The organism is Lacticaseibacillus sp. 30, from assembly GCF_053819265.1.
This window is the reverse complement of record NZ_JBSOQX010000002.1, coordinates 1-115,343: the sequence shown is the minus strand read 5'-3', so window position 1 is coordinate 115,343 and position 115,343 is coordinate 1. Positions and strand designations below refer to the sequence as shown.

At 46.9% G+C, this 115,343-nt stretch carries 104 protein-coding genes, 1 tRNA gene and 1 pseudogene (1 of these 106 running past the window's edge); 18 read left to right on the top strand and 88 right to left on the bottom strand.

Annotation, left to right across the window (positions count from 1 at the left end):
• The 5 genes from ACWPAB_RS02020 to ACWPAB_RS02000 form a co-directional block, all read right to left on the bottom strand.
• Positions 1-311, bottom strand: the beginning of a protein-coding gene (locus ACWPAB_RS02020; protein WP_003587534.1) for an ABC transporter permease. It extends 949 nt beyond the left edge of the window; the window shows 311 of its 1,260 coding nt (coding positions 1-311); its start codon is at positions 309-311; its stop codon lies beyond the left edge, outside the window.
• Positions 304-1,200: an ABC transporter ATP-binding protein gene (locus ACWPAB_RS02015; protein WP_003569679.1), complete on the bottom strand. Its 897-nt coding sequence runs from the start codon at positions 1,198-1,200 to the stop codon at positions 304-306. The genes ACWPAB_RS02020 and ACWPAB_RS02015 overlap by 8 nt, the downstream gene beginning before the upstream one ends.
• 449 nt (positions 1,201-1,649) lie before the next feature.
• A complete protein-coding gene (gene tsaE, locus ACWPAB_RS02010; RefSeq protein WP_003569677.1) occupies positions 1,650-2,111 on the bottom strand; it encodes a tRNA (adenosine(37)-N6)-threonylcarbamoyltransferase complex ATPase subunit type 1 TsaE in 462 nt (153 codons plus the stop codon).
• The gene (pta, locus tag ACWPAB_RS02005; RefSeq protein ID WP_003587532.1) at positions 2,108-3,085 is read right to left on the bottom strand and encodes a phosphate acetyltransferase; all 978 of its coding nucleotides are present in this window, start codon (positions 3,083-3,085) and stop codon (positions 2,108-2,110) included. The genes tsaE and pta overlap by 4 nt, the downstream gene beginning before the upstream one ends.
• A 121-nt stretch (positions 3,086-3,206) precedes the next feature.
• A complete protein-coding gene (locus ACWPAB_RS02000) occupies positions 3,207-3,893 on the bottom strand; it encodes a uracil-DNA glycosylase (RefSeq protein WP_003590301.1) in 687 nt (228 codons plus the stop codon).
• Between the two features lie 119 nt (positions 3,894-4,012).
• On the opposite strand from ACWPAB_RS02000, the gene ACWPAB_RS01995 reads away from it, so the two are divergent.
• Entirely contained in the window at positions 4,013-4,906 is an 894-nt protein-coding gene (locus ACWPAB_RS01995) for a Cof-type HAD-IIB family hydrolase (protein WP_003569675.1), read from the top strand.
• A gap of 212 nt (positions 4,907-5,118) precedes the next feature.
• A complete protein-coding gene (locus ACWPAB_RS01990; protein WP_003569673.1) occupies positions 5,119-5,625 on the top strand; it encodes an LURP-one-related/scramblase family protein in 507 nt (168 codons plus the stop codon).
• 310 nt (positions 5,626-5,935) lie between these two features.
• Here ACWPAB_RS01990 and ACWPAB_RS01985 read toward each other — a convergent pair whose 3' ends face one another.
• Positions 5,936-6,517 carry a GNAT family N-acetyltransferase gene (locus ACWPAB_RS01985; protein ID WP_003569672.1) on the bottom strand — a complete coding sequence of 194 codons (582 nt, stop codon included), beginning with the start codon at positions 6,515-6,517 and terminating at the stop codon, positions 5,936-5,938.
• A 369-nt stretch (positions 6,518-6,886) separates the two neighbouring features.
• Here ACWPAB_RS01985 and ACWPAB_RS01980 point away from each other — a divergent pair, with 369 nt between their 5' ends.
• From ACWPAB_RS01980 to ACWPAB_RS01960, 5 genes are all read left to right on the top strand, one after another.
• Entirely contained in the window at positions 6,887-7,948 is a 1,062-nt protein-coding gene (locus ACWPAB_RS01980) for an ABC transporter ATP-binding protein (RefSeq protein WP_003593952.1), read from the top strand.
• Complete coding sequence (locus ACWPAB_RS01975) at positions 7,938-8,831, top strand: carbohydrate ABC transporter permease (RefSeq protein WP_003564323.1); 894 nt, start codon at positions 7,938-7,940, stop codon at positions 8,829-8,831. Before ACWPAB_RS01980 ends, ACWPAB_RS01975 begins: the two co-directional genes overlap by 11 nt.
• A gap of 15 nt (positions 8,832-8,846) precedes the next feature.
• The gene (locus ACWPAB_RS01970; protein WP_003569669.1) at positions 8,847-9,668 is read left to right on the top strand and encodes a carbohydrate ABC transporter permease; all 822 of its coding nucleotides are present in this window, start codon (positions 8,847-8,849) and stop codon (positions 9,666-9,668) included.
• A 9-nt stretch (positions 9,669-9,677) separates the two neighbouring features.
• Entirely contained in the window at positions 9,678-10,991 is a 1,314-nt protein-coding gene (locus ACWPAB_RS01965) for an ABC transporter substrate-binding protein (RefSeq protein ID WP_003564318.1), read from the top strand.
• A gap of 128 nt (positions 10,992-11,119) precedes the next feature.
• The gene (locus ACWPAB_RS01960) at positions 11,120-12,361 is read left to right on the top strand and encodes an MBL fold metallo-hydrolase (RefSeq protein WP_003569666.1); all 1,242 of its coding nucleotides are present in this window, start codon (positions 11,120-11,122) and stop codon (positions 12,359-12,361) included.
• Between the two features lie 393 nt (positions 12,362-12,754).
• Here ACWPAB_RS01960 and ACWPAB_RS01955 read toward each other — a convergent pair whose 3' ends face one another.
• From ACWPAB_RS01955 to ACWPAB_RS01665, 59 genes and pseudogenes are all read right to left on the bottom strand, one after another.
• Complete coding sequence (locus ACWPAB_RS01955) at positions 12,755-12,943, bottom strand: helix-turn-helix transcriptional regulator (RefSeq protein WP_003569664.1); 189 nt, start codon at positions 12,941-12,943, stop codon at positions 12,755-12,757.
• A complete protein-coding gene (locus ACWPAB_RS01950) occupies positions 12,933-13,235 on the bottom strand; it encodes a hypothetical protein (protein ID WP_003569662.1) in 303 nt (100 codons plus the stop codon). The genes ACWPAB_RS01955 and ACWPAB_RS01950 overlap by 11 nt, the downstream gene beginning before the upstream one ends.
• Positions 13,236-13,485: 250 nt before the next feature.
• A pseudogene (locus ACWPAB_RS01945) lies at positions 13,486-13,738 on the bottom strand (hypothetical protein); the annotation flags it as partial.
• A 4-nt stretch (positions 13,739-13,742) separates the two neighbouring features.
• Positions 13,743-14,435 carry a beta-phosphoglucomutase gene (gene pgmB, locus ACWPAB_RS01940; RefSeq protein ID WP_003569588.1) on the bottom strand — a complete coding sequence of 231 codons (693 nt, stop codon included), beginning with the start codon at positions 14,433-14,435 and terminating at the stop codon, positions 13,743-13,745.
• Positions 14,428-16,689 (bottom strand): glycoside hydrolase family 65 protein, encoded by a 2,262-nt coding sequence (locus ACWPAB_RS01935; protein WP_016381729.1) that lies wholly within the window; start codon positions 16,687-16,689, stop codon positions 14,428-14,430. Before ACWPAB_RS01935 ends, pgmB begins: the two co-directional genes overlap by 8 nt.
• A gap of 129 nt (positions 16,690-16,818) precedes the next feature.
• Positions 16,819-18,564, bottom strand: a complete 1,746-nt coding sequence (locus ACWPAB_RS01930; protein ID WP_003569585.1) for a glycoside hydrolase family 13 protein — start codon at positions 18,562-18,564, stop codon at positions 16,819-16,821.
• Positions 18,561-20,237 (bottom strand): alpha-glucosidase, encoded by a 1,677-nt coding sequence (locus ACWPAB_RS01925; RefSeq protein WP_003590296.1) that lies wholly within the window; start codon positions 20,235-20,237, stop codon positions 18,561-18,563. Before ACWPAB_RS01925 ends, ACWPAB_RS01930 begins: the two co-directional genes overlap by 4 nt.
• Before the next feature lie 204 nt (positions 20,238-20,441).
• On the bottom strand, positions 20,442-21,395 hold the full coding sequence (locus ACWPAB_RS01920) for a LacI family DNA-binding transcriptional regulator (protein WP_003569579.1): 954 nt from the start codon (positions 21,393-21,395) through the stop codon (positions 20,442-20,444).
• Positions 21,396-21,792: 397 nt separating this feature from the next.
• Positions 21,793-22,266 carry an SsrA-binding protein SmpB gene (gene smpB / locus ACWPAB_RS01915; RefSeq protein WP_003564285.1) on the bottom strand — a complete coding sequence of 158 codons (474 nt, stop codon included), beginning with the start codon at positions 22,264-22,266 and terminating at the stop codon, positions 21,793-21,795.
• 31 nt (positions 22,267-22,297) lie between these two features.
• A complete protein-coding gene (gene rnr, locus ACWPAB_RS01910) occupies positions 22,298-24,667 on the bottom strand; it encodes a ribonuclease R (protein WP_003564282.1) in 2,370 nt (789 codons plus the stop codon).
• Between the two features lies 1 nt (position 24,668).
• On the bottom strand, positions 24,669-25,403 hold the full coding sequence (locus ACWPAB_RS01905) for an alpha/beta hydrolase (RefSeq protein WP_003569577.1): 735 nt from the start codon (positions 25,401-25,403) through the stop codon (positions 24,669-24,671).
• Positions 25,404-25,645: 242 nt separating this feature from the next.
• Positions 25,646-25,882 carry a preprotein translocase subunit SecG gene (secG, locus tag ACWPAB_RS01900; protein WP_003564279.1) on the bottom strand — a complete coding sequence of 79 codons (237 nt, stop codon included), beginning with the start codon at positions 25,880-25,882 and terminating at the stop codon, positions 25,646-25,648.
• 185 nt (positions 25,883-26,067) lie between these two features.
• Complete coding sequence (locus ACWPAB_RS01895; protein ID WP_003564276.1) at positions 26,068-27,639, bottom strand: ClC family H(+)/Cl(-) exchange transporter; 1,572 nt, start codon at positions 27,637-27,639, stop codon at positions 26,068-26,070.
• A gap of 88 nt (positions 27,640-27,727) precedes the next feature.
• Positions 27,728-28,084 carry a hypothetical protein gene (locus ACWPAB_RS01890; RefSeq protein WP_003569575.1) on the bottom strand — a complete coding sequence of 119 codons (357 nt, stop codon included), beginning with the start codon at positions 28,082-28,084 and terminating at the stop codon, positions 27,728-27,730.
• A gap of 5 nt (positions 28,085-28,089) precedes the next feature.
• Complete coding sequence (locus ACWPAB_RS01885) at positions 28,090-29,352, bottom strand: MFS transporter (protein ID WP_016363161.1); 1,263 nt, start codon at positions 29,350-29,352, stop codon at positions 28,090-28,092.
• Positions 29,353-29,681: 329 nt separating this feature from the next.
• Positions 29,682-30,986, bottom strand: coding sequence for a phosphopyruvate hydratase (gene eno, locus ACWPAB_RS01880; RefSeq protein WP_003564271.1), 1,305 nt, complete (start codon positions 30,984-30,986; stop codon positions 29,682-29,684).
• A gap of 48 nt (positions 30,987-31,034) precedes the next feature.
• Positions 31,035-31,790 carry a triose-phosphate isomerase gene (gene tpiA / locus ACWPAB_RS01875; protein ID WP_003564269.1) on the bottom strand — a complete coding sequence of 252 codons (756 nt, stop codon included), beginning with the start codon at positions 31,788-31,790 and terminating at the stop codon, positions 31,035-31,037.
• Between the two features lie 74 nt (positions 31,791-31,864).
• Positions 31,865-33,055: a phosphoglycerate kinase gene (locus ACWPAB_RS01870; protein WP_003564267.1), complete on the bottom strand. Its 1,191-nt coding sequence runs from the start codon at positions 33,053-33,055 to the stop codon at positions 31,865-31,867.
• A 190-nt stretch (positions 33,056-33,245) separates the two neighbouring features.
• Positions 33,246-34,268, bottom strand: coding sequence for a type I glyceraldehyde-3-phosphate dehydrogenase (gene gap, locus ACWPAB_RS01865; RefSeq protein WP_003564265.1), 1,023 nt, complete (start codon positions 34,266-34,268; stop codon positions 33,246-33,248).
• Between the two features lie 36 nt (positions 34,269-34,304).
• Entirely contained in the window at positions 34,305-35,342 is a 1,038-nt protein-coding gene (locus tag ACWPAB_RS01860; protein ID WP_003564263.1) for a sugar-binding transcriptional regulator, read from the bottom strand.
• A gap of 625 nt (positions 35,343-35,967) precedes the next feature.
• Positions 35,968-36,039 (bottom strand) — tRNA-Arg (locus ACWPAB_RS01855).
• Between the two features lie 103 nt (positions 36,040-36,142).
• Positions 36,143-36,733 carry an ATP-dependent Clp endopeptidase proteolytic subunit ClpP gene (gene clpP / locus ACWPAB_RS01850; protein ID WP_003564255.1) on the bottom strand — a complete coding sequence of 197 codons (591 nt, stop codon included), beginning with the start codon at positions 36,731-36,733 and terminating at the stop codon, positions 36,143-36,145.
• 116 nt (positions 36,734-36,849) lie between these two features.
• On the bottom strand, positions 36,850-37,305 hold the full coding sequence (locus ACWPAB_RS01845; RefSeq protein ID WP_003569571.1) for a MarR family winged helix-turn-helix transcriptional regulator: 456 nt from the start codon (positions 37,303-37,305) through the stop codon (positions 36,850-36,852).
• 385 nt (positions 37,306-37,690) lie between these two features.
• Complete coding sequence (gene whiA, locus ACWPAB_RS01840; protein ID WP_003564251.1) at positions 37,691-38,638, bottom strand: DNA-binding protein WhiA; 948 nt, start codon at positions 38,636-38,638, stop codon at positions 37,691-37,693.
• A gap of 4 nt (positions 38,639-38,642) precedes the next feature.
• The gene (locus ACWPAB_RS01835) at positions 38,643-39,671 is read right to left on the bottom strand and encodes a gluconeogenesis factor YvcK family protein (RefSeq protein WP_003564250.1); all 1,029 of its coding nucleotides are present in this window, start codon (positions 39,669-39,671) and stop codon (positions 38,643-38,645) included.
• Positions 39,668-40,555 (bottom strand): RNase adapter RapZ, encoded by an 888-nt coding sequence (gene rapZ, locus ACWPAB_RS01830; RefSeq protein WP_003564248.1) that lies wholly within the window; start codon positions 40,553-40,555, stop codon positions 39,668-39,670. Before rapZ ends, ACWPAB_RS01835 begins: the two co-directional genes overlap by 4 nt.
• A 162-nt stretch (positions 40,556-40,717) precedes the next feature.
• The gene (locus tag ACWPAB_RS01825; RefSeq protein WP_003569568.1) at positions 40,718-41,257 is read right to left on the bottom strand and encodes an HdeD family acid-resistance protein; all 540 of its coding nucleotides are present in this window, start codon (positions 41,255-41,257) and stop codon (positions 40,718-40,720) included.
• A 350-nt stretch (positions 41,258-41,607) separates the two neighbouring features.
• The gene (uvrA, locus tag ACWPAB_RS01820) at positions 41,608-44,499 is read right to left on the bottom strand and encodes an excinuclease ABC subunit UvrA (protein WP_003564244.1); all 2,892 of its coding nucleotides are present in this window, start codon (positions 44,497-44,499) and stop codon (positions 41,608-41,610) included.
• A 267-nt stretch (positions 44,500-44,766) separates the two neighbouring features.
• Positions 44,767-46,782 carry an excinuclease ABC subunit UvrB gene (uvrB, locus tag ACWPAB_RS01815; RefSeq protein WP_003569565.1) on the bottom strand — a complete coding sequence of 672 codons (2,016 nt, stop codon included), beginning with the start codon at positions 46,780-46,782 and terminating at the stop codon, positions 44,767-44,769.
• A gap of 205 nt (positions 46,783-46,987) precedes the next feature.
• Complete coding sequence (locus ACWPAB_RS01810) at positions 46,988-47,635, bottom strand: YfbR-like 5'-deoxynucleotidase (protein ID WP_003564240.1); 648 nt, start codon at positions 47,633-47,635, stop codon at positions 46,988-46,990.
• A 283-nt stretch (positions 47,636-47,918) separates the two neighbouring features.
• Complete coding sequence (locus ACWPAB_RS01805; protein WP_003569563.1) at positions 47,919-50,285, bottom strand: ABC transporter permease; 2,367 nt, start codon at positions 50,283-50,285, stop codon at positions 47,919-47,921.
• Between the two features lie 5 nt (positions 50,286-50,290).
• Positions 50,291-50,956: an ABC transporter ATP-binding protein gene (locus ACWPAB_RS01800; RefSeq protein ID WP_003569560.1), complete on the bottom strand. Its 666-nt coding sequence runs from the start codon at positions 50,954-50,956 to the stop codon at positions 50,291-50,293.
• Positions 50,957-51,055: 99 nt separating this feature from the next.
• Positions 51,056-52,066 (bottom strand): sensor histidine kinase, encoded by a 1,011-nt coding sequence (locus tag ACWPAB_RS01795; protein WP_003587516.1) that lies wholly within the window; start codon positions 52,064-52,066, stop codon positions 51,056-51,058.
• Complete coding sequence (locus ACWPAB_RS01790) at positions 52,059-52,706, bottom strand: response regulator transcription factor (protein ID WP_003569557.1); 648 nt, start codon at positions 52,704-52,706, stop codon at positions 52,059-52,061. The genes ACWPAB_RS01795 and ACWPAB_RS01790 overlap by 8 nt, the downstream gene beginning before the upstream one ends.
• Positions 52,707-52,940: 234 nt before the next feature.
• Positions 52,941-54,668 (bottom strand): phospho-sugar mutase, encoded by a 1,728-nt coding sequence (locus tag ACWPAB_RS01785; RefSeq protein WP_003564230.1) that lies wholly within the window; start codon positions 54,666-54,668, stop codon positions 52,941-52,943.
• A gap of 119 nt (positions 54,669-54,787) precedes the next feature.
• Complete coding sequence (locus ACWPAB_RS01780) at positions 54,788-54,970, bottom strand: hypothetical protein (RefSeq protein ID WP_370374945.1); 183 nt, start codon at positions 54,968-54,970, stop codon at positions 54,788-54,790.
• A gap of 204 nt (positions 54,971-55,174) precedes the next feature.
• Complete coding sequence (gene trxB / locus ACWPAB_RS01775; protein ID WP_003564228.1) at positions 55,175-56,122, bottom strand: thioredoxin-disulfide reductase; 948 nt, start codon at positions 56,120-56,122, stop codon at positions 55,175-55,177.
• 65 nt (positions 56,123-56,187) lie between these two features.
• A complete protein-coding gene (locus ACWPAB_RS01770; protein ID WP_003564226.1) occupies positions 56,188-57,243 on the bottom strand; it encodes an NAD(P)H-dependent glycerol-3-phosphate dehydrogenase in 1,056 nt (351 codons plus the stop codon).
• A 10-nt stretch (positions 57,244-57,253) separates the two neighbouring features.
• Positions 57,254-58,081 (bottom strand): prolipoprotein diacylglyceryl transferase, encoded by an 828-nt coding sequence (lgt, locus tag ACWPAB_RS01765; protein WP_003578277.1) that lies wholly within the window; start codon positions 58,079-58,081, stop codon positions 57,254-57,256.
• A 1-nt stretch (position 58,082) separates the two neighbouring features.
• The gene (gene hprK, locus ACWPAB_RS01760) at positions 58,083-59,042 is read right to left on the bottom strand and encodes an HPr(Ser) kinase/phosphatase (protein ID WP_003564222.1); all 960 of its coding nucleotides are present in this window, start codon (positions 59,040-59,042) and stop codon (positions 58,083-58,085) included.
• A 191-nt stretch (positions 59,043-59,233) separates the two neighbouring features.
• Complete coding sequence (locus ACWPAB_RS01755) at positions 59,234-59,569, bottom strand: phage holin family protein (protein WP_003564220.1); 336 nt, start codon at positions 59,567-59,569, stop codon at positions 59,234-59,236.
• A complete protein-coding gene (locus ACWPAB_RS01750; RefSeq protein WP_003564219.1) occupies positions 59,569-59,838 on the bottom strand; it encodes a hypothetical protein in 270 nt (89 codons plus the stop codon). The genes ACWPAB_RS01755 and ACWPAB_RS01750 overlap by 1 nt, the downstream gene beginning before the upstream one ends.
• An 11-nt stretch (positions 59,839-59,849) precedes the next feature.
• Complete coding sequence (liaX, locus tag ACWPAB_RS01745) at positions 59,850-61,331, bottom strand: daptomycin-sensing surface protein LiaX (RefSeq protein WP_003564216.1); 1,482 nt, start codon at positions 61,329-61,331, stop codon at positions 59,850-59,852.
• A gap of 418 nt (positions 61,332-61,749) precedes the next feature.
• Positions 61,750-62,427: a phosphate signaling complex protein PhoU gene (gene phoU, locus ACWPAB_RS01740; RefSeq protein ID WP_003569545.1), complete on the bottom strand. Its 678-nt coding sequence runs from the start codon at positions 62,425-62,427 to the stop codon at positions 61,750-61,752.
• Positions 62,428-62,437: 10 nt separating this feature from the next.
• Positions 62,438-63,202, bottom strand: a complete 765-nt coding sequence (gene pstB / locus ACWPAB_RS01735) for a phosphate ABC transporter ATP-binding protein PstB (RefSeq protein ID WP_003564212.1) — start codon at positions 63,200-63,202, stop codon at positions 62,438-62,440.
• Positions 63,203-63,211: 9 nt separating this feature from the next.
• Entirely contained in the window at positions 63,212-64,030 is an 819-nt protein-coding gene (gene pstB / locus ACWPAB_RS01730) for a phosphate ABC transporter ATP-binding protein PstB (protein ID WP_003569543.1), read from the bottom strand.
• A gap of 79 nt (positions 64,031-64,109) precedes the next feature.
• On the bottom strand, positions 64,110-64,994 hold the full coding sequence (pstA, locus tag ACWPAB_RS01725; RefSeq protein ID WP_003564208.1) for a phosphate ABC transporter permease PstA: 885 nt from the start codon (positions 64,992-64,994) through the stop codon (positions 64,110-64,112).
• Positions 64,991-65,914 (bottom strand): phosphate ABC transporter permease subunit PstC, encoded by a 924-nt coding sequence (pstC, locus tag ACWPAB_RS01720; protein WP_003564205.1) that lies wholly within the window; start codon positions 65,912-65,914, stop codon positions 64,991-64,993. The genes pstA and pstC overlap by 4 nt, the downstream gene beginning before the upstream one ends.
• A gap of 140 nt (positions 65,915-66,054) precedes the next feature.
• Positions 66,055-66,915, bottom strand: coding sequence for a phosphate ABC transporter substrate-binding protein PstS family protein (locus ACWPAB_RS01715; RefSeq protein ID WP_003569539.1), 861 nt, complete (start codon positions 66,913-66,915; stop codon positions 66,055-66,057).
• A gap of 102 nt (positions 66,916-67,017) precedes the next feature.
• On the bottom strand, positions 67,018-68,685 hold the full coding sequence (gene pnpS, locus ACWPAB_RS01710; protein WP_003564201.1) for a two-component system histidine kinase PnpS: 1,668 nt from the start codon (positions 68,683-68,685) through the stop codon (positions 67,018-67,020).
• Entirely contained in the window at positions 68,678-69,385 is a 708-nt protein-coding gene (locus ACWPAB_RS01705) for a response regulator transcription factor (RefSeq protein ID WP_003564199.1), read from the bottom strand. Before ACWPAB_RS01705 ends, pnpS begins: the two co-directional genes overlap by 8 nt.
• Positions 69,382-70,485 carry a PDZ domain-containing protein gene (locus ACWPAB_RS01700; RefSeq protein ID WP_003569536.1) on the bottom strand — a complete coding sequence of 368 codons (1,104 nt, stop codon included), beginning with the start codon at positions 70,483-70,485 and terminating at the stop codon, positions 69,382-69,384. The genes ACWPAB_RS01705 and ACWPAB_RS01700 overlap by 4 nt, the downstream gene beginning before the upstream one ends.
• Positions 70,486-70,644: 159 nt before the next feature.
• Entirely contained in the window at positions 70,645-71,532 is an 888-nt protein-coding gene (gene ftsX, locus ACWPAB_RS01695) for a permease-like cell division protein FtsX (protein ID WP_003564193.1), read from the bottom strand.
• Entirely contained in the window at positions 71,522-72,208 is a 687-nt protein-coding gene (ftsE, locus tag ACWPAB_RS01690) for a cell division ATP-binding protein FtsE (RefSeq protein WP_003564191.1), read from the bottom strand. The genes ftsX and ftsE overlap by 11 nt, the downstream gene beginning before the upstream one ends.
• 76 nt (positions 72,209-72,284) lie before the next feature.
• Positions 72,285-73,401, bottom strand: a protein-coding gene (gene prfB / locus ACWPAB_RS01685) for a peptide chain release factor 2 (protein WP_096772597.1) whose coding sequence is annotated in 2 segments (ribosomal slippage) — positions 72,285-73,328 and positions 73,330-73,401 — 1,116 coding nt in all. Because the reading frame shifts where the segments join, the coding sequence is not laid out codon by codon here.
• Positions 73,402-73,525: 124 nt separating this feature from the next.
• On the bottom strand, positions 73,526-75,889 hold the full coding sequence (gene secA / locus ACWPAB_RS01680; protein WP_003578257.1) for a preprotein translocase subunit SecA: 2,364 nt from the start codon (positions 75,887-75,889) through the stop codon (positions 73,526-73,528).
• A gap of 333 nt (positions 75,890-76,222) precedes the next feature.
• Entirely contained in the window at positions 76,223-76,780 is a 558-nt protein-coding gene (gene hpf, locus ACWPAB_RS01675; RefSeq protein ID WP_003569531.1) for a ribosome hibernation-promoting factor, HPF/YfiA family, read from the bottom strand.
• 119 nt (positions 76,781-76,899) lie between these two features.
• Positions 76,900-77,361: a ComF family protein gene (locus tag ACWPAB_RS01670; protein ID WP_003564183.1), complete on the bottom strand. Its 462-nt coding sequence runs from the start codon at positions 77,359-77,361 to the stop codon at positions 76,900-76,902.
• Positions 77,362-77,573: 212 nt separating this feature from the next.
• Complete coding sequence (locus tag ACWPAB_RS01665; RefSeq protein ID WP_003569529.1) at positions 77,574-78,836, bottom strand: helicase-related protein; 1,263 nt, start codon at positions 78,834-78,836, stop codon at positions 77,574-77,576.
• 27 nt (positions 78,837-78,863) lie between these two features.
• Between ACWPAB_RS01665 and ACWPAB_RS01660 the strand changes: the two genes are divergently transcribed.
• Entirely contained in the window at positions 78,864-79,514 is a 651-nt protein-coding gene (locus tag ACWPAB_RS01660) for a YigZ family protein (protein ID WP_003569527.1), read from the top strand.
• A gap of 93 nt (positions 79,515-79,607) precedes the next feature.
• On the opposite strand, the gene rny is transcribed toward ACWPAB_RS01660, so the two are convergent.
• The 12 genes from rny to ACWPAB_RS01600 all read right to left on the bottom strand — a co-directional run bounded on the left by rny (position 79,608) and on the right by ACWPAB_RS01600 (position 93,781).
• Positions 79,608-81,179 carry a ribonuclease Y gene (gene rny, locus ACWPAB_RS01655; protein WP_003657913.1) on the bottom strand — a complete coding sequence of 524 codons (1,572 nt, stop codon included), beginning with the start codon at positions 81,177-81,179 and terminating at the stop codon, positions 79,608-79,610.
• Positions 81,180-81,473: 294 nt separating this feature from the next.
• Positions 81,474-82,535 (bottom strand): recombinase RecA, encoded by a 1,062-nt coding sequence (recA, locus tag ACWPAB_RS01650; protein WP_003587498.1) that lies wholly within the window; start codon positions 82,533-82,535, stop codon positions 81,474-81,476.
• Positions 82,536-82,591: 56 nt separating this feature from the next.
• On the bottom strand, positions 82,592-83,833 hold the full coding sequence (locus tag ACWPAB_RS01645) for a competence/damage-inducible protein A (protein ID WP_003569520.1): 1,242 nt from the start codon (positions 83,831-83,833) through the stop codon (positions 82,592-82,594).
• Positions 83,834-84,249: 416 nt separating this feature from the next.
• The gene (gene pgsA, locus ACWPAB_RS01640; protein WP_003569518.1) at positions 84,250-84,843 is read right to left on the bottom strand and encodes a CDP-diacylglycerol--glycerol-3-phosphate 3-phosphatidyltransferase; all 594 of its coding nucleotides are present in this window, start codon (positions 84,841-84,843) and stop codon (positions 84,250-84,252) included.
• Positions 84,840-85,769, bottom strand: coding sequence for a helix-turn-helix domain-containing protein (locus ACWPAB_RS01635; protein ID WP_003569516.1), 930 nt, complete (start codon positions 85,767-85,769; stop codon positions 84,840-84,842). The genes pgsA and ACWPAB_RS01635 overlap by 4 nt, the downstream gene beginning before the upstream one ends.
• Positions 85,770-85,855: 86 nt before the next feature.
• On the bottom strand, positions 85,856-86,584 hold the full coding sequence (gene ymfI / locus ACWPAB_RS01630) for an elongation factor P 5-aminopentanone reductase (protein WP_003569514.1): 729 nt from the start codon (positions 86,582-86,584) through the stop codon (positions 85,856-85,858).
• Entirely contained in the window at positions 86,584-87,876 is a 1,293-nt protein-coding gene (gene yfmH / locus ACWPAB_RS01625) for an EF-P 5-aminopentanol modification-associated protein YfmH (protein ID WP_003569512.1), read from the bottom strand. Before yfmH ends, ymfI begins: the two co-directional genes overlap by 1 nt.
• Positions 87,873-89,135 (bottom strand): EF-P 5-aminopentanol modification-associated protein YfmF, encoded by a 1,263-nt coding sequence (yfmF, locus tag ACWPAB_RS01620; RefSeq protein ID WP_003569510.1) that lies wholly within the window; start codon positions 89,133-89,135, stop codon positions 87,873-87,875. The genes yfmH and yfmF overlap by 4 nt, the downstream gene beginning before the upstream one ends.
• 8 nt (positions 89,136-89,143) lie before the next feature.
• The gene (locus ACWPAB_RS01615; RefSeq protein ID WP_003569507.1) at positions 89,144-91,465 is read right to left on the bottom strand and encodes an FtsK/SpoIIIE family DNA translocase; all 2,322 of its coding nucleotides are present in this window, start codon (positions 91,463-91,465) and stop codon (positions 89,144-89,146) included.
• A 172-nt stretch (positions 91,466-91,637) separates the two neighbouring features.
• Complete coding sequence (locus ACWPAB_RS01610) at positions 91,638-92,048, bottom strand: DUF1149 family protein (RefSeq protein ID WP_003564159.1); 411 nt, start codon at positions 92,046-92,048, stop codon at positions 91,638-91,640.
• A 126-nt stretch (positions 92,049-92,174) separates the two neighbouring features.
• On the bottom strand, positions 92,175-92,684 hold the full coding sequence (gene trmL, locus ACWPAB_RS01605) for a tRNA (uridine(34)/cytosine(34)/5-carboxymethylaminomethyluridine(34)-2'-O)-methyltransferase TrmL (protein ID WP_003569505.1): 510 nt from the start codon (positions 92,682-92,684) through the stop codon (positions 92,175-92,177).
• A gap of 254 nt (positions 92,685-92,938) precedes the next feature.
• Entirely contained in the window at positions 92,939-93,781 is an 843-nt protein-coding gene (locus ACWPAB_RS01600; protein ID WP_003569501.1) for a methyltransferase domain-containing protein, read from the bottom strand.
• Positions 93,782-93,846: 65 nt separating this feature from the next.
• Between ACWPAB_RS01600 and ACWPAB_RS01595 the strand changes: the two genes are divergently transcribed.
• The 3 genes from ACWPAB_RS01595 to rpsN all read left to right on the top strand — a co-directional run bounded on the left by ACWPAB_RS01595 (position 93,847) and on the right by rpsN (position 96,408).
• A complete protein-coding gene (locus ACWPAB_RS01595) occupies positions 93,847-94,794 on the top strand; it encodes a magnesium transporter CorA family protein (protein WP_003564155.1) in 948 nt (315 codons plus the stop codon).
• 239 nt (positions 94,795-95,033) lie between these two features.
• Positions 95,034-96,011 carry a GMP reductase gene (locus ACWPAB_RS01590; RefSeq protein ID WP_032674946.1) on the top strand — a complete coding sequence of 326 codons (978 nt, stop codon included), beginning with the start codon at positions 95,034-95,036 and terminating at the stop codon, positions 96,009-96,011.
• A 127-nt stretch (positions 96,012-96,138) separates the two neighbouring features.
• Entirely contained in the window at positions 96,139-96,408 is a 270-nt protein-coding gene (gene rpsN / locus ACWPAB_RS01585; RefSeq protein WP_003564153.1) for a 30S ribosomal protein S14, read from the top strand.
• Between the two features lie 110 nt (positions 96,409-96,518).
• On the opposite strand, the gene ACWPAB_RS01580 is transcribed toward rpsN, so the two are convergent.
• Positions 96,519-96,896: a PTS glucitol/sorbitol transporter subunit IIA gene (locus tag ACWPAB_RS01580; RefSeq protein ID WP_003569498.1), complete on the bottom strand. Its 378-nt coding sequence runs from the start codon at positions 96,894-96,896 to the stop codon at positions 96,519-96,521.
• A gap of 271 nt (positions 96,897-97,167) precedes the next feature.
• On the opposite strand from ACWPAB_RS01580, the gene ACWPAB_RS01575 reads away from it, so the two are divergent.
• From ACWPAB_RS01575 to ACWPAB_RS01560, 4 genes are all read left to right on the top strand, one after another.
• Positions 97,168-98,208, top strand: coding sequence for a lactonase family protein (locus ACWPAB_RS01575; RefSeq protein ID WP_003587492.1), 1,041 nt, complete (start codon positions 97,168-97,170; stop codon positions 98,206-98,208).
• A gap of 202 nt (positions 98,209-98,410) precedes the next feature.
• Positions 98,411-99,229, top strand: a complete 819-nt coding sequence (locus ACWPAB_RS01570; RefSeq protein WP_003564150.1) for an undecaprenyl-diphosphate phosphatase — start codon at positions 98,411-98,413, stop codon at positions 99,227-99,229.
• 21 nt (positions 99,230-99,250) lie between these two features.
• Positions 99,251-99,886, top strand: a complete 636-nt coding sequence (locus ACWPAB_RS01565; RefSeq protein ID WP_003569480.1) for a copper homeostasis protein CutC — start codon at positions 99,251-99,253, stop codon at positions 99,884-99,886.
• 156 nt (positions 99,887-100,042) lie between these two features.
• Positions 100,043-101,101 carry an FAD:protein FMN transferase gene (locus tag ACWPAB_RS01560; protein WP_003569478.1) on the top strand — a complete coding sequence of 353 codons (1,059 nt, stop codon included), beginning with the start codon at positions 100,043-100,045 and terminating at the stop codon, positions 101,099-101,101.
• Between the two features lie 108 nt (positions 101,102-101,209).
• Here ACWPAB_RS01560 and ACWPAB_RS01555 read toward each other — a convergent pair whose 3' ends face one another.
• From ACWPAB_RS01555 to ACWPAB_RS01545, 3 genes are read right to left on the bottom strand one after another with little or no spacing between them, the layout of a single operon-like run.
• Complete coding sequence (locus ACWPAB_RS01555; RefSeq protein ID WP_003569476.1) at positions 101,210-102,112, bottom strand: RluA family pseudouridine synthase; 903 nt, start codon at positions 102,110-102,112, stop codon at positions 101,210-101,212.
• The gene (locus ACWPAB_RS01550) at positions 102,112-102,909 is read right to left on the bottom strand and encodes an NAD kinase (protein WP_003564146.1); all 798 of its coding nucleotides are present in this window, start codon (positions 102,907-102,909) and stop codon (positions 102,112-102,114) included. The genes ACWPAB_RS01555 and ACWPAB_RS01550 overlap by 1 nt, the downstream gene beginning before the upstream one ends.
• A 1-nt stretch (position 102,910) precedes the next feature.
• Positions 102,911-103,582 carry a GTP pyrophosphokinase gene (locus ACWPAB_RS01545; protein WP_003564145.1) on the bottom strand — a complete coding sequence of 224 codons (672 nt, stop codon included), beginning with the start codon at positions 103,580-103,582 and terminating at the stop codon, positions 102,911-102,913.
• 193 nt (positions 103,583-103,775) lie between these two features.
• Here ACWPAB_RS01545 and ACWPAB_RS01540 point away from each other — a divergent pair, with 193 nt between their 5' ends.
• Positions 103,776-104,369 carry a CYTH domain-containing protein gene (locus tag ACWPAB_RS01540; protein WP_003564144.1) on the top strand — a complete coding sequence of 198 codons (594 nt, stop codon included), beginning with the start codon at positions 103,776-103,778 and terminating at the stop codon, positions 104,367-104,369.
• Between the two features lie 69 nt (positions 104,370-104,438).
• Positions 104,439-105,074 (top strand): DsbA family protein, encoded by a 636-nt coding sequence (locus ACWPAB_RS01535; RefSeq protein ID WP_003564143.1) that lies wholly within the window; start codon positions 104,439-104,441, stop codon positions 105,072-105,074.
• A 189-nt stretch (positions 105,075-105,263) separates the two neighbouring features.
• Here ACWPAB_RS01535 and ACWPAB_RS01530 read toward each other — a convergent pair whose 3' ends face one another.
• The 3 genes from ACWPAB_RS01530 to ACWPAB_RS01520 all read right to left on the bottom strand — a co-directional run bounded on the left by ACWPAB_RS01530 (position 105,264) and on the right by ACWPAB_RS01520 (position 108,087).
• Positions 105,264-106,319: a competence protein CoiA gene (locus ACWPAB_RS01530; RefSeq protein WP_003569473.1), complete on the bottom strand. Its 1,056-nt coding sequence runs from the start codon at positions 106,317-106,319 to the stop codon at positions 105,264-105,266.
• Between the two features lie 109 nt (positions 106,320-106,428).
• Positions 106,429-107,772, bottom strand: a complete 1,344-nt coding sequence (locus ACWPAB_RS01525; protein ID WP_003569470.1) for a PFL family protein — start codon at positions 107,770-107,772, stop codon at positions 106,429-106,431.
• Positions 107,773-107,820: 48 nt separating this feature from the next.
• Entirely contained in the window at positions 107,821-108,087 is a 267-nt protein-coding gene (locus ACWPAB_RS01520) for an ACT domain-containing protein (RefSeq protein WP_003564140.1), read from the bottom strand.
• Positions 108,088-108,277: 190 nt separating this feature from the next.
• Between ACWPAB_RS01520 and ACWPAB_RS01515 the strand changes: the two genes are divergently transcribed.
• Positions 108,278-109,606, top strand: coding sequence for a metallophosphoesterase (locus ACWPAB_RS01515; protein WP_003587485.1), 1,329 nt, complete (start codon positions 108,278-108,280; stop codon positions 109,604-109,606).
• Positions 109,607-109,739: 133 nt separating this feature from the next.
• Here ACWPAB_RS01515 and ACWPAB_RS01510 read toward each other — a convergent pair whose 3' ends face one another.
• From ACWPAB_RS01510 to ACWPAB_RS01495, 4 genes are all read right to left on the bottom strand, one after another.
• Positions 109,740-110,945, bottom strand: a complete 1,206-nt coding sequence (locus ACWPAB_RS01510) for a MalY/PatB family protein (protein ID WP_016380780.1) — start codon at positions 110,943-110,945, stop codon at positions 109,740-109,742.
• A gap of 467 nt (positions 110,946-111,412) precedes the next feature.
• Positions 111,413-111,886: a glutathione peroxidase gene (locus ACWPAB_RS01505; protein WP_003564137.1), complete on the bottom strand. Its 474-nt coding sequence runs from the start codon at positions 111,884-111,886 to the stop codon at positions 111,413-111,415.
• A 96-nt stretch (positions 111,887-111,982) separates the two neighbouring features.
• Positions 111,983-113,542, bottom strand: coding sequence for a glycosyltransferase (locus ACWPAB_RS01500; RefSeq protein ID WP_003590262.1), 1,560 nt, complete (start codon positions 113,540-113,542; stop codon positions 111,983-111,985).
• A 27-nt stretch (positions 113,543-113,569) separates the two neighbouring features.
• Positions 113,570-115,081 carry a glycosyltransferase family 4 protein gene (locus tag ACWPAB_RS01495; RefSeq protein WP_003569462.1) on the bottom strand — a complete coding sequence of 504 codons (1,512 nt, stop codon included), beginning with the start codon at positions 115,079-115,081 and terminating at the stop codon, positions 113,570-113,572.
• Positions 115,082-115,343: the final 262 nt, after the last annotated feature.

The following is a 115,343-nucleotide window of genomic DNA, read 5'->3' as shown; positions in this document are numbered from 1 at the left end:
AAGTCATCTTTGGCATTCACCGTTAAAATGCCATCAAGATCTTCTTTGTTCAGTGCATCATTGGCTTTTTTAGCAGAAGTATACGGCTTAAAGCGTAAATCACTGGTACTTTGTTTACTCAATGCTTGGCGCACAACGCTAACGTCACTGACAACTGCGACTTGAGCAGGTGCTTGCGTTTTGGAAATATAAAAAACGATCCCAAAAGCAATCGCAAGGAAAAATAGCGGTGACAATACTAGAAAAATCCATGAACCACTTCTGGCATTTTTCTTATAGACCTGACTCATAACCACCCAAAACTTATGCATCAGCTTCACCTGCTTTCAAACGGAAGATTTCATCAAGTGTCGGTGGTTGTTGACGGAACTCTGGTATGTAGCCATTTTCCGTTGCTTTAGCAAAAATCTGGTGACCAACTGCCGGATCGGCTAAGGTCAACTCAAATTCTTGACCATGCTGCTTGATTTTCGTTACCCCGTCAAATTCACGCAAGTCATCGGCAGTCAACCCTGACTCAATGAATAGTTTGGTCCGACCAAAACTTTCGCGAATCTCACCAACCGCTCCGTTTAAGACCATCCGTCCCTGTTTCAGCATCACCAGATGATCGGAAACAGCCTCAACGTTAGCCATATCATGGCTGGAATAGATAATCGCAGCGCCATTATCTTTCAGCATCTGAATGCCAGCCATCAACAGGCTTGAGTTAACCGGATCAAGTCCCGAAAAAGGCTCATCTAGAATAACCAGCTTTGGCATATGAATCATTGTGGCAATGACCTGAACTTTTTGCTGATTCCCCTTACTTAAGTCTTTGATTTTATCGGTAGGCTTGCCTTTAACCTGAAATCGGTCCATCCATTCTGGAATCTTGGCTTTAATTTCTGACGTGCGCATACCACGCAAGCGCGCAAAATAAATAATTTGATCTTGAACCCGCATCTTTGGATATAAACCGCGCTCTTCTGGTAAATATCCAATGGTGTCATAATCTTTAGCTGTTAACGGATGACCATTCCAAGTGATGGCACCAGAGTCTGGTGTCAAAAAATTCAAAATCATCCGAAATGTTGTCGTCTTCCCCGCCCCGTTTTGGCCGATCAACCCCATGATTTCACCTGGTTTAACGGTGAAGCTCTCCTGATCAACCGCCGTCATCGTGCCGAAGGTCTTCACAAGATCCTTGACTTCTAGCATGGCCACTACTCCTTTACTTAAAACGCGCTCACAGATGCTCAAGCCTCGATGGTAAGAGCCTCAGAAGCAATGACAAACAACTGGTCATCACGCCTAAGACCAATATCTCAGCTTGCCAACGTGCCTGTTCACGTTATGAATTAGCTCACTTTCTCACGTTGTCAATAGTCTACCATGCATACTTTGGTTATCAAAGTATAACGTGTTATCAAAAGTAGATTTATTGTCCTAGTGAAAGCAGCCAGACCAAATTCTGTGACCCTCATGCACGCCATTGTCTTCGAAAAGTGTGGATAACTGCCCAGATTGTGACTTCGCCAACGAAAAGCCCAACAAACAAAGCGGCCAACTGTTCGCCAAATTTCATAACGCACCGCCTTTTCTTTGTTCTGCTCCACTTTACCAAACCAAATCAAAAAAGCACGCAAATGTTCTTTGCGTGCTTGCTATCATAGGCTTTCGAGTAAATTCTCATAGTGTTGGCCAAACGGCACAAATTCGAGATGCCGCGTTGTATCTTCATTGTCATCTTTTTGAAAATGAATCATCAGATAGGTCTCTGGTTCACTTAATCCCAAAAAATCCGGCCACTCCACGACAGACACCCCATCACCTTCGAAGTACTCTTCAAGACCGAGATCCTCAGCCCCACCGTCTTCTAAGCGATACAGATCCATATGATACAGCGGTAATCGGCCATGACGATACTCGCGAACAATTGTAAATGTTGGACTTTTGACGTAATCGGTGATGCCTAAGCCTTTTGCCAAGCCCTTGGTGAAACTAGTTTTACCAGCACCCAAGTCACCATCCAGCAGCAAAACGTCTCCCGCTTGCAACTGCGGTCCCAGTGAAGCCGCAAAGGATTGCAGTGCTGCCTCACTAGTGAAGTCTTTTTTCAAACTTGTCATAGCAAGGTCTGGGCCGCTGTAATAATGGCCAACTTATAGACATCCTCTTCATTTGCCCCACGACTCAAATCAGAAACTGGCTGATTCAAACCTTGCAAAATTGGGCCAATGGCTTCAAACCCGCCGAATCGTTGCGCAATCTTATAACCAATATTACCGGATTGTAATTCAGGGAAAATGAAAACATTCGCTTCCCCAGCCACTTTGGAATCAGGGGCTTTTTGCTTGGCAACGCTTGGGACAAAAGCAGCATCAAATTGTAACTCACCATCTAAGGCCAAATCAGGTGCCAGCTCATGAGCTTTCTTAGTGGCTTCAACTACCTTATCTACTTGCGGTCCCTTGGCACTGCCTTTGGTTGAGAATGACAGCAAGGCGACGCGCGGTGGTTCGATATCAAACAAGGCAGCGGTTTTAGCTGACTCAACCGCAATTTCAGCCAGCTGATCAGCATCTGGATCAATGTTGATGGCGTTATCCGCGAATAAGTAGCGTTCGTCACGGCCACGCTGCATAATGAACGCACCACTGACCAAATGCACGCCAGGACGCGTCTTGATAATTTGCAAAGCAGGCCGGACTGTGTCAGCCGTTGAATGAACTGCGCCTGAAACCATACCGTCTGCTTCCTTCATGTAAACCAGCATCGTACCAAAATAATTGGCATCCTGAACAATTTTTTCGGCCTGTTCTGGGGTTGCCTTGCCTTTGCGACGCTCAACAAAGGACGCAACCATTTTCGCGTGAATGTCATCGTTGGCTGGATCGCGAACTGTCAACTTGCTGAGATCCCAGCTTTTAGCAGCTGCCAATGTCTGAATCTTATCAGGGTTACCTAGCACGATGGCCTGTATCAACCCGTCAGCTGCGAGCCGAACTGCTGCGCCCAAAACGCGCGGATCTTCGCCCTCCGGAAATACAATCCGTAAATTTTTGCCATTAATCTTGTCTTTTAAACTTTCAAATAGGTCCAAATCTTATCCCTCCATAAAAGCGCTTTATTCTTGTTCATCATACCGTTTTTATCGGGTCGTGACTAGTCGAAGACAATGGAAAAACAGTGTGTCTGAGCCACTTAAGGCTAGTCAATTCAGGTTAATCCGCCTTCACCGTTTCTGGTAACTGCCAATTAATCGGGGTCTCGCCCATTTTTTCTAGTGCCGCATTGGTGCGCGAAAACGGGCGACTGCCAAAGAAGCCACGAGATGCAGATAACGGGCTTGGGTGCGCTGATGCAATAATCGCGTTTTTGCTCGTATCAATCACGGCCGCCTTTTTTTTGGCCGCGTTCCCCCACAGGATGAACACAACGCCGCCGCGTGCAGACAAGGCAGCAATGGCAGCATCTGTCAACTCTTCCCAGCCATGATTCTGATGGGAATAGGCTTCGCCGGCTTGTACCGTCAAAACGGCATTCAACAATAGAACGCCTTGGTCCGCCCATGCCTTCAAATAACCATGATGGACCGGTGGATAGCCTAAATCGCTTTGCAACTCTTTATAAATGTTTTGCAAAGACGGCGGCAAAGCGACACCGGGTGCCACCGCAAAGCTCGCACCAACCGCCTGCCGCGGATTGTGGTAAGGGTCCTGGCCTAGAATGACCACCTTCACATCATGGAAAGGTGTCCATTCGAATGCCTGAAAAATATGGTGCATTTCAGGGTAAATCGTTTTTGTCGCGTATTCTTCTTTTAAGAACGCATGCAGTTGAGCATACTCAGGACTTTCAAATACCGGTTCCAGCACCGTCTGCCAGTCATTATGTATTAATGTTTTCAAGACGTGCACCTCCGCAAATAGTGTACAAGAATCACCGCGGGTTTGCTACCGGGAAACGCTTTTTCATGCTAGAATTGGAGGCGTAACCGCACCATGACAAACCGGAGGGAACAGTAAATATGATCAAACTTATCGCATCAGACATGGATGGCACACTTTTAAACGACAAAATGGAAGTTTCGGACGAAAACGCCCAAGCCATTCGTGACGCGCAAGCCGCTGGTATCGAATTTATGGTCGCAACTGGCCGCGGCGTCACCGAAGCTACACCGTTACTTGCCGCCCAAGATCTCAAACCAGCATTCATTACACTCAACGGCGCCATGGTTTTTGATGAAGCTGGCGAATTGGTGGTCACGATTCCAATTGCTAGTGACCTAAGCGATTTCATTGTCGAGACCTTGCAAAAGGACGACATCTATTTTGAAATCATCACCAACAAAGGCGTCTTCTCGGACAGCCGTGTCAAACGTATTCAAAATGTTGCCGATCTATTGGTTGATCTCAACCCAGATACAACCTACAAACTGGCGGTTGCGCTCGCAGCTGCACGGCTGGAAATCATGAACATCAATTACGTTAGTGACTATAAAGAACTGCTAGCCGACCCTACTATCCAGGTGATGAAAATCATTGCGTTTACTGGCGAGCAACGCGATATTTTGAAAGCACCAGCGAAGGTTTTTGAAGCCACCGGTAAATTAAGTGTCACCTCAAGCTCTGCGAATAACATTGAGGTCAACAACATCAAAGCGCAAAAAGGTTATGCTGTTGAAGCTTTCGCTAAGCAACGCGGTATTACCATGGATGAGGTCATGACAATCGGCGATAACTTGAATGACGCCAGCATGATCAAAATGGCCAAATATGGCATGGCGATGGGGAACGCCATCCCCGAAATCACCAAGCTCGCATGGGGCAGTACTGCCACTAATAGCGAAAACGGCGTTGCTCAGGCAATTCGCAAAGCCATTCGCATTAATAAGGCGGAAAAATCAAACGCTCAATTCTAATAATCATTGGCGCAGCGATAGTTTGCTGATTTTAATTTTTTAAACACAGGCGCCGCGCCGGTTCACGCTCACCATAACGCGCTCACTGACGCAGAAACCTGCTCATAAGGACCTCAAGCACAATGGGCAAAACCCGCCCATCGCACTTGAGCCCGCTTATGCTCCGGTTTCTAACCGCGCCAGTTCACGCTCACCATAAGGGAGGTTGGCCGATGGCGTTATATCTTGATATCAATGCTTTAAGCACGAGTAGTTTAAGTGTGGTCAAAACCGATAACGGCAAGCCGGCCTACATTCTAACGGGTCGGCACGGACTGATTAATGGTGGCTTCGATTTAAATACATTAAGCGGCGAACCGCTTGGATCCATTCGGCAAAAAACGGTCAGCGTTTTCCCGCGCTATGATCTTTATATCGCCAATCGCAAGGTTGCCAGCGTCAAAAAAATGTTTGGGGTCTGGCATCAGTTCATCTTTATCTCAGATCTCAACTGGGTCGCCATGGGTAATCTTTTGAATAACCATTATCAAGTGTTTCATGGGGTCAAAACGATCTTCAGTGCTGAAGAAATTGCACCAGCAATCGTTAAGTTGACCATTCCCAATAACCGCGACATTCCAGCGGCCATTTTGTTAGCTGCAATCCTCGACCGCTTTCGCCATGTGGGTGTGGCCGATCCATTGAAGCGTTATGAATATGGGCTGGATTTCCCAGATTAAACGAAAAGAAAAGCTAAGACCATCATTCCTAGCTATGAAATAAAGACGACTGATTTTCCTCCATGGAATACCAGTCGTCTTTATTTCTCATTGCTATTTAGAGATCCTAGTGCCAAGGCGGAGCAATCGTAGACCAGATGGCGTTCAGCCGTACAACCTGACCTTGGAGCCGATGTGATTAGGCAACTTCGAGACCGGTTTTTGGACTCGAAGTGCCGTCTCCACTCTGGCTGTGCGTCGCAAACCCCATCTGGTCGGAGATTGCGGCGTTCGGCGGGCTAAGGGCTTTAGGCTAACCTATTGACTAACATTAAACTTCCTCGCCCACAACCGGCCGCAGCATATGATCGTATCGATGACTGCCAATCATCAACTCGCCGTGTTTAAGAAAACCATTGCGCTCATATAACTTTTTAGCCCGCGGATTCTGCTGATCCACGTTCAGACTAACCACTTTAGCGTGCCGAGCCCGAGCAACCGTATCGACTGCGTTTAATAATTTGGTTCCGATCCCATGTCCCTGCGCTGTCTCGGCGACTGCTAGCGTATCTAAATACCACTCGCCGGCATAAGTTTCGGTGTCTGAAAAAAGCGATGAATTTGGAGTCAATCCCAGCTTAGGCAACAACGGTTTTAAAGCATCGTCGATATGGGCTTCCTGCTCATGCAAATAGCCAACAGCAATCCCTTCAATCTGACCGTCCTGATCAGCCACCAACATTTGCGGGTAACCGTACCGGTAAGTTGGCAGTAAAAAGGCTTGTTCCAAAACCGAATACAGGGTCTTCTTAGGAACCTTCATTAACTGAGGAATTTCCATCTCCGTAAACACAATATCGATCAACGGTGCTACTTGCGGCGCATCGTCCGGTTTGCTTGGACGTATTATCAAAAAAATCGCTCCTCTTTTATTGGCGCTGAATGAACCGCCAATTTGCTGACACTCATCAGCAGCGAAAGCAGTTGGTTCAAGTTGCGCCTTTTGCATGCTTTCTATTATAGCAAAAAAGGCGAACATTCGCGTTGTGATGGCAATTAAACATAATCAAAATGTTTTTGGGCGAATGAGTCCATTTTTCAGTGAATCTGGGTTAAAATGTGAGAAGAGTTGTGTTTGCCTTCTCTAGATGTAGCTAATCATGGTGAAGCAACCACAATATCTTGTTCCAAATTTTCTCTTTGCGCGTTCTTACAGCCTTTGTTGCTGGAGACCGACGAACGGAGGTGAGGAGCAGAAAACTATTTGAAGGAGCGTACTGGGTTGAAAGTTACTTTCAAGGACGTCACGATGTCCTACGATGGCAAGACAGATACCCTGAAGGATCTGAACTTTACCATTCCCGATGGCACGCTGGTTTCCCTGCTGGGTCCTTCCGGCGGCGGTAAAACCACGACCCTGAATCTCATTTCCGGGTTGTTGTCCCCAACCGCTGGGCAAATCTTTTTTGGTGATACAGATGTGACTAAAAAAGATGCCTTAGCGCGTAAAGTTGGGATGGTATTTCAGAACTACAGTCTGTATCCGCATTTGTCAGTGTTGGACAATATCGCCTTTCCACTGAAAATGGCCAAGGTCAGCAAGGCTGAACGGCACGCCAAAGCCAAGGATCTTGCCAAACTGGTTCATGTTGAGGATCAGCTTGATAAGAAACCAGGGGCACTTTCTGGCGGCCAGCAACAGCGTGTCGCTATCGCACGTGCCTTAGCCAAGTCCCCTAGCCTATTGTTGCTAGATGAACCGTTGTCAAACCTTGACGCCCGGCTTCGAATTGAGATGCGCGAAGAAATTCGCCGAATTCAACGCGAAACCGGTGTTACCACGATTTTCGTGACCCATGACCAAGATGAAGCATTGCACATTTCTGATAACATCATGGTTTTGGCAAATGGTTCGATACAACAGTTCAGTTCCCCCCAAAAACTATACGAGCGACCGAACAATTTGTTCGTTGCTAAGTTTATCGGTGAGCCTGTGATCAACACCTTGCCAGCACAAGCGTTGACAACTGATCTAGCTAGCGCCGTGTCGGAAGATATTTTGAAGCAGGCAGTCACTGCGGGGATCCGTAGTGAAGCCATCATCCCTTATGATGCCGGCGACAATGTCCTAGCCAAGCTTCACGGCAAGATCACGCAAAGTTCTAAATATGGGCGGGAAGCTACAGCCGATATTACTTATAACGGCGAGCACCTGTTGTCAACAGAAATGGCTGGTGTCGCAGCTAATCAACCAGATCTGGATTTCTATCTCACCAAGTCGGGTTTCTTTCTTTTTGACCAATCCGGCGCCTTGATTTTTGGTGGTGAAAGTCATGCTGAATGAAAAAGCAAGCCTAAAATCGACCGCCAAAGCAGCGCTGTATTTGCTGCCAATGCTGGTGATTACCATCACCTTCAATATCTGGCCGATTATTAACTCATTTCTGATGAGTTTGTACACGAAGTATGATTTTTATACTGATAAGGTCAGTGCTTGGGGCTTTGATAACTTTGTTTATCTTTGGAATGATCCTGATTTTCACTTGGCTGTGCGGAATACGCTGGTTTTTGTTGTCGGCGTGGTTCCGATCACTGTCATTTTATCCTTGATCATTGCCTTATTGCTAAACCAGGTGAAGATCATCTCCGGTTTCTTCAGAACCGTCTATTTCCTGCCGTTTGTCACCAGTACTGTGGCGATTGCGATGGTTTGGAATTGGATGTTCCACAGTAACTATGGGCTGATCAACTACTTTATGGGCTGGTTTGGTATCCATCCCATTAACTGGCTGACTGATCCGCATTATGCACTGCTGGCGCTGATCATTATGAGTATTTGGAAAAGTCTGGGCTTCAACATCATTCTTTTCTTGGTCGGTCTCAACAACATTGACCACGGGTATTACGAAGCCGCTGAAATCGATGGCGCCAACGCGCGTCAGCGATTTTGGAACATCACGATCCCGATGCTATCACCAATCACTTTCTTGGTTTCAGTTAACGGGATCATCGGCAGCTTCAAGGTGTTCGATGAAATCTTCGCCTTGTTTCAAGGCACGCCCGGACCAGGTAAAGCTGATTTGACAATTGTTTACTATCTGTACCAGAAATTTTATACCGAGTACAAGTATCCAATTGCTGCTGCGTCTGGGGTCGTGCTTTTCTTCCTCATCCTGCTAGTGACACTCGTGCAGTTGTGGTATTCCCGCAAGCACGTTCATTACTAAGGAGGAGGCAAAAACATGGCTAAAAAAATCAGTAAAATTCTGCTTTACCTGATTGTCATTTTAGGCGCGATCACCATGCTGATCCCCTTCTTATGGATGATCTCCACATCACTTAAAACGGCACCGGAAACGATTGCCGTTCCACCGATCTGGATCCCTAAGGTTCTACAATGGGGTAACTACGTCAAGGCGTGGAACGAAGCACCGTTTGGACAGTATTTCATTAATAGCACGATCGTCACTGTTATCACAACGGTCGGGCAGCTCTTTACCAGTATTCTTGCCGCTTTTGCTTTCGCTCGATTGAAGTTTTACGGCAAGAACCTCTTGTTCATTATTTTCCTCGGAACCATGATGATTCCAGGTGAAATGTTGATCATCCCTAACTTCGTGACCTTGTCACACTTAGGGCAAATTGACCATTACGGCGCTTTGATTCTGCCGTGGTTGGCCAGCTTCTTCACCGTTTTTACCTTGCGTCAGACTTTCCAATCAACACCGAATCAGATCTACTACGCTGCTAAAATCGATGGTGCGTCCGATTGGAAATATTTGTGGCAAGTGCTTGTCCCAATGAGCAAGTCAACGATTACCGCGGTCACCGTTCTTCAGGTGATTGGCTCATGGAATGCCTTCATGTGGCCATTGATCGTTACGAACTCTGACAAGATGCGTACCTTGCCAGTCGGCTTGCAGGCCTTCACGACCGATGCCGGCACGCAATATCAACTTCTGATGGCCGCTTCCACATTCGTCATCATTCCAATGGTTGTTTTGTATATCTTCTTGCAGAAGTACATTATTGCTGGGATTTCTAAAGCTGGATTGAAAGGATAATCTACCAAAATGAAAAAGCAAACTTGGGTAAAAGCATTACTTGCAATGTTCACTGTCGTTCTTGTCGCTGTTTTGACGGCTTGCGGCAGTAACAGCAGCAGCAAATCGAGTTCAAGTACCAAGAGTGATTCGGGCAAACGGGTGACGATCACTTTTTGGCACGGCATGAACGGTCCTTACCAAAAAGCTCTTGATCAAATCATCAATGATTTCAATAAGAGTCAGAAACAGTATAAAGTTGTCGGCACCGCGCAAGGTAACTACACCGCCTTGCAACAAAAGATCATGGCTGCAGCAAAATCTCGCAACCTGCCAACCATTGCCCAAACAACTTATACCACTGTTCCTGACTACGTGAAAAATGGTTTTATTTCCCCGCTTGATCAATACATGCTCAAAGGCGACGACAAGATGAGCAGCAGCGACTTGAAGGATATCTACCCAGCCTTCTTGTCCAGCTCCAAGTATCAAGGTAAGTATTACAGCGTGCCATTCTCCAAGTCCACACGTATTCTTTTCTACAATGAAGCACTGATGAAGAAATACAATATTGCCAAGCCAACCAGCTGGGAAGACATCAAAAAAGATGCCGATAAGCTGAAGGCAGACGGTATTGCCGCTATTGGTTTCGATAAGAGTTTTGATATGGAATTTGAAGGTCTGGCACGTCAGGCTGGCAATCCGTTAGTTTCAGCTGATCCGCTGAAAGCTAACTTGGATAGCAAGAAAACCTTAACTGCTGCTAACTTCATTATGGACATGGTTAACAGCGGCGAAGCCAAGACTGCCGGCGAAGACATTTACGGCGATAAGAACTTCACTGCTGGTAAAACACTCTTTTATGCTGGTTCAAGTGCTGGGATCACCAACATGAAGCAAAATGCACCGAAAGACTTCAAGTGGGGCACAATGCCGCTACCAAGCTACAAAGGCAAAAAGGCAACCGAACTTGCCGGTAATGATATCGTCCTCTTCAAGTCCGCATCTAGCGATAAGCAAAAAGGCGCTTGGGCATTCATGAAGTACCTGCTTTCTGAGAAGGAAACTTCCAAGTGGGCCCAATTGACTGGTTATGTGCCACTGCGTAAGTCCGCTGTTAAATCTGCTGACTTTAAGAAATATCTGAGTGCTAACCCAACTAGCCAAGCTGCAGTTGATTCTTTGGGCTTTGGCTTCCAGTCCACCGCTTTCATCGGCTTCTCAGAATATCGTAACGATCTTCTTAATGCGGTTGATGCGATGCTGACTAAGCATGAAAAACCAGATCAGGCTTTGAAGACACTTCAGGGTCAAACTGAAACCATCATCAAGACAAACAAGTAATTGTTTGCTCCGCCTTGATCTTTGCCGAATCAGCTATGTGCTGATTCGGTTTTTGTTTGCTTTTCGGTAGCCGGCGGGGTACGCTTTAGTGTTCTCAAAATGATATTGAAACAATTGGAGGTAACACTGTGACAACAATTCGCTTTTTAAATGGGTTAAACACCATCGGCGGCAACATCGTCGAATTCGCAACTAAAACCAGCCGCGTTATCATGGACTTCGGCGTGGCTGCTGATCTCAGCAACGAAACAGTCAGCTCTGCCATCGATAATGGTAAATTGCCGCATGTGCCGGAACTATTTTTTGATCAACCAGACGTTTACACACATGAGGCCATCTTTATCTCACATCTGCACATTGACCACATGGGTGCATTGCAATATTTAAAGAAACCGATTCCGATTTATCTTTCGGAACCATCCTATAAGCTCTATCAACTGTTAATCAAACTAGGCATCGAAAAGCCAGTTGCAAATCTGCATCCGCTTGCCTATGAACAGCCCTTAACCATCGGTGACCTCACCGTAACAGGCTTCCACAGTGATCACGACGAGCCGGGCGTCATGGCGCTCCTAGTCGATGACGGCTCACGCCGCTACGCCCATTCTGGCGATGTCCGGCTAAATGGCCCGCATGCTGAACGGGTTCATGCCTGGGCCAAGCGATTTAACCAAGAAAAGCTAAGCTTGTTTATGTTGGAAGGCACCAGCTTCTCTTTTGATACAGCTGCACCAGTCGAAGATCAGGATCACCCCAGCATCCCATTGACCGAAATGAGCCTGCAGAAGCAATTTCAGACAGTGCTGGCGGAAAGCCCGACGCTTGTCGTCATCAATCCTTACATCCGCAATTACGAGCGTCTGTCGAGTTTTCAGGCCAGTGCACACACTGCCGGCCGTCAATTGGTGTGGGAACCTGATGACGCGGCTGTGCTGACCACCATGACCGATCAAAAACCCGATGCTATTCTTGGTCAAGCAATCAGTCTGACGGACATTGCCCGTGATCCCCAACACTATGTCCTGCAAAATAGTTTTGACCATCTGGAACGACTGACTGACATGCCCATCACGACCTACATCCACAGTAACGGCGAGCCACTAGGCGATTACGACCCGCGGTTTGCGCAACTCAAAGACTGGCTAGAAGCGCATCACATCCCCTTGCAGTTCATGAATGCCTCGGGTCATGCTAGCCGTGAGGATTTAATTACTTTGGCGAAAGAAGTCAATCCTCGAACCATTGTGCCATGGCATAGCTTCCATCCGGAACGCGAAGCCGAAGCCTTGGATACCCAGACAAATGCCGCTGTGGTGCTTCCTGAAAGAGATTTGTACTATGATTTTGATGAATTAAATGAAGAGGAGTAATCGTCAGCAGTAGTTGCTTCTTCAGTTTCTATCTAGAACTTATGATTTGTTAGATGCGGGATGATTTGGCACAAGCGTCAGACAAAAACGACTCCTGCCGTGCCAAACTCCGCAATCTCCGGCCAGATGGGGCTGGAACGCGGTGACGGCGCTTCGAGCCCAAAGACCGGTCTCGAAGTCGCCTAACAACATCAGCTCAAAAGCCCTTCGCTGTGTTGTTTGCACGGCTGAGCCCCATCTGGCCTCCGATTGCTCCGCCTTGGCACTGGAATCTTTAAACTATGACCTTTGATCTACAGTAAAACGAAAGAAGAGTGACTTTTCCGCCGCATACATGCGGTGATCGGAAAAAGTCACTCTTCTTTTTGTAGCCTTAAATAATTTTCAGCTTCTCTAATGTTGAAACAGTTGATCCACAGTCGTCTCCAAGCGTTCTGCAAGTGCGAAGGCTAAGGAGAGTGTTGGGTCGTATTTATTATTCTCGATGGCATTAATCGTTTGCCGAGTTACATTTACAGCATCAGCCAGTTCCTGTTGGGTTAATTTTTGGCGCATTCTGAGTGCGTGGATATTATTTTCCATGGAACATCAATCCAATCATGCCTAAGGTTAGCACAACAACAACAATGACAATCGTGCCAATTAACACCCTTCCCGGTTCTTTATCAGTCTTATCTGCTCGATGTTTAAGCCACAAAAAACTAGCAATCTGGACACCCACTGCAACGTTTACCACAACAGAAATAAAATCAAATTTTCCATAATGCATCACGTGGAAAAATTCGTAAATGAATAATGTGAAAATCATGAAAGCCCAAGAGTATCTAATCGATTGATCTCTGAATTTAAGCTCCATCTCATCCATTTTCTTCATGATAATCACTCCCTTTGATGTCAAACCCTTTTGACATCTTCAGTATAATACCAACTCTTTAAATGTCAAAACATTTTGACTTTTCAAGACACAAAAAAAGATTTCAGAGGCATTTATATTTACAAAATAAAGAGAAATGATTTTTAACAAAACTTGAAAACCATTTCTCTTTCATTTCTTATACTTAGCCTGATAGCACTTAAAGATCATAGTGCCGAGCCGGAGCAATTGTACGCCAGATTGGAAAGCGCTCATCAATTAGAAAAATCGGTGCATCTCTGACCATAGCTCGCCCTAATGCCACCCGTTGCCGCTGGCTGTCAGACAAGTCTGCTGGTTTATGGGCCAAAAACTCTGTCAGGCCAAGAATATCAGCCGCAGCCAGACGGCCCGACAAAGACAATGAACTCCTTATTCTTAATGTGCAGATCGAAATCTTTGACAGAATCTTTTGCGGCATTCGGGTACTTCTTATAAAGATGGTTCAAATCAATCTCAACCATGACATCATCCATCTCCTTTCTTATTCAACGCGTTTTGCCATTTTGTGAAGGCTGTCGTGATTGATTTGAGTCGCAATAAGTCTGTGTTTGCCACGAAATAATCAGCAGCTGCGAGCGCCTTGGCATCGCCGATACCCACCGAAAACTGACCAGCAGCATTAATTGCTGCAATACCAGCAGATGCATCTTCAAAACTCACCACTTCATCTGCTTGCAATTGCAACAAGTTCTGCGCTTTGATGAAAATTTCAGGATCTGGCTTCCCGCGATGCAGACTAGCTGGATCAACAATCGCATCAAATTGATTAAATAATTTCAATTGACGCAAAATAGTCGGTGCATTTTTTGAAGCAGATGCGATTGCCAATTTTAAATGCCTTGCCTTGGCGTCCGATAAAAGTTGACTGATACCCGGCAGAATATCGGCTGGCGTCATATTGGCAATCAATTGAAGATAACGTCGATTTTTTTCATCTGCTAAGTTTTCTTTCTCAACTTCGGTATATTGCTTCTGTTGATCACCGTAACCGAGGATGATCGCTAACGAGTCCATTCGGGAACGGCCACGTAAAGCCTCATTTGACGTAGCTGGCAGGGTAATCCCTAATTGTTTTGCCAACTCCCCCCAGGCGGCTAAATGATACTTAGCTGAATCGGTGACCACCCCGTCAAGATCAAAAATGAAGCCTTTAAGCATGGTCATCCCCCTTTTCCAAGTGCTGCAGCTCACCATTCACTTCAATATCAATTGACGGGCCGGCTAACAAGATCACGTTGACCTCCTCACTCACGTCCACTGCCAGCAAACGGCCACGATAATTGATTTTAAAGCTGAAGCGGTGCCATTCTTTTGGCAAAAATGGCTTGAATCGTAACCGGTCGTGATCATAGCGCATCCCCGCAAAGCCTTGGACGATTGATAACCAACTGCCGCTCATGGACGTAATGTGAAGCCCGTCATCAGTGTCGTTATTATAATTGTCCAGATCTAGACGCGCAGTTCGCGCATATAACGCCACGGCCTTTTCCGTTTTCCCTAATTCAGCTGCTAGGATGGCATGGATGGACGCACTTAATGAACTCTCGTGAACCGTCATCGGCTCATAGAAATCAAAATTGCGTTCTTTTTGTGCTTGGGTGAAGCGGTCATTGAGAAAATAAATGCCCTGCAAGACGTCAGCCTGTTTGATAAAAGGCGACCTTAAGATCCGGTCCCATGACCAATGTTGGTTAATTGGCCGCTGGTCAGCAGGAATCGAACTGGCGGGTCGCAAATCTTTATCAAGAAAGGTATCGTGTTGAACAAAGATCCCTAATTCATCGTCAACGGGATAGTACATCCAATCAATAATATCTTGCCACTTAGCTTTTTCTTCTGCAGTCACCGCAAGTTTAGCGACCACGTCGGCATTCGCCTTGGGCAGGCGCGCTAACGTGTAACTTAACGTCCACGATGCCATGGTGTTGGTATACCAGTTGTTGTTAACATTGTTTTCATATTCATTAGGACCGGTTACCCCGTGAATCATATACTGATTGGTACGTTTGCTAAAATGCACCCGGTCAGCCCAGAAACGGGCAATCCCCACCAAGACCTCAATACCATCACGGTTGACATAACTTTCATCGCCGGTATAAGCCGTGTATTGATAAATCGCGAACGCAACTGCACCATTACGATGGATTTCTTCAAATGTGATCTCCCACTCGTTGTGACACTCGATGCCATTAAAGGTCACCATTGGAAACAAAGCACCGGCCAGTCCTTGCTGCTGTGCATTATGATACGCACCAGGTAATTGATCGTGGCGATATTGAAGAAGTGCTCGCGTCACATCTGGGGGCGTCACTGCCAGATACATTGGTACAATATAAGCTTCAGTATCCCAGTAAGTGGCACCGCCGTATTTTTCACCTGTATAACCTTTAGGCCCAATGTTAAGGCGCTTATCTTCGCCATAGTACGTCATAAACAATTGCGCAATATTAAACCGAATGCCTTGTTGTGCGGCCGGATCGCCTTCAATGACCACATCACTTTGCTCCCAGCGTTGCGCCCAAAGCTGCGTATGAGCAGCCAGTTGTTCGTAAAAACTGTGTGTTTGCAATGTGGTCATCAAAGCTGCGGCTGTTTGCTGCTGATCAGAAGGCGCAACATCGCGGCTAGTAACCACAATGACATCCTTTTCCAGTTGATAAGTTTCGCCAGCTGCCACATCAACCACAATTTGTTCGTTTAGCCAGCCGTTGCCAGTCGTGACAACGCCTGTGACCGGTTGACGATTGACACGCAACTGTTGCTTCAATAGAACGGTGAATTGCGGTACATCGTAAGGATTTGGCTTGGTTTGCAATTGAATGGTTTTTTGAGTGGGATCCTCAGCTTGCGGTTCCCAAAACCGCTCATCATAGTTGCTATCTTCATTAGCGACACGACCTTCAAGTCCAGCATCAAATGTGATCGTTGCCTTACCGCTAAGCACAGTTGCTTTCACGTTAATCAAGGCTGCTTCCTTCACCACATTGCTCAAAAATCGTTGAAACTCAAACCGAACCTCAACCTGATCCCCTTCATAGATAAACTGCCGAGTTAACAATCCCTGATGTAAATCAAGTGCCAAATAGAAATCCCGAAAACTGTTTTTGGCCAAATCAACCGGTTGTTCATTCACTTTGATGCGAATTGGCAAAAAGCTGGGTGCATTGATTGCTTTGCCAAAGTACGCAGGATAGCCATTTTTCCACCAACCAACGCGGGTTTTATCCGGAAACCAAACACCACCGAGATAAGTTCCCGAAAGCTGATCCCCCGAGTACTGTTCCTCAAAATTCCCGCGCATGCCCATGTAGCCGTTACCAATTGCCGTCAAACTTTCTTGAAGCCGCTTGTCCTCTGGATGAAACTGATGGGTTGCAATCATCCACGGATCGACTGCAAATGTTCTTTTCATCTTCTCCACTTCTCCCCTGTGACCATTTTCTTTACGATAGTCATGGCAACAACCACTTAAAGGACACGCTTTATTATAAATGAATGAAAGCGCTGTACAATCGCAAAATGAATGTTACCGCTATCATAATTAGTTTACTGCTACAACAAATCCTTTTGGAGCTAACTCATTTTGAGCAAACCCTTGATGCAAAACAGGTGCCGCCGTCAAAGGAACCGATGACGCTGTGGTATTGAAATATGCCGTCAGCGTTTCACGGCCGTGGCGCACAACCTTAATTAATCCAGAAGGTGTCACTTCTAATTTGGTCGTACCACGCCCAAGGGTAGCCGCATGTTCACGCCGAAAGCCGATGAGCTTCGCCACCCGTTGCCAAATTGGCTGACCTAATTTTGTCCAATCCATTGGTTTTCGATCATCAGGATCATTTTCCCCATCCATGCCCATCTCAGTTCCATAATAAAGACATGGCGTACCTGTCTGAAGAAAAGCAAAGGTCAATGCTTGCAACGCTAGCTCAATGTCATCACCTGCTACCGTTAACAACCGAGGTGTATCGTGCGAATCTAACATATTTAACATCACTTGATTCGTCTGATCGCGGTAAAGCATCAATTGGTCCGTTAACAAAGCGGTCATCCCCGCAGCTGTCTGCTTACCGGTCAAAAAGTGGTCCTCTATTTGCTGCGTGAAGGCATAATTCATAACACCGGAAAATTCATCGCCATTTAACCAAGGTTGACTGCTATGCCAAACCTCGCCCAAAATATAAAAATCCGGTTTAATGGCGGTGACAGCGCTGTAAAATCTTTTCCAAAAATGATGATCAACTTCGTTCGCCACATCTAAACGCCAGGCATCAATATCAAATGCTTGAATCCAGTAAGTTGCCACTTGCAGTAGATAATCCTGAACCGCTGGATTGGCCGTATCTAACTTTGGCATTCGCGACTCAAACGCAAATGTATCGTATTGTGGCGCTCCCTCGCCTTTCAGGGGATTATGAAATGGCGTCAATGGATAATCATGAATGTGGAACCACGAAGCAAAGCGTGATTTTTTGCCATTTGCTAAGACATCCTGCCACTGCATGCTAGCAAAGCCCATGTGGTTAAACACGGCATCCAGCATGACGCGCATCCCGCGTTTATGGGCTTCATTAACCAACTTGGCAAACAGTGTCTTATCACCGAAATCCGGATCAATCGTTAAATAATCAATGGTGTCATATTTATGGTTTGAACTCGCGGTAAAGATAGGACAAAAGTACAGACCATTGACACCCAATGCTTGCAAATCATCTAAGTGATCCAAGACCCCCTGTAAATCACCACCATAGTAATCATCACGTCCAGGATGATCAGACGGTCGCCAAGGTTTCGTGCCAACAGGATCATTTGTGCTATCACCGTTGGCAAATCTTTCCGGGAAAATTTGGTACCAAACGGTTTCTTTCACCCAATCAGGCGTTTTCACCCGATCAATCTCGTGAAAATACGGCACACGAAAATAATTGCCGGTATCAATTCGCGCGGACTCTGTGTCTTTTCGCAATCCCCGATCACCAAATAACCATTTGCTACCGTCCTGTCCGGTCACTTCAAACAGGTACTGCAGACGTTGATAAGGCGCCTCCAAGGTCACTCCCCAATGATCAGCAACTTGACCTGTCCCTAGCTGACTCATCGGTTTGCGCTGATAACTCAACCGATATTGTTGATGCTGATCAAGCTCTTGCCAGTAAGGATCACCATACAAAACAACCACCTTGGCGACATCGTTTTGTGCCGTATGGAACCGCAAACGTAGCTTTTTATTGGTATATAAGAAACAATCTTCACTTTCTGGTCGATGAGACATAGCTGCTAAATTCATGGCTTAGCACGCTCCTTTTCCTGAATGAATACTGCTGCTGAATCGGCTGATAGTGTCAGTGTTTCTTCGCTCAGTGTCGCGTCACCGACGATTAGCACCGCTTGATAGTCACCGGCTGGCAATCTAAGGTTGACTGTTTTATCACTCAAAGCAACTGCCACAACGGCAATCGCCTTGTCTGTCTGGCGAAAATACACATAGCTGTCTGGCCCCGTGCTCAACAGTCGAAAACTGCCTGTTTGAAAGACTGACCGTTTCTTTAAAGCAATCAATTGCTTGTAAAATGCAAGGCTGCTGTGCGGATCATGTTGTTGTTCGGCAACATGCGTGCGGCTGCTGCGCTTGCCAACCAACCAAGGCGTGCCGCTCGTAAAGCCACTATTGGTTGTCGCATCCCACGTCATCGGCCCTCTCGCTGGCAACTTATGGGTCGCATTGACCATCGCTAACGCCGCCTCCTGGGTATACCCTGCATCCACAGCTGCTGCAATGAAACGCGGGACGCTTGGATCGGAAAAAGCTTTCGCATCAGGCAACGTGAGATTTTCAAGCCCTAGCTCTTCACCGTAATAGATGATTGGAATACCGCGTTGTAAATACATCAGCACTGCCAGACTTCTCGCCTGAATCGCTGAATGGGCAATGCGCGTAGCCAGACGAGCCATATCATGATTGCCCCAATAAAGCGTCGGCAACGACACACCAGCAAGTGTTTGCTGCCAAACAACCTGTGTCTGTTTAAACTTTGCAAAATCCAAAGGTTTCGGCTGATACTGCGCTGGGATGCTGGTGTCAAGTTGCGTTGTATTTTCGGTAAAATATCGGAAAGTAATCACACTATCCATCAATTTGTTATGCTGGCTCGTGTAGTCAACAGCAAGATTGACATTTGCACTTGCCGCTTCCCCAAGTATAAAGGTATTTGGAAAATCTGCCTTGATCTGAGCACAGAAGGGCCGCAACCACCGCTGAACATTGGGCAGATTAGCAAAAAACGGTTCTGCAATCACAGGCTCTTGTTGGCTTTCCGACGTTGGATAGTTTTGCGCCAGATCAACTTTGGCAATATGAATAAACGCGTCAAGCCGCAACCCATCAATTCCCTTGTTTAGCCAAAATTCAGCAACATCCCCCATTGCACGCCGAACCTCGGCATTGGCCCAATTCAAATCCGGCATGTGCTGATCAAATAAATGGAAATAGGATTGACCGGTACCGGCTGGATCAGGCGACCAAACCGAGCCGCCGAAGAAGCTTCCCCAATTATTTGGTCTTTTATGATGATGTCCAGAAAAAATATAATAATCACGATAAATACTTTTTACATTCCGGCTTGCATCTTGAAACCACGGGTGCTGATCCGATGTGTGGTTCAAAACAAAATCCAAGATGATACGGATACCCGCTTCATGAAGTTCATGAATCAAAGCCTGCATATCGGCCATCGTTCCCATTCGCTCATCAATCGCGTAATAGTTGGCGACATCATACCCATTATCGACTTGCGGTGATACAAACACAGGATTCAGCCAAACGGCGTTGATGCCTAAGTCCTGCAGATACGGTATGCGTTGCCGAATGCCGTTAAGATCCCCAATACCATCGCCATCACTGTCCTGAAATGACTTCGGATAAATTTGATAAATAATCGCCTGATCATACCAAGTGTTCATGTGACCCGCCCCCCTTTTCCAACTAGCATAGTGAAAGCGCACGCATGATACAAGTTAACTGCGTTTGTTACCGTTATCAAAATGAAGTGAAGAAAAGCCAACAATTTCCCAGCGGAAAATTGTTGGCCTGTTTGATAACTGTGAATGTTACCCCGACCTATCAGTAGACAAACTCATTTTGCCAGATCGGAATTCTATAATCACCTAAGTGCGTATCGTCCCGCGAAGCACTAACTTTGGCGGCACCAGTAGTTCACCTTGTTGTGCACCTGACTGGGCGATTTTTTGCAAGAGCATCCGTGCTAATAGTTCACCAAGTTGCACCACCGGTTGTTTCACGGTGGTTAATTTTGGATTTGAGACTTGATCCAGAAAAACGCCATCAAATCCGATGACGCCAAAGTCGGTTGGAATTTGCCCACCATTTTGTTGAATCGCTCTGACCGCTCCTAACGCGAGGCGATCACTTGCACAGATGAAAACAGTATTTCGCGCGAACTTTCGCCAATTTTCACTGATAAAATGTTGCGATTCGTGACTATGATTACCCATTCGATGAATCTGCGGTACTTTTTGATGTCTCTGCAAAGTATTGATATACCCTGCTTCACGCGAATATTCAAACGGTTCTCTCACATCAATACCAAGAAAAATAATCGATTGATAATTCTTGGCCAGCGCATATTCGGTTGCTTGTTGTTCGCCTAATTTATTGTCCGTATCAATAAAATCATAACCATGACGATTTTCCCCAAATAAAACAACCGGTTTCGCTAACTGATCAATCCATTGACAATCAGTCGACCGCGCACCCGTAATAATGTACCCATCGGCGTGATCCAAATCAAGATGCTCGCGATCTGTCACTAATTGCAAAGCATACTGCTGACGATCAAGTCCTCGGGCAATGCCGAATAGCAACGTCATGTAATAAGGTTCGGTCGTATCCACATCTTCAAGAATCAAAAACTTGATAACGTTAGTCCGATTATTGGCCAAAGCCTTCGCTGCAGAGTTAGGTCGATAATGCAAAATCGTCATTGCTTGTTCGACGAGTTGTTTTAACTCAGGCGTCACTTGCTCAGGATGATTGATGACACGGGACACGGTCATTTTTGAAACATTGGCTTCTTTCGCGACATCAGACAGTGTGACCACAAATGCTATCCTCCCTCCTCAACTGAAGTTCGTCGACAAAGGCATTGACCAACGACAGTCTCCTTGCCCTATTTTATATTAGTTCTTACTTAAGTAAAACCTTAGAAGGAAAAATCACCATTTTATATAAATAAATAAGCAAAACAATGAAAAAGAAATTATTAATCAATCAATAGTGTAATTATTTATATAACATCAACACTTTAGCTTGTTTAGAAATAAATGATAGCAAAACAAAAAGAGCACCAGGTTTCTCCCGGTGCTCTTTACTGATAAAACTCAGTTGGCATAACGTCACCTAACCTGCACATCAGCGACATCATGATATTGCTGATGGACAAGCTAGAAGATCGATTTTTGATGCTCAGATCAGCATTAGCTTAATGCCACTGCGCGTTTAATACCGTGCCTTCAAAGCGCGCTGAACCTCGCGTTCCTGATCCTTGCGCTTTAAGGTTTCACGTTTGTCGTAGTTATGCTTTCCTTCAGCCACACCAATCAGAACCTTGGCATAGCCGTGTTTTAGATACATCCGCAACGGCACAAGCGTGACACCTTGGCGCGCTGTCATTTGACCTAACTTGCGAATTTCTCGTTTGTGCAAGAGCAGCTTGCGATTACGCATTGGGTCAACGTTGAATAAATTGCCCTCTTTATACGGACTAATGTGGACGTTTTCTAACCACGCCTCATTATTCCGAATTCGGGCAAAACCGTCACGTAAATTAAGTTTGCCATCACGCACGGATTTGATTTCGGTACCTGTCAGCGCAATACCGGCTTCGTAGGTATCAAGAATGTTGTAATCATGACCAGCCTTTTTATTCTGGGCGAGCAGGTTGTCAGGTTTTTGTCGATGTTTCTTCGCCATTGAACCATCCCCCTTTCAAAAGTTGCCAGCGTTATTTAGTGCCGCGCTTGGCATTATAGTGCTTGCCTTGATGTGGCGCACCAGCTGGTTTGCGTGGTCGATTGTTGTGTTGATTACGATTTGGCCCACCATGGTTATTATTGCCAAAACCAGGCTTGTTGCCATTTGGCCGACGTTCACGCCGGTCTTCTTTTTTGACGAACTTGCCCAGATCACTTGTTGGCGTATTTTCATCAGGAATCAATGAAAAATCTACCTGTCGCTGATCAATATCAACATTATCAAGTTTAACTCGCAAAGACTGGCCAATTCGGTACGTGCGCTTGGTGCGTTCGCCAACTAAAGCCATCTGACTATCGATGAATGAATAATAATCATCGGTCATCCGCGTGATATGAACAAGCCCTTCTACGGTGTTCGGCAAAGCCACAAACATCCCAAAGCTCGTCACGCCGCTAACAACAGCATCAAATTCTTCGCCGACCTTATCAGCCATAAATTCAGCTTTCTTAAGATCGTCAACTGCACGCTCAGCGTCAATGCTCCGCCGTTCCGCCATGGATGCCTGAGCTGCAATATCTGGTAATTTCTTATTCCAACTTGCCTTGATATCGTCGCCAGTGCCTTCAACCGCATAATCACGAATCAAGCGATGAGCGACCAAGTCAGGATAACGCCGAATTGGACTGGTAAAGTGGCAGTAATACTTTGCTGCCAAGCCAAAATGTCCAAGTGGATCTGGTGAATACCGAGCCTGTTTTAAACTCCGCAGCATTTTAACGCTCACCATTGCTTCTTCAGGCGTGCCGGTGACATCTGTCACAACATCCTGAAGTTGCTTTGGGGTGATTTCTTTGCCTTTTTTCATCGGCACGGTGATACCAAAACTAGCAATGAATTCCATGAATTCTTTAATACGGTCGGCATCTGGTGTTTCGTGAACCCGGTATAAGAATGGTAAATGTTGCTTGTTGTAATGTTCAGCGACGGTTTCGTTAGCGGCCAGCATGAAGGATTCAATCATTCGTTCTGACACACCACGCTCACGCAGAACAATGTCTGTTGGGTGACCCATATCATCAACAATGATCTTGGCTTCGTTTTCTTCGAAGTCAATGGCACCTCGAGCATGCCGCATCTTGTAAAGAATTTGATGCAGTTGAACCATGTCTTCAAACATCGGCACAAGTTCCTGATACTCGGCCATTACTTCTGGGTCATGGTCGGTCACAATCTTGTTGACGTTGTTATAAGTCATCCGCGCATGGCTCTTGATGATGCTTTGATAAATCTCGTGATTAACCACGTGACCATCTTGATCAATTTCCATATCACAAGACATCGCCAAGCGATCAACGCCAGGATTCAACGAACAAATGCCATTAGACAGCCGGAATGGCAGCATCGGAATGACACGGTCGACCAGATACGTACTAGTCCCGCGATCAAACGCTTCTTTGTCCAACGCTGAGCCTTCTGTAACATAGTGCGACACGTCTGCAATATGCACACCAAGATGGAAGTTTCCGTTTGGCAATTTCCAAACGACAACGGCATCATCGAAGTCTTTACTGTCGTCGCCGTCAATCGTCACAACGGCTTGATCGGTGATATCTTTACGGTTCACCCGTTCTTCTGGGGTGACATGATCCGGGATATCATTAGTTTGAGTCATTACCTCATCAGGAAACTCAGTCTTGATATGGTTTTGCATCACTAATGACATAATATCCACACCGGGATCATTCTTATTTCCCAATGTTTCAACCACCATGCCATACATCAGCTTCGGATGGTGTTCATTAGGAAATTCCGTAATCTCGGTAACCGTCATGTCGCCTAATTGCGGCATGGTACCAGTGTCTTTGACATAAACCGGAAAATTCTTCAGTTTCTTCTCGTGGCTGACAACCATACCAATAAAACCAGACTTGGCCCGATCTTTGTCGGAAAATGGTTTGAATTCGCCTACAAGTGTCGTTAGGCTGCGTTCAACAACCTTAGTGATTTCGCCTTCTGGTCCACGCGTATCGTTTGGGCGTGCTTCACGGACGATACGGACTTCAACGGTATCACCGTCCAAAGCAAAATCAGTGCTCGTTGACGGCACATAAACATCATTGTCCTGATCTTCAATCGCAACGAAACCAAACCCTTTTTCATTGCCATGGAAAATACCTGTCAACACTTTAGGCGTGCCGCCCCAAGCATAACGGCCTTCACTAATGGGATGGATTAAATTGTCATTTTCCATACCAGTTAAGGCTTGAACCAGCGTTTTAAAATCAGTGCCTTCGTTTAATTTCAAGGCACGGCTCAGCGTCTGGACCGAATAATCAATCTTCGGATTTTTACGAAATGTTGCTAAAAGTTCATTACGAATATGGCCAACTGTGGTCATGCTATCCCTCGTTTTCTTGTTGCATAAATGCGATAACGTCTTGTTGTAGTGCGTGATGCGCCGAATTCACGGTGATCACATGCTTGGCATTGTCATACCAATGAAAATCTACTTGCGGTGCATTGATGAGTGCATCCCGTAGCTGATAAGCCAGCTGCCCATCAACTAATTCATCAGCACCGGCCTGGCCGATAAAGATCGGCTTATTAACTAAATACAGATCGGCGGCAACCCCAGTGGCGAAATTGTCAATCGCCGCCAGCTGGCCTGGTAAGTAAGCCAAAATCTGAGTACTTTCGTCTGGTACACCTGCCAAACGATTCATATATTGTGCGTATTTCAGAAACCCTGGCACGAGATGGTGCTTACCCGGTAAGATCGGCGATGAAAAAACGCCGCCAGCTGTGACACCGGGTAATATTTCCAAAGCTTTCATGGCGAAAATACCGCCGAGTGATAATCCAAAAACAAAAACACGGTCATACTTTGCTGTCATATGCGAAACAGCCGCGCTGGCCTCTGCCCACCAAATATCTGGGTTGCCCTTAGTCAGAATATCCATTGGCTCAATGGTACCATGTCCCGTGAACAACGGCGCATACACGCCATACCCAGCCCGCTGCAAGGCCCGCCCCATGAAGTTCATGTCGTTTGGGCTGCCAGTATAGGCATGCAGCAAAACAACACCGGTATCAGTGCCCTCGTATTCGAATGGTTGCGGTTCACGAAAGATCATGATGGGTTTCATCCTTTGTGGCAAGTGGCTGGGTGGACAAGTGGAACTTCAATCTCTTGGTGAAAAGGCTCGATATTGCGGTGAAAAAACGGTTGTAGGTCTTGTCTATTGGCGGATAAAGTCAGCCTTGTCATATGGTTAGCTATTCCACCGCAGTTGCTGTCGAAACGCGTTTCCTGGCCCAGAAACCGGGCCAATGAACGCTCTGCAAAAAAAGTCTCCTGAGTACCAGGAGACTTTCGTTAATGGGCTTCCAGATATACCAGCGCGATTGCGAGGCCGAAGAAAATAACACCTAGTACAACGGTGACTTTCTCCATGAAAGCTTCGAAGCCGCGGGATTTCGTCTTCCCGAAAAGATCTGTTGCCCCACCGGACAATGCGCTTAACGCATCTTGTTGTTTGCTTGGTTGCATTAATGTTGCGATCACGATCAAAATCGAATCGATCACAAGAAATGTGGTCAATAAACTTTGCAAGTTGTTGCCTCCCTTGCGAAAAATCTCACCCTAGTAGTTTAGCATAAAAGCAACATAAAGGCGAACGCATTCTACCTAAAAGAGGCATCTTTGCTGAAATCCACCTTTTTAGCTACTTGAACCGTCTCACAGCAAGTAAAATAACTCACAATAGTAGCACGTCAACGTCCTGACAGATAACTTGCTCATGAGTTTTGGTGCGTTTTCCCCAACGCCGCCGATAGCGCATCAATCCGCCGCTTGACCCGAGCACGTTGGGTCGCATCCGTTAACAGCACCAACGTATCACCTTCACGGATCAAGGAATCACCATGTGGAATCACTTCCTGTTCGCCACGCCGGATTCCGATTAGTAATGCTTCTTTAGGCCATGGCATATCGCGGACCATTTTGCCATTCAAGGGACTGCCGAAGAAAACCGGTATTTCCAGTCGGTCGGGTCGATGAAGCTGCTGAACTGTTTTCGGCATTGTCATTTGCTCGAGTAACGCTTCGTAGATCGGCGCACCGCCAAGCAAATCAACCACGAGATAAGCAGTTAATGATAGGACCGCTAACGGCATCAAATGCGTCAAATTACCAACCATCTCCGTTACCAATAGAATCGCAGTAAACGGTGCTTTCCCAATGCCAGCAAAGTAACCGGCCATTGAAAAAATGATTAAGTTCATGATATAGACGTGCGGCAATAAGCCGAGTTGATTCATGAAGACGCCATAAATGGCACCAATCACGGCACCCAAAGAAAGAATCGGCAGAAAAATGCCACCTGGTAATCCAGAACCATATGAAATCATTGAAAAAACGAAACGTACAACAAAAATTGCGATCAATACAAGCAAAGATGGCACATACTGGCCAAAACCGACAATCAAACCATTGCCACCACCAAGTAAGTTTGGTGCAAAATAGCCAACCAGAATCACCAGCAGAAACGGTACAATGCCTTGTAATGGCCGCGGTAAATGTGTCAAGTTGCGATACCACCGCGGCATCACCAACAAGATTCGCTGGTATAAGTACCCAAACAAGCCCAAAAGAATGCCTAGCAAAATTAAATGCCAATAACTCGATACAGGTAAACTACGCGAATAGCTTAAATGCAGCACCGGAACAAGTCCGAAAACATTCAGTGAAACAAAATCCGATCCAATTGCCCCAGCCAATGCCGTTAACCAAACAAGCGGTGAGAAATTATGATAAACCTCTTCTAAGACGAACAAGGTCCCAGCAATGGGTGCATTAAATGCCGCCGCCAAGCCAGCAGCAGAACCGGATGCAATTAACAATCGCCGATCAGTTCCTGATAGCTTGAACCCAGCAGCTAAACCTTGCCCGACTGAAGCGCCTAACTGAATCGACGGTCCTTCCCGTCCGAGAAACAACCCAGGCCCCAGCGCCAGAACACCGCCGACAAATTTTCGCCAGAGGATCGACCACCAGTGCATTTCCAATTCACCAGCCAATTGGCCTTCAACTTGCGGAATCCCAGAGCCAGAAATATAGGGCTCTTTCTTGAGAAGCCACGCCACGATCAACGCCAAACCAAGATTGACACCGATCAACAACGCCCATTGCCACCAGACAAACGGTGCTATTCGCAAGTGCCCATATACCAGCCGACTATAGCGCAGCCCTACCTCAATACAATAGCGAAACGCGCTGACAACAGTGCCGCTCATTAAACCAACGAGTAGTCCGAGTAGCACAAATCGCAGGCGAGTAACGTCAAATTTTTCTTTTACAGGTCGTGCCAAGTAATTCCCCTCCAGTACAACATGATCTCAGTATATACCTCTGGCTGGGAATCAAAAACGACTCAGTCACCCGAGTCAGCAAAACCAATTATTGTTTTTCTTGCCGAGCCACCCAAACCAACATTGCACCGATTAACAAAGTGATAAGCGGAAATGGATATGTGGCCCATGTTTGGATCATGACGCTGGGAAAGGTCCAGGCTAACACGTTGTACAGCAAAGTTAGCACCAGTGTCAGCACATACCAGTAACGGTGCGTAGGATCCATGAACCAGCCAATCAACGCATAAATGATCAACCCGTATAAAAGCACAATCCCGATTAAAACAACTAAGGCGCCAAAAATCTGGCCAGATGCTCGCAAGCCGACATCCCACGTCATCCATAACATCGTCAATCCTAAAACAACTTCTAGCCAAGCAAACACGGTGAAAAATTTTTTCAAACGATCTATCCCCTTTTAGTCAAATCTGATGACCCGTCTGCTTGCAACTGACGGTCATATTCGCGGGTGATCTTCAAGCCGAACATAACGCCAGCGGCCAGTAACACGCCGATCCCTGCAACTACAAATAAAGTTGCGACACCAAAGCGATCGGCGATGGGACCAGCAAAAATCAAGCCGACCGGCCCTGGCAAACTCATTAGTGCATTCAAAATCCCCATAACCCGCCCGAGCGTCTCAGGAGCATAACTTTGCTGATACATCGCGATCAAAGGCGTGTTGAAAAACGGCCAAGCTAAGCCAGCAACGCCATTCAAGATAAGAAACCATAAAAAGCCATTTTCAGTTCGTGGCAAAACACCACTTAATCCAAACGTCACGCCAATGACCACCATCCCCCAGACAATCGGATGAATACGATCACGAAAATGGCCAAAGACGCTAATGAGCAATCCACCAAGTAGCGACCCAGCAAAATAAACAACTTCAATCAATCCAGCTTGGCCGACAGTGCCATGAAAATAACGCATGGTCATTAAAGGATACATACTAGCGGCTGGCATGAAGGCAAACGTCGTCAACATGCCAATTAAAGTCATATACCACAGGCCACGATTGCCTCGCAACAATTGCCACCCGACCTTGGCATCCTGCGCAACATGGACGGTTGTCCCGACCAAGCGATTTTCTGGAATACTAACGAACAACAGCAAGCTGACACCTAGAATCGCACCTAAAACATCTAACAAAATCAAAAGCGGCATCGGCATCAGGCCAAAAAGGACAGCTCCGAGTGCCGGCGCAATAATCATGTTCGCCGAATTCACCACACCGAGTTGACCGTTCACGCGCGTCAACTGATCACCAGGGACCATGGTTGGCAAAATAGCCTGAATCGTCGGCATCTGGAATGTTTGTGCCAACGCCCGCACCAGCAACGACACAAAGATCAGCCAAACAGGAAAAAAACCACCAAACTCGCCAACGGCACTCAAAATAAGTGCCACCATAGCGGCGACAATATCCGGTACAATCAACAACATTTTCTTGTTCAAGCGATCAATATAAGGCCCGACAAAAGGACTCAGCAGAATCGTCGGCAACATACCTAATAAAGTAGCAATGCTGAGAATCGTTGCAGAACCAGTTTTGGCAGTTAAGTACCAAATGATCGCATACTGAACCGTCATACTGGTAATGCCAGAAAGAAATTGACCAAGCAAAAAGATAGCAATGTTTCGTTGCCAATGAGGTGGCGTCGTTTGCATAGAAAACTGTCCTTTCATTTGTGCTTATCCCTAGTATACAGAAAGGTGCACCCGACAACCGCGATTCAGTCTCACCGATTAAAAAATCCTGATTCTTTCAACCCAAGAGACCTCGCTAAAACCACGCCATTTGGTCGAAGCCACTTATGTTCCGGCTTCTAAGCGCTCCTGTTCGCGCACAATTAAACGCGCTCGCTGGCGCGGAAACCTGCATGTAAGGACCTTGAACTTACACACTCTGGTTTCTAACCGCGCCAGCTCACGCTCCACAAAAAAAGCACGCTCCTTAACGGAAACGTGCTTTCCAAGCTGCCAACTAATTAAGCAAATTAGTCGATTGCTTTCACATTGTAGAAGGACTTGCGGCCCTTGTACAAGGATTGTGCACCCAGTTGATCTTCGATCCGCATTAACTGGTTGTACTTAGCGATACGATCTGTCCGGCTCATTGAACCAGTCTTGATCTGGCCAGCGTTGGTTGCAACAACCAAGTCAGCAATCGTTGTATCTTCAGTTTCACCGGAACGATGTGAAACAACAGCTGTGTAACCAGCTTCTTTAGCCATTTCGATGGCTTCGAAGGTTTCGGTCAATGTACCGATCTGGTTCAGCTTGATCAGGATGGAGTTAGCAACACCCATATCGATACCCTTCTTCAGGTAGTCGGTGTTGGTAACAAACAGATCATCACCAACGATTTGGACTTTGTCGCCCATCTTCTTGGTGAATGTCTGCCAGCCTTCCCAGTCGTTTTCGTCGATAGGATCTTCAACAGAAACGATTGGGTACTTGTTAATGTAACCATCAATCATGTCGGTCCATTCTTCAGTGGTGTACTTCTTGTCAGGGTTAGACCACTTGGTTGTGTATGTCTTGCTCTCGGCATCGTACATTTCTGAAGCAGCAACGTCAAAGGCCAAAGCAATGTCGTCGCCTGGCTTGTAGCCAGCCTTCTTGATTGCTTCAACAAGAAGTTCGAAGGCTTCTTCGTTATCCTTCAAGTTCGGGGCAAAGCCGCCTTCATCACCAACAGCGGTGATGTCGCCTTTACTCTTCAACAGTGCCTGTAAAGCATGGAAGGTTTCTGAACCCATCCGAACAGCTTCACGAACGCTCTTAGCGCCAACAGGCATGATCATGAATTCCTGGAAGTCAACGGTGTTGGTTGAGTGTGCACCACCATTGAGGACGTTCATCATTGGCGTTGGCAGAACGTGGGCATTCGGGCCGCCAAGATATTGATACAATGGCAGGCCAACTTCATCAGCAGCAGCACGGGCTGCAGCCAAGGAAACACCCAAGATAGCATTGGCGCCAAACTTGCCCTTGTTCGGGGTACCGTCAAGGTCAATCATGGTTTGGTCAATCAGGCGTTGTTCAGTCACGTCAAGGCCAATAACCGCCTTAGCGATTTCGTTGTTCACATGACCAACGGCCTTCAAAACACCCTTGCCGCCAAAACGATCCTTGTCACCATCACGAAGTTCAACGGCTTCGTGTTCACCGGTTGAAGCACCTGATGGTACCAACGCACGGCCAAAGCCGCCGTCTTCAGTGTACAATTCAACTTCAACAGTAGGGTTGCCACGGGAGTCTAAGACTTCGCGTGCCAATACATCAGTAATGATAGACATAAATTCTTCTCCTTTTTGCCAGAAGGCTGTTTAATAGTAGAACCCAGATTAATCTTGGTAGTTAGCCAAGGCGATGAAACTTTCAGGATCCATCGAAGCGCCACCGACTAAACCGCCATCGATATCAGGCTTAGCCATTAATTCCTTGACGTTCGCTGGTTTAACAGAGCCGCCGTAAAGAATACGAACAGCATCTGCCGTATCTTTATTATACAACTTCTCAACCGTTGCACGAATATGTGCGACAACTTCTTGTGCCTGATCGGCAGTTGCCGTCTTACCTGTCCCGATAGCCCAGATTGGTTCATAGGCTAAGACTGAAACTTTGACTTGGTCAGCACTTAAACCGGCCAAAGCAGCTTCAATCTGTGAAGCAACCCAGTCTTCGGTTTGGCCAGCTTCGCGCTGAGCCAAACTTTCGCCGCAGCAAATGATTGGCAAAAGATTGTTCTTAAAGATGGCCTTAGCCTTCTTATTGATATCTTCATCGGTTTCGTGGAAATAGCCGCGACGTTCGCTGTGACCGATAATGACGTAATCAACGTTCATTTCTTTCAAAGCTTTCGGGCTGGTTTCACCAGTAAAGGCACCTTCGTCTTCAAAGTAGCAGTTTTCAGCCGCCGTCTTCAAAGGTGTGCCTTCAGCGCCAGCAACTAAGGTGGTCAAATCAATGGCAGGTGCGCCAATGACAGTCTCAACCTTGCTTGCATCAGGCAACTTGCCTTTAACGCCGTCTAAGAATTCTTGCGTTTCCTTAGGATTTTTGTTCATTTTCCAGTTACCAGCAATGAATGGTGTACGCATGGCATATCTTCCTTTCATATGTACCGACAGACACCGTCTGCCGGTAGTGACTGTTAGATCAGCATGCCTGACAATTACTTGTCAGAAATAGCTGCGATACCTGGCAAGGTCTTGCCTTCAAGATATTCAAGGCTAGCGCCACCGCCAGTGGAAATATGGGTAATCTTAGGTGCAATACCCAATTGCTTAGCAGCAGCTGTTGAATCGCCGCCGCCGATAATTGTAGTAGCATCCTTCAAGTCGCCAAGGGCACGGCCGACTTCAAGGGTCCCTTCAGCATAGTTGCTCATTTCAAAGACACCCATTGGGCCATTCCAAACAACGGTCTTGGCACCTTGCAAAGCATCTTTGAATTCTTTGATTGTCTTCGGGCCGATATCCAAGGCCATATAGCCATCAGGAATGTCGCCGTCAACAACTTTATGTGGGGCATCGTTAGAGAATTCAGTTGCAACAACGGAATCAACCGGCAAAAGCAGCTTGTCGCCAGCCTGATCCATGATCTTCTTGGCAAGTTCGATCTTGTCTTTTTCAACCAAAGACTTACCGATGCTCATACCCTTAGCAGCATAGAAAGTATAGGTCATGCCGCCGCCGATAAGAATCTTATCAGCCTTAGGTACCAAGTTTTCGATCACGCCGATCTTATCGGAAACCTTTGCACCACCCAAGATAGCAATGAATGGGTGTTTCGGGTTGTCAACGGCATCGCCTAAGAACTTGATTTCCTTTTCCATCAAGAAGCCGGCAGCAGTTTGCTTCATGTTGGAAGCAATGCCGACGTTTGAAGCATGGCTGCGGTGTGCAGTCCCAAAGGCATCGTTAACGAATAAGTCGCCAAGACTTGCCCAGTACTTGCCAAGTTCAGGATCGTTGCCGGATTCTTTCTTGCCGTCAAGATCTTCAAACCGGGTGTTTTCCATAACAAGAACGTCGCCATCATTCATCTTGTTGATAGCATCTTCAAGTTCCTTGCCGCGAGTTGCCGGGACAAATGTCACTGGCTTCTTCAGCAATTCACTCAAACGTTCTGCAACTGGCTTCAAGGTCAGCTTAGCCTTGTCTTCTTCGGTCTTGACACGGCCGAGATGTGACAAGAGGATTGCCTTGCCACCATGATCAATAACATACTGGATGGTTGGCAATGCTGCCACGATCCGGTTATCATCACCGATAACACCATCTTTGATCGGCACGTTGAAGTCAACGCGGATCAGGACTTTTTTGTCCTTAACATCTAAGTCTGAAACAATTAATTTAGCCAAGAGAAATGACCTCCTATTTTTCCTAAAGATGACTTAACTTCAAGTAACGACCGCTTAACACCAGAAATAAGCGCTCGTTTTCAGCAGGATGCTAAAACATCCTGAGAATTGATCGCCTATTTCCAAAAAAAGCGGAGGGAGTAAGCTCCCTCCGCTTCGGATGTTGCGGCTAGAAAAGCGTTACTCCGGATTAGAGAGTAGCAAATTTCAGCAAGGTACGGATCATCTGGCAAGTAAAGCCATATTCGTTATCGTACCAAGCAACCGTCTTAACTAATTGATAGTCACCAGCAGTTGTAACTTCGGTCTGTGTAGGATCAAAGATTGAACCTTGTGTCGTACCGATAACATCGGAAGATACGATTTCGTCTTCGTTCCAGCCAAAGCTAGGGTTGTTTTCGGTGTGCTTCTTGATAGCTTCGTTAACTTGGTCAGCAGTAACGTTCTTGGTCTTCAAGATGGAAACCAATTCGGTCAAAGAACCGTCAACAACAGAAACACGCTGTGCGTGGCCCTGCAACTTGCCGTTCAATTCTGGGATAACCAAACCGATAGCCTTAGCAGCACCTGTGCTGTGAGGAATCGTGTTAGCAGCAGCGGAACGTGCAGCGCGCAGGTTGCCACCGCGAACTGGGCCGTCAAGCAACATCTGAGTTGAGGTGTAAGCATGAACGGTGGTCATGGTACCAACTTCGATGCCGAATTCCTTGTTCAGGAAGTAAGCCATTGGTGCCAAGCAGTTGGTTGTGCAAGAACCAGCAGAAACAATCTTGTCGTCTGCATTCAGAGTGTCATCGTTGACGTTGTAAACGATGGTCTTCATCTTGCCGGCTGGGGCAGAAATCAGAACACGCTTTGCGCCTGCGTCCAAATGAGCTTGTGACTTTTCAGCAGAGGTGTAGAAGCCTGTGCATTCAAGAACATAGTCAACGCCATCGTTCTTAACCCAAGGAATATTCTGGGCTTGCGGTTCTGCGTAGACACGGTATTCTTTACCGTCAACGACGATACCGTTATCGGTTGCACTAACTTCACCAGGGAAAGTACCGTGGGTTGAATCATACTTCAGCAAGTGAGCCAGCATGGTTGGGCTGGTCAGATCGTTAATTGCAACAACCTGGATGTCATTGCTCTTTGCACCCAATTCGTAAATACGACGGAATGCCAAACGACCGATACGGCCAAAACCATTAATACCAATCTTAACAGTCATGCTAAAATTTCCTCCTTTAGGAAATAAGGTTTTATTCTAACGGGTTGCCCCAGTTAAAATCGAATTAGTTGCACCGACGTCTGTTAACAGCCACGTCCGACTCGGTGCGTGTTGCATATATGCCGCAATTGCTTTGGACTTACTTTTGCCAGCAGCAACAGCGAATACATACGGTATATGATCAAGATCCGCGAGCTGTAAACCAATCTGCGGTATCTTGTAAACGACCTTGCCGCTCGCATCGTAGAAAACACCGAATGCTTCGGCAACGGCATGTTTGGCTTTCAACATGCTGATCGTGTCAGATGACATGCCACGGCGACGAGCCATGACTAAAGCGTCACCCACACTATGAATCACGACCTGAGCCTTATCAATCAGCCCTAAAACCTCTTTAACAGAAGGCTCTTTAATCAATGATTCGTAGGATTCCGAGCTAAGATTTTCCGGTACATACAACGCTCGGTAGTTGCTGTCGGTTGCTTCCGCCATCGCAGCAGCAATCGAGTTGGCCTGAATCGTCACCGCTTCGCCTAAGCCACCGCGAGCAGGGACAAACGTCAATTCACGTCCTGCAGACAACTGAAATGTCAGCTGCCTTGCAAGATGTGCCATTGTCGTTCCACCCATCACAGCAACCGTCAAGCGACCCGGCGGCAACAGTAATTGTAAGGTCGAATTCAACGTCTTCCCCAGCTCATCAAGCACCCGACCACTTTGATCGGCATCGCCAGATACGACCAAACAATGATCGATTTGAAGCTGGGCAGCAAGTCGTTTTTCATCATCCTTAATTCCTAACAGCTGATTCATAAGATGATCAAGGCCATGAAATGTCTCTAACCCTTTTGCTGTTAGCACCATGCCAGATTTTGAGCTTTCCAACAAACCTTGACTACGCAGAAAATCCGTTTCTGTGCGCAAAGCACGTTCTGAGATCTTCATCTGTTCGGCCAACGTTCGCCGGCCAACTGGTGCCATCCAGTTAATAAATTGAAGGACCTGATAGCGTTTAGTGACAACGCCCATCAGATCAGGCGCGATCGCTTTGAGCCACGCAAGTTCAGTATGCATAAGGCACGTCCTTCTTTAATGGGTCATTTCACGTCCCTCCGAGTCGTTCGCCGACCCAGCAAGCTGAAAAAAATTAGGAACCCAACAAATGCTGTTTTCCTTTACCAACAAGACCAATTGTAGCAGGGGTTCCGCTTTATCGCAAGTCTGCGGCCTTAATCGTCCAAAAACAATCACATATTCGGTAAACTTAGAACATCTATTTTTTTGGTGTGAAGATTATTCGGATTTTACTAAAACATCATCCCGTCTGGCGGGTTTTTTTGAAAGCGGGTTTCGGGTTGTTTCTAATGGAATTTTCATGCTGGGAAAAGTGATTCAGTTTGTGTCTTAGTTCAGTAGTGACAAGGGTTGGTTTTATTCCCGTTCGTTATATAATGAGCAGTTTCCAAGTCATAATGTTAGCGTTTGCAAAAATAGCCGCCGAATCTCTCATCAAGCACCCGAGCAATGAACGGTGAAGATCGTCGCTGCAATTCGGATCTCAGGCTATCACTTATCGGCGTTTTAGCATGATGCATGTCACGCCTCTATCCTGTTTTGAATGTTTTTAATTTTAAACAAAACAAAAACCCCGATTACTCGGGGTTATGCTGTCCTACCTTTTCCCATTTAACCGGGTTTCTGCGCAGCCCGGGAGTCGAACCCGGATTTCGAGAACCGGAATCTCACGTGCGATCCATTACACTAACCGCGCAAGTACCTAATTATATTACTCAATATGCCCTCGCTTTGCAAGTCTTTTCGGGGAAACAAAAACGCGTTGCCACGATATGGCAACGCGCTTTTCTTTTTACAGCTTATTTTTGCGTATTTTTGTTGACCAAGATATCATCGATTAAGCCGTAATCCTTGGCTTCCTGAGCGCTCATATAATGATCACGCTCGGTGTCCTTCTTGATTTGCTCAATCGTTTGACCAGTTGCGTCAGCCAAAATTTGGTTCATCTTGCGACGTGTCTTCAAGATTTCTTCAGCAGCGATTTCAATTTCGGTCTGCTGACCTTGGGCACCGCCTGAAGGTTGATGGATCAGGATGGTTGAGTTCGGCAATGCGAACCGCTTCCCTTTCGTCCCACCAGCCAGCAAAACGGACGCCATTGAGGCAGCCATCCCGATGGCGATCGTCTGCACATCTGACTTGATGAAGTTCATCGTATCCAGCATCGCCAAGCCACTGGTGATAACACCACCGGGACTGTTGATGTAGAGATAGATATCCTTTTCAGAGTCTTGCGCGTCCAAGAAAAGCAGTTGCGCGATGACAGAATTGGCCATTTGATCATTGACTTCACCGGATAACATAATGATTCGGTCTTTTAATAGACGTGAGTAAATGTCGTAAGCACGTTCGCCACGACTAGTTTGTTCAACGACGGTAGGTACTAGCATGTCCTAACCTCCTGATAATCGTTATTAGCACTCTTAAAAGTACAGTGCTAAGTATACAACTAAAGTCAAATAAGGTCAAAGATTTAGGTAAAAATCTTTGACCTTATTTTTGGGCGTTACGCTTCTGGAAAAGCGCCGTCGGGAATGGCACTTAAATGCTCATCAACCCGACTGACTTCTGACTTGATATGATCATACTCAGGCTTAGGAAGATTCATCAACTCCATGCAAGATCCAACGTGTTCAAAAATCTGATCACGGGCATCCAGCGCCTTTTGGGTTAAACTGACATCCACTCGCCGTTCATCTTCAGTGGAACGCTTGCGACTGATCCAGCCATCTTTTTCAAGCCGTTTCATTAACGGCGTCAAGGTACCGCTATCCAGTTCAAGTGTTTGTCCGACTTGCTTAACCGACATTGTGCCATGTTCATATAGCGACAATAACGTGATGTACTGCGGATAGGTTAACTTGAACGGAGCTAGCGCTTGTGAATAGAAATGATTGTATTGTTTTTGTGCTTTGTAAATCGCAAAACAAAGCTGTTCGTTCAAAGTAATCGGTTTAACCATGCTGCTTCCTCCTAAAACTTACCTTTAAACGCGCGAACAGCTCGCAAAAGCCGTCCACACTGTGAAAAATGCGTTCATCTATCAATTATTAGCCACCATCAACACCGACGGGGCTCACGTCATTGCTTCAAGACGGTCATCTCAAAAAAGCGATGGCGCTTCTCTCTGGTTGCCAAGATCATCACGGCTCCTTCAAACAAGTCGTCGCCAAAGGGATACATCCAAGCTAAAAGACATCGACATGCGTCCAAAACAGTCAATCTTCAGCAAAAAAATAACTTGATGTCGGTTACATTGTACACGATTAGCTTGAGGAAACAAAGGGATTGATTTGTTGATTGTCAACACCCGATTATGATGAACGCAACCCACTTCGCATTAGTGCTCAAGCGTCTTCTGGTTGTTGATACCCTTCAGCAATCTGATTCAATTTCCGCAACCGGTGATTGACCCCAGACTTTGAAATTTGGCCGCTCGGCATCATCGCTCCAAGCTCTTGAAGCGAGACGTCAGGATGTGCTAAACGTAAAACTGCAATTTCCCGCAATTTGGCCGGTAAGTTATCTAGCCCAACATGGTTCTTTAAATAGTTAATATTCTCAATCTGCTTCTGTGCAGCGTCAATCGTTTTATTCATATTCGCATTTTCACAGTTAACTAATCGATTCACTGAATTCCGCATATCCCGCATGATCCGAACATCTTCAAACTTCAGCATGGCATTCGTGGCCCCAATAACCTGCAAGAAATCGGCAATCTTTTCTGCTTCCTTGAGGTAAACAATGTAGCCGCTTCGCCGTTCTACGGTGCGAGCGTTCAGATTAAAATGATTCATCATTTTCAAAATACCAGCATTGTGATTATCGTATAAAGAATAGATTTCCAGATGATAACGCGAGGTTTCCGGGTTATTCACTGAACCACTGGCCAAAAAGGCACCGCGTAAATAAGAACGCATCCGCTGCGGTTCCTTCAACACCGAAGCTGGAACGGTTGTTGAAATCGCCATGGTATCCGGATCTAAAATTGATAGATCCGACAAGATGTCATTGACGCCTTCTGTTAGCCGCACAATGTATTGATAATTCTTCTTGAGCTTCATCTTACGGTGAACAACCAGATTAGCTTCGTGATGATAGACTTGGCGAATCAAGCTATAAATCCGACGTGCAATAGCCGGATTTTCGGTTTGAATATTTAACACAAAACGATGAGCCATCAGTGTCAGGCTGCCGTTCATACGAATCAAAGCAGACAGTTCAGCCTTAGCATGTTCTGGATGTACCTCGAGCTGTGTCAGTTCTTTTTTCACCAGACTGGCGAAACTTGCCATACCCTCACCTCCGGGTTTTGCCGCTGACCTGAAAGGCCAAGTTTAAAATCTCCTTGGCGACTTTATCACCATCATGAAAGACCCCATGATCGCGCAACTTTAAAAAGTCTTCGGAAATCACGCGGCAGCCCATGTCTCGCAAGCCTTGATAGTTATGCTTAACCGGCGTGAGAATTTCGTTGTACTTTTGATGATCCAGATAATTATCGGGGACTGGTTCAATGTTAACCAAAACCGTATCCACAAAGTTCTCGCCCATTTGTTCATTCAGAACCCGGACATGATCGGCATCGGTAAAATGCTGGGTTTCGCCTTTTTGGGTCATGATATTGACAATGTAAATCACTTCGGCTTGCGTCTTCTTCACCGCATCCCCCAGATTTTCAATCATCAAGTTAGGCAAAATGCTAGTGAAAAGACTGCCTGGGCCTAAAACAACAACATCAGCGTCCATAATCGCATCGATAACTTCTTTGACCGCCTCTGGTTTGCCATTGGCGGGATCTGTTTCTGAAACCGAAATATGCTTGATGTTTTTCCCAGCCGCTGTAATCTCAGCTTCACCAGACAGCTTTGTACCATCGGTGAATTCAGCATTTAAGGTTAACGGCGTGTTGCTGGCCGGATAAACGTGACCATCAACTTGCATCATTTCGCTTAGTTGCTGAACCGCTGGGAAAATGCCGCCTTTCATTTCAGACAGCGCGGCAATAATCAGATTGCCAATCGCATGCCCAGCGAAAAAAGCATCAGTTGTATTGAACCGATATTGAAAAATATCCAAATACAAACTCGGCAACTCCGATAAAGCCACTAGCACATTGCGAATATCACCAGGCGGCACTACGTTGATATAGTTGCGGATTGTCCCTGATGAACCGCCGTCATCGGCAACAGTCACAATTGCAGTCACATCTGCATCTTGCTCATGCAAACTATGCAGAATGACCGGCAAGCCTGTTCCACCGCCAATGACAACCACCTTTGGACGCCGACCGCGGATGACCCGAATAAATTTAGTTTCACGACTCATGAGCGATTCACCGTCTCCTTATGCTTCTTAATGTCTCGATGCGTGATATCAACGGCATATGCATCTGAAAACGCCTTACCAATCCGCTCGGCAAAAGCCACACTCCGATGCTGGCCGCCTGTGCAGCCAATCGCAATCGTTACGCTGGTTTTGCCTTCTGCCTTGTACTTTGGCATGATTTCAGACAATAGATCATAAAACTTGTTATAGAAACTTTCGGCATCTTCATTATCCATCACGTAATTGTAAACTTCCGGATCAAGCCCAGTCTTGGGCCGATAATCCTTAATGTAAAAAGGATTAGGCAGGAAACGGACATCCATGACAATATCAGCGTCTATTGGTAATCCGTATTTAAACCCGAATGACATGACTTCAATATGAAATGCTGGTTGACTACCGCTTTCCTTAAAGTTAAGGAAAATCTTTTCCCGTAACTGACGTGGACTTAAGGTCGTGGTATCAATCACAACCTGCGCGCGATTGCGCAATTCTGTGAGTAATGCACGTTCTTTTTTAATGCCGTCCATCAATCGGCCTTCCATGGCCAACGGATGAGAGCGACGGGTTTCCTTGTACCGAGAAACCAGCTCTTCATCAGTTGCATCCAAGAATAAGATGCGAGAATGAACATAGGCATTGTTGTCCAAATTAGCCAGCATATCGATAATCTGATCGTAAAAAGCACGACTGCGCAGATCGACAACAAGCGCGACCTTCGTGATCTTTCCGGATTCTTTTACCAATTCCCAAAACTTCGGCAACAAAGCTGGAGGCATATTATCTACGCAAAAATATCCCAGGTCTTCGAATGCCTGCATGGCAACGGTTTTACCGGCACCGGACATACCGGTGATAATGACAAGATCCAAACTTTCAGTCATAAAAGGCTCCTTTTTGATCATATTTATTCAAGTATAACATGCCGGGCGTGTCATTCCTACCGATCCCCGGTTTCTTTTCACCGCATCATCAAGCGTTGTTATTAAAAAACCTGATGCAGCGCAATGAATCAGCTGCATCAGGTTAAATAAAAGCGATGTTCATTAAATATTGCGTCGTGCAAAGGCAAGGACAATACATTCGATGCCGAATAGGACGAAAAACATCGACAATAATGTGACCAATGTGATGGCCGCAACCACTGGCTGCATGAACAACATCAAAGACACAATCACTGCCAGAATATCCAAGACGAGGTAAAGGACAAACCAGCCAGTACCTGCAATCCGCAAATGGCCCACGTTGAATAGCGAACCAACTGAATCAACTAAGAACCAGATTGCAAACATCATGGTAATCGTTGCAACACCAAAATTACTGTTGACCAGGAAAATGACACCAATAACAAGGTCAAAAATCCCCATCAAGAGCGACACCCAAGCTAGTTTACCAGTGAGCTGGCGAAGCGTTGAATACCCTGCTAAAATCGCAACCCCACGAATAATGGCAACAACAGCAAAGATAAAGGTCACCGTTTTCAATGTTGCCAGCGGATAGCGCATGACGACAAATGCGGCGATCAGGAACAGGATACCAGTGATAAACTGCCCCCAGTCAAAACCAAAACTTTTTCGATTTAACATCTATTTCCCTACTTTCTTAATCCTATTCATCATAATATTAAGCACGAGAATGAGCAAATCAGAGTGTGAAACAACTCGGTTTCTGGGCTGGCGACGCGTTGCTAGACCGTAGACAACGCTCCAAGCCCGCAAAGCTCGCGGTCTCGAAGTCGCCTAACAACATCAGTGACAAGGCGCGGTCGCCGTGCTTTTTGTACTGCTGATCCCCATCCGGTCTACGATTGCTCCGCCTTGGTACTAGTGTCTCGAAAATTCTAATAAATTTCCCATATCAAAAAGGCAAACAATTTTGTTGTCATTGTTTGCCCTTATTAACCGCCGTGAATGATGGCCCAACCTGGTCAGTCAATCTACTTCTTGCTTACTGCCTGCGCTTCATTCTTAGTTGATGTTTGCGCAGCTTCCTTGGTCCGTTGAGTGTCGCGAACGAGGATTGGTTTCAAGTATTGGCCAGTATAACTATCGGCCACATTAGCCACCTGTTCAGGTGTGCCAGTGGCGATGATCTGTCCGCCGCCGTCTCCGCCTTCAGGGCCAAGATCAATGACCCAGTCAGCTGTTTTGACGACATCTAGATTATGCTCGATAACCAGTACGGTATTGCCTTCATCGACTAGCCGTTCCAACACTTCCAGCAGCCGCTTGATATCATCTGTATGCAGACCAGTGGTGGGTTCGTCAAGAATATAAAAATTCTTGCCGGTTGAAAGCTTCTGCAGTTCGCTTGCAAGCTTCATCCGTTGAGCCTCGCCACCAGACAAGGTGGTAGCGCTTTGTCCCAGCTTAACGTAACCAAGGCCAACATCCACGATGGTTTGCAACTTGCGCCGAATCTTTGGAATATTCTTGAAGAAGTCAGTGGCTTCTTCGACAGTCATATCAAGCACTTCAGCAATATTCTTGCCCTTATATGTTACTTCGAGGGTTTCAGAGTTATACCGTTTGCCATGGCAAACTTCGCAAGGCACGTAAACATCAGGTAAAAAGTTCATTTCAATCTTGATGATCCCGTCGCCTTTACAGTTCTCACAGCGACCACCCTTAATGTTGAAACTAAAGCGGCCTTTTTTGTAACCACGTAATTTAGCTTCGTTGGTTTCGGCAAATAGCCCGCGAATGTCATCGAAAACACTCGTATAGGTAGCCGGATTGCTCCGCGGTGTGCGGCCAATTGGACTTTGGTCAATATTGATCAGCTTTTCAATATTTTTATAGCCAAGAATCTTTTTGTATGGACCCGGTTTCTCAGAATTATGATTTAACTTTTGAGCCAATGCACGCCGAAGAATCGAGTTAACCAAAGTAGATTTACCTGACCCAGAAACACCAGAAACCACGATGAATTTACCTAATGGAAAATCAACATCGATGTTTTTTAAGTTGTGGTCAGTGGCGCCTTCCAAACGAATCACTTTGCCACTACCTTGTCGCCGTTTTAGTGGTACCGGAATAAACTTGCGCCCTGATAAATATTGGCCAGTGATTGATTTGCGCACACGTGCAACTTGTTTAGGGGTACCGGATGCCATGATACGGCCACCGTGTTCGCCAGCCCCCGGTCCGACATCAATCAGATAATCGGCGGCGCGCATCGTATCTTCATCATGTTCGACCACGATCAACGTGTTGCCAAGATCGCGCATTTTTTTCAAGGAGGCAATCAGGCGATCGTTATCGCGCTGATGCAAGCCGATAGATGGTTCATCAAGCACATACATGACGCCGCTCAGATTCGAACCGATTTGGGTAGCTAGGCGAATTCGCTGAGCCTCGCCGCCGGATAGTGTACCAGCACTACGACTCAATGTGAGATAACCAAGACCAACGTTGACCAAGAATGTCAAGCGGTCAACGACTTCTTTCACGATTGGTTGGGCAATGACGCTTTCGGCTTCACTAAGATGCACGGTTTTGAAAAATGGTAGGGCATCCTTGATGGCAAGATCAGAAACTTCTGCAATATCGCGACCTTCAATTTTAACAGCCAAAGCCTGCCGATTCAGCCGCTTGCCGTGACAAACCGGGCACGGCAATGCTGTCATATAACTGCGCATCTGCTGGCGAGTAAAATCACTATTCGTTTCTGCATATCGGCGGGAAATGTTATTCAGCACCCCTTCAAAAGGTACATCAACATCGCGTACACCGCCAAAGTCATTTTCATAATGAAAATGGAATAACTTGCCGTCGCTCCCATTAAGCACCACATTGCGCTCACGGTGGGTCAGCTTGTTAAAGGGTACGTCCATTCGTACCTTGAAGGTTTTCGCCGCCTGAGCCAGCAGTTCCGGATAGTACTGGGAACTGATTGGATTCCATGGCGCGATTGCCCCTTCTGCCAAAGTCATACTCGGTTCTGGCAGCACCAAATCCATGTCAACTGTCAGCTTAACACCCAACCCGTCACATTCTGGGCAAGCGCCAAAAGGAGCGTTGAATGAAAATAGTCGGGGTTCCATTTCGCCAATCGTAAAGCCACAAATCGGGCAGGCAAAATGTTCGGAAAAGCGCAGTGGTTCACCGCCAATCACGTCCACGTTGGCATACCCTTCTGACAACCGCAGAGCTGCTTCAAATGAATCGAAAAGCCGACTGCGCGCCTCAGGCTTAACCACAATTCGGTCAATCACAATATCAATGTCATGCGACTTATTTTTATCCAGTTCATAATCAGCCGTTGCATCAACAACTTCACCATCAACACGCATCCGGACATAACCTTCACGCATGATTTTGGCGAAGACTTTTTTATGACTGCCTTTCTTGCGACGCACCACTGGTGACAGAATTTGAATCCTGGTCTTATCAGGTAAGGCTAAAACGCGATCCACCATCTGTTCAACACTTTGACTGGTAATCGGTGTGCCATCATTTGGACAAATCGGATGCCCGACACGTGCCCACAGCAAGCGCAAGTAATCGTTGATTTCAGTGACTGTTCCCACAGTTGATCGGGGATTTTTTGAAGTGGTTTTCTGATCGATCGAAATCGCCGGACTTAAGCCGTCAATCGAATCGACATCCGGTTTTTCCATCTGTCCCAGAAACTGTCTGGCATATGCTGAGAGACTTTCCACGTAACGACGCTGACCTTCGGCGTAAAGCGTGTCAAAAGCCAGACTGGACTTACCTGAACCAGATAGGCCGGTCATCACGACCAGTTTATTGCGGGGAATCGTCACATCAATATTCTTTAAATTGTGGGCACGAGCCCCATGGATCACAATTTTATCGTTTGCCATTCACAAAAGATCTCCTCATTTTTAGCAAGCAGTATTGGCGAAAATCACATTGCCACAACAGCTTATACGCCGACTTCTGACCGCTCACCTTAACGTGCTCGCCAGCCCAAAAACCTGCACATAAGGACCTTGAACGCAATGGCCAAAGACCGGCCATCACGTTCAAGACCACTTATGCTCCGGTTTCTAACCGGGCTGGTTCGCGCTCACCGGATCTGTTCAAAGCAATCATGGCTGACTTGGTACCATCGTGCAAGTGCGATCTGATTAAGACATATCAGCCTGCAATTCAAGAATTGTGTCGCGTAATGACGCTGCCTGCTCGAAATCAAGCTTCTTAGCTGCCGCCTGCATTTGGGAGCGCAGGTTTGCTACTAACTCCTTCTTATCAGCCTTGCTCATATCCTCATAATCAACTTCAGCAAAAGTCTTCTTGGCCTCGGCTTTATCATCATCTGATTGTTCATAGCTGGAAATAGCTGCCCGAATCGGTTTGATAATGGTCTTTGGCGTGATGTGATGTTCTTTGTTGAACTTCTCCTGAATCGTCCGTCGACGTTGGGTTTCATCAATGGCAGCCTTCATGGAATCTGTCACCTTATCAGCATACATGATGACTTTGCCATGCTCGTTACGTGAAGCCCGCCCAATGGTTTGAATCAAGGAACGTTCGGCACGCAAAAAGCCTTCCTTGTCAGCATCCAAGATTGCAATCAACGAAACTTCAGGGACATCGATCCCTTCACGCAAAAGGTTAATCCCAATCAGCACATCAAACTTGCCAAGTCGCAGATCACGAATAATCTGCGTCCGTTCAAGTGTCTTGATGTCACTATGCAAGTAGCGAACCTTGATGCCCATGTCTTTCAGGTAGTCAGTCAGATCTTCAGCCATTTTCTTGGTCAAGGTGGTGATGAAAACACGTTCGTGAGCATCAACCCGTTTGTTAATTTCACCAACAAGATCATCAATTTGACCCATGACCGGTCGAACCTCGATCTTCGGATCCAACAACCCGGTTGGCCGAATGATTTGCTCAGCAATATCGTCTTTAGGAACCCGATCCAGTTCATAAGGACCAGGAGTAGCACTCACATATAAAATACGATGGACATGTTGTTCAAATTCATTGATTTTCAATGGCCGGTTGTCCAAAGCACTTGGTAAACGGAAGCCGTAGTTGACCAGCATTTGCTTCCGCGCTCGGTCGCCATTGTACATCCCGCGAATTTGCGGCATGGTGACATGACTTTCATCCACCATAATGTTGAAGTCTTTCGGGAAAAAGTCCAGCAGTGTATACGGTGGTTCACCAGGCTTACGGCCATCCATATGGCGTGAATAGTTTTCAATGCCGCTGGTGAAACCCATTTCCCGCATCATTTCGATATCATAGTTCGTCCGCTGCTCTAACCGTTGCGCCTCCAACAGTTTGTTTTCACTGCGCAGGACTTTCAATTGTGCCTCTAACTCAGCAGCAATGCTCTTAATCGCTCGCTGCATCTGTTCATCGCTGGTCATGAAATGCGTTGCCGGGAAAATTGCCACATGATCACGTGTCCCGATGACTTCGCCGGTCAATGCGTCGACTTCGGTAATCCGATCAATTTCATCACCGAAAAACTCGACTCGAATCGCATGGTCATCACGACTGGCCGGGAAAATTTCAACGACATCGCCGCGAACTCGAAAGCGACCACGTTGAAAATCAATGTCGTTTCGATCAAATTGAATATCTACAAGTTGGCGTAACAGTGTATTACGATCAATCGTCATGCCAGTTCGCAATGACAGCACATGATTTTTGTATTCATGCGGATCACCTAAACCAAAGATTGACGACACTGAGGCCACCACGATGACATCATTTCGTTCCAACAACGCACTGGTGGCGCTGTGCCGCAGTTTATCAATTTCGTCGTTAATCGCACTATCTTTTTCAATATACGTGTCGGTACTCGGGACATAGGCTTCAGGTTGATAATAATCATAGTAGGAAACAAAATACTCAACCGCGTTATGCGGGAAGAATTCCTTGAATTCACCATAAAGCTGCCCGGCCAATGTTTTGTTGTGAGACAAAATCAAGGTCGGCTTGTTCAAGTTGGCGATGATGTTGCTCATCGTAAAGGTCTTCCCAGTCCCAGTTGCACCCAACAAGATCTGTTCTTTCTTACCCTCTTCAAAGCCCTTTGTCAACTTGGCAATGGCCTGTGGCTGATCACCAGCTGGTTGGTAAGGTGAAACCAGATCAAATTTACGATCGGCTATTCGTTCGATCATCGACATGCCTCCTATAAAACAATCACATGGGCATCATTCATTCCGAATACAAGGTGAACACGTGTCAATCCGTGCAGGAAAAAGGCCCCAGTGAACGCATTTTTACATTATCCAAACAAAATTTCGTCATCAAAAAAGTTGGAATCGACATGATGCGCATTCCAACTTTTGTCTTGCTTATTATAACATAGCGAACATACTTTCGCTACTTGTTTGGTTCATGTTCTGCCATGGTTTCTTTAGTCAGTTTAGCAAGCTGATCGCGGCTGGCAAATTTTTCATCAAGCATGTCCGGCAACACTTCCTCCAAGAAGTAGCGCACGCTAGGACGATTCCGAAACTGCAGGATCGTGCTTAAGCTTTCGGAGTAGATATCCAGAAAAACCTGTTCAGGATTGCCTTTCTCGATTTCGCCAAAACCTTCGTATAGTAGATCGATTTTATCAGCAACACTCAAGATCTGCCCTTCAAGCGTTTCATCCTTGCCTTCAGAAAGACGACGACGATAGCGATCCTGAAAGTCACGGGGAATTTCATTTTTGATAAAGTTCTCCGTCATGGTCGCTTCAACATCAGCCAGCATGTGGCGCAGTGTCGGGGTAGCATATTTAACCGGCGTTTTGATGTCGCCGATAAAACGTTCAGTATAATCGTGATTCAGAGATTTCTCATAGAGCATCTGCCAATTAACCTTGTTACCAGCTAACTCCTCGACATCGCCTAGCATTTGCGCGATTTCGGCAACTTTGAAACTATGTGCCGCCACTGAATGTTCCTGATACTTAAAGAATCCCGGTGCCCGACGCAGTGTCTCTAAGTTGCTTAGTCCTTGGATAAATTGGTGCATGCCCATGATTAAATGACCTCCTGATATTCGTGGCGTGATAGTGATGGCAGTAAATTAAATTGTTAAAAGACTACCACCTTGTGAAGCCCATTGCAAGAGCAGAGCGTGATCAGGCGCGGTTAGAAACCGGAGCATAAGTGGCCTCGGACACAAATGGCTGGGCTTTGGCCATTTATGTCCGAGGTCCTTATGTGCAGGTTTCTGCGCCTGAGAACGCGTTTCAGCAAGAGCGTGAACCACCCCGGTTAGAAACCGGAGCATCAGTGCCATCAATCATTTCACTTTTGTCTTAACCCACCCGAATCAATTGATCAATATCCTGATGTCGCATAATCTGAAAACTAATCCCTGCAAAAATACCCCAGATAGCCAGTAATGCAAGTCCGGCCATCCCCATCTCTAACCAAGGAACCTGAAAAGCCATCGTAATACCGGTGTTGACAGCTTGATGCAGAATCCAGCCAAGCAGTGTCCCCAGCAAAGAACCAATCACCATACTTGTCCCAAACAGAAACCCATTCTCAAGTGCCAACATCCGAACAATTTGACCAGGTGTCGTACCGACACTTTGCAGCATGGCGAGACTTCGCCGCCGTTGCAACAGATTAGCAAAAATATGATTCACAATGTTCGCCAGACTCACAAGGGTCAGCAGGGTTAAAAAGCCATAGACCATGACTTGAATAGCAAGCTGAAAGCTGCTGCCACGCGCATCATTTTCAATTTGATCAAAAAGTGCTGCATGTGGCACTTCATGCCGTAAAGCACTGGCCACCGTCTCATGAAAACTTGGTTTAATTAGTAAGACTTGAATGGCATACGTGACGTCATCATTTTTAATTTGGAGTGCTTGGCTGATTTGACGGAACCGGCTAGCAGAAAGCACCAAACCACTTTGGTCACTGACAAGCCAATCGGTCATTTCCGCAGCAGTCTTGGTGACGACCTTCATCGGCTGCGTTAAAGTCTTTTGGCTACTTTGCTCGTTAGCAAGCTCCAAGGTTCCTGCAAAATCTTTTGGCGTGTCCCATTGCTGCTGGCGCTTGCCTGTTTTTGAGTTCGTCACTAACCGACTGCCTGTGATAATCGTCGGCTGATCTTTAAAAACAGTGCCGAACGTTTGGTCACTCACCACGATCACATTCAGCCGATCATGAAATGCTTGTGGAGCGTTTTTCAAACCGACTTGAGTTGTGCCAGTCACCGTTCCGCGTTTCACCCCTGGCAGTCGCCTCGGATTAAAAGAGAAATTCGCTGATGCCAGCGATTGTGTCTTGGTGATCGTCACATCTGCCTGGCGACTAATCGTTTCATCGCTAAAAGTTAACATGCCGCGAAAGAAACTGGTAAAGCCGATAAAGATCATGAGTGACAAGGCCAGCGTTGTCATCATCGTGACTTTTGACCAGCCCAAACGCCGATAATGTTTATAAGCCAATTTAGCAATCGGCGTCGGCAAAAATCGTCCCAGCATCCCTTGCCGTAACATACGCTGACTCACCTTCCGACTTGCTGACTGCGCGCGAACTGCGGCAATCGGACTCACTTGTGCGGCGCGTTTGGCTGGTCGTCGTGCTGCTAGTAACGTGACAAGCAACATGAAAAATCCGCTGACTAAAATCGGCCACCAACTGATCGTGAGTAGGAGCTGAAAGGTGTTACCACTCGCCTTAAAAATTCGATTCAATTCATGAAAAGCGAGTGACAACCCACCGATTCCTGCAAGCAAACCCAGTAAAATCGCTGGCAATACCAAAGTCAGTGCTTGCAGATACACCGATTGCCGGATTTGTCTCGGCGTTGCACCAATTGAACGCAATAAGCCATAACGCTGCGTTTGTGCTTGTACACTCAGATTGATGCTGGTATAAATCAACGCCAATGACACCAAACCAATCACACTTAGCACCACGATGACAAGTAATACGAACATGGCACGGACCTTGACATCTCGCGACTCACCGGCCCGTTCCAAAGCTAATTCATTCATTCTCTGCTGGTCGGATCCGACATGATACTGCGCTGTGAGTTTCTTCAACTTCGCGTAAAAATTGCCATAGTTGCCAAAAGCCGCTGCGACAGCATAGTTCTTCGTGCCGTCAAAATGGCCGGTGGTGACAGCGCCATCACTTGCCATGAGGCCAGCATAGCCACGGTAACTACCGACGATCTTAAGAACGACGCGCTGACCATTGCGCTGTGCCGCCACGGTTTTGCCCACTGCATAAACATCAGAAATCAAATCTTGGGCTAACATGACTTCTTGCTCATTTTGGGGTAGCCGCCCTTCCAAAAGAATGGGTTGGATTAATCGCTGCAGCGCCGGTTTCGGCAACATTAACAAAGGCGAATCTGGTTGGTTAGGTACCTGATCAGCAAAGCTGATTTGTCCTTGTTGCTGATAGCGGACACTTTCGGAAATATCGGCTTTTTTCTGAATAGCCAGTGCGGTTTCTTGGTTAACCTTCGATAAAACAAACTGTAGGCCGCCGGTATTTTGAATATTATCTTGATACATTGAATGCCGAGCCGAATTAATGCCAATCAAGGTGGCCACAGTTAAGGTCGCAGCAACTGCCATCGCCAGAATGGTTGTGAACGTGCGCGCCTTCTCCTTAATCAGTTGACGCCAAACTAAATGGGTCATCGTCCCCATGACGCTCACCGCCCTTCACGCAGCACACCGTCATTGATGGTTACAACGCGATCTGCTTGCTTAGCGATATCGGGATCATGCGTAATCACAATTAAAGTCTGCCCTTGCTTGATATTCGCCTGGCGCAATAAAGTCATGATGTCTTGTGAATTGCGGCGATCCAAGTTGCCCGTTGGTTCGTCAGCTAAAATGATCGCCGGATGATTGATCAGCGCCCGGCCAATCGCAACGCGCTGCTGTTGGCCGCCTGACAGTTGATTTGGCAAAGCATCTTGCTTTTCCGTCAGACCCAAAGTAGCCAGTAATTCTGTCAACTCAGATGTCGCGACGGTTCGACCGTCCAAGTCAGCGGGCAGCGTCATGTTCTCGACCACTGTCAAATCGGGAATCAGATTATAGAATTGATAAATCAACCCGACTTGTCGCCGCCGAAAAATGGCTAATTGCGTCTGATTCAACGCATAAATATCTGTATCGTATAGCTGTACCCGACCACTGGTTGGTTGATCAATACCGCCCAGCAGATGTAGCAAGGTTGACTTACCCGAACCACTCGGCCCAACGATTGCCACAAATTCACCTTTTTCAATACTAAAATCAGCGTGATCTAACGCTGGTCGACTTTCCCCTGCATATTGCTTCGTCAGTTGTCGTGCTGTCAAAATGGCCACTAGTACCCCTCCTCGCGCCTGACACATCAATCTGTGTTGGCTTTCTTATGATACTCTCAGCCTATCAATGGTAAGTGACAAGTAAGTGACAAAACACACTCAACGAAAAAATTCAAACGTGAATTGCACGCCTTCCGCCGTATTTTCAGCAAATAAGCGGCCATCGTTTTCACGCGTAATGCCAGCAGCAATCGCTAACCCAATGCCCACGTTATTGGCAGTGGCATATTGACCACGGAAAAAACGCTCAAATAAATGCGGCATATCTGCTTCAGCAATTGGTGAGCCTGTATTGATAATCTTCAGGCGGACGCGAATAGGATCAGCAATCCCAATAATCTGAATTTGACCGCCAAAAGCAGTATGTTCAACCGCATTTTTCAAGACATTGACCAACGCTTCTTTGACCAATGCCGGGTTCACATGAAGCATTAGGTCTGGTGATACCTGCCAATCAATCGTCAACTGCTTATCAGCAACCATTCGCAGCAGTGGCTTCAATGCCTCTTTCCCCAGCGCCGCTACGCTCACATCTTGTCTAGTTTGGCTCAGCGTATGTGTATCCACCTTAGCTAATAAAATGAGCTGCTCAACTAACTCTGCTTGACGCGTGTGCTGCGCTAAAAGCTCCTGACGGGTGACCTCCCAATTAGCCGCAGTCATCATTTCAAGCAAATTATTATTCGCCGCTAAAGGTGTTCGCAACTGATGCGCAATATCGGTAATAGCAACACTTAGCTGATCGCGATCACGCTTCACTGCCGTGCGTTCAGCCTGCATTTGGCGGGCATATTGATAAAGTCGATTGTTGAGATCGGAAAACAGTCCTTCATCATTCCGATCAATCGCATAGTTGCTTGCGCCTGCCTTTGTGAGATCAAGTTGCCGCAGCGCCAAGTAAAAACGCTGACTAAACTTGACTGCCCACCGCAACACGATCCAACTACTGGCCAGTGTGCTGCCAAGGCCAATAACAACTAGCCAAAGCCGAGTGACTGGCACAAGCACCATCACCGTGAGTAAAGCGGCCCACAAAATAACTATCAACCACACTGTCAATCTCAGCACACTTTTGGTTTCCGGCATAGCCCAATAATCATGCTTAACCATCAATAAAATACCCCATTCCCCGCACAGTCCGAATTAAGGTCGGATGTGCCGGATCATCTTCAAGCTTTTCTCGCAGGCGTTTGATGGTCACGGTTAAAGTATTATCCGCCACAAACTGCTCACGCGTGTCCCACAAGGCTGCTAGCAACTGATCTCTTGCCAAAATCTGATTGGGGTTGGCAAAAAAATAGGCCAGCAAACGATACTCGGCCGCCGTTAGCACAACCGCTGTCTCATTTTTCGTCACTTGACCAGTGGCTAAATTCAGGCTAACCGCCCCAAATTGTTGCACTGTCATCGGCAGCTGTTTAGCAATGCGAGCCTTTAAAACACGTAAACTAACCGGTTTTACCACGTAATCATCAGCAAGTCGGAGTCCTTTTAGCATCGTTAGCTCCTCGTCATTAGCCGTCAAAACAATCACCTTAGCAGTCAAATGCTTCCGCCATTGCGCTAACCAAGTCAAGCCGTCACCATCGGGCATGCTTAGATCTAAAATGATGACATCGGGCGAAATCTGCGCGACTCGTTCATTGGCTTGCGCTAACGAGGTCGCCAGCACGGCCTGACCGTCTTTGGCCAAATAGGCGCGCAGTGTCTCGCCTAATGCCGGTTCATCTTCAACGATTAAATAGTTCATCATGCCACCCCCGTATCATTACCTTGATTAAAGTATACCGGAGAAACATGGCTGTGGGGATGACAACGTTTTTTAAAGGACCTTGAACAATCGCTTTTAGAAACCGAAAAAGTCCGGATAGTCCCTACGGAAAACGGCGAACGCCTTGTCCCAAATTTGGGACAATACGTTCGCCGCTATCTTGCTTCACCTGCTTAATCGTCAGGATTCACACATTGATTCGTTTAAAACAAACTAAGCTTCTTCACGAAAATCATTGAGCGCCTTTTCGAAGGCATCCAATTTTTCTTGGGCCTTAGCTTCTGTGTCTGCTTTGGTACCGACATAGAACTTAACTTTCGGTTCGGTGCCGGATGGCCGGATAGCAATCCAAGTACCGTCTGCCAAAATGTACTTCAGAACGTTGCTTGATGGCATGGTCAGTTTTTCGACAGTGCCATCAGCAGATTTAGCTTCCTGACTCAGGAAGTCTTCAACCTTCGTAATCTTGACACCCGCAAAATCAGCAGGCTGTTCTTCGCGGAACTTGGTCATCAAGTTAGCCATTTGCTTCTGACCGTCAACCCCTTCAAAATCGACGCCAACAGTCTTTTCAGCATAGTAACCATACTTCTTGTACAGTTCCTGAACGCCGTCCCAAAGCGTTTTGCCTTGTGACTGATAGTAGGCGGCAACTTCAGCCAGCAGCACTGTTGACTGAATCGCATCCTTGTCGCGCACGAATGGCTTGATCAGATAGCCGTAACTTTCCTCAAAGCCAAACAGAAATTCGTGCTCGCCAGTAGCTTGAAAATGCTTGATCTGATCACCGATAAACTTGAAACCAGTCAGCACATTGATCATGTCCACGCCATAATCCTTCGCAATGGCGGTTGCCAATTCCGTCGACACGATTGACTTCACAACCGCGCCATTCTTCGGCAGTGTGCCAGCTTGCTTGCGCGCTTCCAGAATATAATGCAATAAGACCGAAGCGATTTGGTTACCAGTCAACAACTGATAATGGTCGCCGACTTTAACTGCTGTGCCCAGCCGATCAGCATCGGGATCAGTCGCGATTAAGACATCAGCGCCGATTTTTTTACCTAATGCAATTGGCAAATCAAAGACTTGAGCGAACTCTGGGTTCGGGAATGGGGTAGTTGCAAATTCTGGATCAGCAATACTTTGCTCAGGCACCAACCGGAAGTTTTCGAAACCAGCATTACGCAAAACCATTTGCGCTGGAATTCGTCCAGTCCCGTGCAGTGGGCTATAAACCAACGACATGTTCTTGCCGACTTTGTTAATCAAATCATGGTTGATGGTGACCGTGGCCACTTCAGCATAGTAAGCTTCATCAACATCTTCACCAATCGGTTGCATCAACTTTTTGGCGCGTAGCACATGGACGTTCAGAGACTTGATAGCAAAAAGATCCGCTGCTGAACGAGCATATTTGGTGATTTTGTCGGATTCTTCCGGTGGCATCTGCCCGCCATCTGGACCGTAAATCTTATACCCATTGTACTGCTTAGGGTTATGACTAGCAGTGATCATAATGCCTGCATAGGTCTTTAAATGACGCACCGCAAAACTTAATTCCGGTGTTGGCCGCAACTGATCAAAAACATAACTCTTAATACCATGAGCACCCAAGACCCCGGCACTTTCATAAGCAAACTCTTGACTCATGTAACGGGAGTCGTAACTAATCGCAACCCCCCGGGCCTTAGTTTCATCCGACAGTGTGTCCATAAACCGGGCCAAACCTTCAGTGGCTTGCCGAACCGTGTAAATATTCATCCGACCAATCCCGGCACCAAGAACACCACGCATGCCTGCCGTGCCAAACGCCATAGGAGCAGCAAATGCCTCTTCCTTAGTCGTCTCATCATCAGCCATATTCTTAAGATCAGCTTTCAGCTCCGGATCAAGGGTCGGTTCGTCGACCCATTGTTGATACGTATCACGATAACTCACGTGATCAGCTCCCATCTGTCTATAATTAATAATTTCGGGCAATACCCTTCCCGTCCCAATCATACTATAAGTGGACGAGTGCTGGGTTGAAAACGCGCTCAAATAAGAAAATTCTTTTATTACCGATGATGCGTGCTAGCTAAAACAAGTTTCCAAGACTGCTTGTTTCTACGCGTTTCTGCTCGCATCCACAAAAAAGAGGCCGAGCCATAATTTCCTCGTCGGACTTGTGAATCATTAAATTCCGAATAATCGTAGGACGGTGCTAGGCTAATACTTTCTTGCCGTGCCAAACTCCGCAATCTCCGGCCAGACGGGGCTGGCGACGCGGAGCTAGAGCGGAGACGGCTGAGCCCCATCTGGCCTACGATTGCTACGCCTTGGCACTAGTATCTTTAAATCCAACAAAAAATTATCCACGAAAAAAGCCAACAATTTTCCAGGGTAGAGGGAAATCGTCGGCCTTTACTTGTTGGGTATGAGTAATATCTCAACCTGTTTTCAAATCAAGCTTTAATCTCAATATTCGTATCATTCAAACTCTGAATATAGTTGAAGACGCCTTGTCCAGCTGTGCCACCTTCACCAACAGCTGTGGTAATCTGCCGCAGGTCCTTGGCGCGAACATCGCCGATCGCGAAAACGCCTGGAACCTTTGTCCGCATATGCTCGTCGGTTGGAATCCAACCATGCTCATCCAGAACACCTAAATCTTGGAAGGCTTCAGTCATCGGCATAATGCCAACATAAATGAAAACCCCAGCAACTGGCAAAACATGTTCCTCGCCAGTTTCCTTATCACGGTACTTCACGCCGGTGACTTTCATATCGTCACCTTGGATTTCCTGAACCTGAGCATTCCAGACGAAATGCATCTTATCATTGGCAAATGCTCGCTTCTGGATAATCTGCTGAGCACGCAATTGATCACGGCGATGAATAACTGTGACCTTCTTGGCCATTTGTGTCAGGTAAAGGCCTTCTTCAATCGCGGAATCGCCACCGCCAATAACGGCCAACTCGCGATCTTTAAAGAAGGCGCCATCGCAGACAGCACAGTATGAAACGCCACGGCCGCTGTAGGCTTCTTCGCCCGGTACGCCCAACTTCTTATGCTCTGCGCCTGTCGCAATGACAATCGCTTTAGCCTCGTACTCATCCTCGTCAGTTTTCACTAGCTTGACGGCACCGCGGTTTTGAACGCTAACGACATTGCCATAGGCATACTCAGCACCAAATTGGGTGGCACCATCATACATTTTCTGACCAAGATCTGGCCCGAGGATTGACTTGAAACCCGGATAGTTTTCAACTTCAGCGGTATTGTTCATCTGCCCGCCATAGACGCCGCGATCCAGCATCAGCACAGATAAATTGGCACGCGATGCATAAAGTGCAGCCGTCATACCACCTGGGCCGGCACCGATCACGATTACATCATATTTTTTTGCCATGGGCAGTCTCTCCTTTTGCCATATTGCTTACAATTAGTAAGCTATACTGTTTAATATACATGGTTTTATGGTTTTTGTAAACTCGCATTGTCAAAATCGAATTCCGGCTTACCAGAACGCTTCATCAAGTCAGTAATGACAGTACGAATCGGCGCGTTTTCGTAGAGCACTTGATAAATCGCGTCTGTGATTGGCATGTCAACGTCAAGTTCACGGGCCATTTGATGGGCAACTTTGGTCGTTGAGACACCTTCAACCACCATCCCCATATTTTTCAACACATCCGGCAACTTTTCACCTTGTCCAAGTGCGTTGCCGGCTCGCCAGTTACGACTGTGGACCGAGGTACAGGTCACAATCAGATCACCGACACCGGATAAGCCGATGAAAGTCAACGGTTCGGCACCTAGCTTCACGCCGACCCGACTGATTTCAGCTAAACCGCGAGTCATCAAGGCCGCTTTGGTATTGTCGCCATAGCCGAGACCGTGCAAGGCACCAGCGCCAATGGCAATCACGTTTTTCAGAGCGGCACCAATTTCAACGCCAATGACGTCTGTGTTAGTATACAACCGAAAATAATCATTCATGAACAGCTTCTGCACTTTTTCTGCCAACTTCAAATCATCGGAAGCGGCGGTTAACGTTGTAATATCGTGGGTGGCGACATCTTCGGCGTGACTCGGGCCGGAAATCACAACAATACCTTGAATTAATTCCTTCGGCAAGACTTCTGCGAGCACTTGCGAGATGCGCAACTCACTGCCACGTTCAAGTCCTTTAGCAGCATGAACAATAATCGGTTGTTCACCACGCCCTTTATGAGCTTGCAGAATTGGTTTAACTTGCTCGGCCACGCTGCGAATCGCATTGGTTGGAACAACAAACAAAATGACCGCCGCTTGATCCAAGGCTTGGCCAAGGTCAGCAGTCACATGCAAAGCCGGCTGTAATGTAAACTCAGCACCGAGATAGTGTTCATTTTGATGGGTCCGCTTCATCAAGGCTACCTGATCCGGATTGTGACTCCACAAATCAACTTCATGACCATTTTCAGTTAATAAATTGGCTAGCACGGTGCCCCAAGAACCAGCACCTAACACTGCTATTTTCGTTGACACAAAATCACTCCTATTCCACCGCTTTAAGCGGATTGCCGTCTAAGTACCATGCCACATTTCCTTGCCGCCGCCGATACCAAACTAAGCCAGCCGCTGCAACAAATAAGATGATCGACAACAATTGTGAAACACGCAGTCCGGGCATGACATACAATGAGTCGGTCCGCATACCTTCAACAAAGAAACGGCCAAAGCTGTACCACATCACATAACTCAACACCACTTCGCCTTGCTTAAACCAGTGCTCATGGTGACGCACCGTCATGAGCAAAGCAAAGCCGACTAGATTCCACATGCTTTCATACAGAAAAGTCGGTTGACGATATGCCCCACCGATGTTCATCTGCTGAATGATAAATTCTGGCAAATGCAAGCCGCGTAAATAGGCTAACGTGGTCACAGCACCATGGGCTTCTTGATTCATGAAGTTGCCCCAGCGACCAATTGCCTGCGCCAACATCACAGTTGGTGCAGCAATATCGAGGACAAGCCAAACTGGCAACCATTGGACCCGACAATAAATGGCAAAAACGATGACACTGGCTATTAATGCACCGTAAATCGCAATCCCGCCATGCCAAATAGCAATGATTTCGCCGGGATGAGCGGCATAGTAAGGCCATTCAAACGCCACATAGTAAAGCCGTGCGCCGATCAAGGCAAACGGCAACGCCCACAAGATAAGATTCAAAATGTGGTCTTCCTTAATCCCGCGTTTGGGTGCTTCGCGCATCGCTAGATAAACCGCAATTAGAACGGCACTGGCAATAATGATACCGTACCAATGAACTTCCAGACCGCCTAATTGAAAAGCGATCGGATTAAGTGCTAATAACAAGTTATTTGTCCCCCGAACTGTTCTGGTCGGTTTCTTCATTATGCTCGATCAGATGATTAAGATTTTTTTCAAATGTCTTGGTGGCGTCATAGCCCATTGACTTGGCGCGGAAGTTCATGGCCGCGACTTCAATGATGATGGCCAAGTTACGCCCGACCTTAACTGGCACTGTGATTTTTGGCACTGGCACGTCAAAAATTAATTGTGTCTGTTCCCCAGAACCAAGCCGATCAAAGGTTTTGTCTGGTGTCCAATTCTCGAGATGGACGATTAATGAAATAGTAGTATCTTCACGAACAGCGCCAGCACCGAAAAGATTCATGACATCGATAATGCCCAAGCCACGAATTTCCAGCAGATGCGAAAGAATCGGCGGTGCAGCCCCGACAATGGTTTGTTCATCCTGTTGATAAACATCAACCCGATCATCGGCAATCAAGCGATGCCCACGCTGAACCAATTCCAACGCTGTTTCGGATTTGCCGACACCAGAATCGCCGGTAATCAGCACGCCGAGCCCATAAATATCGACTAGCACCCCATGCATACTGCGCCTCTCCGCCAGCTGACTATCCAAATACTCGGTAATCAGACTCGACAAACGCGTCGTCGGCAAACGCGATCCCAAAACAGGAATATGAGCCGCTGTCGCTGCGGTGATCATTTCTGCCGGCGCCTCCAACCCCCTCGATACCAAAAATGCTGGGGTATCTTCAGTTGCCATGCGCTTTAAAATCAATAAACGTTCTTCGGATGACATGTTTCGCGCAAATGAAATTTCCGTTCGACCGAACAATTGAATCCGTTCATGTGGATAGTAATTAAAATAGCCAGTCAGTTCCAAGCCGGGACGCGAAATATCACTCAAAACGACTTGCCGCTGATCAAGATACTCCTCGCCGCTGTATACCTCGAGCTTGGTTGCCTTAACCAACTGCCGCACTGTCACGCTGTCTGCCATGAAGTCCACCTTTCTTTCGCCATATTTGCTCTATTTTACCATAAGTCGATTCCCCTTATGGTCAGCAGGTTGAAACATTCGCAAAAGGTCATTCACATTGTGCGCTTCGTTGGAAGGTAACGATAAGCCTTTAGTTCATTCAACTCACGCAAAAATGGCCTGCAGATCGCAAGCCATTTTCAATCGTCACTTTAATTTTTGCCGACAAACATCATGTTCAACACGGAAATGATGACCGCCAGCAACATCGTAGCGCCGAAACCGCTGAACACAATGCCTGGTACGAACCAAGTCATCATGCTTAGCATCAAACCATTCAGCACGATCAGGAACAAACCTAGTGTCAGAATCGTGATTGGTATCGACAGAATCACTAGAATTGGTCGCAACAGACCATTCAAGACGCCGAGCACCAATGCACCGACTACCGCAACGCCAAATCCTGCCACATAAAGCTGAGCCGGAAACAGTTGCGCGTAAATCAGGAAAACTGCCGTCGTTATGATGGTGCGTTTGACGAAGTTCATTAGAAATCGCTCCAGTCATCGTCATGCGACTCGGTCACATGCGTTGCATTTTTTCGGGGCCGAGATGAGTCGCGATCACGATAGGGGTGACGCGGACGCCGACGATCATAACGGTCAGACCGATCATGCCGCGAGAAGAGCCACACAGCTAAGATGATGAGTAAGGCCGGTACAATGAGAAGTTTCAGCAGGAATATCCCGATGGCAAAAACCGCCACGATGATCAAGCCAATGATAAAGAACATTAATGGAATTAATAGAAAAGGCATAAGCAATCCCCTCAGTCATTTGAATCTTTTAATTGAATGTTACCACTGGTTGTATTGAGTTTCATTTCACTACTGCCAGTCCCGGGACGCGTCAGTTCCAGACGCTTAATCCCCTTAGCTGGTTCGGCAACCTCACTCAAGCGGCTCTTGATGCTGCCAAAATGCGTCCGAACCTCGCCGTTAAGCGCAATGGAGGACGGCACGGCGACTTTAACATTGCCGTTCATCGAAGTGCCTTCAAGCGTCGTGAAGTCCGTGTGATAGGTAGCTCGCACAGTCCCGTTAACTGTCTTTAAGGCGGCCGTTGCCGGATCGGCATCAACACTGACATCGCCATTCACTGTTGTGAGCAACAAGTCATGGGTATGACCACCTTGAACCTTGATTGAGCCGTTGACACCTTCACTCTCGATCATAACACCATCAACATGAGTGAAGTTCATCTGACCATTTGTACTCTTAACATAGAAATCTTTACCGGTAATGCCAGTTAAGTCTGCACTGCCATTTAATAACCGGACAGCAACATGATCATAACTGCGCTTTGGCAATGAGATGACCAAATCAGCTTGAACCCGCTTGTTTGGTACTTGGAAGCTAAAATGATCGTCCGTGACATCAATGCGGCTCCGGTCTTTGAACGCATCCAGCGGCGATGCGGCATCCATTTTGCCGTACAACTTGATCGCAGCAGCAACTTGAATGCCTGGCTGATCCCAAGTCTTGAACTTCACGTCACCATTAGCAACTTTCACATCAAGAATCGTTGCCTGACTATCTGGAAAATCGAAAACATGGTCAAATTTTTCAGTTGCTAAACCGGGTACTGTAATGGTGACATTCTTCCAGTCAACGTTATCCAAAACATTGTTGACAGTATCCTTCACGAACCCACCCAGTTGCGTGGTTGCATCACCTAAGTTTTTGCCAAACTCAGAAAAAGCATCGCGAGCATCTTTTTGCCAATCGTCATTTAAAATCTTGTCGCCAAGCTTCTTACGCTCTAAATCATGCTTTTGGTGACGTAAGCCGGCAAGGTTCGCTTTCAGAGACTCAATTTGGCCTTTTAGTTCGGCCAACTGATCAGTCAATTTCTGATTCTCCTGTTTCAAATCCCCGCGCTTTTGGTATTTTTCCGGGGAAAGGGCTTCGAGATCTTCCATCGTGTCCAGCACGATGATCTGTTCGTTGTTCGCATCGATTTGTTTACCAATAGTTGTAACCTGTGCGGTAGCAGCATCTAAGGCACCTGCTGCTTCAGCAATCTCAGTGTTGAGTTCTGTCAGCGCTTCATTGCGATCCGTGTCACTGGTTGCATGCTCATCATCCGTATTCGGCGTTTCCGAAGTTTCTTCGGGAGCTGTGTTATCGGCCGGGCTAGCGGCCTGCTGGGAACCTTGACGTTTCGCCAGGTTTTCCAAAAGTACCAGCGCCTCTTCGCTTGAAATAACGCCTTTTTTAACTAGGTCTAAAATTCTTTCGCGTTCATTCATGGGTTATCCCTCCAGGATTTGATTACATGATTAGTATGCACGGATTCGCGCCGGGGCGCATAGGTCCAAAGGTTGATTTTTGAACGGGTCGGAAGACGGACGCTTGAAAGTAATGCATCTACTCATCTGGTTATTGACATGAGACACATCATCAGCGCGTTCATCAAAAAAAATCTATCCACAGTCGCCAGCCAGATGGGGCTGGCAACGCTGAGCTGATGATGTTTGCACGGCTGAACCCCATCTAGCCTATGATTGCTCCGCCTTGGCACCGGGATCTTTAGATATTAGTAAGTCATCCATGAGAGATCAAAAGAGGGATGATTTTCACAAAAGTAAAAATCATCCCTCTTTCAAAATAACAATCAATGTCAATCTTTTTCAGTCACCCTTGCAAGCCAGCAAGAGCGTCATTTTCTCAGAACTTATCCTCAATAGCATTTGAGTTCAATTCGGTAATCTTCCCTGTTTTGAGATAAACAATCCATTCACAGATATTAGTGACATAATCGCCAATTCGTTCAAGATAGGAAGAAACCAGCATGTAATCCATGGATCCGATCACCGTTTCTGGATTATCCTGCATCTGCCGAATACATTCCTTGTAGATTCGTGATGAAAAGTCATTGATCCCATGGTCTTCAAGCGCAATCTTGCGGGCGCGAGCAGAATCTTCCTTCACATACGCATCCAGAACCTGTTCTACCATCTCTTTAACCGCTTCAGCCATGCCAGCGATATCTTCCTCGATTTGAGGAACCCGGGTCTCACCCTTGACCCGAATGGTAGATTTAGCAATTGATACCGCATGATCACCCATCCGTTCCAAATCAGAGCTGGCTTTCATGACCGTCACAATCACCCGCAAATCAGTCGTAACCGGCTGCTGCAGTGCAATCAATTCGAAGCTGCGTTTTTCCAAATCTACTTCACGTTCATTGATATGCTTATCTTCATGAATCACTTCGCGGGCCAGGGCCTTGTCGTGATTGATGAATGCTTTCACGGACTTATAGATGGCCTCGTTGACCATCATCCCCATTTCCGAAAAGCGCACATGAAGATCGTTCAATTCATCAACAAAAAGTCGTCGCATACTACCCCTCCTATCCGAAGCGTCCAGTAATGTAATCTTCGGTTTCCTTTTCCTTTGGATTTAAAAACATTTGTTTTGTGTCAGCAAATTCAATCAGATTACCCGTCAAGAAGAAAGCCGTTTTATCTGAAATCCGCGAGGCCTGGTGCATACTGTGAGTTACCAGAATAATCGTATACTGATCACGCAATTCCAGCAGCATATTTTCGATCTGCGTGCTCGAAATCGGATCAAGCGCGCTTGTTGGTTCGTCTAACAAAATCACATCCGGTTTAACGGCCAACACCCGAGCGATGCAGACCCGCTGCTGCTGGCCACCTGACAATGATAAGGCACTTTCATGCAAGTGATCCTTAACCTCGTCCCAAATTGCTGCCTGCTTCAAACTGGTTTCAACGGCTTCATCTAAAACGGCTTTATCCTTAACGCCTGCCAGCCGCAAACCATAGATGACATTTTCATAAATCGAAAAAGGAAATGGATTAGGTTGTTGAAAAACCATGCCGACTTGTTTTCGCAATTGAACGACATCTTCATTGGGCGAATAAATGTTATTGCCCCGCAAACTGACATTGCCAGTGATGGTGACACCCGGAATGAGATCATTCATCCGATTCAGGGTTCGCAAATACGTTGACTTACCACAGCCAGATGGCCCAATTAACGCCGTAATTTCATTCTGATTGAAGTCTAGGTCGATGCCTTTTAAAGCCTCAAATTTGCCATAAAAAAGATGAACATTTGAACTGGTAATGATTTTTTTTGCTTCAGCCATGTGTTCCTCCTAGCCGAAATGTCCGGAGACATAGTCGTTCGTCGCTTTGATCTTAGGCCGGGTAAAGATTTTGCGGGTTTCGTCATATTCGATCGCCGTTCCGCTGTAGAAGAACGCCGTGTAATCACTGATTCGGGCGGCCTGCTGCATGTTGTGTGTGACGATGATAATCGTATACTTATCCTTCAATGACATCAAGGTATCCTCAACCGCCGAAGTTGAGATCGGATCCAGCGCACTGGCTGGTTCATCTAACAGCAAAATATCAGGCTTCATCGCAATCGCGCGGGCAATACACAAACGCTGCGCCTGCCCCCCTGAAAGTGACATGCCACTTTGATTCAAGTCATCTTTGACTTGGTCCCAAAGCGCCGCCTGCTTCAAACTGGTTTCAACTATCTCGTCGAGTTTTTGCTTGTCTTTTAATCCAAATCGACGTAAGGCAAAGGCAATGTTGTCGTAAATAGATTTGGCAAATGGATTAGGCCGCTGAAAGACCATACCAATATGCTTACGCATTTCGTAGACATCCACCGCGTCACTATTGATATCAAGGTTGCGATACATGATCTTGCCGGTGACACGTGCACCTTCAATATTATCATTCATGCGATTCAACGAGCGCAAGTAAGTCGACTTCCCTGAACCGCTGGCGCCGATTAATGCCGTAATCTTATACCGCTCAAACGGTAAAGAGACATTATGAATGGCTTCATTCTCACCATAAAAAACGCGTAGATTCTCTGTTTCGATCGCAATTTCCTGCTTGTCGCGATCGAATGGACGAATATAAGTGTCATCTAATGAATATTTTTCAAGTTCTTGCATCGTGAGCCTCCAAGCGTTTTGTCGCCAACTTTATGACCACCATCACCAACTCCACTGCAATGGCATGTGCGTATTCACATTAGGATGCGGTCATTTTTTTGAACAGGCGATTGCCAAAGTAGCGCGCACCGAGATTAAACAGCAGAACGGCCAGAACCAAGACCGCACTTGCACCGGCCGAGACGGCAACGGCATCTGGCTGAATGCCTTCCGAGTTGATCTTCCAAATATGCACGGCTAATGTTTCCGCCGGACGGAAAGGATTAAGCGGACTTGCGATGTTAGCAGGATTCCAGTCGGTAAAATCCAACGCTGGCGCACTTTGTCCAGCGGTATAAATCAGGGCCGCAGCTTCACCGAAGACACGCCCTGCGCCGAGAATCATCCCAGTAATGATACCTGGCAATGCTTCAGGAATGACAACGTGCAGGACAGTTTCCCAACGTGACAAGCCAAGCGCCAGACCGGCTTCGCGCTGCTCATACTCAACTCCACGCAACGAGTCTTCCACGTTACGCGTTAACAACGGCAGGTTGAAAACCGTCAGCGCCAACGCACCGGACAAAATTGAAAAGCCAAACTTGAACTGCAACACGAAAATCAAGAAGCCGAATAAACCAACCACCACGGAAGGTAGCGAGCTTAAGATTTCGATGGACGTCCGAATGACATCGGTCAGCCAGTTTTTCTTAGCATATTCGCTCAAGTAAATCCCTGCACCCAATGAAATTGGCGTGGAAATCAACATTGCGAGCAGCAGGAGATAAAAGGAGTTAAACAACTGGATACCGATCCCGCCGCCAGCCTCAAAGCTTTGAGCCGGACTTGTCAGAAAATGCCAGGAGATGTGAGGTAGGCCTTGAAATAGAATGTATCCAAGAAGGCTCGCCAAGATGATAATGATGATACCTGAGACGATATACAAAACCGTCGTTGCGATTTTATCAGCAACTTTTGGATTCATTTGTTCAACTCCCCTTTCTTCCCGATCCAGCGAATCAGCAGATTAAAGGCTAGCGACATGAGGAGCAGCAACAATGCCAGAGACCACAAAGCATTGTTATCTAGCGACCCCATAACTGTGTTGCCAATACCGCTCGTCAAGACAGAGGTCAGTGTCGAAGCTGGAGAAACCAAATTTTTCGGTAAAAGCGCTGCGTTCCCAATCACCATCTGAACCGCCAGTGCTTCACCAAAGGCACGTGCCATCCCAAACACAATCCCAGTCAGAATTCCCGGAATCGCAGCACGTAGAACCACGCGATACGTGGTTTGCCAGCGTGTTGCACCTAATGCTAATGACGCTTCACGATAATGTCGTGGAACAGCTTTTAACGCGTCCACGGTCATGGATGTCACAGTGGGTAAAATCATGACGAACAAAACAAAAGTACCAGCTAAAATCCCGAACCCAGTACCACCAAAAATGTGGCGAATAAAAGGCACGATGACGGAGAGGCCGATGAACCCATAAACAACTGATGGAATCCCAACCAGTAATTCAATCACCGGTTGCAAAATCTTCTGTCCCCATTTACGGGAAATCTCAGTCATAAAAATGCCTGCGCCAACCGCAAACGGCGTCGCAATAATTGCTGACAGGAATGTCACACCAAACGAACCGACGATCATTGGCAAGGCGCCAACTTCGGGATTGCCGTGCGCATCTTTGATTGACGGATTCCAAACACTTTTGCTTAGAAACGACCAAAGATTAATCTTGTTTTGAAAGAAGGTAGCTAGTCCTTTCGATGCCACAAAGAAGAAAATTGCCACCACCACAATCACAATTAAACTGATACAAAGCAAACTGATCAGTTTACCACGCTGCTCTAACTTAGCTGAACGCGATTTTTTGAGCATTGCTTCCCGAATTGGATCCATCTTGACCTCCTAAACGCGCTTTCTAACTAAAACCTTCCCGGCGAAGACCACAACATCGGTTTCTATCCGGATTAGATCACGCTTCTGTCCGACACCTGACACAGCCAACGGATCTGACCGTGTCTTGATAACATCACAGGTTACTGCTTGCTCACTTTGCCATTCGCGTCCCGAACCACTTTCATTTGTGTCATCGGGACGTAACCCATTTTCAAAACAAGCTTCTTCTGAATAGCTGGTGACATCACATAAGCCAAAAATTTCTTAGTGAGTCCTTTTGGCTGCCCTTTCGTATACATATGTTCGTACGACCAAATGCGCCATTGATTGGTCGTGACATTTGCATCCGTGGGTGCGACGCCATCAACTGAGAGCCCCTGAACTGTTTTATCAATGTACGAAAACGCCACATAAGAAATGGCACCAGGCGTACTGCCGACAATTTGTCGAACCATCCCGGTAGAATCCTGCTCCTGAGCGGCCATTGGCTGTTTGCCTTGCATCACCCATTTTTCAAAAGTCGCGCGTGTGCCTGAGCCCTGCGCTCGATTGACTAGAACAATCGGCACATTTTTGCCGCCCAACTGCTGCCAGTTGGTAATTTCGCCAAGAAAGATTTTTTGCAGCTGTGCCATCGAGACATTTTTAACGCCAACCTTCGGATTCACAATCGGGGCGATCCCGACAACTGCTACCTTATGATCAACCAACGCTTTGGCCTTGATACCAGCTTTTTCTTCAGCAAAAAGATCCGAATTACCAATGTCCACAGCACCTTGTTGGATCTGGCTTAAACCTGTGCCACTCCCGCCGCCTTGGACGTTGATAAAGACCCCCAAATGTTCCGTCTGATATTGTTCACCCGCCGCTTCAACCAAGGGCTGTAAGGCACTTGATCCAACTGCGGTGATCGATTCTCCCGACTGTTGACTGCTGCTGTTGCAAGCACTGATTAACAGTGGCAAAAACAGCAGGCTCAACAGGGTCACAATTTTTTTCACACGAAATCCTCCATTTCAAGCTCCAATTATTTTATCAGTTACATGTAAATGTTCATGTCATTGAATGTAAAGATTGTGTAAAGGCATGATGGCTGCGGTTTTTCATCCTCTGTGCGGGCCCTCACCCACAGGCAAAGTGACCGTAAACGTTGACCCAACCCCTACTTGGCTGTGAACCGCAACATGACCATCCATACTCTTAACCAGTTCGGCCACAATCGCTAAACCGAGACCGGTACCGCCATTGTGACGACTGCGAGCCTTATCTACTCGGTAAAAGCGTTCGAAGATCCGGGCCTGTTCCGTCTCAGAAATCCCGATCCCAGTGTCGGCAACTGCCAGTGACAGCTGATGATCGACAACCTGAGCGCTGATCGTGACATGACCAGCCAAGCGATTGTAGAAGACTGCGTTGTTCAATAAGTTGCGCACGATTTGGGTCAATTTGCGCTCGTCAGTCACGACCAATAGATCCGGGGTAATTGCCACTTCAACGCGAATTTGCTTGTCTTGAATCACTTTGGCCAAATTATGCAATGCATCATCGACCAATTTTTTCAAAGCAACCGATGCAGCCACATTTTGGTTGGAATCCGGTCGACTCAAGGTCAAAATGTCATTAATTAATTGTGTTAATCGCTTGCTCTCGTCATAAATAATCCCTAAGAACCTGTCCAAGGTCGCCGGATCATTCTTCGCACCGCCAAGCAAAGTCTCTGCAAATCCAGAAATAGCTGTGACTGGGGTCTTCAATTCATGGCTGACATTCCCGACAAAGTCCAGTTGCATTTTTTCAACCTGTCGCAAGTAAGTGACATCATATAGAATCACCAGCACCTGCAACCGACTGATGCCTTGATTCAAAGGAATAACCGAAGCATCAACGGATTTTTGCGTGGTCAAAATTGTCAGTTCCTGATGATGCGTTTTTTCATGGCGAAAAGTGTGTTCGATCATGCGCGCCAAGGCATAAGTTTTAACATCATCAAGGTAGCTGTGTCGGGGCTGCGGGATTTGATGACCTAGCAGCTGCGACATGGCGTGATTATGCAAGATGACATCTTTATCGGTGTCAATCAGCATGACTCCCAATGGCAAGTTATCAATCAACCGATCAAAACTTGATTGACGCACCGCCACTTTTTCACGGAGATGGGCTTGTTCAGCGGCCAATGCATTGATGCGGCGAGCAACTGGTACAAAAGGTGAATCGGGCGGTAAAATCACCGGATCTGGGTCTTTCTTTCGACGGATGCGATCTAGATTATGGCTCATGACTTCAATCGCTTCTTGATAACGATGTTCAGATCGAAAAAGCCAAATGAGAATGGCAGCGAGCAATGCCGCAAAGGCAAGCGTTAGGAGCCAGAATTGCTCTGGTGCAGTTGTCCAGACACTTGACTTAAAGCGGCTGACTGCCACCCACTGCCCTTTATTTTGGAATAAATACGCTTGCTCTGTTCGACCATTCACGTTGACGGTTGTTACAAACGCTGCATCCCGATTACCACGCAAGGCATCAGCCATCACTTTTTGACGCGTGGTCCGCGGATTATTGGGAATGACCGTGATGAAGGCTGCCTCTGACTCTGCCAATGCTTGCCGATTGACCCCATCATGACTCGAGGCCGCATACGTCCGGCCGACCCGCCGAAGATCACGCGCTTGTTGATGGACAATTTGTTGATTCACCGTTGTCACGAGCACAAAAAAGCCTGCCAATGATAGCAGACTAATGATGAGTGCACGCCGAATGATTCGTTTATTCATGGGGTGCCTCCATTTGGTATCCGAAACCGCGAACTGTCTTTAAATAGTCCGGATGTTTCGGATCCGTTTCAATTTTATCGCGTAAATGGCTGACCTGAATATCCACCATTCGCGTCTCTGCGGGATAGTCGAATCCCCAAACCCCGTTCAATAAAGCATCTCGAGACAAGGTCTTGCCAACACGTTGAGCAAAGTAAACCAGTAGCTCAAATTCTTTTGGCGTCAACTGCAGCCGTTTGCCACCCTTGCTGGCCTTATAATTTTCTGGATCAATCGCGATCTGGCCAACTGTGATCTGATCACTGTTGCCCGGTTTTTGACTGGTTTGCGGCTGACTCTGACTCCGTCGTTCAATCGCCTTGATCCGAGCAATGATCTCCCGCGGCGAAAACGGCTTAGTCACATAGTCATCTGCTCCGAGTTCTAGGCCAACAATTTTATCGGTTTCATTGTCTTTGGCAGTCAAGATCATAATCGGCGTCTGAATTTTATCTTCACGAATTTTGCGGGTAACATCCAAGCCGCTCAGACTCGGCAGCATTAAATCGAGGATGATAAAGTCAAATGGCTCGTTGCGCACTTTATCCAAAGCCTCCTGACCATCTGTCGCTGTTTCGACCTGATAGTGTTCAGCTTCCAAATTATATTGCAGCAACGTCAAAATCGCAGGTTCGTCATCAACAATCAAGATCTTCTTCATGCTGTCTCCTCCGGAAATAAAATCATACCAAGTTCGTGTGGGGCACCGGCAAAAATGGCCGTCTCAGCTAATCGCAGCTCACCATCTGCCTGTCGAAGCCGCAAGCGGCAATAGGTTGGTTCTTTTTGAATGGCATCGTAAAGCTCACGAGAATTGTTCACGGAATGGTGATTGCAGGCCAATACGCGATCACCGGGTTGTAAGCCCATCTCTGCAGCCGGTGTATGCGGCACGACACCAATCAACACCACACCTTGATCGGCTAAAGTCACCGTCAGATGCACCTGCCGTCCCTGCCAAATGAAGCCGCCAACCAATACTAAACTCACCACAGCTGGAAAGACAAGACTACCCAGCAAAGGCAAGGTCATGGTGCGGGCAACAATGCCATAAACGATAAGCACGCCACCTGCGCCGCCATACCACGGCCAACTTCGCCGCCAAGCCGTCTGAGCGCGATCTCGCGGAGTCATGAAGGTCGCACCTAAAAGCAACGGCAAGCCCACAAAAGTCAAAGACTGCACTGTAACCGCCAGCAGTGGGAGGTTGCTGACGTTTTCAACAGCAACAGGTAAGATTAACGGCACCCAGAACAGTTGCCGCAACTCAAACGCCGCACTTTGCCGCTGGCGGCGGTCTTGTTGAATCACCGGCGACTCGATCTCATCGCCGCGGTTGAATCGCGCAAGTCCAGCTTGTGTTAGCCATAATAGGCCGACCAAAATAGCTAAATTAGCTGCATGCTGTTCAGCTAGCAAACCAGACTGACCAACTGCCGCCAGACTGGCAAGACCTAGCCACCAAGGGCTAAATCGCCATTTAGAAAATAGCAATGCTACTAACGTCAAGCCGCTTAATGCAAGCAAAGCAGCTAAACTGATCTGCAGTCGTCCAATAACCATCACCAGCGAGACTAGCGCACCTACGACAAGTCCGATCCAGAAGAACCGACCAATTTCTGGATGTTTGGGATGAATTGCGCGCAGATACCGGCGGCGCTCGCGATCAGTGCGATTGACAGCAAACCAAATCGTTAAACCTAGCGCTAGCCAAAACACCAAACCAACCGGATTGATAAGTAAGGCAACTACAACTGCCATCGGTAACCCTCCAATATTCACTGTGACCAGTATAGCAGAAATCGCCGGAGGCTCCCACAACGTCATAAAAATCAAAATGTGAGTAGGCCCGCATAGCCGAGTATGATAGCAAAAAACTCATCCCCGTCATTAGCGAGGATGAGTTCACAAATTGCACGATTAAATTTTGAGGAAACGCCGCATTGAAATGACTGCGCCTAATGCACCGATGATGATACCAATGCCCGCCAGCATCAAATCAAGCCAAAGCAGAAATGGCATCGTGCCATATAGCGAATAACCGTTAGAGCCGCTTGATAAGCTGAAGCTGCGGTAAACAACGGCATAACCGATGTCAACAATCACAATTGGCAGCACAGCCCCGAACAATCCAGTCCAAGCGCCTTCAAGAATAAATGGCCAACGAATGTATGAATTTGTTGCCCCAACTAGGCGCATAATTCTGATTTCGTCAGAACGCGACAGAATCGTAATCCGAATGGTATTACTTATCAGGAAAACCGCCACGAACAGCAGAAGGACAGTAAAACCAAGTCCCCACTTTTGTGCTGAATCAACTGAGTTGAACAGTTTTTTCGCAGTCCGGCCGCCATAACTTGCGTCCACCACATGGTTTAGTTTTTGAGCTTGTTTGGAGACCTTGATCGTCGCCTTAGGGTTGCTTGTCTTAACCATGAAGACATCACTCAATGGGTTCTGATCGCCAGAGAACATTTTCCATTGCGAACCATACCCGCCGACAATGGTGTTCAATTCCTGCTGACGTGACCGGTAAGTCACTTTCTTGACATTATCAAGCTTTTCTAGCTGAGTTTTTAATGCATCACGTTGTTTCGTCGTAGTTTTCTTCTCGATGTAAACACGCACTTGAACGTCATTTTCAACTTGCTCTGATACATGATGCAAGTTGAAAATAAGTGCCATGAAAATACCGACCAATAGTAAGGTAACTGTAACGGCACTGACAGCGGCAACTGACATCCAGCCATTTCGCTTCAGACTGCGCAGCGAATCCTTTACATGCCGGAAAAAGATCTTAGTCTTCATTACCGTAAGTGCCTCCTTCTTCGTCACGAACCAAACGGCCGCCAGCAATTTCAAGTAAGCGATGCTGACGCTCATTTACGATGTCCTTGTTATGCGTCGCCATAATAACAGTTGTCCCACTGGCATTGATCCGCTCAAGAATATCAACAATTTCATCTGATGTTTGTGGATCCAAATTGCCTGTCGGTTCGTCGGCGATCAATACCTTAGGCTTGTTGACGATGGCACGAGCAACTGACACACGTTGTTGTTCCCCACCGGATAATTCATCAGGAAAACGGCGCAGTTTTTGTTCGAGACCTACCAGCCCCAGTACTTCGAGGACTCGGTCCTTGATTTTTTCGTCAGGTGCTTCGATCACTTGCATCGCGTAAGCAATGTTTTCGTACACTGTTAACCGCGGTAAAAGTTTAAAATCTTGAAAGACGATACCAATATGACGTCGCAAAAATGGTACCCGGCTCGGTTTCATTGTTGCAAAATCAAAATCATCAATTTTAATCGTACCGCTGGTTGGCATTAGTTCATGGTAAAGCATTTTGACGAAAGTCGATTTCCCGGCACCGCTGGGACCGATCACATAGACGAACTCGCCATCATGAATCTCAAGATTGAGATTTTTAATGGCAGTCACGCCGTTAGCATACTGCTTCGTCACGTTCTCCATTTGAATCATGCAAATTGCTCCTTTTTCTAAGCTAGCATCAGTATAACAGGCGATTAAGTCAGCAAGGTTTCAGGCAGATTACAGTTTAATCAGGATTCTTTTGCGCAAGTTCCCATTGAAGATACGCATTGATGAATGGATTCAAATCCCCGTCCATAACCGCATTGCCATTTCCGGTTTCATAATTCGTCCGATGATCTTTCACCATCGTGTATGGGTGAAAGACGTAAGAGCGAATTTGTGAACCAAATGCGACATCTTTTTGTTCGCCTTGAATGGCCTTGGCCTTAGCACGCTTAGCTTCTTCTTCGCGCTGATACAATTTAGCCTTTAACATCGCCATCGCAGTCGCTTTGTTCTGAAACTGTGACCGTTGCGCCTGACTTGAGGTGACGATTCCGGTTGGTAGATGAATCAAGCGAACCGCACTGGAGGTTTTGTTGATATGCTGACCGCCAGCGCCGCTTGAGCGGAAAACCTCCATTTTGATGTCTTCCGGCCGCAGATCAACTTCGATTGAGTTGTCGAGTTCCGGCATCACGTCCACCGAGGCAAAGCTAGTGTGTCGCCGTCCAGCGGAATCAAATGGCGAAATCCGCACAAGTCGATGGACGCCTTTTTCACTTTTCAGCAAGCCATAAGCATTCTCGCCATTGATCAGCAGCGTTACGCTCTTGATGCCAGCTTCATCCCCAGGCTGATAATCCGCCACTTCTACTTTGAATCCGTTCTGATCGGCCCAACGCTGATACATTCGCATCAGCATTGATCCCCAATCCTGAGATTCCGTGCCGCCTGCACCAGGGTGAATTTCCAAAATGGCATTGTTGTGATCGTATGGACCGTTCAGCAAAAGCTGCATCTCATACTTGTCCAGCTTTTCCTGTAAATCTTTGATCTTTGCTTCTTCTTCTTGCTGCAAGTCCTTATCAGGCTCGTCTTGTAATAACTCAAAACCAGCCTCAAGATCTTCCAACTCATTTTCTAGTGCATAAAATCGATCGTGCTTTTCTTTGAGCGCATTGTTGTTGTCAATAACCTTTTGAGCAGCCTCCGAGTCATCCCAAAAGCCGGGTTCAGCCATTCTGCCTTCATTTTCAGTAATGCGTTCGTTCAGCGCATCGAGGTCAAAGTGACCCCCTAAATTGATTAATTTTGGTCCGCATAGCGGCCAAGGTGTTGCGCATAACACTCAGTTCCATCGTGTAATCTCCCTTTTTTTAAACATAGTTGCGTTATTGTAGCGTGACTAAGTGCGTCGGCGACTGCTTCAAAACACCCCAGTACCGCAAGCTGTAGCCGCGGTGCTGGGGCGCTAAGCCGTTATTAACGGCGAATATTTTGTCGGATTTCAGCTTTCATGAACAGCCGAGTCACATCATCATCAATTGATGCAATCATTTCTTCAAACATCCGGTAGCCTTCTTCTTGATATTCGACTAGCGGATTCATTTGACCATAACCGCGCAATCCGATCGACTGCCGCAACTGATCCATCGCATCAATATGATCGGTCCAAGCAGAATCAACCACGCGCAAAATAACAACTTTTTCGAATTCAAGCATCTGCGCGTCATCGCCTAGCTGCTTATTCTTTTGCTGGAAGTTGGTCTCCGCCATCTCGGCCAGTAACCCGATCAACTCGTCTTGCGACTTGCCATCTAACTGGCTGCGTTTGAATTTCTCAGGATCAATCATGTTGGCAGTGACCCAAGCGTACAAGGCATCAAGGTTCCAGTCCTTCTGATCTCCTTGTGTATGAGTCTGAACAATCCGTGTAATCGTTCGATTGATCATAGCCATCAAGACAGGCTTCAATGTTTCCTGTTCATTGATGACTTGCTGCCGCTGCTTGTAAATGACCTCGCGTTGTTCACGCATCACATCATCATATTGCAGCGTATTCTTCCGCGTGTCGTAGTTATTCCCTTCGACCCGTTTCTGGGCTGACTCCACCTGCCGTGAAATCATCCGACTTTGAATCACCTGATCATCATCCGCCACCTTAAAGCGATCCAACATAGCTTTAATTCGATCAGAACCAAAGCGTTTCATCAGATCATCTTCAAGGCTCAGGTAAAACTGTGTAGAACCTGGATCGCCTTGACGCCCTGAACGGCCTCGCAACTGATTATCAATTCGACGACTTTCATGGCGTTCCGTCCCGATAACTGCCAAACCGCCAAGTTCGGTGACACCAGGTCCAAGTTTGATATCCGTACCACGCCCAGCCATGTTCGTCGCAATCGTCACAGCGCCGCGTTGGCCAGCATTCATAATGATTTCTGCTTCTTTAAAGTGATTCTTCGCGTTCAAAACGGTATGTGGAATCTTGGCCTCATCAAGTTGCTTACTAAGCCGTTCACTCGATTCAATCGCAACCGTCCCAATCAGCATCGGCTGGCCTTTTTCATGACGCGCTTTGATGTCTTCAACAACCGCGTTGAACTTAGCATCTAACGTCGGGTACAGCACGTCAGGGGAGTCAACCCGGATAACTGGCTTGTTGGTCGGAACAGAGATGACTTCCATGTTATAAATTTCTCGGAATTCTTCTTGCTCGGTCTTTGCGGTCCCAGTCATCCCGGCCAACTTGGTGTACATCCGGAAGAAGTTTTGATAAGTGATGTTAGCCATCGTCTTATTTTCGTCCTGAATTTGGACGCCTTCTTTGGCTTCAATCGCCTGATGCAAGCCGTCAGAATATCGGCGACCTTCCATTGCTCGGCCAGTAAACTGATCAACAATGAGGACTTCACCATCGGAAACCATGTAATCGATATCCTTGAGCATGATGTAATTAGCCCGCAAGGCCTGATCAATATGATGCGTTAAGGCCGTATTTTCGGTGTCATACAGATTATCCAGTCCGAAATTCTTTTCAGCCTTCCGGATGCCGCTTTCAGTTAACGAGATTGTCTTCGTTGGCCAGTCGATCTTGTAATCGGTCTCCGCTTTTAGCGTCTTGACAAACCGATCGGCACGAATGTAGAGACCGGTTGTTTTTTCTGCGCCGCCAGAAATGATCAATGGGGTTCGCGCCTCATCAATCAAAATAGAGTCAACTTCATCGACGATTGCAAAATTCAGTGGCCGCTGAACCATCTGCTCTTTGTAAACAACCATGTTGTCACGCAGATAGTCAAACCCGAGTTCACTGTTCGTGGAATAGGTAATGTCGCAATTATAAGCTTCTCGTTTTTCATCACTGTTCTTGGAGTTGAGGTTTAACCCTACGCTCAAGCCAAGCCAGTTGTATAGCTCGCCCATTTCCGTGGCATCACGGGTTGACAGGTACTCATTGACCGTGACAACATGAACACCTTTACCAGTGAGTGCGTTCAAATAAACAGGCATGGTTGCGGTTAAAGTTTTCCCTTCGCCGGTCTTCATCTCCGCAATGTTGCCTTCATGCAACACAATCCCGCCAATAATTTGGACTCGGAACGGGAATAGACCTAAAACACGCTTGGCACCTTCCCGCGCAGTCGCAAAGGCTTCTGGCAGAATGTCATCAAGGGTAGCACCAGCTGCGAGACGATCTTTTAATTTTGGTGTGTTTGCTTTTAATTGTTCATCAGATAATGCTGCATACTCATCTTCATATTGCTGAACCTTATCAGCAATTTTGCCTAGGCGCGCGATTTCTCGCTTATCGCTTTCGACCCATTTTCTAAGAATATTGGCCATGAATGGATTCCTCTCTGTCGAAACTTCGTTAAACTGACAGTATATCTATAGTATCTTAACATTTTCATTGGGTATTGAAAACCGAGCATTACAAAGATCCTGCATTATCCACATCGACGAGCGCACGCCGATGCCGTTCACAATAACAACTGAATACCAGCACGATAGCGCCTCAATCTTCACTGCCTGCAAGTTCATATACCAGGCCCCAATTTGTATATTGTCATTAAACTTTAATAAAAACTTACCAGCAATAAGTCCATATGGCAAACTTTCCCAACAAAAAACAAGATCACCTTTTGCGGCGATCTTGTTTTTTGTTTTAAGAACTGCTTATTCGTCGGTTTCGATCAAGCCATAACGCCCGTCACGCCGCTTATAAACAATGCTTGTGCCATTGGTGTCAGCATCTTCAAAGATAAAGAAGTTGTGCCCCAACATATCCATCTGTAGAATGGCTTCTTGCGAATCCATCGGCTTCAACGACACTCGCTTAGTTCGAACAACGGTCAGATTATCATCATCTTCGGCTGGTTTCGGTTCAGCTGGTGCAGTCGCATCAATGTCGATTTGGCCAAAGCCTTTTTCACGTGACTTGCGATTGATCTTTGTCTTGAACTTGCGTACCTGCCGTTCCAGCTTGTCGGTCACGAGATCGATGCTGGCATAAAGATCCGGGCTGGTTTCTTCAGCACGCAGGGTCAAGAAAGACAACGGGATGGTCACTTCAACTTTTGCAGTTTTATCGGAATAAACCTTCAAATTGACGTGTGCCGTTGCAGTAACCGAACCTCCGAAGAACTTGTTCAGTTTGCTAATCCGCTTCTCCACGTAACTTCTGATGGCCTCGGTGACTTCGATGTTTTCGCCACGAACATTGTATGTGAGCATAAAACTTCTCCCCTTTCCTACGTGTAACACTTACACGTCGATTGGTTGGGATAAAACCCTTCCAATCTTCAATTTCATTATACCCGAATGTTGTCGCCAGACACAACAAAAGCCACATTTCAGCGAATTAAAGTAAATGCGGTCACCGTGCCCTGAAATCCCGCGGCCACAAGCGCATCGCGAGCGTGATACAATGTCCGTCCTGTGGTATATAAATCGTCAACCAATGTAATTTGTTTGGTTTGATTCAACTTTGCTGCTGGCACAAGTACGGTAAAGCTTTGCGGCGTTTGTAATCGTTCGCGACGATTTTTCTGCGCCTGCGGTTTGGCCGTTGGTGATTTACGTAGCCATGGCTGTAGCTGCAAACCGCCAAAAAGTCCCTGAATTGGATCAAATCCCCGCACATCATAATGTTTGGATTCGCTAGGAATGGCGACCAGTGTCCCAGCATTTTGCAATTGTGCAGCAATGAGATCTTGAAACGCATCGTGTAAGCGATAATCGCCAAGACCCTTGTACTGGTAAATCCATTGTTTCATAGCTGCGTCATAAACAAATAAAGCCCGATTATGTAACAACCGCCCTTGCTGCTCCCATTGGCGGCAATCCGCGCATATTCGTGCATCACCCGACCGGCCGCAGCCTGGACAAGTCGCTCCAGTAATCATCTTAAAGCGGGCTAAACAACTACTGCACAATCGGGGTGCTATCAACTTGCTGCCAGCTAACAACGCCTTCAATGTCGGACTACGATCAACATGGCGATCACACCCGCAACAACGCATCACCATCACCGTCCATTCATCATGACAATCTGACGTTTGGCCGCTAACAATGCTAACGTATAGCGATCCGTGAAAAAGACAACCGGATCGTCGGCACTATCGGCTGCCCGCCCGGCTCGACCAGCAATCTGTACTAGCGCCGAGGCCGTGAATGCCCGATCGGCTGCAGCCACGACCCCAACCGCACACCTGGGCACCGTTACGCCACGTTCCAAAATTGTCGTCGTGACTAAAACCTGAATTTTCCGCTGACGAAAAGCCGTTATTTTCTCTGCCCGTAGACGGTCCGTGCTAGCAACGCCAGCTACCCTTAGCCCGTTACGTTGAACAAGCGCAGCAATTTGAGGCGCCCAGCTGATCTTAGGAACAAACAGCAAACATGACCGCCCTGTCGCCACGACATCACGCACCCACTTCACGATGGCAGGTGGCAACTGGGACGGTAATTTTTTAAAATTCACCAACCGAATCGCTGGAACTGGCAAAGGGTGCCCGTGAAATCGACGAAACAATCGACTGACCATCAACCCTTTACGCATCGCCGCCTTCAATGGCCGATCCGGCGTTGCCGTTAAATAAACAACCGGTCCACGCCGGGCACCTTGAACAGCCCGATGGAGCATGGGTGTTCCCGCCATCGGAAACGCATCGACCTCATCAACGACAATCAGATCAAAAGCCCGATGAAATCGTAATAATTGATGCACGGTGGCCAGCATCAAATCACTGTCAGTTTGATCAAAATGACCGCCATATCGAACGGCGATGGGCGTGGTTGCAAAGGCAGTTCGCAGTCGCGGCGCAAGCTCCCGAATAACATCAATTCTCGGCGAAACAATAGCCACGCGCTTGCCTTGTTGTACCATCTGTGAAATGGTCGGAAAAAGCATCTCGGTTTTGCCAGCACCTGTCACTGCCCAAATCAAATGATCAGCCCCTGCTGTAACACTCGTTTGTAAAGCCGTTGACGCTTTTTGCTGGGCAGGCGTCAATGTCCCGTGCCACGTTAATAAGCCGTCGCCAACAGGCCGGTGCGGCTGTTCAAAGCGGTAAAGCAAATCACGATTTGTTAAGCGGCCTATACTCACGCAAGCTGAACAATAAAACCGCCCATCAGGCAATTGAACTGGCTTTCGATCACCGCAACGTTGGCAACACCAGCGCCCGTGTTCTTGAATCAACGCTGGCAGTGATGTGGCCTGTGCTATATTAGAAACGGTTAAGCGCATCAGTTCATTTTCTGTCAATTGTGCCCCAGCAAGATTCATCATGATCACCTCATAAGGAGATTACGCATGTCAGAGCAATATCTTACCATCCAACAAACCGGCAACTACACAAATACCATTAAAAAATCGCGTTTCATCACCCATCTTGCGCGCATCAAGGACGAAGATGATGCCAAGGCCGTCATTGCGCAAGTATCAAAGGAAAACACCAAAGCTACCCACAATGTTTTTGCTTATGTTCTTGGCGATACCAATCAAATTCAACGCGCAAGCGATAATGGCGAGCCTTCTGGAACTGCCGGTGCCCCAACACTGGAGGCTTTGTTGCAGCATGACTTACGTGATGTGGTAGCCGTCACGACTCGTTACTTTGGCGGCATTAAACTTGGTGCTGGCGGACTCATCCGGGCGTATGCAGGCAATGCCAACACGGCGATCGAAACCATCGGCATTGTGGCGCGCATCAAACAAAAAGCTGTAACTTTTACCATTCCTTACGCCGACTTTGATCCAATTCAGCATTTTTTGACAACCAATCATTTGTCAATTGCGAACACTGATTACGGGACTGCTGTTACCATCACCCTGTATCTAGATGATGAGCATTTGCAGGCGACGCTCGCGGCCCTAAATGATTTCTTGAATGGACAGTTTTCGCCTACCATTGGCGCCAGTCAATACCGCGAAGTCCCTTTATCAACAAAGCCTAAGCTCTAAGAGGACATCTAACTGTCTAACAATAACGTCCGAACTAAAACAGCATAAAAAATACAGTACCCACCAACTTTGTGCTGGTGGGTACTGTGTTTTTTACTTGGCGTATTCCACAGTCCTTGTCTCCCGAATCACGGTGACTTTGATATGGCCTGGATACTCCAGTTCTTTTTCAATTTCATTGCGAATATCACGGGCCAAGATGACGCTCTGATCATCAGAGAGCTTTTCCGGTTGGACGATGACCCGGACTTCTCGACCTGCTTGAATAGCGAAACTATGATCCACGCCAGCATGACTGTTGGCGATTGCTTCTAGTTTCTCCAAACGATGAAGATAGTTTTCAAGCGATTCCGACCGCGCGCCTGGGCGGGCAGCTGAAATCGCATCTGCTGCGGCAACCAGTACCGAAATGACACTGGTTGGTTCAACGTCACCATGATGCGATGCAATGGCGTTGATGACCGTCTTTGGTTCCTTATACTTCGTTGCCAGCTCAACCCCGATTTCAACGTGAGATCCGTCAACTTCATGGTCAAGCGCCTTGCCTATATCATGTAATAACCCCGCGCGTTTCGCTAAGGTGACATCTTCTCCTAATTCAGCAGCCATCACACCAGTCAGTTTGGCGACCTGAATCGAATGATCCAGAACGTTCTGACCGTAACTCGTACGGAAGTGCAATCGGCCCAAAATCTTAATCAGATCGGGATGCATATTATGGATACCGACGTCGAAAATGGCTTGTTCACCAATTTCACGAATCCGGTCGTCCATTTCTTTGCGCGCCTTATCAACCATTTCCTCAATTCGTGCTGGATGGATCCGACCATCTTGAATGAGTTTTTCCAAAGCAATTCGCGCGATTTCCCGGCGAATTGGGTCAAAGCCGCTCAAAACAACGGCTTGTGGGGTATCATCAATAATCAAATCGATACCTGTCAAAGTCTCAAGTGTCCGAATATTTCGACCTTCACGGCCGATGATTCGGCCTTTCATGTCGTCATTTGGCAAGTTCACCACGGTCACTGTCGTTTCGGCAACGATGTCAGAAGCGCTGCGCTGAATCGCATCGGCGATCAGTACTTTAGCTTTCTTATCCGCGGCTTCCTTAGCTTCATCTTCGCTTTCTTTGATCATCACGGCGCGTTCATGCGTCAGTTCTGATTGTGTCTGGTCAAGAATCTGCTGCCGAGCCTGTTCATGAGTCAACTCGGCGATCCGTTCAAGTTCTGTGTGCTGTTTACTGATTTCTGAAGAGATATCTTGTTCACGTTCATCTAGCTGTTGCTGCCGCTTGTTCAAATTTGCTTCCCGGTCAGCAAGACTTTGTTCCTTGCGATCTAGCGTATCGTCCCGCCGATCCAAAGTATCCTCTCGCTGATTCAGTCGATGTTCCGACTTCTGGACTTCTGTCCGCCGATCTTTCAATTCATCTTCAAGTTGGGTTCGATAGCGATGATTCTCGTCTTTTGCTTCCAGCAGTTTTTCTTTTTTTAAAGTCGCTGCTTCTTTTTTAGCGGCCTCAATAATGCCTTCTGCTGTCTGCGTCGCTCGATCCAAATTGTTCTGGTGGAGCTTCTTTTGAAGTGCAAATCCGATCAATAAACCGACCGCTAAAGCGATGACTGCTGCGAGGGTTATTGAGACCAGTGTTACTGAACTCATCATTTCACCTCCGCATCATCTAAGCGATTCAATCAAACTTTGATCAAAATCTTTGATGCTTTTTTAAATTATTACACCTCTATTAGTTTACGTGCTAGGGTGCAAGGTGTCAACCGAAGCGGGAGGCGCATAGCGGCGCCTAAAAACCAGCATTAAAGCAGTCTTAAGTCTGGGTGATGCTTTTTACGAACTGAGAAAAATAAAACATATATCAAATCTCTTTAAGACCGCTCAGATAAAAAAACTTGCGCCATCGGACTCATCACATCCGACAACAGCAAGTTGACTCATGATTCATACTTCAGCCTGTTGAGGTATTTCGGGTTGATCTTCACTGACCGAAGCCGTCTCCCGACCAGGTGCGGCTGCCATACCATAAGCCACGCGAACCTGTTGTTTAATCGTCTGCTGAAGATCAGCGTGGTTATCAAGATATGTCTTAGCGTTTTCGCGACCTTGGCCGATGCGTTCACCTTGATACGCGTACCATGACCCTGCTTTTTCAACAATATCTCTCTCAACGGCCATGTCGACAAGTTCGCCAGTTTGCGAAATGCCTTGGCCATACATGATATCCACAATTGCTGTTCGAAAAGGCGGTGCAACCTTATTCTTGACCACTTTGATTTTAGTGCGATTGCCGACGACATCTGCGCCTGTCTTGATTTGTTCCGACCGCCGGATCTCTAACCGAACAGTCGCATAAAACTTCAAGGCACGACCACCTGGTGTCGTTTCCGGACTCCCAAAAATGATCCCGACTTTCTCACGAATCTGATTAATGAATAAAGCAATCGTTTTTGTCTTATTGATGGAACCGGATAACTTACGTAACGCCTGTGACATTAATCGGGCTTGCAAGCCAACATGGGCATCCCCCATATCGCCCTCAATCTCAGCCCGCGGCACCAAAGCAGCAACTGAATCAATCACCACAATATCAATGGCACCAGACGCGACTAGTTCATCAGCAATCTCCAGCCCTTGTTCGCCTGTGTCTGGCTGGGAGAGCAATAATTCGTCAATATTGACGCCCAAAGCAGTTGCGTACTTGGGATCCATCGCATTCTCGGCATCAATATAGGCGGCAGTACCGCCTTGCTTCTGCACTTCAGCAACAGCATGCAGCGCGACGGTTGTTTTGCCGGAACTTTCCGGTCCATAAATTTCGACAATTCGTCCGCGCGGAAAGCCCCCAACACCAAGTGCATCATCAACGGCAAGTGAGCCGCTAGAGACAACGGAAACGCGCGTGTCCGCCTTAGCACCCATTCGCATAATCGCGCCTTTACCAAAATTTTTTTCAATCTTTTTCAGTGCAACATCCAATGCTTTCTGGCGTTCGTCTCCTGCCATCCTGCCGCCTCCTCTTGCGTAAACCTGACGTATTAACGTGTTAAAGAATGATTCTGTTAGGCCTGCAGCGCCCTTAATGCAAGCATCATACCAGTCATCACAGCACGCTGCCGAACATCATTGCGACCGCCAGGAAAATGGTAAACATGTGCTTCAGGCAGTTGGCCGCGCCGCGCTAAACCGATCCAAACCGTACCAGCAGGCTGTCCTTCCAGCGTGTCTGGACCGGCAACGCCGGTAAAGCTGACACTTATATCCGCCGCTGCCTTACGCCGAGCATGTTCAGCCATCGCCTTGGCTGTAAATGCGCTGACAACTCCGTGTGCCGCTAATTCGCGAGCATCAATTGCCAAAAAAGCGGCCTTTGTTGCAAGTGAGTAAGTGACAAAACCTCCCTTAAAATAAGTGGATACCCCCGGCACATCGCCTAACGCTGCTTGAAATGCGCCGGCAGTCAAACTCTCAGCTGCAGTAATTTGCATATCATTTGCCGCAAGCGTCTTCACAAGCTCTTTTGCCAAACTATTGTCGTCACCGTAGCCGTAAAAATATTGACCATCACGATCCATGATGGCACCGACCATTGGTTCTAACTTTGCATCAGCGTCTTTTTCGTTAGCGCCACTGGCAGTGACGCGCACCGTCACCTCATGATCCTTGATATAAGTTGCAATGGTCGGATCGGTTTGGTTGGCAATCAAGTCGTCCAGATCTGTCACTAGTTGCGATTCGCCAATGCCAAAGAAACGTAAGACCCGGCTGACCATAACTTCCGCGTGGCCGCTCCATTTTGCTAGCCGCGGCAGCAGTTCATGATCAACCATCGGAACGAATTCCTTGGGTGGTCCCGGCAATAAGACATAGGTGTGCTGCCCATTGACGATCCACGCACCAACCGCTAAGCCAACCCGATTGACCAAAATATCGGCGCCTTCCGGATACATGGCCTGTAATTGATTATTAGGCGTCATTGGCCGCTGCTGTTGCTTGGCGCGCGCCTGTAATTTAGCCATAGCGGCAGGATCTTCAACCAATTTGCGGTTCAAGTGCGCTGCCAATGTTTGCTTGGTCAGATCATCTGGTGTCGGTCCTAACCCGCCAATCAAAATAACTAAATTACTGCGACTTTCCGCCAACTTAATGGCCTCCTCAAGTCGCGGACCGTTGTCTCCCACCACCTGTTGATGGTAGCTATCAATACCCAGTGCTGTCAGTTGCTTAGCCATATAGGCACCATTTGTGTTAGTAATCTGTCCCATCAGGATCTCTGTCCCGACAGCAATAATCTCTGCTTGCATACTTTTCCCACCTAACAATAGAATTCGTTTTTTAAGGTACTTGACCTGACATTTTTAAAAAAAGTTGCAACTAAATAGCTGTATGGTGCTTAGATACATCTTTACTAAGATTAGCGTGCAATTTTTGTTGGCTGATTCATGCTTTGCTCGCAACCGGGCCTGCTGGTCCAAAAGCTTGCACATAGGGATCTCCGTATTTGCTGGTGGGGCTCCCACCCAGCTTAGGTTAGTGGCGACTTCACGCTGCGCTCGCAAACGCGCTCGCAGGCCCAGAAACCTGCACATAAGGGCCTCAAGCCTAACTGGCCAAAGCCCTGCCAGTTAGGCTTGAGGCCACTTATGCTCCGGTTTCTAAACGGGCCTGCTCGCGCTCTACAAAAATACCCAAGCACCTGCCTGGGTATTTGAATAACTTATTATTGATGACTTGAACCGAATGAGTCCTTGAACACACCACGGTTTTTGTAGAAGTATTCGACACCTGAGTAAATCGTGAAGAAAACGGCGATATAGAACAGGATCAGTGCAAACGGCACATTGATATTGTTAAACCATGCGTTGTTTAGCATCAAGAAAATAATGGCAAACATTTGCGCGTTTGTTTTGATTTTTCCCGGCCAAGCCGCTGCTAAGACTTCACCTTCGTTTGAAAGCAATAAGCGTAATCCGGTTACGGCTAATTCACGCCACAGGATAATCGCGGTTCCCCATGCTGGAATCTGACCATTGGCCGTCAGAAAGATGAAGGCAGTCATAACCAACAGTTTGTCAGCCAGTGGATCGGCAAATTTACCGAAATTAGTGACCAAATGCTTGCGTCGGGCAATTTGACCGTCAGCAAAGTCGGTTAAAGAGGCCACAATAAAAATAATCAGCGCGATAAACCAGCTCAAGGCGACCTTAGTTCCTGCAAGTGTCAGATACCCAGCCGGCCAATCAAGTGCCAGCAGGATCGTGAAAACAGGAATCAGAAAAATTCGGATGAGCGTTAATTTATTCGGAAGATTCATTCTTGCGAACCCTCGCTTTCTGTTGCATCAGCCGTGAAGGTGATGGTCCGTACGATGCTGGTTCCCTTTGAGATATCAACACTCTGACCATTGAGCTTGATGGTGGTCGCAGTTGCATTGCCTGACCGCACTTGGAATGTCGTGACGTTGTCTGGCAATGTCACTTCTTGCGAATTACCTGATGTCAATGAACCTTGCCACGTCGTTGAGCCGTTCACAATCACTGAAATCCAAGCAGTGGCGCCGGTTGCACCAAGCGTTAACTTGTTACCCGTCTTCGGCAGATTCTTTAAAGTAACTGCCTGAGTAGCACCATTGGCATCCGCTACAGAAATGTCCAATTTCGAACTCTTTTTAGTACTCTTCTTGGACGACTTCTCCGCAGTCTTCGAAGAACTAGAAGCCGATGATGTCTTGCTTGTTTTCGAAGATGTCGACGATTTCGAAGTCTTGGATGTACTACGCTTCGATGAGACCGCAACACTTTCTGAATCTGTCGGGATCGTTTGCTTGGGTCCTGATTGGTAAACCAACATGATGACATAGATCACAATGACTGCCACGACAACAACTGCAGCAATCGCAATTTGCGGTAAATAACGCCGCAAACGGTTAACCGGACTCGCTTCTTCGGCGCGGGTTGCCCGAGTCTTATTTTCAACTGATTGTGCTGCATACTCTTGGGGTTGAGGTTCCGGGATGTCCTGCTGGAATTGCGTCAGCAACGCATCCCCATCAAGGCCGACAGTGTCAGCATATTGTTTAATAAAGGCACGCACATAAAAGTCGCCTGGCAGCGCATCAAAATTACCTTCTTCGATCGCGATCAGGTAGCGTTTTTGAATCTTGGTGATCTGTTGAAGATCATCAATCGTATAGCCTTTTTGAATCCGGGCGTCCCGTAATTTTTGCCCAATTTCATCCATAAGTTTTATTCACCCGCTATTTTTTATTGACCATTTTCAGTATATCATGAAAAACCAACTGCAAGCCTTAAGAAATCCTTTGTTTCCTAGATTCGCCAGCCACCTGTAACATATAAAGTTTGTCCTGTTAGATAAGCAGCATCTTTTGCAACTAGCATAGTCACATAGTAACTAATATCTTGTGGGGTCGCAAATCGTGCAGCAGGAATTTCCTCTCGAACCTTGGTCAAGGTCGCTTGATCAAACATTTTAGTGTTCATTTTTGTTGTCACTGCACCTGGCGCGACCACATTGACCGTGATGCCCAGACTGGCCACTTCCTGAGCATAGGCTTTTGCAAAGGCACTTTGCGCGCCTTTGACAGTACTATAGGCCACTTCCATCGCTGAACCTGCGCCACCATAGACAGACCCGATAAAGACAACGCGGCCATGACCGGACTGTGCTAATTTGTGCTCGATCTTCGTTAAAAGAGCCATCGGCGTCAATAGATGCACGCGCATCAAAGTTGTTAATTCAGAAACGGTTGTATCTTTAAATAAATGATAATACGTCATCCCTGCCGCAAAAATGACCGCGTCCAAGCTAAAAAGCTGGGCCGTCAAATCATCCAAATGACGATCATCAGTTAAATCATACTGTAACGGAATAAAATCCTGATTCGGATACGCCGCTTGAAAAGTCGCAATTTGGCTGGTAACCACTTGTTCGTGTTCAAAATAGTGCAGGTACAATGACCAGCCATCGTGGGCCAACTTTTTAGCCACCGCTTGGCCAATGTCACCCGACGCACCAACAATCAAAGCTGCTCGCATCAATCTGCCTCCGGAATCATATCTAAAACGGTCAATGCTTTCGCCTGAAAAACCTGATCAATCATGGCTTGTAAATCCGCTAGCGTGATGCTGCTCAAAATCTCGGGGAAATCAAACAAACTCGCCTGGCCAAAACTCAACGCACTTAGCTGATTGGCCACACCATTCAGTCCGTTAAGGCCAGCGTAGTATTTACCCAGTGACGCCCGCTTAATTAGAGCAACCCGGTCGCGGGTCAAATCCGGCTGCGTCGCTGCGTTTAGCAACACATGTTTGATCGCATCACTTAATGCATGCGGATCATCGGTATCACCACCGACCAAGCCATAACTAAAGCTGCGCTGGTTCGTAAAATCAAAATCAAATGAGTCATCAATCAATCCTCGGTCATACCAATCTTGATATAACTGGGAAGAATCGCCAAACAGAACTTCTAGCAAGAGCCGAATGGTTAATTGGTACCGCCAGCCCTCAGCCGTCGTAGGAATCGCAACCTGCCCTTTGATGCCGACCAGTGTCTTTGGGCGACTAATTGGCATCTCCAACTGGCGATATGGCACGATATCATCCGTCTGCAAATCCGCGTGAACGCCACGCACAATCGCCTGTGGCGCCGGAAACTGTTTGGCTGCTTGATTAGCCGCAACAAAAGCCATAATGGCATCAGCGTCAATATTTCCCACAACAATCAACGTCATGTTGCTTGGTTGATAGAAAACCCGATGAATCGTATACAACATTCCCGGCGTGATTTGGGCAATGCTTGCCACTGTGCCAGCCACATCAACATGCGCCGGATGGTTTGGAAAAAGGTTTTCTAACAAACCGGCATAACCGCGCCACCCTGGATCATCCTGATACATTTGAATTTCTGACCCGATAATGCCTTGCTCCTTAGCAACTGATGCCTTAGAAAAAAATGGCGTTTGCACAAAATCCAGTAAAATCTGTAAGTTCTTCGTCAGCTGCGTTGTCGTAGAGAATAAAAAACTCGTTTTGGTCGCACTCGTGAATGCATTTGCTGATGCCCCAGTTTCACCAAAAAGATCAAAGGCATCATGATCTTCCTTTTCAAATAGCTTGTGCTCAAGAAAGTGGGCAATTCCGGCCGGATAAGTCACCATCTGTTTGCCATCTGGTGCAAATTGCGTATCAATCGAACCATAATCGGTTGTCATGATCGCATAGCTTTTGTGATACGCCGGGCGAGGCACAACTTGCAATCGCAGCCCGTTCGATAGCGTGGTCGTGATCACCGTTTCATCGACATCACTAAAATACTGTGTCTTCATTCGCTATCCTCCCCAGTCAAGAAATAGGTGGCCTGCAATTTCATATCTGCGGCGGCCTGTTGAACAGCTTGGCGATCAACCGCCTTAATCCGCTGAGCAAACTCATCAAAATTCTGTGGCGCATCTGGTACTAACAACTGATACAACGCCTGGTTTGTCAAAAACCGTGGGCTGTCATAGGCGGCACGCTGATGATCCAAAATGCCGTCCTTCACGGCCTTCAATAGGGCGTCAGAAAAATCGCCATTGACCACTGCGGCCAACTGATCACGAATAAGATCAGCAACTTGCTGACGATCTTTTCCTTCAATTCCGGTTTGAACCAGCATCAAGCCGCGAAAAGCATCGAACATGGAGCTCGCATAATAAGCCAAACTAGCCTTCTCGCGGACATTGGTGAATAGAAGTGACAAGCTCGAGCCGCCAAATAATTCCTCTGCCACCAATGTTGCTGCATATTTGGGTCCCATCAAATCAGTTTCAACATGATAAGCCAAGTCAAACTTGGCCTGTTGCGCATTCACCTTGGTTGTTTGGGTCAGCACATCTGGATGCGTCGGTAAATCAAACGCCACTGCTGGTACGGTTTGTGACCGAGCATCAAGTGGCCAATCAGCAAATAATGCTGCCACTTGCTTAGGATCAACATCCCCTAACACCGTGATGATGACCTGATCATGCTGCATCATTTCTTGATAGTAAGCAGCCAAACTGGACGCCGTCAGCGATGCAAGATCTTCCCGCGTCCCAAAACTCGGAATAGCCTGATCCTGATCAGCTCCAAAATATAGTTGCTGCACTCCCAGCGCCGCTTGGGTTTGGCGATCATCATCTAGACTGGCTAAATAATGATCCAAATTCTCCTTTTCCCGCGCAAAAGTGGCTTCGTCAAAACTACCCGCCTGCATGTTGGGTTCAAACAAGATGGTGCGTAAGAAGGCCGCTGCTTGAGGCAATAAAGGCGTATCGGTAAACCGATCATCCACGGTACTCATCGTCACGCCAATTCGATGCAACTTGCCTTCACGGGCCACGCCAATACTGAAATTAGCGCCATAGAGCGACTCGAGATGTGCTGACAAAGCTGCTTGCGTCGGATAGACAGCGCTATTCGTTTCTAACAGGCTTGTTAATAATGTTCGTTTAGTCACTGTTGCCCGTTGCAACGGCGCTAAAAATTGCACATTGATGCGGGTGGTTTTAAATTGCGTTGTCGGCAAGACAATCAACCAAACACCCGGTTTCATTTCTTTTCGCATAAAACTCCTTATGATGGCGTACCATTCGTTACTTGTTCTGGCGTCACAAAGACTTTGCGCGGTTTGCTGCCTTCACTTGGCCCAACAATTTGATTGGCTTCAAGATCATCAATCAAGCGCGCTGCTCGATTGTAACCAATTCGGAAGCGTCTTTGCAGCATTGACGTCGAGGCACTCTGCTGTGAAATGACAAACGCCTTCGCATCATCATATAGCTCATCCTCTGAATCACCGGGTTTCTCAGCCTCCGTATTTTCCGTTGGCGTCATGCTCTCCACATATGCAGGTGAAACTTGGTCAGTAATTGCCTTAACAACTCGCTCAACGTCCACAGATGGTATGAAGGCACCTTGAATTCGCATCGGTTTAGATGCCCCAATTGGTGAAAAGAGCATGTCACCGCGACCCAGAAGTTTTTCGGCACCGTTACTGTCTAAAATAGTTCGTGAATCGATGCCACTAGACGTTGCAAAAGCAATCCGCGAGGGAATATTCGCTTTCATTAGCCCAGTGATGACATCCACAGACGGCCGTTGTGTCGCAATGATGACGTGAATACCAGCTGCTCGTGCCATTTGAGCCAAGCGGACGATGGCAGTTTCAATTTCGTTACCTGCCACCATCATCAAATCACTCAACTCATCTATGATCACGACAATATACGGCATCTTTTGTTGGCCGCTTGTCGGATCAGCCGCCACCTTTTGATTAAATTCGGTCATATTCCGCACGCCAGCCGCAGCAAAACGTTGATACCGCTCATCCATAGCCGTTAAAATCTTGTTCAGCGCACTTGGCGCCCGTTTAGCTTCTGTCACAACCGGCGTTAATAGATGCGGCACGCCGTTGTATACCGACAATTCAACCCGTTTAGGATCTATCAACATTAAGCGAACATCACTTGGCTTCGTTCGCATTAAAATGCTAGTTAAAATGACGTTGATCATGACTGATTTACCAGAACCGGTGGCGCCGGCAATCAGCAAGTGCGGCATTTTTGTCAAATCAAAAGTCACGACTTTGCCGTTCACATCGCGGCCCAATGGTAAGACTAATGGGCGATCAGGCGACTTCGGCGTTTCTGCCATGACTTGTTTGAAGCCGACCGTTGCAATGTGTTGATTTGGCACTTCAATCCCAATCAATGATTTACCAGGAATCGGTGCTTCGATTCGGATATCCTTTGCTGCCAAAGCTAAGGCCAGATCGTCCGAAAGATTGACAATCTTTGAAACCTTAACGCCGACCGCTGGCTGAATCTCGTATTGGGTAATCGATGGTCCAAGTGTGGCACTTTTAACCGCAACATGAACCCCAAAACTTTCAAAGGTTTCTTTTAGTTTAACCCGATTTGTTTTGATCGCCTTGTATTCAGCACTTTGATCAACTGGCGGAATCGTTGTCAGCATGTCAAGATCAGGCAACTGATAATTCGTGGAAGGATCGTCTGCATCAAGTCCAGATGCCGCTTCACTAGGCTCAGGTTGTGGCGCAGTCGTAGCTGACTGTGGCTTAGGTTCTGTGCGTGGCAAGGGAGCCGGTTGCGTCGATTCGTGAACCGGTGCCGGCCCGTTAATCGTGAAATCATCCTGGTGATCAGGTGTTTCACTGGGTGCTTCGTTTTCGGTAACCGGCGTAGTTGTCTGTGGCTTCGCAGAAACGGTTTTTTTCTGCTGGGCAGCCGCTTTTTGCGCGCGTTCTTTTTTCATAGCCGCCACGGCTGCTTGTACCTGCATCACGCCATGTTTACAAGCTTGCCCACACCGCTGCAACCAATTAAAAACCTGATTCGCACCCACACCTAGAAAAGCTAATGTACCAACAACGATGCCTAGCCATGCAAGAATCGTTGCACCGATGCTGCTTAGTAAAGGGGCAAGTAACGCATACAAACCCGCCCCGATCAATCCCCCGCCAACACTAGAGGCCGTCGTCATTAGGCCGAAATCATTTTGAAGTAGGCGCCAGGTCGCCAACAAATAATGACTGTGCACATTCAATGTGGTCATGGTGCCTGCGCTTAACAGTACCAAGGCACAAATTAAGATAATTGCCAGACCAACCCACACATGCCGTGCCAATTTCGGCAATCGATCTGCGAAGAGAAACCAAATCCCCATCAGGATCATCCCTGCGCTGACAACTAGAAAGCTATCACCAACAACCAATCGGAAAACATTAGCAAACACGGTTCCGACAATGCCTAACCGGAAAAATGCCAAGCTGGCGAACACCACAAATAACGCACCGACCCAACTAAGGGTGTGCTGTTGTTGTTTGGTAGGTCGTTTTCTGCGCGGGCTTTTGCGTCCGCTGCGTTTCTGTGCCATCGTGATGCTCCTTTCATACCCGCCTATTATACACGAGCTGAACTCGCAAATAAAAAGCCATGATGATTCAGCGATCATTGAGCTAAAAGACAACGCCTGTCGTCAGAATGCATTCGCGCTCATCAAAAAAGCGGCTGATAACGGCCGCCTTTCATCATGACTCAACTTTGTCTTATTTTGTTTGGCCCGGCTGTTCATCACTGGCACCAAACTGAAGGTTAACCCCTTGATCCAAGGCAACTGCGGTCACTTGGTAAGTCAACGTTTCAATGGTTTCAACCAATGGTCGGCTTAGTTTGCCAAGTTCGGCTTGCGGCAATTCATTTGCCTCACCAAAATAATCCAAAACCTGCACGATCTGGGTAATTTTGCCAGAAATCTCAAAACCGGCATCGTCAGGGACAACGTCAAATGGAATCATCATCTGAAAAAGATTGCCTTTTTTCAACTCATCTTGTTTAGCGGGATCTGACCATTCAATCTGGCGCATGGCAACTTGCAAGTCGTTCTTAACCGGTGTTCCTTGCTTAACCAAATCATAGTGAAAAGATTCAACCGCGATAGGGTAACGTTTTGTTTCCATAAATACAGCCTCCTAAACGCGCTTGCCAACCGAGAAACCTTCTTGTAAGCGTCCTTTTCCATAACGGTCAAAGCCATTCACACGCCAGTTTCTACTCGAGCCAGCTCGCACACTTCTATTGTTGGGTTACTTTAATTTGTCGTGCTCGTACGTATGTGATGTTTCAAGTCCTGCAAAATGCTGCTGGCGTAAAGCTTCATAAATGACCAATGCTGCGCAATTTGACAAGTTCAACGCGCGGACGTTGTCAGTCATGGGAATACGTAAGCACTGATCGACATGATCGCGCATGAAGCCTTCCGGTAATCCCGTCGTCTCTTTGCCAAAAAGGAAATAATGATCCTGATCAATGTCGGCATAATCTCGGTCTGAGTATGTCTGATCAGCAAACTTAGTAATAAGGTAAAGGTGTTGCGGTTCCTTAACGGTTGCCATGAAGTCATCCAGACTATCATGATAGATGATCCGGACGCGTTGCCAATAATCCAGACCTGCACGACGCAGATGCTTATCATCTGTCTCAAATCCCAGTGGCTTGATGAGATGCAAATAGCTATTCGTTGCTGCACAGGTTCTGGCAATGTTCCCGGTATTTGCCGGAATCAGCGGTTCAAATAAAACAATGTGATTCGCCATGTTATCTTCCCTTCAACGCAAGTGGTTTAAGTTTAGCACATTTAACTTGCACGAACAGGCCTTGTGGACAGGTCAATTTGTAAAAATAAGCAAGAAAAAAACGCATTGCTTCGGAGCGCACTCAGCGAAGCGATACGTTAGTGAAGTAATTTATCGCAAACTTTTATCAATTACCCAAAAGCTAGCCCTGATAAAAGTTAAAAATAAATAGCTTAAAGGAATATTAACACCAGCCATCGATGTTTACAACCCTTTTACTTGACAAGATGCGACACAGTGAGCAAATCAACATCAATATGGATACTAATCGGCGGTGCAGCAAGCATTTGGTCGCGTTGATCGGCGGGCGCCTGCCACGTTAACGGGGTCATGGCCATTAAATCGCCAAATTGAGTTGGCGCTAACGGAAAATCGTAGGTGATTGTCTCCTGACTCGCATCAGGGAAAGCTGCTAAGAACCTTTTTAAGACAGGCTCATTGTTATACACAGCCTTAGCCGTCCCCGAGTATAAGCCTTCCCGGATTTCTCGAAGATAACCCGCCCGCGGAATAATTTTCAATAGCTGACCATCAGGACGCAGCACACGTCTGAATTCACGATAATTACCTGGCGAAAAGATGTCGGTCACGGTATCAAATGCATCGTTAACGAAAGGCAGGTGGGCCAGATCCGCAACCGCAAACAGAACTGGTGCCGCTAAGCCGCCTGCTAGATTGATCGCCGGTGATGAGATATCAAAACCCACGGCAGTTTGTTGACCCGCCTCGGCCAAATACGCAGTCGGCGTGCCTTCCCCGCAGCCGACATCTAACAGTCGTTGATGTTTCGGAAGTTTGGCTGCCATAGCTGCCAAAAATGGGGTGAACAAACCAGCGTTCAACATTCGCCGTCGTGCGGCTAACATCGGCGTCGTGTATTCGGTGGCTACTTGCTGATTCAGGAAGTTCAGCGTCCCTTTGTGGCTGAAATCGCGTACATGTCCGTTGACACAAACCAACGATCCCGCTGTCACCTGTAATGGTTGGCCACAGACTGGACAAGCAAAAAGCGGTGCTTGTGCTGCGGCCAAATGAATTTTTGTTTCACGCTTACGCATGTGTTTCCCTCCTGCATCCTGCTGTTGCTTGTTGTAAACTAAAAGAAAAAGCCAAGGAGCCCGCTATGCTTGCAATTTATCGATTTGATGACAAAACCGGTCAACTGAACCAGCAATCCCGCATCAGTCCAGGGGTCTGGATCAATGTGGTTGATCCTACTCCTGCAGAACGTCAGCAACTACAGGACAAAGCTAAGCTCTCAGAAGCTTTCCTTTTGTACGGCCTTGATCCCGATGAAGGCGCCCGTTACGAATACGACGAAGATAATGATAGCCATCTGTTTATTTTCGACATGCCCATCGTCACACGGGACGCACGTAAAAAGGTGGTGTACGAAACGGCTCCGCTAGCGATCATCATCACTAATACCGCGGTGATCACCATCAACGGCGAGCCGATTCCACTCCTCAGTCTTTTTGCAGAAGGTAAAGTCAGTAACTTCGACCCTCGCCGACAAAATCGGTCCGTGCTGCAGTTCCTTTACCAGATTTCAATCAGTTACCTAACCTACCTACGTGATCTAAACAAGGCACGCGAAGCCAATGAAAATAAACTGCAACGCAGCCTCCGCAACGAAGAACTCTACGGCTTGATGGGCATTCAACGGTCACTGGTTTATTTTATGATGAGTTTGCGGACCGACCGCAACGTCCTCGAACAATTAAAACGCAGCAATCCTCTTGGTTTGGATGAAGACGACCAAGACTTTCTGGAAGACACCATCATCGAAAATCAACAAGCCATCGAAATGGCACAAATTAGCAATTCTATTATTAACGAAACGGCGGACACCTACTCGTCAATTATTAACAATAACATGAACGGCGTCATGAAGTTCCTAACTTCTTATTCAATTTTGTTAACCATTCCCACTTTGGTCTTCTCGTTTTACGGGATGAATGTTCATCTCCCTTTGGCTGATATGAAGGTGAGCTGGATTATCACCATTGCCATTTCCGTTGCCATTGCGGTGGTACTTGCCTTTCAATTTTGGCGCAACAAGTTTTTCTGAGCCTTCTGTGACGCGTCACATCCTCGTTTGTCGCATCAATTACCACTGTCGTTTTTCTAAGCCGGGCAACCGGCTTTTCTTTCCATTTCGCAAAACACGAACATTAAAAAAGAATATATGTGCTTTTGATTGACTTTTACAAAACTTTCGCGTATCTTAGCACTTGGTGTTTTGAATAACACCAATAATGCTTAACAATGTTCGGCTTTTGCGAAAGGATGAATCCGATGAACAACGGCATGCAGATTTTTGATTACGAAGACATTCAAATGATTCCTAACAAGTGTGTGGTGCAATCACGTAAAGAGGTTGATACCAGCGTGAAATTTGGCCCGCATACTTTCAAGATTCCAGTCGTTCCCGCTAATATGCAAACCATCATCGATGAACCTTTGGCGATCTGGTTGGCAGAGCACGATTACTTCTATATTATGCATCGCTTCCAGCCGGAACGCCGGATGGATTTTGTTCGCGATATGAAAAAGCGCGGCTTAATCGCTTCAATCAGTGTCGGCGTCAAGGATGACGAGTTCGATTTTATCGAAGCACTGGCTGCTAATGAGCTGACTCCTGACTATATCACCATTGATATTGCGCACGGTTATGCTCAGGTGGTCATTGACATGATTCAACATATCAAACATTATTTGCCAAATGCCTTTGTGATTGCCGGTAATGTCGGCACCCCAGAAGCTGTCCGGGAACTTGAAAACGCTGGTGCCGATGCTACCAAAGTCGGCATCGGTCCTGGCAAGGTCTGCATCACCAAATTAAAAACCGGTTTTGGTACGGGCGGCTGGCAATTAGCTGCTGTTCGTTGGTGCGCCAAAGCAGCCCGTAAACCCATCATTGCTGATGGCGGCATTCGCAATAATGGTGACATCGCCAAGTCAATCCGCTTTGGCGCCACCATGTGCATGATTGGTTCCCTTTTTGCTGGCCATGAAGAAACACCTGGCAAGCACGTCAACATTGACGGCAAGGAATATCAGGAATATTACGGTTCAGCGTCCGAGTATCAAAAGGGCACCCACCACAACGTTGAAGGCAAAAAGATCTTGTTACCTGTCAAAGGCAAGATTGGTGACACGTTAAAGGAAATGCAAGAAGACTTGCAGTCAGCTGTCTCCTACGCCGGTGGCCGCGATCTCGAGTCCTTGACCAAGGTCGATTATGTCATTGTTAAAAACTCGATTTTCAATGGCGATCAATATTAAACGCTTATTTTTTGTAAGTGTTGCGAGCGGCTTAAGGCTGTGCTATGCTATGTGGGTTGAACTGTTCGAACAGACACGTCGTTAAAAAACGTTAAATACAAACCACAAATAAGGAGTGATTGCATACATGGCTAAAAAGTCAAAGATTGCCAAGGAAAAGAAGATCGAAGCAACGATTGCTAAATATGCCCCGTTGCGTGCCAAGTACAAGGCTGAGCATAATTACGCTGCCTTGCAAGCTTTACCGCGGAATGCCTCACCCGTTCGCGCGCACAGTCGCGATGAACTTGATGGTCGGCCGCATGCGTACATGCGCAAATTCAAAATGTCTCGTTTGAATTTCCGTGATCTAGCGCATAAGGGTCAAATTCCAGGTGTTCGTAAGGCATCATGGTAAAAAAAGAAGATTTCAGGCTGATAGATCGCCTGAAATCTTCTTTTTTGTTGACCGTAAGCAGAAGCGGTTAGAAACTGGCGCATAACTGATCCAAGAACTCGTTGTCACACTTAATTGGCTTGCGTGATGTAAGTTAGTGTCGTCCCAACCTTAAATGTTGGTCGATGGGTCGGTTTTAAATAAATTGCGTTTTGCATCGGCTTGTCTGCTGGTACAGCTTGGAACAACAGGGTAACGTGCCCAATCGCCTTCAGGTTACTGTTAGCAAGTTGACCGACATAAGTCATCTCAAACGTCTCATCATCGATTGTTAATTGGTCGCCTTCCTTGATAACCAGTTTTTCCAAAGCTGACTTGTCAGCGAACTGCTGGATCACCGCGACGTCGCGTAGTGCGTCTGTTGCTTGCGGTCCAAAGAGAATAATCATCGGATCCTTGGAACTCAATGCATCCTTACCAATAGCTGTTACTGTTGCTGTCAATTGCATGGTCGTGCCTCCGTTTGCCTGTCATTTTTAATATCATAAGTGTTTGTTATCTGAGCTTCGCTGCCAACATAAATGCGATCTCGTTAAGGCCCATGATGGCGCTGAGTTATGGGCTGTGGCAAATCGTTTGATTAAAGGTCTGAAAATTCCTTTAATGATAGCTTTATTGGCCAGCTATTTTCATTAAACGTTGACTCACGCTTTATATCATAGCATAAGCATCAGCCAAACATGCTATACTCAAATCAAATTCGAAAGGAGCAACTTGAACATGAAGCAAAGACTCTTGTTAGGCGGTTATACGCGTCACGGCGGTGCAGGCGTTTATGCCGGTACATTTGATAATGACGAAACGCATTTGCCGACCCCTGCCCCATTCATTACTGATTTGGGTTCACCGACCTACTTAGCCGTATCTGATGACAATATTTTATATGCGGTAGACGCAGAAGGTGATCAAGGCGGTGTCGCGGCTTATGACCTAAATGTTGATCCACCGCGCTTGATCAACAAGGTACTGCAGGCAGGTTCATCCCCGGCGCATATCTCGATTGATGCGAATCGTCAGCTGGTTTATGCCAGCAATTACCACGAAGGCCGAATCAATGTCTATCGCATTAAAAATGATCATGGTTTGGCTTTAACGGATGAAGTGAAGCATACCGGTAACGGTCCGCGACCGGAACAAGATAGTGCCCATGTTCATTTTGCTGCTGTCACCCCTGACTTTCAGCGACTAGCGGTCGTTGATCTGGGTAATGACACCTTAACAACCTATGCAGTCAGCGATGCCGGCAAACTCAGCGATCCGGTTATTTTTCACACCGAACCTGGCTTTGGCCCTCGCCATTTGGCTTTTAACCACAACAACCCGATTGCCTATTTACTAGGTGAGCTTTCAAGTCAGGTTAGCATCCTAAATTATGATGCGGCAACTGGTCAATTCAAACTCATTGCAACGTTGCCGACCATTCCAGAAGATTACACCGATCACAATGGTGCTGCTGCGATTCGACTGAGCAGTGATCAACGCTTCCTTTATGTATCCAACCGCGGTCATAATAGTATCACCGTTTTTGCCGTCAGTCCGGATGGCCGAAATCTGTCAGAATTGCAACAAATCAGTACGGCAGGCGATTTTCCTCGTGATTTCAATTTCGATCTCACTGAACACTTTATTCTCGTGGTCAACCAAAACAGTAGTAATGGCACACTCTATAGTCGCGATGCCAAAACGGGACTCTTGACCGAAATTCAACGTGATATTCCGACGCCAGAAGCCGTTAACGTTTTATTTTTATCGGCTAAGTAAGTTAAACCGTTTGTCTTATGTTTAACTATCGATACAACTTTTTATTGGCTCAGCCCCAAGACCTGTTTTGCTTGGTGGTTGGGCTTTTTTTACATCCCAAAAAAGTTGCTGAATTACGTAAGATGACTATAAATTCCGAGTTGAACGTGGCAAGCCTTGCAAAACCTTGTATACTGTTAACATTGAGAATTGGAGGGTTATTATGTTTGACATTATCAAGGCCGTGATCATCGGTATCGTTGAAGGGTTAACGGAGTTTCTGCCGATTAGTTCAACCGGCCATATTGATCTGGTAAACCACGTCATTAAATTATCGCAGAGTCAGGATTTCATTAATATGTTCGAGTACGTGATTCAGTTTGGCGCTATTCTCGCCGTCATATTGCTTTATTTCAATAAGCTGAATCCCTTTTCCAAGCCGACAGCCAAAGCCCGCAACGCAACTTGGCAACTGTGGGCAAAAGTTATCATTGCAGTTCTGCCGTCAGTCGTTGTTGGCCTCCCGCTTAACAACTGGATGGATGAACATTTACATACACCACTCGTAGTCGCAACAACCCTGATCATTTATGGGGTGCTGTTCATCATTCTAGAAAACTACCTCAAGAATAAAAACGCGCATATCACCACTCTGGCAGACATCACTTATCAAACGGCCTTACTGATTGGTCTTTTCCAAGTCTTGTCTATCGTTCCTGGTACATCACGATCTGGCGCCACAATTCTAGGCGCCTTACTAATCGGGACTTCTCGCTACGTTGCCACCGAATTTTCCTTCTTTCTGGCAATACCGACCATGGTTGGCGTGTCGATTCTTAAAATCGGCAAATACCTGTGGCAAGGCAACGGCTTCTCTGGTGAACAATGGGCTGTTTTGATGACAGGTTCCATTGTTTCTTTCCTCGTCGCCATCGTTGCCATCAAGTGGCTGTTGAAATTTGTTCAAACGCATGACTTCAAACCGTTTGGCTGGTACCGAATCGCTTTAGGTGCGATTGTCTTATTGGTCATGTTTATCTAAGCTAGTAAATGGAGGTCCGTCATGTTAAAAGAAATTGCAGTTGAAAATTATACATCGATTCCTAAAGCAATCGCGGCCGGGGCTGATCGGATTGAGCTCAATGACAATTTAGCGGTTGGTGGCACAACTGTGTCTAAGGGCGTTATGGCAGAGAGTACAAAATATGTTCATGAACATGGCCGTAGCCTCATCACCATGATTCGTCCACGTGGCGGTAACTTTGTTTATAACGATGTTGAATTAAAAATCATGGAAGCTGATCTTTTTGAGGCACAGGCGCTTGGCGTGGATGGCGTTGCCTTTGGTGCTTTGACACCAGATGGCGCAATTGATGAAGACGCGATGACCAGCCTCATTGCTGCCAGTGCTGGCATGACCGTTGTTTTCCACATGGCTTTCGATGCCATTCCAGAAACCAAGCAGTTTGCCGCAATTGATTGGTTGGCCGATCACGATGTCGAGCGTATCTTGACCCACGGCGGTCCTTTGACCACCCCCATCACCGACACTTTGCCACGCCTGCAAGCCATCATCAACTATGCAGGTGATAAAATCAGCATCTTGCCAGGCGGCGGGATCACCAGTCAAAACGCTGCTTCAATCGGTGAGACATTAGGTGTGAAAGCTTTACATGGTACAAAACTAATCGCGTTCTAATGAACCACGCCACGGAAAGGCTAGTTATGCGGGCAACCGCTTGAATAACTAGCCTTTTTTGCTGCCATACGCTTGACGAGCGACAACCAGGGCTTTCTTTTTCCATAACGCGCGGTATGATATTCAAAGGGAAAGATGAAATGAGGGTTATGTAACATGCGAAAATTCGTCATCGGTTTACTTGCTTTTATTGGTTTTCTAACTTTGTCCGGCTGTCAAAAAACAGCCAGTCCAACTTACTTGAAAACCCCATACACACAAAATGAATTTGTCATGGGCACCACTTGTACTTTGACAATTTATGATAAAGGTAAAAAATCCGCCTTAAAAGACGGATTTGCCATGATTCATCACGTCGACGCCGAGGCAACGTTAACCCGCGGCGGTTCGGTTTTGGATAAGATCAACGATAATGCCGGAATCAAGCCGGTCAAAGTGCCTAAAGATTTTATGCCCTTACTTGAAAAAGCCTACTACTTTTCAAAAAACTCGAATGGCAGTTTCGACATGGCCATTGGAGCCGTCACCAATCTGTGGCAAATTGGCCTGCCTGGCGCGCGCGTCCCGGCACAAAGTGAGATCGACAAGGCCTTGCCACTGGTCAACTGGCGCGATGTCAAACTCGATACCAAAAATAATACCGCCTATCTGACCAAAAAAGGGATGCGGCTTGATTTTGGCGGGATTGCCAAGGGCTGGGTTGCTGACAAAGTGAAGGCCGTGCTCGCCAAAGATGGCGTCACAGCAGCGATTATTGATCTTGGCGGTAATGTCGTTGTCATGGGTCACTCACCGCTTGGTACCAATCGCGATTGGCATGTTGGGATTCAAGACCCGACCGCGCCGCGTGGCACTGCAGTGGGTACGATTCCTGAAAGCAACGAATCCATTGTGACAGCTGGCACCTATGAGCAATACCTAATCTCCAATGGCCATAAATACATTTATCTTTTCGATCCTCAGACTGGCTATCCCTATGACAACAACTTGGCCTCAGTCACGATTGTCTCGAAAAATAGTGTTGATGGCGATGCCTTATCCAATGCTGCCTTTGATAAGGGATTAAAAGGCGGTCTGCAATACATGAATGCCAAAAACAGCGATCATATTCAAGCAATTTTCATTACCAATGACAAGAAGATCTATTTAACCAATGGCCTCAAAAAACAATTCAAGTTTGATGCCGATTCAGGTTATCACAAAGGCAACTTCTAGTTCGCTTGAAGCCGCTAATTATGTTCCTGAATCATAGTATGTTAAAAGCCAGTTCCTAATTTTCGGGAACTGGCTTTTGTCATACCTTGTTTAAACTTGTGCGGCGGCTCAATCTTGTTGCGATAATCTCAACTTCGCCGCTAACGTTGCCATATCAGCCGGAAGTGGTGCATGTAAATCAATCAGTTTATGCTTCAACGGCTGCCAGAAACGCAAATGGGCACAATGAAGTGCTTGTCGATTAAAGCCGTGCGTATCAGGACTGTATAAGCCATCACCATACAACGCATGACCAATCGCGGCAAAATGAACCCGAATTTGATGAGTCCGCCCGGTATGCAACGTGACAAGCATCATGGCCCCAGCCGTATTTTGGTCAAGTGTTCGATACTCCGTGACAGAAGCTTTGCCAGTATCGGTTACAACACGACGCATATAAAAGCCGTCACTAACGCCAATGGGCAATACGATCCAACCATGAGTTGCTAAAGGTGTTTGTGCGGTTACAATTGCCACATACTGTTTGACAAAGTCTTGACTGTGCAATTGCTGATCCAACAAGCTGTGCGCCAACCCATGCTTGGCAAAGACCATCAACCCGCTGGTATCGCGATCCAACCGTGTCACCACATGAACGGCCTGACTTTCAGCTTTGGTTTTAATTAAATAAGCCTTGACCATATTCGCCATGCTATTATTTTGGCGCCCAACCGCTGGAATAGATGCCACCCCGGCCGGTTTATTCACTATCAGATAATCGTCATCCTCGTAACTGATGGCCAAATCATGCGAATAAGGCACCACACTGTCTGCCGCGTGCTCAGGTGCTGTCTGTACCAAAATTCTGTCCCCCGAGCGCACCGGATAAGCGGTATGCCGTTGCCGTTTGTTGACAAAAACAAATCCGCCTTGATAACGAAGTTTCTTAAGCTGTGCACGGGAAAAACCCTGTTGTTTTAAAAAAGCCGCCAATTTCAGCGGCGGTCCCTCATACTGCCATTCAAATCGCATCAGTGTTTGGCTCCGATAAAGGCGTCTTCAACACGATCCCAAAAATGCATATGCCGGTAGCGTGCAAAATGAATCCGTTCTTTCGCAATTTTATACCGAATTTGTTTGATTGTTGGTGGATTGATGACGAACTGATCCACAGTCATGACGTAATCATCGCGACCTGTCGGCTCCAATGTCACCCACTCGTCTGGTGCCGTGATAATCGGCGAACTGAGGGTACGAAAAACCCGATTATTAATGGACGCAATTTCGGTCATTTGCAACGCATCCAATCGCGGATGAATCACAGCACCGCCGTTAGACTTACTGTAAGCTGTGGATCCAGTTGGCGTCGACACACACAAACCATCCCCGCGGAAGCTCTCAAAGAAATCGCCTTTGATATAGACTTCCGTCCGCATAGTACCGTTTAAACGCTTCAAGGTTGACTCATTCAATGCTAGATAATGAGCACTGGTCGCGTCAGCATAAGTCGCCTGAACATCCAAAAGTGGGTAGCTAACGCTTTGTCCAGAGTCTTCTTTTAAGGCGATAACTAAATCTTCAATTTCAAAATCCCGCCAGTCTGTGTAAAAACCCAAATGGCCTGTATGCACACCGATGAAGCGAATTGAGTTTAACTGATCCGCATAGCGATGAAAGGCCGAAAGGAGCGTACCATCACCACCGATGGTAACGACCACCTCGGGATGCCGCTCATCAAGCTCAAAGTGACCGCTCTTCAAAAGCTTCGTCAGCTTTTGCGCAGCCGTGATTGAGGCAGGTATGCTATTATGGAAAACTGTCACACGCATCTTACTCATCCTTTTTATCGTCATGGTGATCCTTTGTTTTCGAATGTGGCTGCTGCCCTTTACCATAAACAAACAGATGCTGGGCTTCTTGAATTTCTTCACGAATATCTGACATCTCTTTATCCAACATAAAGGAAGCCTCCGCTGCCCGCTTGAGCCGCGCCTTCAAAGTATCCGGAAATTCGCCATTATATTTGTAATTCAGGCTGTGCTCAATCGTTGCCCAGAAGTTCATGGACATGGTTCGAATCTGGACTTCCGCCAAAATCTTTTTTTCACCATGGATGAGTTGCACTGGATATTCAATCACCACATGGTAACTGCGGTAACCAGAAGGCTTCACGTTGGTCACGTAATCGCGTTCTTCCACGATGTTCATGTCTGTGCGTTGACGAAGGAGTGCCACGACTTGATAAATGTCTTCAACAAACTGACACATGATTCGCAGACCAGCAATGTCCTGCATATCCTGTTCCAAAAGTTCGTCACTGATAAAACGCCGACTTTGTTTTTCAATAATCGAACTGACCGGTTTAACCCGCCCCGTCACAAATTCGATGGGTGTGTGTTCATTGGCCTGTTGAAATTGTTTACGCATACCGCGAAATTTAATTTTCAATTCCCCGACTGCTTGTTCATACGGCATTAAGAAACTATCCCAGTCCCTTTGCATTGCTGGCCCTCCCATACTAAACTACTGATGATACGTTGCGTGAGGCTTGGCCGACAAACGACGGCTATATTCCAGCCAGACTGGTTAAGAAGTACGGCAACCCGTAGCTTTCTTGCCAGCCAAGTCACTCACGACCACCATTCTATCATATTTTTGTCTCGTCACCGTTGCCCTTTGTCTTTGGAGGCAGTTCATGTCAATTTCTCGCGAACAGGAATTTAAAACAACTTTAACAAAGACTGATTTTCTAGCGATTCTCAATCAGTTTGATTTTGAGCCGGGCTTCAGTCAAATGAATACCTATTACGATACACCGACTGGCGCCGTCAAAAAGGCAGGCCTAGGCTTGCGCATTCGTCAGTTTAAAGATCGTGCGGAACAAACCTTAAAAGTTCCTAATAAGAATCAACATCGTGATTTGGAAGAAATTACCGATCCGCTGACTTCAGTTGAAGCCCGCTCCTTGATTGACCAAGGGCAACTTAAAACCGGTCAAGTCACAACGGCACTAGCAGCCCGTGAAATTGACCCCGCAGCGGTTCATCCGCAAACCCAAGCAAAAACGACCCGCCGTGTAGCGCATCTTAAAGCAGGTTTGTTGACACTCGATCAGACTTTTTACATGGACAACACCTCTGATTTTGAGTTGGAAATGGAGTACCATGACCTGCCACAAGCTCAAGTTTTCTACGATACTTTGTTGCACCAATTCAACATTGAAAAACGGCCGGTTATCAACAAAGTTCAGCGCGCATTCATGCATGTGCACGATTCACAAGCTGATTAATTGTACCCTGCTCATTTTCTGATAAAGTAAATGTAAGAATTTGTTGTTGGCGAATTGGAGGCCGTTAACGTGATAGAAATTTTCCTTTTTTTCAATCCAATCGGGAGCGTCTGTCTGGGTACTGAACAGAAATTACTCAGACAATTGGATAAATTCCAGCAGGAAGTGCGCGTCCACTTCGTTCCCGTTCTTAATTTAGATATCATGGAACAATTTATGAAACGTGAGCAACTGAGCGTAGGTAATCTTGCTAAACGCAACCAGCTGCTCCGTGCAGCTTACAACCTTGCGTTGGATTATAAGGCTGCACAATATCAAGGCAACAAAAAAGCACGGATGCTCTTGTTGCGGCTACAACAACACGCACCTCTGGTTCAATACCAATATGATGCGGCCTTTGTGGCAAAGATGCTCGACAAATGTAAGCTGGATCAGGAAATGTTTTATGAAGATCGTCAGCGTTCCGAAGTTAAAATGGGCTTTGACTCCGATCAACGAACTGCTAACCAAATGGGTATCACTCAAACGCCTTCCCTTGTCATTGTTGACACCGATCGCAAAGTAGATGACGGCCATGCTGTTTTGATCGAACAAATCGGTGACCCAGCACTCATCCCACATCTTTGCGATCTCATACGAACAGATCCCGCCGGTTTCTTCACCGAACGGCCAGAAAACATGGGGAGTAACTTTAGAATTTTTTAGAGCGTGAACAGACTCGGCTAGAAACCGGCCTATCAGTGGCCTGAAGTGATGACCGGTCTTCAGGCATTGTATTCAGCGTCCTTACATGCCGGTTTCTGGGTCTACAAACACGTTTCCATAAGCGCACAAACCGTCACATTTTCCCACCTTGCGAATCATGATAAGCAATCAGCCTCATCAGACTTTGCCTTAAGCAAAGTCTTTTTTCATGGCCAATTTTCGCTCAAGATCGGCAAACCAAACAGGCAAACGCTGCCACTGATAACGACAACCATCTTCCTGAACAACGAAGCCTTCTGCCAGCAACACTTGCAGCCAGTGGGCACCCATCATTTTCCCGAGCGTGCCAGCTGGCAACAAAGGCGTCCAGATATTCGGCAGGGCCGCTTGCCAAAATTGACGGTTGGCAGTCGCGGTAAAAGGCTGTCCTTCAAAGATCAACAGCCATTTGAGTCGCAGTTGGAGTTCCGGAATACCAAAATGCCGTAACACATGGGGCCGACTGTGAACGAACCATGGGGAGCCATTCAAATTGCGGCCCTGTTGATAAGCAGCTGCTTGCAGCGTCATCCACGGTTGCACCCGCTTTTGTAAACTGATGGCAATCTGCCGAATTTGTCGTTGCGGATAAGTCGATTCTGCCTGCCAAGTTTGAGTTGGCGGATCATCATGCTGAAAGCGCGTTAGCCAACGGCCTTCATTTCCAAACTGAATCCGTACCAACTCACCAACCGTTGTCTGTAAATGCCACAAAGTTAGCCGATGATCTTCGATGCTCAAAAACTTTCGTGCTTGTATCTTGCCTTCAGGATGCCAGTATCGATGACCCAATACCCATGTCACTTGCCAACCACGCGCATGATACATCATTGTCCGTTTTTGCAGATCTGGCACGCTTAGCGGGCTTGCTTGAAATTCCAATACCCTCGGCGGTTTACTTGCAACCAAAAGATCTGCGCGCTGGCGAATGGTTGCATCATAGTATTCCAACGTTGCCTGTTCGCCATGCTGTTTGAGCCAAGACGCCAACCACCATTTGCCAGTTAGGTGCTCTATACTCTCTGGTTCACCCTCACCCATTGGTTGACTTCGGTGAGCAAAATGGGCAGGCATTACGGTTCCGTTTTTGATGCGAACGACCTGCTTGCAAATAGGACAGTGAAAGGTTTGGTGTGTTAAATTGGCCGCCTGGGCATGACTTGTCAATGTGACACGTTGATTGTTTTTATCTAGGGCTACAAACATACGATTCACCTCATCAAAACATTACGCACCGCCACCAAAAAGCCCTGCTGCTACTGGCAATTACCAGCAACAACAAGGCCTAAGTCGAATCGTTTAAAAATGAGACGCGTTAGTTCTTAAAGCTATGGATCGGGGCTGGGATACGACCACCACGATTAATAAACTGCTGCGCATCGCCATCGTTAATTGCCATGATCGGCGCAGTACCGAAAATACCGCCGAATTCAACGGTATCCCCCACCTGCTTACCAGGAACTGGAATCACTCTGACTGCCGTCGTCTTGTTGTTAATCATCCCGATAGCAGCCTCGTCGGCGATCATGCCGCTAATCGTGGCGTCAGGAGTGTCGCCAGGCACCGCAACCATATCCAAGCCAACCGAACAAACCGCCGTCATCGCTTCTAGTTTTTCCAGACTGATTTGACCCTTGGCCGCTGCGGTGATCATATTAGCATCCTCAGAAACCGGAATGAAGGCACCTGATAATCCGCCGACACGTTCAGCCGCCATGATGCCGCCTTTTTTGACTGCATCGTTTAGCAACGCCAACGCTGCCGTTGTGCCTGGTGTGCCAACATGACTGAGTCCCATTGTTTCCAGAATTTGCGCCACTGAGTCACCTTTTGCCGGTGTTGGTGCCAAACTGAGGTCAACAATGTTAAACGGTACATCAAGGCGATCCGCAGCAACTTTACCGACAAATTGGCCCATCCGTGACACTTTAAAGGCGGTTTGTTTAATCGTTTCACAGATCTCTTCAAAACTTGCCGCCGGTTTGGCCGCGATCGCCCGTTCTACAACCCCGGGACCGGAAACACCTGTGTTGATGGCAACATCACCTTCTGAAATCCCCCAAAAAGCACCTGCCATAAACGGATTGTCTTCAACAGCATTGCAGAATACCACCAGTTTCATCGCATTCTGCGGCTTGCGCATGGCAACCTCTTTGACGATCGTGCCCATCAACTTAACAGCGTCCATGTTCAAACCGCTGCGTGTACTGCCGATGTTCACGGACGCACAAACGCGTTCCGTGGTGTCTAACACCTCCGGCAAACTCTTCATCAATGCAGTTTCTGCTGGCGTACTACCGTTTTGAACGAGAGCGGTATAGCCCCCAATTAAATCCACACCTAAATCTTTTGCAGCTCGATCCATCGCTTGGGCAATCGGGCGAAAATCGAGGTTTTGATCCGCGCCAGCTAGCAAGCTGACCGGGGTCACGCTAATACGTTTGTTGACAATTGGAATTCCGTATTCGTCGCTAATGGCGTCAGCTACCGGCACCAGATTGGCAGCTTTTGCCATAATTTTGGCATATACTTTGTCGGCTGTGGTTTGCAGGTCACCAGTTACACAATCCAACAAGGAAATCCCCATGGTAATCGTTCGGATATCCAGATTCTCTTCACTGATCATTTCAATGGTTTCTTTAATTTGTTGAGTTTCCATCACTGGCTCCTTTAGCTCTGATAAGTACGATTGCCGATCCAACGCATATTAAAGCCGATGCATGGCATCAAAAATCTCTTGACGGGCTACTTTGATCTCAACGCCAATTTGATCACCCAAGGTCGCCAATTGACTTTTTACCGTATTGAAATTGCCATTATCTGGAATTTTAGCTAGCAGCATCATCGTAAATGCACCTTGCATGATAGTCTGTGAAACATCCAAAATATTAACATCTAAATCTGCTAAAGCAGTGGTTACTTGTGCGATGATCCCAACTTTGTCGGTACCGATAACCGTTACGATTACTTGCATAGGTGTATATGTCCTCTCTCTAAACGCTATCGTGGTCAAATGTGGCTTTATTTTACCATAATCCCGCTCTCGGTCAGTAACGTTTTTAAGTCACCAACAAGTTAATCATCAAAAAAATTTTTTGACAACCACTCAAAATGACCTGCTGGTGTTACGTTGATCAATGGTAAACTAGGTACGGAGGCAGAAAATGAAAGCAGTCAAATATGTAGCAGCGTTATTTTTAATGCTGATCTTTGCAATCGTCTTGGGGCAAATTCACCCTAATCGTGATCGCCCACTCACCAATAGTTCACAGGCAACCATTTGGGTGCTCAGCGATACCCACTTTATTGCCCCAAGTCTACATGATGAAAAGACTGCTTATACCCAAATCAAACGTTCTGCAGCAGGAAAAGATATGGACTATCAGCCCGTTGCTATCAATGCTTTGGTTCAAAACGCCTTAAAAGCCCGCCCGACAGCCCTCGTCATCACCGGTGATGTCACGTTCAACGGCGAAAAAGCCAGTGCCGAAAGTATCATGCGCCGCCTACAACCACTTGTTGCCAATGGTACGAAGGTGTTGATCATCCCTGGCAATCATGATATTTACGATGGTTGGGCACGAGCCTACAAGGGCAAACGACAACTACTGACAGAACAAATCAGCCCTAGCGATTGGCGCAATATTTTTCATACCAGTTATGAGCAGGCAGTTGCGCAGGATCCGAATAGTTTGAGCTATCGCGTCAACCTTAACCGCAATTATCAATTGCTGATGCTGGACAGCAATATTTATACGATCGAACCTTCCAATCGCCCCCCGAACACTGGTGGTAAGCTCACACCGCAGACCATGAAATGGGTTCGCCAGCAATTAGCTGCTGGTCAAAAGGCCCATCGCAAGTCGATTGTTTTCATGCACCACAATCTATATGCCCACAATGAAGCGGTGAATCAAGGATTTGTTTTGGACAACAGCGATCAACTCAAAACGTTGCTGAAAGCTTACCATGTTCCGTTGCTTTTTTCCGGACACATCCATGCGCAAGACATCAGCCGCGATCCGGATGGGCAATGTCCAACGATTGAAGTTGTCAGCGGCGCATTTTCGATCAGCCCTGCCAGTTATGGGGTGGTGACGTTCACGCCTAACCGAATCACCTATCAAAAGCATGCGACTGATCCCACACCTTACTTAACCGCCAAGCAACGAAAAAATCCTGATCTGCTACATTATCAACGGTATCTGAAGCAACTCTTTCTCCAAGATGGCGAAGGCCTTGCATATGGGGATCTCATGGATAATGGCGTGACGAATCAGCATGATTTGGATGCTGCCGCAAAACTGATGGGTGTCTTGAACTGGCGCTTTTTCACAGGCGATGATCATCCCGATAAAGCTGAACTCAAGCGATTAAAAGCCGATCCGGGTTGGGCCGTTTTGGAACGCTCACCAATGCTGCGGCGATATCTTAAAGAAATCGTACAGGATCATAATATGAATGATAATCATTTAATCATCAATCACCCTTAGTGACTGTTAACTAAGACTACTCACAAAAAAACACCCTGCCATCAGCAAGCGTCGCTGTCTCAGCACCAAACCTTGTATGTTTGGTAATGAGTCAACCTGCCTTGCGTTAACAGGGTGTTTTTTTCTGTTTCAATTAAAGTTGCGGCTGAGCCAAGTGCTCAGTTAAACGCTGAATCGCCTCGGCAACAAGTTTGGGGTCGGTGGCTAAGTTCAAGCGAATATACGTAGCTGTTTTTGGGGAAAACCATGCGCCGTAATCAACTGCCAGTCCGCAAACATCTTCAACAAATGATTTAATTTTGGCTGGCGCAACATAGGCACCAATATCCACATAGGCAAGATAGGTGCCCTGCAAGTCCGCAACTGTAGCCTTCGGAGCGCTCTGCTTCAGACCGGTTAGCAACTGTTGGTAGTTATATCGGACAACTTGAAGCACCTTGTCTAACCACGCGCCACCGTGACGATAAGCTGCCTCACCGGCGACCTGTCCCAAAAGGCTGGTATCTACTGGATGCAACTGTTTGATGAAATCATCATAAGCTGTGCGCAACTTTTCATTCGGAATAATAATATGCGAATTCAGTAAAGCCGCAAGATTAAAGGTCTTCGACGGTGCATTCAGGACGACAAGCCGACTGCGCGCCGGACCCTCAGCTACTTGCAAAGCAGAGGTGAATTTTGGCCCACTAACTTCCAAATCGCCGTGAATCTCATCAGATACCACCGTGACATCATGGTGACTCGTGATCGCAAAAAGCCGTTCCAGTTCTTCACGGGTCCAAACTCGGCCGACCGGATTATGTGGCGAGCAAAAAATCATGGCTTTAATGTTTTGCGTCGCCAGCGTTTTCTCCAATTGATCAAAATCTATCCGCCAGCCATCAGCAGTTAATTGAAGATCAACCGAGACCACTTTGCGACCAAGATCCTTAATCGCATTCATGAAGGGATAATAGACAGGCTGCATGATTAAAACTGGATCGCCGGGTTCGGTCAGCCAATTGACCATGGCATACAGCGATTTAACCAAACCGACACCAAAACGCATCCATTCCGGCTGCACCGTCACGCCATGGCGAGTCTTTTCCCAATCAATGAAGGCATCATAGTAGGATTGTGGCCGAATGGAATAGCCAAAAGTTCCTTCTTGAATGCGAGCGGTTAAGGCGTCAATCACCGCCTGAGGTGCTTTAAATTCGGTATCGGCAATCCACATCGGCAGGAGATCCGTGCGGCCAAATTCACCTGCCAAACCATCCCACTTCACGGCGTTACTATTGCGCCGATCAACCAAATGTGTTTCAACAAAAGCCGCTACATCAGCTGGCAATTCTTCCATCAATCATCCCTGCTTTCTTACTTTTGATGTCATTGTACGCATCACATGCATGAGTGTCCAGAGCGTGAGCAGGCCCGGTTAGAAACCGGAGCATAAGTGGCCTCGGACATAAATGGCTGGATTTTGGCCATTTATGTCCGAGGTCCTTATGTGCAGGTTTCTGGGCCTGCGAACGCGTTTAAAACAGAGCGTGAACCAGCCCGGGAGAGACCGGAGTGTAAGCGGCCTTGGGTGTAATGGCCGGACTTTGGTCATTGCACCCAAGGTCCTTACACGCAGGTCTCTGGGCTGGCGAACGCGTTTAAAACAGAGCGTGAACCAGCCCGGGAGAGACCGGAGTGTAAGCGGCCTTGGGTGTGATGGCCGGGCTTTGGTCATTGCACCCAAGGTCCTTACACGCAGGTCTCTGGGCTGGCAAACGCGTTTAAAACAGAGCGTGAACCAGCCCCACGTGCAACTGACAAAAGTTAGCCAAGAAGCTTCTCCACTGCTGGTTCAATCGCTTCTGGTTTTGTTTTTGGTGCAAAGCGGGCGACAACTTGACCATCACGATCAACCAAAAACTTCGTAAAGTTCCATTTGATGGACTTGCCTAGTTCACCAGGGGCTTGGGTTTTAAGGTATTGAAACAGCGGAGCTGCTTCTTTGCCATTCACCTTAATCAAATCATGCATTGGAAAACTCACACCGTATTTCAACCGGCAAGCCTCGGCCGCCGCATGACCATCAGCCAGTTCCTGTTTAAATTGATCAGAAGGAAAACCTAGCACTACCAAACCTTGATCCTTGAACTTGTCATACAATTTCTCCAAACCATCAAACTGAGGCGCGAAGCCGCATTTAGTGGCAGTGTTCACGATCAACATTGGTCGACCCTTGTATTTGCTCAAAGCATATTGCGAACCATCTTCTAATGTGACCTCATAATCATAAATTGACATTGGTTAGCCTCCATTTCTTGGTAAAAGCTTACGCCTCATCCTACCATTTTTTGAACAGTTATCAGTAAAAACGCCACTCATTGCCATGACCGGTGCCTAATCAACATGCTCAAAGGCCGCCAGCCTTGTCTTTTTCTTTGCCGCAAACGCCATGAGTTTCTGCCACTGAACAAATGTGCTCGTATCAGTGAATCGCAAAGCATTGTCATAGGCAGCCGCGCTAAACTGGGCCAGCTTAGTTGAATCATTCAATAACCCAATGATCGCATTTGCTAAACCATCAATGTCACCATTTTGCGTCAAAAGCCCGCTTTTACCGTTGGCCAAAATATCGGCTGGCCCATAGTGAATGTCATTTGCGATCATCGGTAATCCGTGTGCCTGTGCTTCGATCAAGGTTAGCGGAAATCCTTCGGCACTGGAAGGCAACAGTCCTAACTGTGCGCGATTATAGACGGCCGCTATGTCGCGAGTATAACCCTTAAAGAAAACGTGATCCGCGAGATGCAGCTTTTCAACCAGAGCATGTAGTTTCGGCGCCATGTCACCATTGGCATAACCCCAGAGTTCAAGTTTAGCATCCGGAATGGCCTTCACAACTTGGGCAAATGCCCGAATTGAACTTGCTTGCTGTTTTTCCGGTGCCAATCGTGCAACATGCACCACCAGATGTTGTTCGCGTTGTGAAAACGGGAGGCGATTAGCCGCTACATCTGCCGCCTTAACAAAAGCAACTCGAATCGTGAAAATCGGCGTGGCTGTGCCAAACCGGGCAGCCATATCCTGCGCCTGCTGCGGTGTCGGCACAATCACAGCGTCCCAGCGATTCAAATGGGTCAAGGCACTAGCATAAAAATTGTTCAGCTTCGCATGCAGCACGTCCTTATTCCCGGCAACATGGTTATTATGCAGATGCAAAACTTTGAGCGCCGGTGTCGTCATGTGCAACAAGCCCCAGCCAGTTTCCGTCGTCCGATCGCACACGAAGACATTATAGCCGCCATCTACCTGATTCAGGTGATCATAGAAGAACCTTGTCAAATCATGAAGCCCATCAAATAGATAATCCACACCATGAAAATCAACCAATTTCCATGAAAATTTTTCTTGCTGGCTATGATTTAAATAATGCAGTTTTTCAAGCCGCGTGCGACCATGACGATCCAAATAGTGTTCTTGGAAAATTTTGCCGCCTTGATCAAAATACTGATCCAAACAATGGTTGCCTCGCGTGTCCCACCAACTCATTTTGATCGTTCGGCCGGTCACATCAAAGTATTGAACATTGCTAACCTCTTGCTCACGCCCCGCCTTTTCGCGCAAATAAACAATTCGAATGACTCGGGAACCGCGGCTGAAGATCACCTGGCGTCCTTCACGCCGGCGGGTCACGCCCGCAGTCGGCTGGCAAACGTCTGCAACCGTTACCTGCTGCCACGGTGTGCTCAGCAGGTCACAAAAGTAATCAAACAGATTGATAAAATCAGTATCGTCAATGCCTGCATCTTTCAAAACATCGTGTAGATCTAAAGCAAATTGCCGGGTAACAATCTTTGCTGGCGTCTGGTTCGCTTTGAAAAGCTGCAACCGCTGAATTTCCGCGCCTTCAATACCAGACTTGGCATAGGCCATTTGATCATTTAAAAAATAATACATCCTGAACCTCCTTGCCGTTTTGTCGGGTTAACTGTCCAGTCCAAGAAATGCTTGCCAGCGGGCGTAGACTTTTTCAGGCGCTAGCTGCTTTTGCGCCAGTGCTCTGGCATGATCGCCGAATTGTTGTGACTGCTCTGGCCGCTTTAGCAGTCTCACAATCGCTTCAGCAAGGTCATTGACGCGTCCTTGCTTGATAAGATAACCGGTTTTCTGATCAATCACACAGGCACTAGGTCCATAGGAAAACCGATAACTCACCACTGGCAGTCCATGGGTTTGTGCTTCAACCAACGCCAACGGACCACCATCTGTCAAATTCGTATTGACCAACAAGGCATATTGCGGGTACTGATCAGCCAAAGATGACTGGTAACCCTTAAATGTCACTTGACTGCCAATCTCTAAACGATCCGCAAGCTGCCTCATCGCGGTTTGATATTGTTCATCACCGTAACCAAACAAATCAAGCGTCACGCCAGACACCTGCCGACTCGCCAAAGCGACTGCCCGAAGTAGCTGATCAAGTTGCTTATCAGGCGACAGCCGACCCACAAACAGGATTTTCTTGCTTGCAGCGGCGGCCGCCGAGCGCGCTGTCAAAGCCGGATCAAATGTCACCGCTGGAATCGCCGCCACCCGAACTTTCGGAAAACGATCATGAAGATCATGTTGCTGCTGAGGCGTTTGTACAATTAAGCCATCTACTTTTTGGGGATGCTGCAGCACAGGTTGAATAAAACCATCAAGTTCGCCTTGCCGCGGTTTGTCAGGTGTTAAAACATGATTAATGGGTATGTAAACAAACTTCTTTGCGGCTGCATGCATTGCCAGTAGCGGTTGAACGCCAATCCCCGGACGATCACTGATAAAAATCGTTGTTTCTGAATCTTCAGTCGCAAGTTGATCAAGAAAATAGCTAAACAACTCTCCCAATGTATCAAATTCATGATCTTCTTTAAGGGTTTGGCCTTTTAAAACAATCCGGCTGATCTGAATCTGACCAGCATGATCACCAACATAATAAATGTCGAGCACTGGTACACCTCGAAGATTATAGTAGCGTTCAAAGGCTAACAAGCCATCCTGTCCAAAATACTGAGTGGCCGATTTAAACCCTCGGGCGTCCCAAAGATCGCATTCCACAAGATTGCCTTGATCGTCCAAAAAGTTTTGATAATAAACATGGCCGACGGTTCCTGGAATATAACCGACCTGCCGTCGCAGCCGGTCGCCGTTCGTGACCTGACTTTGGTTAGCATCGACTGAAACTTCATCCATTGTCGGCAAATTGATCTCATCATTATGCACAGCTTTTTCCGGTCGGTCGGCGGGCACATGCTGAAAATAGTCGAACATGTTGCGCACATCCGTCTGAGCAACGCCAAGCTCGCGCAAGGTTTGGACACTCAAACGATCGTAATCACGCGTCAGAATCTTAACTGGTTGCTTAAATTGTTTGAACAAAGCCAGTCGTTTCAACGCAGCATGTTCAACACTTGAGTTCTTTGCAAGTAAGTATTCATCAAGAAAATAAATCATCCAGCGATCATCCCTTTCAACTATTGATCGTGCTTCATTTCAGGCCACATCATGTTTATACTCCTCATTCACCTTGCCGCTTGCTCAGTCGCCTCATGACGAATATAACACAGCTTCCAGACCTGATGACTTGCATCAAGGCATAAGTCATTGCTTGTTCACATTTTGCACACAAAAATAGCCCTCCTAACATCAATTAGGAAGGCTAAAACGTTGTTACACGGGCATTTCGATTTTTAACCGCCGTTAAAAATCACGAGAA

Coding starts and splice junctions, on each gene's coding strand:
- ACWPAB_RS02015 (WP_003569679.1), bottom strand. CDS start 1,200: ATGCTAGAAGTCAAGGATCTTGTGAAGACCTTCGGCACGATGACGGCG.
- tsaE (WP_003569677.1), bottom strand. CDS start 2,111: ATGACAAGTTTGAAAAAAGACTTCACTAGTGAGGCAGCACTGCAATCC.
- ACWPAB_RS01995 (WP_003569675.1), top strand. CDS start 4,013: ATGATCAAACTTATCGCATCAGACATGGATGGCACACTTTTAAACGAC.
- ACWPAB_RS01990 (WP_003569673.1), top strand. CDS start 5,119: ATGGCGTTATATCTTGATATCAATGCTTTAAGCACGAGTAGTTTAAGT.
- ACWPAB_RS01975 (WP_003564323.1), top strand. CDS start 7,938: ATGCTGAATGAAAAAGCAAGCCTAAAATCGACCGCCAAAGCAGCGCTG.
- ACWPAB_RS01970 (WP_003569669.1), top strand. CDS start 8,847: ATGGCTAAAAAAATCAGTAAAATTCTGCTTTACCTGATTGTCATTTTA.
- ACWPAB_RS01965 (WP_003564318.1), top strand. CDS start 9,678: ATGAAAAAGCAAACTTGGGTAAAAGCATTACTTGCAATGTTCACTGTC.
- ACWPAB_RS01955 (WP_003569664.1), bottom strand. CDS start 12,943: ATGGAAAATAATATCCACGCACTCAGAATGCGCCAAAAATTAACCCAA.
- ACWPAB_RS01950 (WP_003569662.1), bottom strand. CDS start 13,235: ATGAAGAAAATGGATGAGATGGAGCTTAAATTCAGAGATCAATCGATT.
- pgmB (WP_003569588.1), bottom strand. CDS start 14,435: ATGCTTAAAGGCTTCATTTTTGATCTTGACGGGGTGGTCACCGATTCA.
- ACWPAB_RS01935 (WP_016381729.1), bottom strand. CDS start 16,689: ATGAAAAGAACATTTGCAGTCGATCCGTGGATGATTGCAACCCATCAG.
- ACWPAB_RS01930 (WP_003569585.1), bottom strand. CDS start 18,564: ATGAATTTAGCAGCTATGTCTCATCGACCAGAAAGTGAAGATTGTTTC.
- ACWPAB_RS01925 (WP_003590296.1), bottom strand. CDS start 20,237: ATGAACACTTGGTATGATCAGGCGATTATTTATCAAATTTATCCGAAG.
- smpB (WP_003564285.1), bottom strand. CDS start 22,266: ATGGCGAAGAAACATCGACAAAAACCTGACAACCTGCTCGCCCAGAAT.
- rnr (WP_003564282.1), bottom strand. CDS start 24,667: ATGACCACAGTTGGCCATATTCGTAATGAACTTTTAGCAACATTTCGT.
- ACWPAB_RS01905 (WP_003569577.1), bottom strand. CDS start 25,403: ATGATCTTTCGTGAACCGCAACCATTCGAATACGAGGGCACTGATACC.
- ACWPAB_RS01885 (WP_016363161.1), bottom strand. CDS start 29,352: ATGCAAACGACGCCACCTCATTGGCAACGAAACATTGCTATCTTTTTG.
- eno (WP_003564271.1), bottom strand. CDS start 30,986: ATGTCTATCATTACTGATGTATTGGCACGCGAAGTCTTAGACTCCCGT.
- tpiA (WP_003564269.1), bottom strand. CDS start 31,790: ATGCGTACACCATTCATTGCTGGTAACTGGAAAATGAACAAAAATCCT.
- gap (WP_003564265.1), bottom strand. CDS start 34,268: ATGACTGTTAAGATTGGTATTAATGGTTTTGGCCGTATCGGTCGTTTG.
- ACWPAB_RS01860 (WP_003564263.1), bottom strand. CDS start 35,342: ATGCATACTGAACTTGCGTGGCTCAAAGCGATCGCGCCTGATCTGATG.
- clpP (WP_003564255.1), bottom strand. CDS start 36,733: ATGCTAGTACCTACCGTCGTTGAACAAACTAGTCGTGGCGAACGTGCT.
- ACWPAB_RS01845 (WP_003569571.1), bottom strand. CDS start 37,305: ATGGTTAAACCGATTACTTTGAACGAACAGCTTTGTTTTGCGATTTAC.
- whiA (WP_003564251.1), bottom strand. CDS start 38,638: ATGGCAAGTTTCGCCAGTCTGGTGAAAAAAGAACTGACACAGCTCGAG.
- ACWPAB_RS01835 (WP_003564250.1), bottom strand. CDS start 39,671: ATGAGTCGTGAAACTAAATTTATTCGGGTCATCCGCGGTCGGCGTCCA.
- rapZ (WP_003564248.1), bottom strand. CDS start 40,555: ATGACTGAAAGTTTGGATCTTGTCATTATCACCGGTATGTCCGGTGCC.
- ACWPAB_RS01825 (WP_003569568.1), bottom strand. CDS start 41,257: ATGTTAAATCGAAAAAGTTTTGGTTTTGACTGGGGGCAGTTTATCACT.
- uvrA (WP_003564244.1), bottom strand. CDS start 44,499: ATGGCAAACGATAAAATTGTGATCCATGGGGCTCGTGCCCACAATTTA.
- uvrB (WP_003569565.1), bottom strand. CDS start 46,782: ATGATCGAACGAATAGCCGATCGTAAATTTGATCTGGTTTCACCTTAC.
- ACWPAB_RS01810 (WP_003564240.1), bottom strand. CDS start 47,635: ATGGGCATGCACCAATTTATCCAAGGACTAAGCAACTTAGAGACACTG.
- ACWPAB_RS01805 (WP_003569563.1), bottom strand. CDS start 50,285: ATGGGGACGATGACCCATTTAGTTTGGCGTCAACTGATTAAGGAGAAG.
- ACWPAB_RS01795 (WP_003587516.1), bottom strand. CDS start 52,066: ATGGTTAAGCATGATTATTGGGCTATGCCGGAAACCAAAAGTGTGCTG.
- ACWPAB_RS01790 (WP_003569557.1), bottom strand. CDS start 52,706: ATGAACTATTTAATCGTTGAAGATGAACCGGCATTAGGCGAGACACTG.
- trxB (WP_003564228.1), bottom strand. CDS start 56,122: ATGGCAAAAAAATATGATGTAATCGTGATCGGTGCCGGCCCAGGTGGT.
- hprK (WP_003564222.1), bottom strand. CDS start 59,042: ATGGCAGACAGCGTGACAGTGCGGCAGTTGGTTAAGGCAACCAAGCTC.
- ACWPAB_RS01755 (WP_003564220.1), bottom strand. CDS start 59,569: ATGAACTTCGTCAAACGCACCATCATAACGACGGCAGTTTTCCTGATT.
- ACWPAB_RS01750 (WP_003564219.1), bottom strand. CDS start 59,838: ATGCCTTTTCTATTAATTCCATTAATGTTCTTTATCATTGGCTTGATC.
- liaX (WP_003564216.1), bottom strand. CDS start 61,331: ATGAATGAACGCGAAAGAATTTTAGACCTAGTTAAAAAAGGCGTTATT.
- phoU (WP_003569545.1), bottom strand. CDS start 62,427: ATGCGACGACTTTTTGTTGATGAATTGAACGATCTTCATGTGCGCTTT.
- pstB (WP_003564212.1), bottom strand. CDS start 63,202: ATGGCTGAAGCAAAAAAAATCATTACCAGTTCAAATGTTCATCTTTTT.
- pstB (WP_003569543.1), bottom strand. CDS start 64,030: ATGCAAGAACTTGAAAAATATTCATTAGATGACACTTATATTCGTCCA.
- pstA (WP_003564208.1), bottom strand. CDS start 64,994: ATGAATCCAAAAGTTGCTGATAAAATCGCAACGACGGTTTTGTATATC.
- pstC (WP_003564205.1), bottom strand. CDS start 65,914: ATGGATCCAATTCGGGAAGCAATGCTCAAAAAATCGCGTTCAGCTAAG.
- pnpS (WP_003564201.1), bottom strand. CDS start 68,685: ATGAATAAACGAATCATTCGGCGTGCACTCATCATTAGTCTGCTATCA.
- ACWPAB_RS01705 (WP_003564199.1), bottom strand. CDS start 69,385: ATGAAGAAGATCTTGATTGTTGATGACGAACCTGCGATTTTGACGTTG.
- ACWPAB_RS01700 (WP_003569536.1), bottom strand. CDS start 70,485: ATGGCAGTTGTAGTTGCCTTACTTATCAATCCGGTTGGTTTGGTGTTT.
- ftsX (WP_003564193.1), bottom strand. CDS start 71,532: ATGAAGACTAAGATCTTTTTCCGGCATGTAAAGGATTCGCTGCGCAGT.
- ftsE (WP_003564191.1), bottom strand. CDS start 72,208: ATGATTCAAATGGAGAACGTGACGAAGCAGTATGCTAACGGCGTGACT.
- secA (WP_003578257.1), bottom strand. CDS start 75,889: ATGGCCAATATTCTTAGAAAATGGGTCGAAAGCGATAAGCGAGAAATC.
- hpf (WP_003569531.1), bottom strand. CDS start 76,780: ATGCTCACATACAATGTTCGTGGCGAAAACATCGAAGTCACCGAGGCC.
- ACWPAB_RS01665 (WP_003569529.1), bottom strand. CDS start 78,836: ATGAATCTTGCTGGGGCACAATTGACAGAAAATGAACTGATGCGCTTA.
- ACWPAB_RS01660 (WP_003569527.1), top strand. CDS start 78,864: ATGTCAGAGCAATATCTTACCATCCAACAAACCGGCAACTACACAAAT.
- rny (WP_003657913.1), bottom strand. CDS start 81,179: ATGAGTTCAGTAACACTGGTCTCAATAACCCTCGCAGCAGTCATCGCT.
- recA (WP_003587498.1), bottom strand. CDS start 82,535: ATGGCAGGAGACGAACGCCAGAAAGCATTGGATGTTGCACTGAAAAAG.
- ACWPAB_RS01645 (WP_003569520.1), bottom strand. CDS start 83,833: ATGCAAGCAGAGATTATTGCTGTCGGGACAGAGATCCTGATGGGACAG.
- pgsA (WP_003569518.1), bottom strand. CDS start 84,843: ATGAATCTTCCGAATAAATTAACGCTCATCCGAATTTTTCTGATTCCT.
- ACWPAB_RS01635 (WP_003569516.1), bottom strand. CDS start 85,769: ATGGATGAAATTGGGCAAAAATTACGGGACGCCCGGATTCAAAAAGGC.
- ymfI (WP_003569514.1), bottom strand. CDS start 86,584: ATGCGAGCAGCTTTGATTGTTGGTGCGTCGGGTGACATTGGCCAAGCG.
- yfmH (WP_003569512.1), bottom strand. CDS start 87,876: ATGAAGACACAGTATTTTAGTGATGTCGATGAAACGGTGATCACGACC.
- yfmF (WP_003569510.1), bottom strand. CDS start 89,135: ATGCGAAAAGAAATGAAACCGGGTGTTTGGTTGATTGTCTTGCCGACA.
- ACWPAB_RS01615 (WP_003569507.1), bottom strand. CDS start 91,465: ATGGCACAGAAACGCAGCGGACGCAAAAGCCCGCGCAGAAAACGACCT.
- ACWPAB_RS01610 (WP_003564159.1), bottom strand. CDS start 92,048: ATGGAAACAAAACGTTACCCTATCGCGGTTGAATCTTTTCACTATGAT.
- trmL (WP_003569505.1), bottom strand. CDS start 92,684: ATGGCGAATCACATTGTTTTATTTGAACCGCTGATTCCGGCAAATACC.
- ACWPAB_RS01600 (WP_003569501.1), bottom strand. CDS start 93,781: ATGCGTAAGCGTGAAACAAAAATTCATTTGGCCGCAGCACAAGCACCG.
- ACWPAB_RS01595 (WP_003564155.1), top strand. CDS start 93,847: ATGCTTGCAATTTATCGATTTGATGACAAAACCGGTCAACTGAACCAG.
- ACWPAB_RS01590 (WP_032674946.1), top strand. CDS start 95,034: ATGCAGATTTTTGATTACGAAGACATTCAAATGATTCCTAACAAGTGT.
- rpsN (WP_003564153.1), top strand. CDS start 96,139: ATGGCTAAAAAGTCAAAGATTGCCAAGGAAAAGAAGATCGAAGCAACG.
- ACWPAB_RS01580 (WP_003569498.1), bottom strand. CDS start 96,896: ATGCAATTGACAGCAACAGTAACAGCTATTGGTAAGGATGCATTGAGT.
- ACWPAB_RS01575 (WP_003587492.1), top strand. CDS start 97,168: ATGAAGCAAAGACTCTTGTTAGGCGGTTATACGCGTCACGGCGGTGCA.
- ACWPAB_RS01570 (WP_003564150.1), top strand. CDS start 98,411: ATGTTTGACATTATCAAGGCCGTGATCATCGGTATCGTTGAAGGGTTA.
- ACWPAB_RS01565 (WP_003569480.1), top strand. CDS start 99,251: ATGTTAAAAGAAATTGCAGTTGAAAATTATACATCGATTCCTAAAGCA.
- ACWPAB_RS01560 (WP_003569478.1), top strand. CDS start 100,043: ATGCGAAAATTCGTCATCGGTTTACTTGCTTTTATTGGTTTTCTAACT.
- ACWPAB_RS01555 (WP_003569476.1), bottom strand. CDS start 102,112: ATGCGATTTGAATGGCAGTATGAGGGACCGCCGCTGAAATTGGCGGCT.
- ACWPAB_RS01550 (WP_003564146.1), bottom strand. CDS start 102,909: ATGCGTGTGACAGTTTTCCATAATAGCATACCTGCCTCAATCACGGCT.
- ACWPAB_RS01545 (WP_003564145.1), bottom strand. CDS start 103,582: ATGCAAAGGGACTGGGATAGTTTCTTAATGCCGTATGAACAAGCAGTC.
- ACWPAB_RS01540 (WP_003564144.1), top strand. CDS start 103,776: ATGTCAATTTCTCGCGAACAGGAATTTAAAACAACTTTAACAAAGACT.
- ACWPAB_RS01530 (WP_003569473.1), bottom strand. CDS start 106,319: ATGTTTGTAGCCCTAGATAAAAACAATCAACGTGTCACATTGACAAGT.
- ACWPAB_RS01525 (WP_003569470.1), bottom strand. CDS start 107,772: ATGGAAACTCAACAAATTAAAGAAACCATTGAAATGATCAGTGAAGAG.
- ACWPAB_RS01520 (WP_003564140.1), bottom strand. CDS start 108,087: ATGCAAGTAATCGTAACGGTTATCGGTACCGACAAAGTTGGGATCATC.
- ACWPAB_RS01515 (WP_003587485.1), top strand. CDS start 108,278: ATGAAAGCAGTCAAATATGTAGCAGCGTTATTTTTAATGCTGATCTTT.
- ACWPAB_RS01510 (WP_016380780.1), bottom strand. CDS start 110,945: ATGGAAGAATTGCCAGCTGATGTAGCGGCTTTTGTTGAAACACATTTG.
- ACWPAB_RS01505 (WP_003564137.1), bottom strand. CDS start 111,886: ATGTCAATTTATGATTATGAGGTCACATTAGAAGATGGTTCGCAATAT.
- ACWPAB_RS01500 (WP_003590262.1), bottom strand. CDS start 113,542: ATGTATTATTTTTTAAATGATCAAATGGCCTATGCCAAGTCTGGTATT.
- ACWPAB_RS01495 (WP_003569462.1), bottom strand. CDS start 115,081: ATGATTTATTTTCTTGATGAATACTTACTTGCAAAGAACTCAAGTGTT.